Raw genomic sequence first — 91,617 nt, forward strand, 5'->3', positions numbered from 1 at the left:
TTCATCAAGTTTAAACCAGGCACGGGAACGTAACCCCTTTTTCTGCGCCTGTTGAACATATTTATCGCTAAAGTGTTCCTGAAGCCAGCGACTCGAGCTGGCAGAACGCTTTTTACCTGTCATTTCACATTCCCAAAGGGCAGTTCATCGTAACCAATGGTGTAAATTTCTACACAGCTATTTGGTGATATATGGGAGATGGCGGTAGAATGACCCGTTTTCAATCCCAACGTAAGCAAAAATATACGATGAATCTGAGTACTAAACAAAAACAGCACCTGAAAGGTCTGGCACATCCGCTCAAGCCGGTAGTTATGCTTGGCAATAATGGTTTGACCGAAGGGGTACTGGCCGAGATTGAACAAGCGCTAGAGCACCATGAACTTATCAAGGTGAAAATCGCCTCGGAAGATCGCGATACCAAAACCTTGATCGTGGAAGCTATCGTACGCGAAACCGGCGCCTGCAATGTACAGGTCATCGGCAAAACGCTGGTACTGTATCGCCCGACTAAAGAACGTAAAATCTCGCTGCCACGCTAAGAATATCCCAAAGTCGCACACGAAGTTTGTGTAAAACGCGGGGGTTTCCGCTAGCAGGAGAGCAAAATGCCACGCTCTCTTCGTTGATAAAAGGCCGCTATGCGGCCTTTTTCCTTTCTTTACAATGTATCAACATCTTAACCAAGATGCGAATTACAGGTATTCGACCTTCGTTACTTCATATTCAACTTCACCGCCCGGCGTTTTGATAACGACGACGTCATCCTGCTCTTTGCCAATCAGGCCACGAGCAATAGGCGAGTTCACTGAAATCAGGTTCTGTTTAAAATCAGCTTCATCATCGCCGACAATACGCCAGGTCTGCTCTTCGTCATTATCGAGATTCAGAACGGTAACCGTCGCGCCGAAAACAACACGACCATTGTTCGGCATTTTTGTGACGTCAATCACCTGCGCATTGGACAGTTTAGCTTCGATATCTTTAATGCGTCCTTCGCAGAATCCCTGCTGTTCGCGAGCCGCGTGATACTCCGCGTTCTCTTTCAGGTCACCGTGTTCACGCGCTTCCGCGATAGCGGCGATAATTTCAGGACGGCGCACAGATTTCAGAAAATCCAGCTCTTCGCGCAGTTTTTCAGCACCACGTAAGGTCATCGGGATAGCTTGCATTTGTTATACCTCTTGAACATTCCTGTAGGGGGCGATGGTTCTCACCCCGGCTGCTAAGCCCACCCTGGCATACGCCATGCCAGAGTCAGAAGCAAAAAAATACCGACCCGGGGCTCAAGGTCCCAGGTCAGCTACAATTCTCTATTTGATGATCATTTTACCCTGGAGTTCCCTATGGGTCATCGTTTACTTTTTGGGGCGTTGCGCCGTAGTATGACGGCCTGTTTCCAGGTTGTTAGCGCGAGATTATGCGATTTCCCAGATTTACCATTGGATTGACTGCCAGTATAGCGTTCAGCGTTCAGGCTGCGAATGTCGACGAATACATCAACCAGCTTCCTGCCGGGGCCAACCTCGCCCTTATGGTACAGAAGGTTGGCGCACCTGCACCCGCTATCAATTTTCATAGCCAGCAGATGGCGCTCCCCGCCAGTACCCAGAAAGTGATCACCGCGCTGGCGGCGTTGATTCAGCTCGGGCCTGACTTCCGTTTTACCACCACGCTTGAGACGAAAGGCAACGTGGAAGGCGGCATCTTGAAAGGCGACTTAGTGGCGCGATTTGGTGCCGATCCGACGCTAAAACGCCAGGATATTCGCAATATGGTGACGACCCTGAAAAAATCGGGTGTGACGCAAATTGCCGGAAATGTTCTGATCGACACATCTATTTTCGCCAGTCATGATAAAGCCCCCGGTTGGCCCTGGAACGACATGACGCAATGTTTTAGCGCCCCGCCAGCCGCAGCCATTGTCGATCGCAACTGTTTCTCGATTTCGCTCTACAGCGCGCAAAAACCGAACGATCTGGCATTTATTCGCGTGGCATCCTACTACCCGGTCACCATGTTCAGCCAGGTGCGAACCCTCGCGCGTGGCTCTGCCGAAGCGCAATATTGTGAACTGGACGTGGTTCCAGGCGATCTCAACCGCTTCACGCTGACCGGATGCCTACCTCAACGCGCCGACCCGCTGCCGCTGGCGTTCGCCATTCAGGACGGTGCCAGCTATGCTGGGGCGATTATCAAAGATGAGCTAAAACAAGCGGGTATCACTTACAGCGGCACGCTGCTGCGCCAGACGCAGGTCAACGAGCCGGGAACCGTGGTTGCCAGCAAACAGTCAGCGCCGCTGCATGACCTGCTTAAGATTATGCTGAAAAAATCAGACAACATGATCGCCGATACCGTTTTCCGCATGATTGGCCATGCACGATTTAACGTCCCGGGCACCTGGCGGGCAGGTTCCGATGCCGTACGCCAGATTTTGCGTCAGCAAGCGGGCGTTGATATCGGCAACACCATTATCGCCGACGGTTCTGGCCTCTCCCGCCATAACCTGATTGCCCCAGCGACCATGATGCAGGTGCTGCAATACATCGCACAGCACGATAACGAGCTGAACTTTATTACTATGCTGCCGCTGGCGGGCCATGACGGCTCCCTGCAATACCGTGCGGGCCTGCATCAGGCTGGCGTGGATGGCAAAGTATCGGCGAAGACAGGCTCGCTACAGGGCGTCTACAACCTCGCAGGCTTCATCACCACGGCAAGCGGTCAGCGCATGGCATTTGTGCAGTATCTGTCGGGTTATGCGGTAGAGCCGGCTGATCAGCGTAATCGTCGTATTCCACTGGTTCGCTTTGAGAGCCGGTTGTACAAGGATATTTATCAGAATAACTGATAGAAAACGGGCCGCAAATGCGGCCCGTTGGCTTTTGTAGGCCGGATAAGCGTAAGCGCCATCCGGTTACGAGATTAACGTTTGTAGATGAACTCAACGCCTTCTTCGTCGTCTTCGTCCCAATCGTCATCCCAGTCATCTTCCGCTTCGTCTTCGACTTCAGCGAGCTGCTGGCGGTGATAATCATCCCACATGAACTCAACTTTCTCTGGCTGTTTCGCTTCTTCAGCCTGAACAATCGGGTTCTCAATGATAAAGGTCATCACATCCCAGCACAGATCCTTCACGCCCAACTGGCTGGCGGCGGAGATCAGGTAATATTTACCTTCCCAGCCCAGTGCTTCAGCGATCGCTTTCGCTTTCTCTTCCGCTTCGGCCTTGTCCAGCAAATCAATTTTGTTGAACACTAACCAGCGCGGTTTAGACGCCAGATCCTGACTGTATTTTTCCAGTTCGCCAATAATGATACGGGCGTTTTCTACCGGATCGGAGCCATCAATTGGATCGATATCGATGAGGTGCAGCAGCACGCGGCAACGTTCCAGGTGTTTCAGGAAGCGAATACCGAGGCCCGCGCCTTCAGCCGCGCCTTCAATCAGCCCCGGAATGTCAGCCACGACGAAACTCTTTTCGTTGTCCATACGCACCACGCCCAGGCTTGGTACCAGGGTGGTGAACGGATAATCGGCAACTTTCGGCTTCGCCGCGGATACCGCACGGATAAACGTCGATTTACCGGCGTTTGGCATGCCCAGCATACCGACATCCGCCAGCAGCATCAGCTCCAGCATCAGATCGCGCTTATCGCCCGGCGTACCCATCGTTTTCTGACGCGGAGTACGGTTGACCGAGGATTTGAAACGGGTGTTACCCAGGCCGTGCCAGCCGCCTTTAGCGACCATCAGACGCTGACCGTGTTTCGTCATGTCGCCCATGGTTTCGCCGGTGCCCTGATCGATAACGCGCGTACCGACAGGCACTTTAATCGTAACGTCTTTACCGCGTTTACCTGTGCAATCGCGGCTCGCGCCATTCTGACCACGTTCCGCACGGAAAGATTTTTCAAAACGGTAATCGATCAGCGTGTTCAGGTTTTCGTCGGCTTCCATCCATACGTCGCCGCCATCACCGCCATCACCGCCGTCCGGGCCGCCTTTTGGAATATATTTTTCACGGCGGAAGCTCACGCAACCATTACCGCCATCACCTGCAACGACCAGAATCGATGCTTCATCAACAAACTTCATTTTACTCTCCGTAAATCATTCGCCTGAGCGGAGTTGCGAAACCACCGTTTCATGCTTACGTAAACCGCCCCAAATTCGATGACCAATGGCGGAATACATCGCGCCCGCAACCACGATAAACGCACCGAGATAACCTAAAAGGTTTAGCATCGGTCTGGCGAAGAAATCGGGCCAGGCCAGTGATAATAAATCTGAAAATAACAACGTAAACAGCGGGGTAAGCGTAATAATGGCGCTTACCTGTGCAGCCTGCCAACGCGCCATCGCTTCCGCGAGAGCGCCGTATCCCACCAGCGTATTCAGGCCACAGAATACCAGGCAGGCCAGCTGCCAGTCGCTGAGCTGCGTGATGACGCCGGGCTTAGCCAGCGGCAACAACGCTATCGTACATAAAGTGTACAGTAAAAACAGGATCTGCGGTGACGCCAGACGACGCAATAACACCTTTTGCGCGACCCCATAGCTCACCCAAACCATCGCCGCACCGACACCAAAGATAACGCCCCAGGTGTAATCGGTGAGTCGGGTAAAAATTTCGATCAGACTGGTATTAAAAAACAGAACCAGGCCGCTCAGAAGCATAATGGCGCCAATCACCTGCGTGCCGCGCATCTTTTCTTTCAGGATAAAGACGCTGGCGATCATCATACCAACCGGTGACAGTTGGCCGATAACCTGCGAAGCCGTTGGGCTCAAGTATTGCAAAGATGAACTAAACAGAATGAAGTTACCGAACAGCCCACCGGTGGCTATTGCCAACAGCACCAACCAACGCGCTTTGCGAAAAATGCGCAATGGGGGGAGCTTTTTTTTAACCGCAAGGATAGCGCCAAGGCCAATACTTGCCATTAAAAAACGGTAGAACACCACGGTAGGAGGCTCCATCACCTCCAGCACTTGCTTCATTGCTATTGGCAAAGCGCCCCAACATATTGCAGTCGTGAGTGCTAACAGAATACCAATGCCTGCCTGCTGCTTCATGCCGTATTCCCTGCAAGGGCTCGTTTCCGGTTTATCACGGCGCGACGAGCATATTTACCGGCCGTCGAATGTAAAAAGCCCCGCAACGTGTTGCGGGGCTTTTATCCGTTACCGGGACGCGAAAAACTTATTCAGCAACGATGCTGATGAATTTACGGTTTTTCGGGCCTTTCACTTCAAATTTCACTTTACCGTCTGCTTTAGCAAACAAAGTGTGGTCTTTGCCGCAACCAACGTTGGAGCCAGCGTGGAATTTAGTACCACGTTGACGAACGATGATGCTACCAGCCAGAACTGTTTCACCGCCGAAGCGTTTTACGCCCAGACGTTTAGCTTCTGAATCGCGACCGTTACGAGTCGAGCCGCCAGCCTTTTTATGTGCCATTTAATCTGCTCCCCTTAACTTAAGCGCTGATGCCAGTGATTTTCACATCAGTGAACCACTGACGATGGCCCTGCTGCTTACGGTAGTGTTTACGACGACGAAACTTAACGATTTTAACTTTCTCGCCACGACCGTGAGCAACAACTTCAGCTTTGATAACGCCGCCATCAACGAAAGGAACGCCGATTTTGACTTCTTCACCGTTTGCGATCATCAGAACTTCAGCGAATTCAACAGATTCGCCAGTTGCGATGTCCAGCTTTTCCAGGCGAACGGTCTGACCTTCGCTTACTCGGTGTTGTTTACCACCACTTTGGAAAACCGCGTACATAAAAAACTCCGCTTCCGCGCACACCTTTTTGATGATTCAGAGTGCGCTATAAATATTCACAATAGGGCGCGAATATTACGCAAAACGCGAGCCTTTGACAAGTGCTACCGTCAATACATGAAGAAAAAAAACACAACACGTACGGTAACGTTTATCTACGGCGTTTTTTCAGTACAATCAGCATATATTTATAACCCTGAACCCGACGTTACCTCGCCATACAGTGAGGTAATCGGGGCGAGAAGCCCGGCTTTTGCGATGAATTTAGAAAAAATCAATGAGTTAACCGCGCAAGATATGGCGGGGGTCAATGCGACAATCCTTGAACAGCTCAATTCCGACGTCCAATTGATCAATCAGTTAGGGTACTACATCGTGAGCGGCGGCGGAAAACGCATTCGCCCAATGATCGCAGTACTTGCAGCACGTGCCGTTGGTTACCAGGAAAATGCGCACGTTACGATTGCGGCTCTCATCGAGTTTATCCACACCGCAACCCTGCTGCATGACGATGTTGTGGATGAGTCTGATATGCGACGCGGAAAAGCCACAGCAAATGCGGCGTTTGGTAATGCGGCCAGCGTGCTGGTCGGCGATTTTATCTATACCCGCGCATTTCAGATGATGACCAGCCTCGGCTCGCTGAAAGTACTGGAAGTTATGTCGAAAGCGGTCAACGTCATCGCAGAAGGTGAAGTTCTGCAGTTGATGAACGTCAACGACCCGGACATCACCGAAGAAAACTATATGCGCGTCATCTACAGCAAGACGGCGCGTTTGTTTGAAGCCGCAGCCCAATGCTCAGGTATTCTGGCTGGCTGCAGCGAAGAACAAGAGAAAGGGTTGCAGGATTATGGCCGTTATCTCGGGACTGCGTTTCAGTTAATTGACGATTTACTGGATTACAGCGCAGATGGCGAGCAACTGGGTAAAAACGTCGGCGATGACCTTAACGAAGGTAAACCGACGCTACCGCTGCTGCATGCCATGCGCCACGGCACCCCAGAACAAGCGCAGATGATCCGCCAGGCCATTGAGCAAGGTAACGGTCGTCACCTTCTGGAGCCGGTTCTGGAAGCGATGAACGCCTGTGGCTCACTGGAGTGGACCCGACAGCGGGCGGAAGAAGAGGCCGATAAAGCCATCGCCGCGTTGCAGGTGTTGCCTGATACGCCATGGAGAGAAGCGCTGATTGGTCTGGCGCATATCGCCGTACAGCGCGACCGCTAATTCCCCTGCCCTCAATCCCCCATCGTCCCGTGCCCCGCACGGGATATTCTTATAAATTCCTATAAATCTTTTCCACTTCCCAGTGCGTTACGCACAATCTTGGTATATTCCGAATATACACACACTTTACATGAACATTTTAGAACATTTGTTCTTTGAGAGTTATAGTGTCACCACAACCGATCGTGGAACCGTAAGTCATTAACCCAAGGAGAGATGAATTTATGGAAAGCAAGCTGATTGACTGGCATCCGGCCGACATCATCGCCGGGCTGCACAAAAAAGGGACCTCAATGGCCGCTGAGTCACGTAAAAATGGATTGAGTTCATCAACGCTGGCAAATGCGTTAACACGACCATGGCCAAAAGGTGAGTTGATTATCGCCCGGGCGCTGGGAACTGACCCTTGGGTGATTTGGCCGTCACGCTATCACGATGCGAAAACGCATGAATTCATCGACAGAACACGGATGATGAGGGGACCGAGAGGGAAAAAGAATCCTGAATGAACATTAAGCAGTAACCCCCGGCCCAAAGACCTGGGGGTTACAAGAGGCGTTGACGATTACTCGCCTTTCACGCGCTCAATGTTTGCGCCCAGCGCGCGCAGTTTATCTTCGATGCGCTCATAGCCGCGATCGATGTGATAAATACGGTCGACCACTGTTGTACCTTCAGCAATACAACCTGCCAGCACTAAACTTGCAGATGCACGCAGATCGGTCGCCATCACCTGTGCGCCAGAGAGCGTTTCCACGCCGTGGCAAATCACGGTGTTGCTTTCAATTTCCGCGTGAGCGCCCATACGGCTCAGCTCAGGCACGTGCATGAAGCGGTTCTCAAACACGGTTTCCGTGATGAAGCCCGTCCCTTCTGCCACCAGGTTCAGCAGCGTGAACTGGGCTTGCATATCGGTCGGGAACGCCGGGTGCGGCGCAGTGCGCACATTGACCGCCTTCGGACGCTTGCCGTGCATGTCGAGGCTTATCCAGTCGTCGCCGACTTCGATATCCGCACCCGCATCACGCAGCTTCGCCAGGACGGCATCCAGCGTGTCCGGCTGTGCATTGCGGCAGATAATTTTGCCGCGAGAAATCGCCGCCGCCACCAGGAAAGTACCGGTTTCAATACGGTCTGGCAGAACGCGATAAACACCACCGCCGAGACGTTCAACGCCTTCGATGGTAATACGATCGGTGCCCTGACCCGTGATCTTCGCGCCCAGCGTAATCAGGAAGTTCGCGGTATCGACGATCTCTGGCTCGCGCGCGGCGTTTTCGATGATAGTGGTGCCTTCAGCAAGTGTTGCCGCACACATAATAGTGACCGTCGCACCGACGCTCACTTTATCCATGACGATGTGCGCGCCTTTCAGACGACCATCAACGGACGCCTTCACATAGCCTTCTTCCAGCTTGATCGTCGCGCCTAACTGCTCCAGACCGGTAATGTGCAGGTCAACCGGACGCGCGCCGATGGTGCAACCACCCGGCAGTGAAACCTGACCCTGGCCAAAACGAGCAACCAACGGTCCGAGCGCCCAGATAGACGCACGCATGGTTTTTACCAGATCATACGGTGCACAGAAGACGTTAACGTCACGCGCATCAATGTGCACGGAACCATTACGCTCAACTTTCGCCCCCAACTGGCTCAGTAGCTTCATGGAGGTGTCAACGTCCTTCAGTTTCGGGACGTTTTGGATCTCTACAGGTTCTTCCGCCAGCAGCGCCGCAAAAAGGATCGGCAGTGCGGCGTTTTTAGCGCCTGAAATTGTGACTTCGCCCTGGAGCTTCGTTGGCCCCTGAACACGAAATTTATCCATTATTCTGTTCTCTGTTAAGAATTTATCTTCGCTACCGGCACATCACCCGTAGCTCAAAAACCGTTAAGTTTGCGATCACGCGCCCATTCCGCTGGGGTAAACGCTTTAATCGACAAAGCATGAATGCGGTTGTCCGCAATGTACTCCATCAACGGGCCATAGACTGATTGCTGCTTCTTGACCCGGCTCATGCCTTCAAACATCTCACCCACGGCAATAACCTGAAAGTGACTGCCGTCGCCAGAAACGTGGACTTCCTGGAGGGAGAGTGCATTCATCAGCACGCTCTGAATTTCATTATTTTCCATGGGCTCTTCATTCGTCAGATAGTGAAAACAGCCCAACATCTTAGAGCAAAGTGGCGCTGTCATAAATAAGCAAAAAGCCTCGCTGATAAATCAGACAAGGCTTTGGTGGCAGATCCCCTGTAATGGGGGTGCTGAATGCAGGCACAAGGCCTTATCCAGCCTGAAAAAATTAACGCGGAAGGACGTCGTCAGGCAGATTGTAAAGCTGCGCCAGCGTGTAAACTTTATCGTTAACGCCAGCGAGCGAAACGCTGTTCCCCTGCTGCTTGCCCTGATCGATCAAGTGCAGCAGTAACGCCAGACCACCGGTATCCACCCGGGAAACCTGGTTCAGGTCGATGCAAGTTACCCCTTGCATCGCCTCAACTCGTGCATCCCATAATGGATTTAACACGTCCTGATCCAGCTCTCCCACCAGCACCAGCTTGTCAGCTTCACGCATCCAGGTGAGTGACTGCGTCATTATTTTTTCTCTTCCAGGGTAATTTTCTGCTGAGAAATAGATTTCAGCTGTGCCGTCAGGCCATCGATACCTTTGGTACGCAGCAGATCGCTCCACTCATTCTGTTTGGTGGTGATCATACTTACGCCTTCGGCGATCATGTCATACGCCTGCCAGTTACCGGTTTGCGAGTTTTTACGCCACTGGAAATCCAGACGAACCGGAGGACGGCCATTCGGATCGATAATAGTCACGCGGATAGGCACGATGGTCGCATCACCCAGCGGCTGCTCAGGGGCAATCTGGTAGGTCTGACCGTGGTACATTGCCAGCGCCTGACCGTAAGCCTGCTTCAGGTATTCACGAAAGGCGGCGAAATAGGCGTCACGCTGTGCCGGGGTCGCTTCTTTGTAGTAGCGGCCCAGGACCAGCGCACCGGCGTATTTAACCTGTACGTATGGCAACAATTCCTGATCGACAACATCGCGCAGGTAATCCGGGTTTGCGCGGATTTTAGGTTGCTCGTTTTTTAGGCGGTCAAAGGTCTTCTGCGCCGCCTCATTCATCAATTTGTACGGGTTAGTCTGATCCGCTGCGGTTGCCGCGCTAAGGGGGGCAATGATCAGCATTGCCACCATCATCAATCGTTTAAACATACGTCGATTCTCCTGAGATTATTTCGTTGCGCCCGCAGGCGTAGTGGCTTCATTATTGCCTTCAGTTGCGGCTGGCGCATCGCCAGAATTCTTATTGTCATCACCTTTACTGTTGCTGTTGTAAAGGAACTGACCAATCATGTCTTCCAGCACCATCGCGGATTTCGTGTCCTGAATCGTACCGCCATCTTTGAGGATAGACGTTCCCAGCTCAGGATCTTCAAAACCGACGTTCAACGCCAGATACTGCTCGCCCAGCAGGCCGGAAGTACGGATGCTCAGTGAGCTGGTGTCTGGAATATGGTTAAAACGCGATTCGATTTCCAGCGTCACGCGCGGCAGATACGTTTTCGGATCTAACGAGATATCCGATACACGTCCAACCACCACCCCGCCAATCCGCACAGGAGAGCGTTCTTTCAGGCCGCCGATATTATCAAAGGTCGCATAAATCGTGTAAGTCGGCTCAGTACGCATTGAGGTAACATTCGCTGCTTTCAGGCAGACAAACAGCGCAGCCAGCAGCGCAACCAGCAAGAATAACCCGACCCAAATTTCATTTTTTTTCGTTTGCATGAACTCAATTCCCAAACATCAGTGCGGTGAGCACAAAATCCAGCCCCAGAACGGCGAGAGAGGCGTGCACAACGGTGCGTGTCGTTGCCCGGCTAATGCCGGCAGAGGTCGGGATCGCATCATAACCATTGAACAATGCAATCCAGGTGACCGTAATGGCGAACACCACGCTTTTAATCAGACAGTTGACCAGGTCCAGACGCCAGTCGACGGCATTTTGCATCGCCGACCAGAAAAAGCCTGCATCAATACCTTTCCAGCTAACGCCAACCAGCGAACCACCCCAGATCCCCACCGCGACAAAAATAATCGTCAACAGCGGCAATGAAATGACACCAGCCCAAAACCGCGGAGAGATCACCCGACGCAGTGGATCGACGGCCATCATTTCCAGACTGGAGAGCTGCTCGGTCGCCCGCATCAGGCCAATCTCTGCGGTTAAGGCCGATCCGGCGCGCCCGGCAAACAGTAGCGCCGCAACAACCGGCCCCAGCTCACGTAACAATGACAGCGCCACCAGCATGCCAAGGCTGGTTTCCGCGCTGTAGGTTGTCAGAACCAGGTATCCCTGCAGCCCCAGCACCATACCGATGAACACACCAGAAACAATAATGATCAGCATCGATAAGACACCGACATTATAGAGCTGGCGTATCAGCAGCGGCGCATGTTTGCGAAACTCCGGCTTGCCGACAAGCGCATTGAACAACATTAATCCGGCTCGCCCGAACGTCCTGAGGGTTTTAATCCCTCGATGTCCGAGTGATGCCAGCGCATTTAACAACATGGGTGGCTTAACTCCCTGTTTTGAGTAAATCGATGTGGTAGTCGCCCGCCGGGTAACGGAACGGAACCGGCCCATCAGCAATACCGTCAAGGAACTGACGTACGCGCGGGTCGGCATTTTCTTGCAGAGCCTGAGCACTACCGTAGGCCACTATTTTTTTGTCCGCCATAATATAGGCGTAATCTGCAATACTCAGCACCTCAGGCACATCATGGGACACCACCACACAGGTGACGCCCAGCGCACTGTTCAGTTCCGAAATCAGTTTCACCAGCACGCCCATGGTAATGGGGTCCTGGCCGACGAACGGTTCGTCAAACATAATCAGGTCAGGCTCCAGCGCGATGGCGCGTGCTAACGCGGCACGCCGTGCCATCCCACCGGATAATTCAGAAGGCATTAATTTTGCCGCGCCCCGCAGACCAACGGCCTCAAGCTTCATCATCACCGTGCTCTTCAGCAATGGCGCCGGCAACGTTGTATGCTCGCGTAGCGGATACGCGACGTTGTCAAACACGTTCATGTCGGTAAACAGCGCACCAGACTGAAACAGCATGCTCATGCGCTTACGTACGGTAAATAAACGCGAACGGGACATAGCCGGAACGTTTTCGCCGTCAAACAGGATCTCGCCCTTATCCGGAGGGATCTGTCCGCCAATCAGACGCAATAGCGTCGTTTTGCCGATGCCTGATGGCCCCATGATCGCCGTCACCTTACCGCGCGGTACCGTCAGGGAAATATTATCAAAGATGCAGCGGTCGCCTCGGGAAAAGCTGACATCGCGCATATCGACTAGATTCGCCACAGACTGCCCCATTGATTCATCCTTTACTATTGCCTCGTTGATCGAAGAGTTTGGCGCTCAATTTAGCCCTGAACCCAACATATTTACAGATTATTGCCTGTCCTGGTTAGCGAAAGCTGGCATTTGTTTTACTTTTTAGCCGCATAAAGTCAAAATTAAGACTTCGTTACGGCTTCCAGAAGATCCTTCAAGTGGACCGGCGAGTATACCTGAAGAAAGGACTTTAGATGCTTTTAGCGACGGCGCTGTTAATAATTGGTTTACTTCTGGTGGTCTACGGTGCCGACCGTCTGGTATTTGCCGCATCCATTTTATGTCGAAATTTCGGTATCCCCCCCATTATTATTGGGATGACCGTCGTCAGCGTAGGGACGTCGTTACCCGAGATCATTGTCTCTGTGGCTGCATCAATAAATGGGCAACTCGATCTGGCCGTCGGTACCGCTATCGGCTCTAACATTACCAACATTCTGCTTATTTTAGGTCTGTCGGCGCTGATTCATCCTTTTACCGTGCATTCTGATGTTCTGCGTCGTGAATTACCGCTAATGTTGCTGGTAAGTCTTTTAGCCGCATCCGTCCTGTATGACGGCCAGTTGAGTCGTAGTGACGGTTTCTTTCTCCTGCTTCTGGCCGTGCTATGGCTGCTATTCATTGTTAAAATCGCCCGTCTGGCTGAGCGACAAGGCAATGACACGCTGACCCGGGAGCAGATAGCGGAGCTTCCGCGCGAAGGCGGATTACCGGTCGCGTTTTTGTGGCTGGGCATTGCGCTGATTATTATGCCAATGGCAACACGGATGGTGGTGGACAATGCCACTGTACTGGCGAACTATTTCGCCATGAGCGAACTCACCATCGGGCTGACGGTAGTCGCTATTGGTACCAGCCTGCCAGAGCTGGCAACGGCCATTGCGGGTCTGCGTAAAGGCGAAAACGACATCGCCGTTGGCAACATCATCGGCGCGAACATTTTTAATATTGTTATCGTCCTCGGACTGCCGGCGCTGATTACGCCGGGTGAAGTCAACCCGATGGCCTTCATCCGTGACTATAGCGTCATGCTGCTGGTGAGCGTAATTTTTGCACTACTCTGCTGGCGACGTCCGCGCCAGATTGGTCGCGGCGCGGGTGCGCTGCTGACCGGCGGTTTTATCATATGGCTGGCGATGCTGTATTGGTTATCGCCACTTCTCGTTGGATAACTGGAAACGCATTATGTCGCACTTAGAGTTGCAACCGGGTTTTGACTTTCAGCAAGCAGGCAAGGAAGTCCTGGCAATTGAACGTGAAGGCCTGGCGGAGCTTGATCAGTACATTAATCAAAACTTTACCCTCGCTTGTGAAAAAATATTCAGCTGCCCGGGAAAAGTGGTGGTGATGGGGATGGGGAAATCCGGACATATCGGACGGAAGATGGCGGCCACATTTGCCAGCACCGGCACCCCCTCATTTTTCGTACATCCTGGCGAAGCCGCGCATGGCGATCTGGGTATGGTCTCGCCGCAGGATGTGGTTATTGCCATCTCAAACTCCGGTGAATCCAATGAGATAGCGGCGTTAATCCCGGTATTAAAACGTCTTCATGTCCCGCTTATTTGCATGACTGGCCGTCCGGAAAGCAGCATGGCGCGTGCGGCAGATGTGCATCTGTGTGTTAAAGTGCCCAAGGAAGCTTGCCCATTAGGCCTGGCGCCGACCAGTAGCACCACTGCAACGCTGGTGATGGGTGATGCTCTTGCCGTGGCGTTATTAAAAGCGCGTGGCTTCACCGCGGAAGATTTTGCGTTATCGCATCCAGGTGGCGCACTGGGCCGTAAGCTTTTGCTGCGAGTTAACGATATTATGCATACGGGCGATGAAATCCCGCATGTGAATAAAAGCGCCAGCCTGCGTGACGCCTTACTTGAGATCACACGTAAAAATCTCGGCATGACCGTCATTTGCGATGATGCAATGAAGATTGACGGTATTTTCACCGATGGCGATTTACGTCGCGTCTTTGATATGGGTGTAGATGTACGCCAGTTAGGCATTGCCGATGTGATGACCCCTGGAGGCATTCGCGTGCGTCCGGGCATTCTTGCCGTTGATGCTCTGAACTTAATGCAGTCCCGCCATATCACTTCGGTAATGGTTGCTGATGGCGACCAGTTACTCGGTGTGTTACATATGCATGATCTGCTGCGTGCAGGTGTAGTGTAAGAAACTCAAGGATAAAGAAAATGAGTAAAGCAGGTGCGTCGCTTGCGACCTGTTATGGACCCGTCAGCGCTGACATTATCACCCGGGCAGAGAACATCCGTTTGCTGATCCTGGATGTGGATGGCGTACTGTCTGATGGTCTGATTTATATGGGCAACAACGGTGAAGAGCTGAAGGCTTTTAATGTCCGCGATGGCTACGGAATCCGCTGTGCGCTCACTTCCGGTATTGAGGTTGCTATTATTACCGGACGAAAGGCTAAACTTGTAGAAGATCGCTGTGCCACATTGGGGATCACGCATCTGTATCAGGGGCAGTCAGACAAACTGATCGCCTTTGACGATCTGCTTGGAAAACTGGCGATCGCGCCGGAAAATGTGGCCTATGTTGGCGATGACCTGATTGATTGGCCAGTGATGGCAAAAGTGGGATTAAGCGTAGCGGTGGCGGATGCCCATCCATTGCTGATTCCACGTGCCGACTACGTCACCCGTATCGACGGTGGACGCGGCGCTGTACGTGAAGTCTGCGATTTATTACTCCTGGCGCAGGGCAAACTGGACGAGGCCAAAGGGCAATCGATATGAGCAAAACCAGACGTTGGGTTATCATTCTACTGTCGCTGGCTGTCCTTGTGATGATTGGTATTAACCTGGCAGACAAAGACGAGGCCACTCAGGTCGCCGTCAATAACAACGAGCCAACCTATAAAAGCGAACATACCGATACCGTCGTGTATAGTCCGGAAGGCGCGCTGAGCTATCACTTGATCGCCCAACACGTTGAATATTATTCAGAACAAGCGGTTTCGTGGTTTACTCAACCGGTATTAACCACGTTTGATAAGGATAAAGTACCGACCTGGTCAATCAAGGCCGATAAAGCCAAATTGACCAACGATCGGATGCTGTATCTGTACGGCCATGTTGAAGTTAACGCCCTGGTGCCTGACTCTCAACTACGCAGAATTACGACCGATAACGCACAGGTTAACCTGGTGACTCAAGACGTCACTTCTGATGATCTTGTCACGTTATATGGCACAACATTTAACTCCAGCGGACTGAAGATGCGCGGCAACTTACGCAACAAGAACGCCGAGCTGATTGAAAAGGTTAGAACCTCATATGAAATCCAAAACAAACAAACTCAGCCTTAATCTTGTGCTTGCCAGCTCACTTCTGGCCGCCAGCATTCCGGCATTTGCCGTCACCGGTGATACCGAGCAGCCGATTCACATTGAGTCGGACCAGCAGTCCCTGGATATGCAGGGCAACGTGGTGACGTTTACTGGCAACGTGATTGTGACCCAGGGCACCATCAAAATTAACGCCGATAAAGTCGTTGTGACCCGCCCGGGCGGTGAAGACGGTAAAGAAGTGATTGATGGTTACGGTGATCCAGCCACGTTTTACCAGATGCAGGACAACGGTAAGCCAGTGAAAGGCCGCGCCTCACACATGCACTATGAACTGGCGAAAGACTTCGTCGTTCTCACCGGTAAGGCTTACCTGGAACAGCTTGATAGCAACATCACAGGCGATAAGATCACCTATCTGGTAAAAGAGCAGAAAATGCAGGCCTTCAGCGATAAAGGCAAACGCGTCACCACCGTTCTGGTTCCGTCGCAGTTGCAGGACAAAAACAAGGCTCCGGCAGAGAAAAAAGGTAACTGATTCGTTATGGCAACATTAACTGCAAAGAACCTTGCAAAGGCCTATAAGGGCCGCCGTGTGGTGGAAGATGTCAGTCTGACCGTCAACTCCGGGGAGATCGTCGGTCTGCTCGGTCCTAACGGTGCGGGTAAGACAACGACCTTTTACATGGTGGTCGGCATTGTCCCGCGCGACGCGGGCAACATTATCATTGATGACGAAGATATTAGTCTGCTGCCACTGCATGCGCGCGCGCGTCGCGGCATCGGCTACCTGCCGCAGGAAGCGTCGATTTTCCGTCGCCTGAGCGTGTTTGATAACCTGATGGCGGTACTGCAAATTCGTGACGATCTCACCAGTGAGCAGCGGGAAGATCGCGCCAATGAGCTGATGGAAGAATTCCATATCGAACATCTGCGTGACAGCATGGGCCAATCGCTCTCCGGTGGTGAACGACGCCGTGTGGAAATCGCCCGCGCGCTGGCCGCGAATCCGAAATTTATCCTGCTTGATGAACCGTTTGCCGGTGTTGACCCGATTTCCGTTATCGATATCAAACGGATCATCGAACACCTGCGCGACAGCGGGCTTGGGGTATTGATTACCGACCATAACGTCCGCGAAACGCTGGCAGTGTGTGAGCGCGCCTATATCGTGAGCCAGGGACACCTGATCGCCCACGGCACGCCGACAGAAATACTGCAGGATGAGCACGTTAAGCGCGTATACCTTGGGGAAGACTTCAGACTCTGATAGGGTAGAAGACTTCACGTCACCGCAGGAGAAAACAACTCTGAACATGAAGCAAGGTTTGCAACTCAGGCTTAGCCAACAACTGGCGATGACGCCTCAGCTACAACAGGCGATCCGTCTGTTGCAGTTGTCCACGCTGGAACTTCAGCAAGAACTTCAGCAAGCGCTGGAAAGTAACCCACTGCTCGAGCAAACCGATCTTCACGACGAAATTGATACCCAGGAAAAACAGGACAGCGAATCCCTCGATACCGCAGATGCGCTCGAACAAAAAGAGATGCCAGAGGAATTGCCGCTTGACGCCAGTTGGGATGAAATCTACACCGCTGGTACGCCTTCAGGCACCAGCGGAGATTACATTGACGACGAACTGCCTGTTTATCAGGGTGAGACCACGCAATCGCTGCAGGATTACCTGATGTGGCAAGTGGAGCTGACCCCGTTCTCGGATACCGATCGCGCCATTGCGACATCGATTGTTGATGCGGTTGACGAAACCGGTTATCTCACCGTGACCCTGGACGATATTCTCGAAAGCATGGGCGATGATGACGTCGGTATGGATGAAATCGAAGCCGTGCTTAAACGCGTTCAGCGCTTTGATCCCGTTGGCGTGGCAGCCAAAGATCTGCGTGACTGCTTACTGATCCAACTTTCGCAATTTGATAAGTCCACGCCATGGCTGGAAGAAGCGCGTCTGATCATCAGCGATCACCTCGATTTGTTAGCCAACCATGACTTTCGCTCGCTGATGCGCGTAACCCGACTGAAAGAAGACGTGCTGAAAGAAGCCGTCAACCTCATCCAGTCGCTCGATCCCCGCCCAGGACAGTCGATCCAAACCGGCGAGCCGGAATACGTCATCCCGGATGTGCTGGTGCGTAAGCATAACGAACGCTGGGTGGTCGAACTCAACGGCGACAGCATTCCACGCCTGCAGATTAACCAGCACTACGCCGCGATGTGCAATAGCGCGCGCAACGATGCTGACAGCCAGTTTATTCGTAGTAATTTGCAGGATGCAAAGTGGCTGATTAAGAGTCTGGAAAGCCGCAATGATACGCTGCTGCGCGTCAGTCGCTGTATCGTTGAACAGCAGCAAGCCTTCTTTGAGCAAGGCGAAGAATTTATGAAACCGATGGTGCTGGCGGATATCGCCCAGGCCGTCGAGATGCACGAATCGACCATTTCCCGAGTGACCACGCAAAAGTATCTGCACAGTCCGCGCGGCATATTTGAACTGAAGTATTTCTTTTCCAGTCACGTTAACACTGAAGGCGGGGGCGAAGCCTCATCCACAGCTATCCGCGCACTGGTGAAGAAATTAATTGCTGCGGAGAACCCCGCGAAACCGCTGAGTGACAGCAAGTTAACCTCTATGCTGTCGGATCAGGGTATCATGGTGGCACGCCGCACCGTTGCGAAGTACCGAGAGTCTTTATCCATTCCGCCGTCTAACCAGCGCAAACAGCTGGTATGACCCAACCGATAAGGAAGACACTATGCAGCTCAACATCACTGGAAACAACGTCGAAATCACGGAAGCTCTGCGCGAGTTTGTTAATACCAAGTTCGCCAAGCTTGAACAATATTTCGACCGGATTAATCAGGTCTATATTGTGTTGAAAGTGGAGAAGGTTACACATATCTCGGATGCAACACTGCATGTAAACGGTGGCGAAATTCATGCCAGCGCGGAAGGTCAGGATATGTACGCCGCCATTGACGGTTTAATTGATAAACTGGCTCGGCAGTTAACAAAACATAAAGATAAACTGAAACAGCACTAACTTGTCCGGGCAGTTAGCGGGTGCAGGACGGCCTGTTGTGCAGCACAACGGGCCATTTGTACGGTTAGCGCTTAGGTGAAATTATGATAAATAACGATACGACTCTACAACTGAGCAATGTTCTTAACCAGGAATGTACGCGTGCGGCCGTTCACTGCCAAAGCAAGAAACGCGCACTGGAAATCATCAGTGAACTGGCGGCAAAACAGCTCAGCCTGCCCTCTCAGGTGGTATTTGAAGCCATTCTGACGCGTGAAAAAATGGGCAGTACCGGCATCGGTAACGGTATTGCCATCCCGCATGGCAAGCTGGAAGAAGACACGATGCGCGCGGTTGGTGTGTTTGTGCAACTCGAAACGCCCATCGCCTTCGACGCCATTGATAATCAACCCGTCGATCTGCTTTTCGCCCTGCTGGTCCCGGCAGACCAAACCAAGACACATTTGCATACATTGTCGCTGGTCGCCAAACGTCTGGCAGATAAAACCATCTGCCGTCGCCTGCGCGCCGCACAGAGTGACCAGGAGTTGTATCAAATCATCACGGACACCGAAGGTGGACAGGATGAAGCATAACAACCCAATGGCATCCTTTTTTGTCGTTGTGAGGAGAAACAGTACATGGTACTGATGATCGTCAGCGGTCGTTCAGGGTCAGGCAAATCCGTCGCCCTGCGTGCGCTGGAAGATATGGGTTTTTACTGCGTGGATAACCTTCCCGTAGTGCTGTTGCCCGATCTGGCTCGTACACTGGCCGATCGCCAGATTTCTGCGGCCGTCAGCATTGATGTGCGCAACATGCCTGAGTCCCCGGAAATTTTTGAGCAGGCAATGAATAATCTGCCCGAGGGTTTCTCACCACAGCTGCTGTTCCTTGATGCAGACCGTAACACGCTGATTCGTCGCTACAGTGACACGCGCCGTTTACACCCGCTCTCCAGCAAGAACTTGTCTCTGGAAAGCGCTATCGATAAGGAAAGCGATTTGCTGGAGCCACTGCGCTCTCGCGCTGACCTGATCGTTGATACCTCCGAAATGTCCGTACACGAACTAGCGGAAATGTTACGTACCCGACTGCTGGGTAAGCGCGAACGTGAATTGACGATGGTATTCGAATCCTTTGGTTTCAAACACGGTATCCCGATTGATGCGGATTACGTCTTTGACGTGCGCTTTCTGCCTAACCCACACTGGGATCCAAAGCTGCGCCCAATGACCGGTCTTGACCGCCCCGTCGCCGCATTCCTCGACAGGCACACAGAAGTACACAATTTTATTTACCAGACTCGCAGCTATCTTGAGCTATGGTTACCCATGCTGGAGACCAACAACCGTAGCTACCTTACCGTAGCCATCGGCTGTACCGGCGGGAAACACCGTTCGGTGTATATTGCTGAGCAGTTGGCAGACTACTTCCGCTCACGCGGTAAAAACGTGCAGTCACGCCATCGTACGCTGGAAAAACGTAAATCATGACCGTGAAGCAAACCGTTGAAATCACCAATAAGCTGGGCATGCATGCCCGCCCAGCGATGAAACTGTTTGAATTGATGCAGGGTTTCGAAGCAGAAGTTTTACTGCGTAATGATGAAGGAACGGAAGCCGAGGCCAACAGCGTTATCGCTCTGCTGATGCTGGATTCAGCCAAAGGGCGTCAGATAGAAGTCGAAGCCACGGGACCACAGGAAGTAGAAGCCCTGGCCGCAGTGATTGCCCTGTTTAATTCAGGGTTTGATGAAGATTAATCGAGTACACAGAACGTAGCCAGTAGGCCGGATAAGGCGTTTACGCCGCATCCGGCAATAACTACGCTAATACAGCTTATTTTCCCGCATAAACGACTCACCACCTAACTGGCGCATTTGGCGCATAATCCACGCCTGGCGGTTACGCACATAACCAGAAGGCGCATTCGCCTTAAAACGCAAAGGATTGGGCAATACTGCCGCCAGCAAGGCCGCTTCAGACAGGCTCAACCGACTGGCCGGTTTATGAAAATACCGTTGCGCCGCCGCCTCCACGCCAAATATCCCATCGCCAAACTCGGCGATATTCAAATAGACGGTCAGAATACGTTTCTTACTCCAGACGGTTTCCATACCCAGCGTTAGCCCGGCTTCAAGGCCCTTACGCACCCAGCTACGTCCATCCCACAAAAAGAGGTTTTTCGCCGTCTGTTGCGATAACGTCGACGCCCCGCGAATGCGGTTTTCATTGCGTTCATTGTGCGCCAGCGCTTTCTCTATGGCGGTGACGTCAAACCCCCAGTGGTCTGGAAACTTCTGGTCCTCCGCAGCAATCACCGCCAGTCCCATCCACGGTGAGATCTCATCCATACTCACCCAGTCCGAGTGCGCCACATAGCCGAAATCACCGGACAGCCATGCGCCCAGTTGCCGTTCGACCATCACCGCCGAGAACGGTACCGGCATCACGCTGAAAAGGGCGATGCCCCCGCCCCAGAATACGGCGAGGACGATCACCGCCCGTAGAAAGATGCGCCGCAGAAAAGCGGTAACGCCTTTTCTCATTCCGCCAGCACCAGCACACGCGAGACCAGTTTATCGATGCCACTCGCGGCCTGAGCGATATCCTGCGCCAGCATATAGGCGGGCGTGGTGACGATTTTGTTGTCTTCATCAACGACAATGTCGTCAACCGGACAAGGCACATGTTCTGCGCCCATCTCTTCCAGTACCTCTGCCGTATCGATATCAGTGCCAATGGTCAGACGCAGCGGAAAATCAAAAATTTTGGGTAACATGGCGGGCGCAATGCACATAAATCCCAGCGGCTTACCCATCTGATGCATGGCAACTGCCAGCGCGGCTAAATCGCTGTCAATCCGGCATTCGCTGCCCTGGCTGGCAAAATTACTCAGGTTTTTGGCGGCGCCAAAACCACCCGGCACGATCAACGCATCCAGTTCCGTTGAGATCGCTTGAGCAAGCGGGCGAATCTCGCCGCGAGTGATGCGAGCGGCTTCAATCAGGACATTACGTGTTTCCGGCATCGGTTCGCCGGTCAGATGATTAATCACATCCGCTTGTTGTTTATCTGGTGCGAAACAGACAGCCTGAGCGCCGTTGCGGGCAATGGCCAGAAGCGTGAGAACAGTTTCATGGATCTCTGCACCGTCATACACGCCGCATCCGCTGAGCACTACACCCACTTTTTTCATCGTAATACTCCTTTCTCAACTGGCTGAAACATATTAGTTATTATGATTAAAATGCTACGCTTCACACATTTAACTGATTCATGTAACAAATTATTTAAGATTTGCTATCTTAACTGCGTGCGGCCTGAAAATTAGGGCTGCGCCCTTGTAAACAATGATAATAATTTACGGCGCAGCCACGATTTCCCTGGTGTTGGCGCAGTATTCGCGCACCCCGGTCAAGCCGGGGTCATTTTTTTTCCACACTCGCCACCCAGGCTTTTAATACTGCCACGTCGTGCTGCCACTCCTGCTTCATCTCTTCAATCCATTCAGCAACGTTATCTTCCCAGGCAGGAAGATCCGGCGACTGGATTTGCTGACCTAGCTGTTGCAGGTGACGCAGCCCCACTGAACCTGCTGCGCCTTTAATTTTATGGCCTTCCTCAACCACGCCTTTTTTATCACGTGCAGTCAGATTGGATTCCAGCACGCTCAAATATCCCGGCATCATTTTCTCAAACACCGCCAGCCCGTCGGTAATTAACTTCGGACCCACCAGCTCGAGGTATTGTTCCAACATAGGAATATCTAACAGCGCTTGCGATTTACTGCTCTCTTCAGATGTCACAGTGCTCTCCTCTTTGTTTCGGGTATCCCAGTATTTTTTGATCATGGCGGTTAAAGCCGGGACTGACAGCGGCTTACTCAGCACGTCGTCCATTCCCGCCTCCAGATACTCTTTTTTATCTTTCAGAACGTTGGCGGTAAGGGCCACCAGCGGCGGCAAGTCTTCACGCGAGTATTTTTGCGTCAACTCGCGGGAGATATCCAGCCCAGTCATATCCGGTAGCTGAATATCCAGTAATACCAGGTCATATTCACCCGGCGTGAACATTTCCAGCGCGGCTTTCCCGGTCATCGCGACATCCACGCTGTTGCCTAATTTTTCCAGCACGGAGCGCGCAACAATAACGTTCAGCTCAATGTCTTCTACCAGCAGCACATTCAGGGCTGGCAGCGGCAGTTCATCGTCTTCAAAAGCATCTTCAATCTCTTCCGCTACCGCAGGGGCATGCACGGTTAGCGTAAAGATGGACCCTTTTCCTGCCTGGCTGGAAACCGTAATATCACCGCCCATGTTTTTCGCCAGACGCTTCGACACGGCCAAACCAATCCCGGTCCCCGTAGCCGGTTTACCGCCGTTACTGTCCTTCACCTGATAATACATAGCGAAGATTTTATCCTGCTCATCCTGCGGAATGCCGATGCCGGAATCTTCAACTTCGAAATGCAGCATATTCCCCTGGTCATAGCGCGCCCGCACGGTCACCTGCCCCTGCTGGGTAAACTTCACGGCGTTGCTGATCAGATTCCACAGGATCTGACGCAGACGCGTTCCGTCGGTAATGACCTTATGCGGCAGCGGTAACGTCGGCTCAAGCACAAAGCGCAGCCCTTTTTGCTGCGCCTGTAGGCCAGAGAGGTTTTCCAGATCCGCCATAAAGCTGGTGAAATCGATCGGCTGGTTATCGAGCTGGACTTTACGTCGCTCCATCTTATCCATATCGATAATATCGTTGAAAATATTCCCCAGCGTCACAGCAGAGACGTGGATTGTTTTCAGGTATTTTTCCTGTTCCGCGGTCAGATCCGTATCCAGCAGGATCCGGCTTAAGCCGACAATGCCGTTAAGCGGGGTGCGCAGCTCGTGGCTGATGGTAGAAATAAAGGTGGTCTTATCGCGGCTGGCGCGCTCAAGCGCGTCCTGATAACGCTTACGCTCGGTAATATCGCGCCCAAAGCCCATCAGACCATGTCGTTTACCTACGCGGTCATAGTAAGGCACTTTGCGAATTTCAAAGCAGGCTTTGCGCCCGTCCGGGTAGTCCAGCCACTGTTCGTAGGTGAGCGAAACATTATGACGGAACACCTTCTCGTCGGTCTCAATCACCTTTTCAGCCGCTTCAGGAGAGTAAACGTCAGCCGGTTTTAAGTTCACCAGCTGCTTTTCACTCTTGCCGGTCAGCAGCTCCATAGCACGGTTACAGCCGGAAAACTCTTTATCTTCATTGCGATAAAAAACCAGATCCGGCGAGGCATCAAGGAAAGAGCGTAAAAAGGAAGACTGTTGCTCAAGCTGGATCTGCGCCTCTTCGCGCTCTTTGATTTCAACCTTCAGTTGTTCGAATGTTTCCTGGCGCTCCGCTTCGGCTTTTTCACGCTCAACAATTTCCTGATTGAGCTGGGCAATATTATCTTTCAGCTGCACATTGAGCTTGAGATCTCGCTCGCGCATCTCTTCCAGCTTTTGTACCAGTCGTGACAGGCGTTGCCGGGACTCCTCAAGTTGCTCCACCACCACAGACAAGAAATAGACGGCCCAGGGGGTAATTAACAGACCAAAAAAGATAGAGCGGATGACATCAATGCTTTCTACCTGGCCATGCAGCACCATGGTGACAGCCATTTGCACCACAATTGCCAACACCACCAGAGCCAGCGCCAACAGCAGCGAAAAGCGCACCAGACCTAACTTCATCATCAGGTCGACGTAATATTGCGCCAGCATACGGATTTGCTTCATAGAGGGTTCCTTCACGACAACTTGGCACAATAATACTCAATTCTCAGCGTGACGTTGAAGATTGTGCAAGAAATGCGGAGGTTATCGGTGAAATGACCGCGGAGAGGCCATCGTAGGCCTGATAAGCAAAGCGCCATCAGGCAAGCAGGCGCAGATTGCCGGATGTCGGCTTTGCCTTATCCGGCCTACGGAGAGTTAGTTCTCAGGCTGTACCCATGGCGTACCGAGCGCCGAGCCTTGCACACCGTACTTGTTAAGGTACTTATCCAGTTCGACCATGCCGGTCCAGCGGTTTTCACACCATAGCGGTGCCAACAGCGTTGGGCGGCGCGCGCTGGCGGAAATTCGATGATAAATCACCTCTGGCGGCGTATGACGGATCATCTCCCCGGCGGTAACCGTATAGTCGTCCAGTTCAATTCCGTTCAGCCGCCCGGCTTCCCAGGCTTTCGCCATCGTACTGCCTTTCACAATATGCAGCGGGTGCAGCTTAATACCGTCAACACCCGTCTCCACTACACGTTCCATGGTTTGCAGGCATTCTGCCTGCCCTTCTCCCGGCAGACCGACAATCAGGTGCGAGCACACTTTCAGCCCACGCTCGCGTGCCAGTCGCGTAGTGCGTTGGTAGCAGGCAAAATCATGGCCGCGGTTAATACGATGCAGGGTTTTGTCATGCGCAGTTTGCAAACCGAGTTCCAGCCATACCTCATAGCCGAGGTCTTTATACTCGCAAAGCAGATCGAGTACCGCATCCGGCACACAGTCGGGGCGCGTCCCAACGCATAACCCGACGATACTGGCCTGGCTAACCGCCTGCTGATACATCGAACGCAGCACCTGCACTTCAGCAAAGGTGCTGGTATAGGCCTGGAAATAGGCCAGATAGCGTTTCGCGCGATTGACCAGATGCGCCTGATGCTCAAGCTGCTCGGCAATAGAATGGTGCTGCTGTGCTTCATCGGCAAACGAGGCGACATTGCAGAAAGTACATCCACCACGTCCGATGGTGCCATCACGATTTGGACAGCTAAAGCCGCCGTGAAGCGTGAGTTTATGAACCTTTTGTCCATAACGGCGAGAAAGATCCCCACCAAACATATTGACTAATTTCTGTAACTGCATAATCTGGTAGACCGCGCCTTGAAAAGAGGCCAAAGCCTGCCATTTTTTGCCCCAGTCGGCGATGACCTGGATCAATCGCCCTGGCGTGCCTTTATTCATTGCATAACAAATCAAAATAATCGAAATTTAATTCATTAAAAATGAAATTACTTTTCCTTATATCCGACTGTTTTTTTTATCTTCTTATACTCTCGGCATAAAAACAGTATCTTTAAGACGCCAAAACTCCAAAAACCAGCATAAAATGCCAAGCATAGCGATAAACAAAGGGAGGGCGGGGGATATACAGCCTTTCTGACAGTGAGACAGATCACACTTCGCTCTCCATTCTCCTTGCGTTAAATCAATGTAAAAAAGCCTTAATTTTCAACATATTCATAAAGTTAATCGCCCTATAGCACATTTTTGCATAAATAAGATTGCCATTTGACCTGTGTGTGGATTCCCGATAACGTGGAAATCCGCTGGAAGCTTTCTGGATGAGCAGTCTGCTCATCATATTTATGCAGTAATTGAGATTCCCTCTGAAGCAAGTCCTCAAACTTGTTTGACCTATGCGAAAAGGATAAAGAGGGCGAATGCGAGGTAAGCGTATGACACGCAAACCCCGTCGCCATGCTCTTGGTGTGCCCGTGCGCAACGGTCCAGATGGGAATCCCGCAGAGCCTGGGGAGGTTCACTGATATGTTGTACGATAAATCCCTTGAGAGGGATAACTGTGGTTTCGGCCTGATCGCCCACATAGAAGGCGAACCTAGCCACAAGGTAGTGCGTACCGCCATACACGCACTGGCCCGCATGCAGCACCGTGGCGCAATTCTAGCCGATGGTAAAACCGGCGATGGTTGCGGTTTGCTGTTACAAAAACCTGACCGCTTTTTCCGCATCGTGGCGCAAGAGCGCGGCTGGCGTTTAGCTAAAAACTATGCCGTCGGCATGATCTTTTTAAATAAAGACGCTGAACTGGCTGCGGCTTCTCGTCGCATTGTCGAAGAAGAATTACAGCAGGAGACCCTGTCGATTGTCGGCTGGCGCGACGTGCCGACCAACGAAGGTGTTCTCGGTGAAATCGCCCTCTCCTCCCTGCCTCGTATCGAGCAAATTTTTGTCAACGCCCCTGCGGGCTGGCGTCCACGTGATATGGAGCGCCGCCTGTTCATCGCGCGCCGTCGTATCGAAAAACGCCTCCAGGACGATAAAGACTTCTACGTCTGTAGCTTGTCGAACCTGGTCAATATCTATAAAGGTCTGTGTATGCCGGCGGATCTGCCGCGCTTTTACCTGGACCTGGCGGACCTGCGTCTGGAATCGGCCATCTGCCTGTTCCACCAGCGCTTCTCCACCAATACCGTACCGCGCTGGCCGCTGGCGCAACCGTTCCGCTACCTGGCGCATAACGGTGAAATCAACACCATCACCGGCAACCGCCAGTGGGCACGCGCACGTACCTATAAATTCCAGACGCCACTGATCCCTGACCTGCACGACGCCGCACCGTTCGTTAACGAAACCGGCTCCGACTCCAGCTCAATGGATAACATGCTGGAACTGCTGCTGGCTGGCGGGATGGACATTATTCGCGCCATGCGTTTACTGGTGCCGCCGGCCTGGCAGAACAACCCGGATATGGACCCGGAGCTGCGCGCGTTCTTTGACTTTAACTCCATGCACATGGAGCCGTGGGATGGCCCGGCGGGCATTGTTATGTCCGACGGCCGCTTTGCCGCCTGTAACCTTGACCGTAACGGCCTGCGTCCGGCGCGCTACGTCATCACCAAAGACAAGCTGATTACCTGCGCCTCTGAAGTTGGGATCTGGGATTATCAGCCGGATGAAGTCGTCGAGAAAGGTCGCGTCGGCCCTGGCGAGCTGATGGTTATCGACACCCGCAGCGGGCGCATTCTGCACTCTGCCGAAACCGACAATGACCTGAAAAGCCGCCACCCGTACAAAGAGTGGATGGAGAAAAACGTTCGTCGTCTGGTGCCGTTCGAAGAGCTGGCTGACGATCAGGTCGGCAGCCGCGAGCTGGACGATGATACCCTCGCCAGCTACCAGAAACAGTTTAACTACAGTGCCGAAGAGCTGGATTCCGTGATCCGCGTACTCGGTGAAAACGGCCAGGAAGCGGTCGGTTCCATGGGGGATGATACCCCGTTTGCCGTGCTGTCCAGCCAGCCGCGCATCATTTATGACTACTTCCGCCAGCAGTTCGCGCAGGTGACTAACCCGCCTATCGACCCGCTGCGTGAAGCGCACGTTATGTCGCTGGCCACCAGCATCGGTCGCGAGATGAATGTCTTCTGCGAAGCGGAAGGTCAGGCACACCGTCTGAGCTTTAAATCGCCGATCCTGCTGTACTCCGATTTCACCCAGCTCACCACCATGAAAGAGGAGCATTATCGCGCTGACCGTCTGGATATCACCTTCGACGTGACCGAAACCACGCTCGAAGAGACCGTCAAAGCCTTGTGCGATAAGGCGGAACAGATGGTACGTAACGGCACGGTACTGCTGGTGCTCTCTGACCGTAATATCGCAAAAAACCGTCTGCCGGTTCCGGCACCAATGGCCGTGGGCGCAGTGCAAACGCGTCTGGTAGAACAAAGCCTGCGTTGCGACGCCAACATCATCGTTGAAACGGCGAGCGCCCGTGACCCGCACCACTTCGCGGTACTGCTCGGCTTTGGCGCGACAGCCATTTATCCGTATCTGGCGTATGAAACGCTGGGGCGTCTGATCGACACTCAGGCGATTGCCAAAGATTACCGGACCGTGATGCTGAACTACCGTAACGGCATCAACAAAGGTCTGTACAAAATCATGTCCAAAATGGGCATCTCAACCATCGCCTCTTACCGCTGCTCGAAGCTGTTTGAAGCCGTTGGTCTGCATGATGATGTCGTGGCGCTGTGCTTCCAGGGCGTAGTCAGCCGCATCAGCGGCGCAGGGTTTGTCGACTTCCAGCAGGATCTGCTAAACCTCTCGAAACATGCCTGGCTGGCGCGGAAACCTATTAGCCAGGGCGGTTTGCTGAAGTACGTCCACGGCGGTGAATACCACGCTTACAACCCGGACGTGGTGCGCACACTGCAACAGGCAGTACAAAGCGGCGAATACAGCGACTATCAGGAATATGCCAGGCTGGTCAATGAGCGTCCGGCGGCCACGCTGCGCGATCTGCTGGCGATTACGCCCGGCGATGAAGCCGTGAGCATTGACGAGGTAGAACCCGCGAGCGAATTATTTAAACGCTTTGATACAGCAGCCATGTCTATCGGCGCATTAAGCCCGGAAGCACACGAGGCGTTGGCGGAAGCGATGAACAGCATCGGTGGTAACTCTAACTCTGGCGAAGGCGGCGAAGATCCTACGCGTTATGGCACCAACAAGGTATCGCGTATTAAGCAGGTGGCTTCCGGTCGCTTTGGCGTAACCCCGGCGTACCTGGTCAACGCCGACGTCATTCAGATTAAAGTCGCTCAGGGCGCGAAACCGGGCGAAGGCGGTCAGTTGCCGGGTGATAAAGTTACCCCGTACATCGCTAAACTGCGCTATTCAGTGCCGGGCGTGACGCTGATCTCCCCGCCGCCGCACCACGATATCTACTCTATCGAGGACTTAGCGCAGCTGATTTTCGACCTCAAACAGGTCAACCCGAAAGCGATGATCTCGGTGAAGCTGGTTTCTGAACCAGGCGTCGGCACCATCGCCACCGGCGTGGCAAAAGCCTATGCAGACCTCATCACCATCGCTGGCTACGACGGCGGCACCGGCGCAAGCCCGCTCTCCTCGGTGAAATATGCGGGCTGCCCATGGGAGCTGGGTCTGGTGGAGACCCAGCAGGCGCTGGTCGCCAACGGTCTGCGTCACAAGATTCGTCTGCAGGTCGATGGCGGTCTGAAAACTGGCGTGGATATCATTAAAGCGGCGATTCTCGGCGCGGAAAGCTTCGGTTTCGGCACCGGTCCAATGGTCGCGCTGGGCTGTAAATATCTGCGTATTTGCCATCTGAACAACTGCGCAACCGGCGTGGCAACTCAGGACGACAAACTGCGTAAGAACCACTATCACGGTCTGCCGTTCAAAGTGACCAACTACTTTGAATTTATCGCCCGCGAAGTGCGCGAGCTGATGGCCGAGCTGGGCGTGAAACGTCTGGTGGATCTGATTGGTCGTACCGACCTGCTCAAAGAGCTGGAAGGGTTTACCGCCAAGCAACAGAAACTGGAACTGTCTCGTCTGCTGGAAACCGCCGAGCCGCATCCTGGTAAGGCGTTGTTCTGCACCGAGAACAACCCGCCGTTTGATAACGGCGTACTGAACGCACAGCTCCTGCAACAAGCAAAACCGTATGTCGACGAGCGCCAGAGCAAAACCTTCTGGTTCGATATCCGCAACACCGACCGTTCCGTGGGTGCGTCGCTGTCTGGCTATATTGCCCAGACCCACGGCGATCAGGGGCTGGCATCTGACCCGATTAAAGCACACTTCAACGGTACTGCGGGCCAGAGCTTTGGCGTGTGGAACGCGGGCGGCGTGGAGCTGTATCTGACCGGCGATGCCAACGACTATGTCGGTAAAGGCATGGCGGGCGGCCTGCTGGCAGTGCGTCCTCCGGTTGGCTCGGCTTTCCGTAGCCATGAGGCGAGCATCATCGGTAACACCTGCCTGTACGGCGCCACCGGCGGTCGTCTGTTTGCAGCAGGCCGTGCGGGCGAGCGCTTTGCGGTGCGTAACTCCGGCGCTATCACCGTGGTGGAAGGTATCGGCGACAACGGCTGCGAGTATATGACCGGCGGCATCGTCTGTATTCTCGGTAAAACGGGCGTCAACTTCGGGGCGGGTATGACGGGAGGATTCGCCTACGTACTGGATGAAGACGGTGATTTCCGCAAGCGCGTGAACCCGGAACTGGTGGAAGTGCTGGACGTTGATTCTCTGGCCATTCATGAGGAACACCTGCGCGGTCTGATTACCGAGCACGTGCAACATACCGGCTCTTCACACGGCGAAGAGATCCTGGCTAACTGGCCAGCATTCTCAGCGAAATTCGCGCTGGTAAAACCAAAATCCAGTGATGTGAAAGCACTGTTGGGTCACCGTAGTCGTAGCGCAGCAGAGCTGCGTGTGCAGGCGCAGTAAGGGGTAGCAGCAATGAGTCAGAACGTATACCAATTTATCGACCTGCAGCGCGTTGATCCGCCGAAGAAACCGCTGAAGATCCGTAAGATCGAGTTTATCGAGATCTACGAGCCGTTTTCCGAAGGTCAGGCCAAAGCGCAGGCAGATCGCTGCCTGTCCTGCGGCAACCCGTACTGCGAGTGGAAGTGCCCGGTGCATAACTACATCCCGAACTGGCTGAAGCTGGCCAACGAGGGGCGTATTTTTGAAGCGGCCGAGCTGTCACACCAGACTAACACCCTGCCGGAAGTTTGCGGTCGCGTCTGCCCTCAGGATCGTCTGTGTGAAGGATCCTGTACCCTGAACGACGAGTTCGGCGCGGTGACCATCGGTAACATCGAGCGCTATATCAACGATAAAGCGTTCGAAATGGGCTGGCGTCCGGATATGACCGGTGTGCACCAGACGGACAAACGCGTGGCGATTATCGGTGCGGGTCCGGCGGGCCTGGCCTGCGCTGATGTGCTAACCCGCAACGGCGTGAAGGCGGTGGTGTTTGATCGTCATCCGGAGATCGGTGGTCTGCTGACCTTCGGCATCCCGGCTTTCAAGCTGGAGAAAGAGGTCATGACCCGCCGCCGTGAAATCTTCACCGGCATGGGTATTGAGTTCAAACTCAATACCGAAGTGGGTCGCGACGTACAGCTCGACGACCTGCTGAAGGATTACGACGCGGTGTTCCTCGGCGTGGGTACTTACCAATCCATGCGCGGTGGGCTGGAAAACGAAGACGCTTCCGGCGTATTCGACGCCCTGCCGTTCCTGATCGCCAATACCAAACAGTTGATGGGCTTTGGCGAAAGCAGCGACGAGCCGTACATCAGCATGGAAGGCAAACGCGTCGTCGTTCTCGGCGGGGGCGATACCGCGATGGACTGTGTGCGCACCTCGATTCGCCAGAACGCAGCGCACGTAATCTGCGCCTATCGCCGCGACGAAGAGAACATGCCGGGCTCCAAACGCGAGGTGAAAAACGCGCGTGAAGAAGGCGTGGAATTCCAGTTCAACGTACAGCCGTTAGGTGTGGAAGTGAATGCCAACGGTAAAGTATGCGGCGTGAAAATGGCGCGTACCGAAATGGGCGAACCGGATGCGAAAGGTCGTCGCCGCGCGGAGATCGTCGCCGGTTCCGAGCACGTTGTACCGGCGGATGCGGTGGTACTGGCGTTTGGTTTCCGTCCGCACAGTATGGAATGGTTGGCAAAACACAGCGTCGAACTGGATTCTCAGGGCCGGATTATCGCTCCGGAACGCAGTGACATCGCCTTCCAGACCAGCAACCCGAAAATCTTCGCCGGTGGCGACATCGTGCGCGGTTCGGATCTGGTGGTCACCGCGATTGCCGAAGGTCGTAAAGCGGCTGACGGGATACTGAATTACCTGGAAGTGTAACTCTTCGAGCTCCCCTGCCACAGCCTGACGCTGATGGATGGGGAGCTAATATTTTTCCGCTTACATGGTCAGCTTACTGGTATTACTCACAGACGAACTTATTCGTTCGCAAACCATGCTGGAAACTCAACTCACACGCGGTGGTTCACTGACGACGGAGAAAAACCAGCAAACCATTAATGCCATGAATAATTATCAAGAAAATATCACACGGAAACGTTTGCTTTATTCTGAGAACTGTATATTATGCGGCGGATTTTTTGGGCAAAATTCATGGAGGCGTTGTGTCGCAGGACAACAATTATAGCCAGGGCCCCGTCCCTCTGGCGGCGCGGAAAGGCGTGATACCACTAACGTTTGTTATGTTGGGGCTCACATTTTTTTCCGCCAGTATGTGGACCGGTGGCACACTCGGTACCGGTCTTTCTTATAATGATTTCTTCCTGGCAGTTCTCTTCGGTAATCTTCTCCTCGGTATTTACACTGCATTTCTCGGTTTCATCGGCGCAAAAACAGGGCTCTCGACCCACCTTCTGGCGCGTTATTCATTTGGGGTGAAAGGCTCCTGGCTTCCTTCACTGCTATTAGGCGGTACCCAGGTGGGTTGGTTTGGCGTGGGTGTGGCCATGTTTGCCATTCCGGTTGGCAAAGCGACGGGAATTGACGTCAATATCCTGATTGCGGTTTCCGGTCTGCTGATGACGATGACCATCTTTTTTGGCATCTCGGCACTGACCATTTTATCTATCATCGCCGTGCCCGCCATCGTCATTCTTGGCAGCTACTCCGTCTGGCTGGCGGTAAGCGATGTCGGCGGTTTAGACCATTTAAAAGCGATTGTGCCGCAAACGCCGCTTAATTTCTCCACCGCTCTGGCGCTGGTGGTAGGCTCGTTTGTCAGCGCCGGTACCTTAACCGCCGACTTTGTTCGCTTTGGTCGCAACGCCAAAGGCGCGGTGCTGATTGCGATGGTGGCGTTTTTCCTCGGCAACTCATTGATGTTTATCTTTGGGGCTGCGGGCGCTGCCGCTGTCGGGCAAGCGGATATTTCTGACGTGATGATAGCCCAGGGCCTGCTGCTGCCAGCGATTGTGGTACTCGGCCTGAATATCTGGACCACCAATGACAACGCGCTGTATGCATCAGGTCTGGGCTTTGCCAATATTACCGGCCTTTCCAGCCGTACGCTGTCGGTGGCTAACGGCATTATTGGCACACTCTGCGCGCTGTGGCTTTACAATAACTTTGTTGGCTGGCTAACATTTCTGTCGGCAGCGATTCCACCGATTGGCGGGGTAATTATCGCCGACTATCTGCTGAACCATCGCCGATATGCCGATTTCAGCAAAGCACGATTTATGACCGTCAACTGGATAGCTATTTTGTCCGTTGCACTGGGCATCGCCGCCGGTCACTATATTCCCGGTATTGTGCCAGTCAACGCCGTACTCGGCGGCGTATTCAGCTATATCCTGCTGAATCCACTTTTCAATCGCAGCCTTGCTAAATCACCAGAGGTCAGCCATGCAGAACAATAACATCACCATCCGTCAGGCGCGTTTACAGGGACGCGAAGGATTGTGGCAGCTCACGATTGAAAACGGGCGCTTCAGCCGGATTGAGCCTCAGGACGCAGCTGCATTGCCGCAAGGCGAAGTACTTGATGCCGAGGGCGGTCTGGCAATCCCACCTTTCGTTGAGCCACATATTCATCTGGATACCACGCAAACCGCGGGTGAGCCGAGCTGGAACCAGTCAGGTACGTTGTTTGAGGGCATTGAGCGCTGGGCCGAGCGTAAGGCAATGCTGACTCACGAAGACGTCAAAGCGCGCGCGATGCAGACCCTGAAATGGCAGATGGCGAACGGTATCCAGTATGTCCGTACCCACGTTGACGTTTCCGATCCTACGCTAACGGCTTTGAAAGCCATGCTGGAAGTGAAGCAGGAGGTTGCGCCGTGGGTAGAGCTGCAAATTGTCGCATTCCCGCAAGAAGGTATTCTGTCTTATCCCAACGGTGAAGCGCTGTTAGAAGAGGCCGTGCGTTTGGGAGCCGACGTCATCGGCGCGATTCCCCACTTTGAATTTACGCGTGAATATGGCGTGGAGTCGCTGCACAAAATCTTCGCCCTGGCGCAAAAATACGACCGACTTATCGATGTGCACTGCGACGAAATTGACGATGAGCAATCACGCTTTGTTGAAACCGTCGCAGCGCTGGCGCATCGCTACAATATGGGCGAGCGCGTGACCGCCAGTCATACCACGGCAATGCACTCCTATAACGGCGCATATGCTTCCCGTCTTTTCCGCCTGTTAAAAATGTCCGGTATTAACTTCGTGGCGAATCCGCTGGTCAATATTCACCTGCAAGGACGCTTTGACACTTATCCTAAACGCCGCGGCGTCACGCGTGTCAAAGAGATGCTGGAAGCGGAGATTAACGTCTGCTTTGGTCATGATGACGTCTTCGATCCGTGGTATCCATTAGGCACCGCAAATATGTTACAGGTGCTGCATATGGGTTTACACGTGTGCCAGTTGATGGGGTATGGGCAGATAAATGATGGACTGAATCTGATCACTACCCACAGCGCGAAAACTCTGCACCTGCAGGACTATGGCCTGAGCGTGGGGAACTCGGCGAATCTGGTGATTTTACCGGCTGAAAATGGATTTGACGCGGTTCGTCGCCAGACGCCTGCACGATATTCTATTCGTCACGGGCGAGTCATTGCCGAGACGGTCCCCAGCCAGACCATGCTGCATTTGACGCAGCCGGAAGCGGTGACGTTTAAGCGCTAAATTGTTATATCCCGTGTCGGATGGCGCAAACCTTGTCATCCGACACGTCTCTCTCATCGTCAGGCGTGTAATAAGCTGGCGCGCACCTTAATCACAACTTTTTTGATTTCCCCTGGCTCCTCCACCGCACAACCCGGTTTATGCGGCTCACCCGGCATAAAAATTGCGAATCTTCCCGGCTTTAAGGTGAGCGCCTGCTCATCGGCAATGTGATTGCACAGCTGATAATCGTCCTCAGCATGCCTTTCTTCGCACTGGCGAGCAGAATCGGTCATCCCGAACAGAATGCGTTCTTCACCGGACAACAGCACCTGAATGTCAATGTACTGCTGATGCAGCTCCGCTTTCTTTTGCTCCGGGCTCTGCGTGGCGAACTGCATGACGTTCATAAAAATATTATCGCCCTGCAGCTCATAGCGTCCTGGTGGTTTCTCCTGCGGTCTTGCCGCAACGGCCAGCGTTAGTGCTTCCTGTAATACCGGATGTAATCCGGAAGAAGGTAGTGAACGCAATTCATCTGTGATCATCATTATTCTCCCCGGGCCAACAGCGCGGCCCCCAATAATCCAGCGTCATGACGGTAATGCGCCGCCAGTAACTCCACGTGATAGGCCGCAGGCTCTTCTGCCAGATAATGTTCCACCAGCGCCAGATACCCTTCAGCCAGCCCAACGCTGCCGCCAATGACCACGCACTGGCAATCGGTCGTGGCCTTCACATCGGCGACAAGCCTTGCCAATGTTCGCGCTGAGCGATGGATCAACCGGCTGGCCTGCTCATCCCCCTGCCCGGCACGGCTAAAAATAGTTTTTGCGTCGCATCCGGCAAGCGCGCCTTCGGCAGCCGCCGCGATCCCTCGACCGGATGCGATCGCCTCAACGCAGCCCACCCGCCCGCAGCCGCACACGGGGCCATGCGGATCGGCCAGCGTGTGTCCCAGATGCCCGGCCAGACCGCCGACTCCGGTCAGCAGTTTCCCTGCACTCACGACTCCGCCGCCCACGCCGGTGGAAACGGTAATAAACACCATATCGCGGTACTCGCCGCCAAGCGCATGATACTCAGCCCACGCCGCGGCCTGCGCGTCATTGACCGCCAGCGTCGGCAAACCTGTGAGATCTTTTAGCGTTTGCCGCAACGGAAAATGCAGCAACCCGCCGAGGTTATATGGATTCAGCGCCAGCAGAGAACCCTCACGGATAATCCCCGTCGAGGCGATCGCCACCCGCTTCACCTGCTCTTGTAGCGGCGCAATCAGTGCCTGTAACGCGGCGCGCAGCGCATCCGGCGTTTTGCTGGCAGGTGTTGGCAATTCGCGCCGTTCGCGGATTCGCAGGTTGCTGTCCACCAGAGCTGCAGCCAGTTTGGTGCCACCGATATCAATCGCCAGCGTAGTCATGACGCAGCCTTCTGCTTCGCGGTGATAATCTTTTTATCCCGTTGCTTAAATAACGACATCGTTCTTCCCTTTCGCTAGTTGCCCGGTTTAGCGCCGGGCAACCCGATTAACTTTTGGATTTCACCATGGTGCTTTTGTCACCGCCGAACGGCACGGCCCCGCTAAACGGTCGACCATCGATGGCGTCATGCGTACGTAACGCTTCAGGACGCAGCCAGCGCTGTACGCGGGACGGCATATCGAGACCAATCAGCAGGATCACCACAAATGTCAGGCCGAAGGAGAGCGATCCCAACGCGGTTCCCAGATCCAGACGTTGTGCAATCAGTGCGCCGATGATCGGTGCCAGTGCCCCGCCAAGCGCCCCAACGTTGTAGGTGAAGCCCAGACCCGCAGCTCGCTGGTCGGTATCGAAATAGCCACCAATTAATTTCGGTAAGATCCCGGAGATCCCCTGACCGAGCATTTGCTGGAAAAACAGCAGCAAACCCAGGACCCAGACGTTTGAACCACCGATCGCAAATACCGGAATAATCAGTAGCTGCGAGGCCAGGAGACTGCAGACATAGGCTTTACGGGTGCCCAGCCAGTCGCCAAGAAACCCACCGACGCAACAGCCGACCGCCGCGCCAAAGCCGCTGAAGAAGAGCACTCTGGCAACCGTTGAGGGGTCATACATGAGTTCGGTTTTCAGATATGTAGGCAGCAGCGCCTGAATCGGCCACGAGTAAAGGAAGGCGAACAGCACGACGACCATCAGCATGACGCCCGTGGGCCAACGCTTACCGCTGCTTTGCACCATAAAGCTAATGAAGATAAATGCGCATATCAGCCCGAGTATCGCCACGATAGCCGCATTTTGCAGATTGCCCGCAAAGCAGAACCACAGCGCGGTTGCAGCAGCGAGAGTCATCAGAATATTGATAACCCGATGTTCGCCCCGATAGAGAATGTCCACCATCGTACGCACCGGCGCTTTGCCTTCGTGTTTCTCTTTCCAGTCTTCCGCTTCCGGAATATTTTTACGCAGCCAGAGGGCGAAGATAATCGGCAGAATGCCGATGAAGAACAGCGCGCGCCATCCCCAGACCGGGACCACCAGGCTGTAAACCTGGGCGGCGACCACTGCGCCAACGGAGAAGCCGGAGATCAGGAAACCACTGGCTTTGTTACGCAGGTGTTTAGGCCAGCTTTCAATGACATAGGTGGCACTGGATCCGTACTCGCCAGCCATCCCCATCCCGATAACCAGGCGAGCGATAAACATGGTGGTGTAGCCCGGCGCAAAGCCGCAAGCCAGCGTCCCCACAGAGAACAGAATGATGCTGGTGACCATTGCCAGGCGGCGTCCGTAACGGTCGCCCATGGCCCCCAACATTAACCCGCCAAACCAGCGTGAGATAAAGGCGGCTGAGATCAAACTGGCAGCCTGCACCGTCGTCAGACCGAATTCACCTTGAACTTCGGTCAGCACAAGGGCGATTAACACAAAATCAAAACCATCAAGTAAATATCCCAGCCAGGCGGCGGAAAATGCCCGCCATTGCGCCCGATTGAGATGGCGATACCACGGGATGCTCTGGGTAGAAGTACTCATTTTACTCTCCCGACGATTTTTGTTGTTGTGCCGGATAGCGGCTTTGTCTTATCCGGCCTACGGTCGAAAATCCAGGCCGGGCGAGCAAAGCTCCCCGGCGACCCGCGATTACGCCTTTTCCGCCAGCAGTTGGTTAGCCAGCGCTTTCAGTTCTGGCAGATAGCGTTCATCTACCGAGGCAAACGGCTTACGACACAGCGGAACAGAAATCACGTCCATATAGTGCAGTACCGTTTTCAGGCCGCGGAACACGCCAACCTTAATGAGCAGATCGATAACCTTATTGCACTCAGTTTGCAGCTTTTGTGCCGTCCGAATGTCGCCTTCTTTGAGTGCTTTCACAATTCCCTGATAACGCCATCCCATGATGTTGTAAGTGCTACCGATACCGCCATCTGCACCCGCCAGCAAACCAGAAGCGAAGATCTCGTCATAACCGTTATAAAGCACCAGATCGGGATGAGCGCGGCGGATCTGTTCCATCTGATAGAGATCGCCGGAAGTTTGCTTCAGCGCGCCAACGCCAGGTAGCGTCACCAGCGTGTTGATCTGATCCAGCGTCAGTTTTACGCCGCTCAGCGCTGGGATGTTATAGACCACCATCGGCAATCCATTCGCCGAATCAATGATTGCGCGGTAGTGATCGCAGTGTTCTTCAAAACTGAACGGATAGTAAAACGGCGTGACGGCTGAAACCGCATCAAAGCCGTAGCGATGCGCGGCGCTCGCCAGTTGCTGGCTCTCTTCGGTACTCACCGTGCCAACGTGGGCGATAAGCGTCACCTTGCCTTTCGCTTCTTCGGCAACAATTTCCAGCACCTGCTCTCTTTCAACGCTGTTTTGGACAAAGGCCTCGCCCGTAGAGCCACCGACATAGAGCCCATCAATACCCTGGCCAATGTTGAAACGCACCAGCCGGCGCAGACTCTCAACATCCAGCCGCTGTTGGTTATCGAATGGGGTTAACAACGCTGGCATTACGCCTTTTAGATCTCTTGCCATAACTACCTCTGTCGATGATTAGTGTTATCTGACTGCATACCTTTATACCTGTTATACCAGATCAAATAAGCAGCAATACAATACAGAACGCTTATAGTGCGATCTGCTTCACTAAACGATCGTCAGGATCGCGATCACTTACGCAATTTTTTACTTTTGCTGAAAGCGTGCCAGGTCGCGGAAACGCTGTTGAGGTGTTCTTGCAGTGCGCGGTCAGCTTCTTCAGGATCGCGCTGGCGAATTGCGTCGACAATGGCGATATGCTGCTGATAACTCACGTTGTTGTGCTCATACAACTCTTGATCGGCAACGGTCGGGCGGGCAGCAATCAGCCAGTCTAACAGCGCAACATGGATCGCCATAAAGATGGGGTTGCCCGGGATCTCCGCCAGCACGCGGTGAAAATCAACGTCCGAGCGAATGAACAGCGTATTGTCATCCAGCGACTGGCTATTGATCTCCAGTGCTTTCGCCAGTCTGGCGATTTGCTCGTCAGTGGCGTGTTCTGCGGCGTATCGTACCAGGCTGGATTCAAAGAACAGCCGCAGCTGCTCGAAGTGGGCAATGCCGCCGGGATGCGCGAGGAAATCTTTGGCCATACCGGACAGCTCGCTGATAATGGTATCAGCCGAAGGACGCGAAACGCGGGCGCGCTCGCCGTTGTTGATTTGTACCAGGCCTTTGCGTTTTAACGCTGCCAGCGCTTCTCGTACAGAAGGACGGCCCACATTAAAGAAGGCCATCAGCTCCCGCTCAGACGGCAGTTGTTCCCCCTCGCCAAATTCCCGACGACGGATCATCTGCTCCAGTTCTTCTTCAACCATCTCAGACAGTTTTTTACGCGCCAGCGGGCGATTGCGTAAGCTACGGCCAATGGTGGATGGAGAGTCTTCAGCTTGCGAATCAAATGCGTTCATAGGGCCTATTCAGCTAAGTCGTGGTGACAAACAACAGCGGGTTTATCCTAACACAGGATCGAAAGCAGGGTGAAATGATGGTCATCCAGACAGGCTGACTTATGAATAATATATTTATTATTCATATTATATTTAGCTTAAACATGCCGATTACCTTTAATTAAACAAGGCTATATCGGCTTCGTGAATTTTCCGAATATGAATGTGAGAATTTGTCATAACCCACTATTTTATAACATAAAATAAATTAACCATTGCGTTAAAAATAAGATATCCACTCCATAAAAAGTGTCCAGAAAAATATAACATCCGTTTTGACAACAGCATTATTACCGGATTTATCATCTTCCCTGGCATGGAGTGAAACAATGTTCGGCATCATTATCTCTGTCATCGTTTTATTAACGATGGGTTACTTGATCCTCAAAAACTACAAACCCCAGGTCGTGCTGGCAGCAGCCGGGATCTTCCTGATGATCTGCGGCGTCTGGCTGGGTTACGGCGCGCTGGTCGCTGACGATAAAAGTAGCGGCTATCTACTGGTCGATATTTACAACGAAATTCTGCGTATGCTCTCAAATCGGGCGGCAGGGCTGGGTTTATCCATCATGGCGGTAGGCGGTTATGCCCGTTATATGGACAGAATGGGGGCCAGCAGAGCGATGGTTAGCCTGTTAAGCCGACCGCTTAAGCTGATCCGTTCCCCCTATGTCGTGCTGGCCGCCACCTATGTGATTGGTCAGATCATGGCGCAGTTCATTACCAGCGCTTCCGGGTTAGGCATGCTACTGATGGTGACGCTTTTCCCAACGCTGGTCAGTCTTGGCGTGAGTCGATTATCCGCGGTTGCGGTCATTGCCACCTCGATGTCGATTGAATGGGGCATTCTGGAAACCAACTCTATTTTTGCCGCGCAGGTCGCGGGCATGAAAATCGCCACCTACTTCTTCCATTACCAGCTCCCCGTCGCTTCATGCGTCATTATCGCTGTCGCCATTGCGCATTTTTTCGTACAGCGCCGATTTGATAAAAAAACGTTACCGGAAAACAACGGGTTCGCTGAACAAAAGACGCTGGAAGATGTACCCCCGCTGTATTACGCCATTTTACCGGTGATGCCGCTGATCCTGATGTTGGGTTCGCTGTTGCTGGCACATATGGGATTAATGCAGGCAGAACTGAATCTGGTAGTGGTGATGCTCATGAGCATGACGCTGACCATGTTTGTCGAATTCCTGCATAAACATAATCTGCGCGAAACAATGGATGATGTGCAGGCTTTTTTTGACGGCATGGGAACGCAGTTTGCCAACGTTGTCACGCTGGTGGTCGCCGGTGAGATCTTTGCCAAAGGGTTGACGACTATCGGGACAGTGGACGCAGTGATTAAAGGCGCAGAACACTCCGGCCTTGGCGGCATCGGCGTGATGATCATCATGGCCGTGGTCATCGCCGCCTGTGCGATCGTCATGGGCTCAGGCAACGCACCGTTTATGTCTTTTGCCAGCCTGATCCCGGATATTGCCGCCGGGCTGCATATTCCGGCAGTAGTGATGATTATGCCGATGCATTTTGCCACTACGCTGGCCCGCGCGGTATCACCCATTACCGCAGTGATCGTCGTGACTTCAGGTATTGCCGGCGTGTCGCCCTTTGAGGTGGTAAAGCGCACCGCTATTCCGATGGCAGTGGGGTTTGTGGTGAATATGATAGTCACCATCGCGCTGTTTTATTGATTGCAGAGCCAGAAAACAGAACAGGCCCGAAAGGGCCTGTTTTCTTATTTCACTCTTTATTTCACTACGCGTAGCGCTGGGCGCCCGCCGCGAGGCGGCGGAGGAGTGTCATCCGGATCGTTGTCGTCGCTGTTGTCAGGCTTATCACCATCAATGACCGACATGACCGTTTCACTCTCAAAACCAGACGCTTCGTTGTCGTCATCATTTAAGCTGGCGACATCTTCGTCGTAGGCGGCTTCCGGTTCAAACATCGTACCGGCGCCGTTTTCACGAGCATAAATAGCCAGAACTGCAGCCAGCGGGACGGAAACCTGACGCGGCACACCACCGAAGCGCGCGTTAAAGCGTACTTCGTCATTTGCCAGTTCCAGGTTCCCCACCGCGCGCGGTGCAATATTCAGAACTATTTGCCCGTCACGTGCGTATTCCATCGGAACCTGCACGTCCTGGAGCGTCACATCCACCACCAGATGCGGCGTGAGCTGGTTGTCTAACAACCACTCATAGAATGCGCGCAGTAGATACGGACGGCGTGGTGTTAGCTGTGGCAAATCCATACAGGTTAACCCCGGCCCAGACGCATTTCACGTTCAGGCTCAGTCAGAGAAGCCAGGAAAGAATCACGTTCAAAGACGCGAGTCATATAACCTTTCAGTTCTTTCGAACCGGCACCGTTGAATTCAATACCCAGCTGCGGTAAACGCCACAGCAGCGGCGCCAGGTAGCAGTCTACCAGGCTGAACTCATCGCTCAGGAAGTAAGGTTTCTGACCGAATACTGGCGCGATTGCCAGCAGCTCTTCGCGCAGACGCTTACGCGCGACCTCGGCTTCAGAAGCGGAACCGTTCACGATGACGTTCATCAGCGTGTACCAGTCTTTTTCGATACGCTGCATGTACAGGCGGCTTTCACCACGCGCAACCGGGTAAACCGGCATCAGCGGCGGATGCGGGAAGCGCTCATCCAGGTATTCCATAATGATGCGAGATTCCCACAGGGTCAGCTCACGATCCACCAGTGTCGGTACGCTCTGATTCGGGTTGAGGTCGATCAGATCCTGAGGTGGATTGTCCTTCTCCACGTGCTCAATCTCGAAACTAACACCTTTTTCAGCCAGCACGATGCGGACCTGATGGCTATAGATGTCAGTAGGACCAGAAAACAGCGTCATTACCGAACGTTTGTTGGCAGCGACAGCCATGAAAACCTCCAGGTATATTCAGAATTTTTACTGCTACCAGCCACTCAGTGGCCAGCCAGAAGTGATGTCACCCAGACTCAGGAAAGCCATTGCTGTTCAAAATACAAACAAAAAATGAGCGATACCTGACATTTGGGCAGAAAATTGGATGATAGTTTACCAGATTTTGTGACCTTTGTGGTGAGTCGATTCTTGAAATGGGGAAAAAGAGGTGGCAATCAGCGGATTACCGTGCTTCCACGGGGAGCAATAGTGATAAAAAAACCCGCCGAAGCGGGTTTTTTCGCAAATTGTTGTCTGCCGAAGCAGAAAGCAATTAACGTTTGGAGAACTGCGGACGACGACGTGCTTTACGCAGACCGACTTTCTTACGTTCAACCTGACGAGCATCACGGGTAACGAAGCCAGCTTTACGCAGTTCGCCACGCAGGGATTCGTCGTACTCCATCAGAGCGCGGGTGATACCGTGACGGATCGCACCAGCCTGACCAGAGATACCACCACCTTTAACAGTGATGTACAGATCCAGTTTCTCAACCATGTCGACCAGTTCCAGCGGCTGACGAACTACCATGCGGGCAGTTTCACGACCGAAGTACTGTTCCAGAGAACGTTGGTTGATTACGATTTTACCACTACCCGGTTTGATGAAAACGCGAGCTGCGGAACTTTTGCGGCGACCAGTGCCGTAGTATTGATTTTCAGCCATTGCCTATAATCCCGATTAGATGTCAAGAACTTGCGGTTGCTGTGCCGCGTGGTTGTGCTCGTTGCCAGCGTAAACTTTCAGTTTACGGAACATAGCACGACCCAGCGGGCCTTTTGGCAGCATGCCTTTAACCGCGATTTCAAGCACACGCTCAGGACGGCGAGCAATCATCTCTTCAAAGGTCGCTTGTTTGATACCACCGATGTGACCGGTGTGGTGATAGTACACTTTGTCAGTACGCTTGTTGCCGGTTACAGCAACTTTGTCAGCGTTCAGAACGATGATGTAATCACCAGTATCTACGTGCGGAGTATATTCCGCTTTGTGCTTACCGCGCAGGCGCAGAGCCAGTTCGGAAGCCAGACGGCCCAGAGTTTTACCGGTCGCGTCAACAACATACCAGTCGCGTTTTACGGTTTCTGGTTTAGCTGTAAAAGTTTTCATTAAAAGCTTACCCAAATAAATAAGTTACACGTTGGTGAACACCCAAACGTTTTGTCAGTTGAGGTTCACACGACATTGTCCAGCAAACCTACCCCTTCGAATAGCCTATGCCGGCGCATAGAAAGTTTTGGGAAAAAAACTCTCTCGTAACGTGGGGTCGCAAGATTATAGAGAAGTCAGGGTCAAAGATCGACCCCTTTATGTGATTTGCGGCAGGTTTAACCGGCTAAATGTTCACGCTTCAGATACTCCTCGCTTTGCATCTCCTGCAAACGCGACAAACAACGCTGGAATTCAAACTTCAGACGCTCGCCCTGGTAGATCTCATATAAGGGAGATGCCGCACTCACCACCAGCTTGACGTGGCGTTCGTAGAACTCATCCACCAGCGCGATAAAGCGTCGCGCCTCACTTTCCATCAGCGGGGTCATGACCGGCACATCAAACAACAGCACCGTGTGGAACAGGCGCGACAATGCAATGTAATCGTGCTGGCTGCGGGCATCGACGCAGAGCGTAGTGAATGACACCGCCAGCGTTTGGTTTTCGACGGCCAGCGTCTGCATTGGACGATGGTTGATCTCCAGCGTCGGCGCATGCTCACTTTTGGTTCCCGCTAGTGCCAGCCACAGCTTATCCATCTGCTGGCGGGTTTCCTCATTCAGAGGCGACAACCACAAATGCGCCTGCGTTAAGGTGCGCAGACGATAATCGACGCCGGCATCAACATTCATGATGTCGCAATGCTGCTTGATGGCATCAATGGCAGGAAGAAAACGCGTGCGTTGCAAACCGTTGCGATACAGGTCGTCCGGCGGAATATTGGAGGTCGCCACCAGCGTGATGCCCCGGGCAAATAGCGCCTTCATTAAGCCGCCAAGCAGCATGGCGTCGGTGATATCAGAAACAAAAAATTCGTCAAAGCACAGCACGTCCGTTTCGGCCTTAAAGCGGTCGGCAATGATTTCCAGCGGATCGCTCTGCCCCTGCAGGGCGGTAAGCTCTTCATGGACGCGCAGCATAAAGCGGTGAAAGTGCAAACGCTGTTTACGCCCGCCCGGCAGACTATGGTAGAACAGATCCATCAGCCAGGTCTTCCCGCGTCCGACCCCGCCCCACATATACAAACCACGCACCGGCGGGTTGGTCGGCGACTCACGCTTGCCCAGCAATTTGCCAAAACGCGCCATCAGACCATTCTCCTGCGGGGCAGGACGAGCTGGCGTCGTTAACGCCTGGAAAATGGTTTCCAGTCGATTCACGGCTTCTTGTTGTACGCTGTCGGGCTGATGAGTGCCGTCTGTAAGGGCTTGTTGGTAACGCGATGTCGGGGAAAGGCTTTGCATGATGTTATTGTTATTCCTTGAGAATCGATGTGCCGTCGCTCACGGTTGACGAAAAAAAGGCCGTTCTACATTACGTGATATAAACACGGGATTCCACTTCTACGGGATTAGCGGTTATAGTGGCATAATCAGGCGCAGGCATGGAGCCTACAGCCAACACCCTACGGAAACACAAGACAACGGGAGATGTTCATGACCTGGGAATATGCGCTAATTGGGTTAGTCGTCGGTATCATTATTGGTGCTGTAGCCATGCGTTTTGGTAATCGTAAATTACGCCAACAGCAGGCATTGCAGTACGAACTGGAAAAAAATAAAGCTGAGCTGGAAGAGTACCGTGAAGAGCTGGTGAGCCACTTTGCCCGCAGCGCTGAATTGCTGGATAACATGGCGGACGATTATCGTCAGATCTACCAGCATATGGCGAAAAGCTCGAGCAACCTGCTGCCGGGTATGTCGCCGGAAAACAACCCGTTCCGTAATCGTCTGGCAGAGTCCGAAGCTGGCAACGATCAGGCGCCGGTTCAGATGCCGCGTGACTATTCTGAAGGAGCCTCCGGCCTGCTGCGTAGTGGCGCAAAGCGCGACTAAACGCACATCGTTAAGAAATTTATTGGGCGCAGTAATTGCGCCCTCCGCTTCTCTTCCCGTCCCAGCTATTATTTAGTCGTTAGCCTCATTGTGACCAAACCGAAAATTCAATAACATCAAACTGTTTTGAATCATCTTCCGTTTACTCAAGGTACGAGAGCAGGATCCATGAAAAAACAAACCCAGCTGTTGAGTGCATTAGCGTTAAGTGTCGGGTTAACTCTCTCGGCGCCATTCCCGGCCGTTGCGTCGATTCCCGGCCAGGTTCCCGGTCAGGCTGCGCTTCCCAGCCTTGCCCCGATGCTGGAGAAAGTGTTACCTGCCGTGGTGAGCGTTAGGGTCGAAGGCACCGCTGTTCAAGGACAAAAAGTCCCGGAAGAGTTTAAAAAATTTTTTGGTGATGAGCTTCCCGACCAACCTTCACAACCTTTTGAAGGGCTGGGCTCAGGGGTCATTATTGATGCCGCAAAAGGCTACGTCCTGACCAATAACCACGTCATTAATCAGGCGCAAAAAATCAGCGTTCAGCTTAATGATGGCCGAGAGTTCGACGCGAAGCTGATCGGCAGTGACGATCAGAGCGATATCGCCCTGCTGCAAATTCAACACCCCAGTAACCTGACGCAAATCGCCATTGCCGACTCCGACAAACTCCGCGTGGGTGATTTCGCGGTGGCCGTGGGTAACCCGTTCGGTCTCGGGCAAACCGCCACTTCCGGCATTGTATCGGCATTGGGTCGCAGCGGGCTGAACCTGGAGGGTCTGGAAAACTTTATTCAGACCGATGCGTCCATCAACCGGGGCAACTCCGGCGGCGCGCTGCTTAACCTCAACGGTGAGTTGATTGGCATTAACACCGCGATTCTGGCGCCCGGCGGCGGCAGCATCGGGATTGGCTTTGCGATCCCAAGCAACATGGCGCGCACGCTGGCCCAACAGTTGATGCAGTTTGGCGAAATCAAACGCGGTCTGTTAGGGATTAAAGGTACCGAAATGACCGCCGACATCGCCAAAGCGTTCAATCTGAATGTGCAGCGCGGGGCGTTTGTCAGCGAGGTTCTGCCCAACTCAGGTTCTGCCAAGGCGGGGGTGAAATCCGGTGACGTCATTACCAGTCTCAACGGTAAACCACTCAGCAGCTTTGCCGAACTGCGTTCACGCATTGCGACAACTGAACCAGGAACCAAGGTCAAACTGGGGCTGCTGCGTAACGGTAAACCGCTGGAGGTTGAAGTCACCCTGGATACCAGCACATCATCGTCCGCCAGTGCGGAAATGATCGCCCCTGCGTTGCAAGGCGCTACGCTCAGTGATGGTCAGTTAAAAGATGGCACTAAAGGCATCAAAATAGATAACGTTGAAAAAAGTAGTCCAGCCGCACAGGCTGGTCTGCATAAAGATGACGTTATCATTGGCGTTAACCGCGATCGCGTAAACTCGATTGCCGAAATGCGTAAGGTGCTGGAAGCGAAACCGGCGATTATCGCTCTGCAGGTGGTTCGCGGTAACGACAGTATTTACCTACTCCTGCGGTAATGCATTAAACCGGACATCAGCCCCCCGTGTGATGTCCGGTTAACTCGTGATATGCTGCTGCCGTTCCCTTTTTTAATGACGCCGCCATCATGTTTGTGAAGCTTTTACGTTCGGTCGCGATTGGTTTAATCGTCGGCGCCATTCTGCTGGCGGCGATGCCCTCTCTGCGCAAAATTAATACCCTTACTACACCGCAGTTCGACAGTGCAGATGAAACGCCCGCCAGCTATAACTCGGCGGTTCGCCGTGCTGCTCCTGCCGTCGTTAACGTTTATAACCGCAGTATGAACAGCACAGCACATAACCAGCTTGAGATCCGTACGCTCGGCTCAGGCGTTATCATGGATCAGCGCGGCTATATCATTACCAATAAGCACGTCATTAATGATGCTGACCAAATCATCGTCGCATTACAGGATGGGCGTGTATTTGAAGCGCTGCTTGTTGGCTCTGATACGTTAACCGACCTTGCAGTGCTGAAAATCAACGCGACTGGCGGCCTGCCGACCATCCCAATTAATAATAAACGCGTGCCGCACATCGGCGATGTGGTTCTCGCCATTGGTAACCCGTACAACCTTGGGCAAACCATCACTCAGGGGATTATCAGCGCCACCGGCCGTATTGGCCTGAACCCAACTGGGCGGCAAAACTTCCTGCAAACGGATGCCTCCATCAACCACGGTAACTCCGGCGGTGCGCTGGTCAACTCATTGGGGGAACTGATGGGCATTAATACGCTGTCATTTGATAAGAGCAACGACGGCGAAACCCCCGAAGGTATTGGCTTCGCCATTCCGTTTCAGTTGGCGACCAAAATCATGGATAAGCTGATTCGTGACGGGCGCGTGATACGCGGCTACATCGGCATCAGCGGTCGTGAAATTGCGCCACTGCATGCGCAGGGCGGCGGAATGGATCAAATTCAGGGGATCGTGGTTAACGAAGTGGCTCCGGACGGTCCGGCAGCGCAGGCCGGTATTCAGGTCAACGACTTGATCATCTCGGTCAATAATAAACCGGCGGTATCCGCGCTTGAGACCATGGACCAGGTGGCTGAAATTCGCCCCGGTTCGGTTATCTCCGTCGTCGTGATGCGCGATGACAAACAGCTGACGCTGCAGGTGACGATTCAGGAATACCCTGCGACAAACTGACGTTAGCACCGGATAACGTACTTTATCCGGCTATAAAAGTGTGGTGCATAAAAAAACCGGAGCCAGGCTCCGGTTTTTTATTTTCTGGCAGTTCTTACTTAACGAACTCTTCGCCCAGAGTGATATCTTTCTTCAACGTGTCCAGCATGCCTTCCAGCGCGCTTTGCTCAAACGCACTCAGCTTACCGATAGACTGACGTTCTTCTACGCCGTTTTTACCCAGCAGCAGCGGCTGAGAGAAGAAACGAGCATACTGGCCGTCGCCTTCAACGTAAGCACATTCAACCACGCCTTTTTCGCCGCTCAGTGCGCGAACCAGTGACAGGCCGAAACGTGCTGCGGCCTGACCCATGGACAGGGTAGCAGATCCGCCACCGGCTTTAGCTTCCACAACTTCAGTACCCGCGTTCTGGATACGTTTGGTCAGGTCAGCCGCTTCTTGCTCGGTGAAGCTTACGCCAGGAATTTGTGACAGCAATGGCAGAATGGTCACGCCAGAGTGGCCGCCAATAACCGGGACTTCAACGTCGCCAGGCTGTTTGCCTTTCAGTTCCGCAACAAAGGTATTGGAGCGGATAATGTCCAGCGTGGTCACGCCAAACAGTTTGTTCTTATCGTATACGCCTGCTTTTTTCAGCACTTCTGCAGCGATAGCAACGGTCGTGTTCACCGGGTTGGTGATAATACCGATACATGCTTTCGGACAGGTTTTAGCAACCTGCTGCACAAGGTTCTTCACGATACCGGCGTTGACGTTGAACAGGTCGGAACGATCCATACCCGGTTTACGCGCGACACCCGCAGAGATCAGTACTACATCAGCACCTTCCAGTGCAGGGGTAGCGTCTTCACCGCTGAAGCCTTTGATTTTCACAGCAGTAGGGATATGGCTCAAATCAACGGCCACACCAGGTGTTACTGGAGCGATGTCGTACAGGGAGAGTTCTGAACCTGAAGGCAGTTGGGTTTTTAACAGTAATGCTAGCGCCTGACCGATACCACCAGCAGCGCCGAGGACTGCAACTTTCATCCTAAACTCCTTATTATATTGATAAGCAAAGTGTCTATTGCTCCGCGGCGGCGACCTTAATCCACAAATCCAACGAATACAACAACCACGCGTCAAGAATGCGTAGTCACGCAAATTTGGCTTTTATGCATTTAACTTACGTAAAATAAAACCTAAGTTACGTAATTCAAAAGCACCCGCACAGTAGAGCAACTTTCCAACAGGTGCTGACAATATACCCTACCCGCCTCTCAAAACAACATCAATTTGATAACAATTAATTTACTTTTAACCTTATTTGCGCGCCGTGACACAGGCATGTTTCTTGATAACGAAATTTGATAAAATTCCGCTCTTTCATAACATTATTTCAGCCTTTAGCAGGGCAGACCGTTTGCATAAAAATTCATCTGTATGCACAATAATGTTGTTTCTACCGCCATATTACGGGTGACTTATGCGAAGCTCGGCAAAACAAGAAGAATTAGTGAAGGCGTTTAAAGCGCTACTTAAAGAAGAAAAGTTCAGCTCTCAGGGCGAAATCGTCCTCGCATTGCAGGATCAGGGCTTTGATAATATCAATCAGTCCAAGGTTTCACGCATGCTGACCAAGTTTGGCGCGGTGCGTACCCGCAATGCGAAAATGGAAATGGTGTACTGCCTGCCGGCAGAGTTGGGGGTGCCTACAACCTCCAGCCCGCTGAAGAATTTGGTACTGGATATCGACTATAACGATGCGGTCGTGGTTATTCACACCAGCCCCGGCGCTGCTCAGTTGATTGCCCGTCTGCTGGATTCGTTGGGTAAAGCGGAAGGTATTTTGGGAACGATTGCCGGTGACGATACCATCTTCACCACACCAGCTAAGGGTTTTACGGTAAAAGATCTGTACGAAGCCATTCTGGAGCTGTTCGAACAAGAACTGTAATGCCTCCTCCCCGTCGTCTCCCGGCGGGGAAAAACCTCTACTTTCCCCTCTTTGTTCTATTTTCCACTGCCATTCATTTAACAAATGGTGCGTTTAACCACTAAAACTCATTCACGCAGTGAATATGAAGGCTGAAAAACGCACATTTTGCAAAATCCAATATCCCATTGATTTTACTTAATTTATTTCTATATAGTAGTTAAAAAGGCTGATTTTAATTCCTTTTAGTTATAAAAAATAATCTTTTTAAAACTTAATAACCACAGAAACAATTAGCGTGGTATTAATTTATCGCGTTATTAGTGTATACTTGATTTTGTGATGAGGGTCACGAAACAAGACCCACAATAAAAGAATTCGACGAGGTAAATATCATGAAAATCAAAACTACTGTTGCAGCTTTAAGCCTTCTTTCTGTTCTCTCTTTCGGTGCAAGCGCCGCGGTTACTCAGGTGAACTCACAAGAAGCACAGAACCTGCAATCCATGGGTAGCATCTCCGTATCTCAAATCGGTAGCTCACCAATGGATATGCGTCAGGCTATCGCCGCTAAAGCTGAAAAAGCGGGCGCCAGCAGCTATCGCGTCACTGAACTCCGTGAAGGTGCTCACTGGCATGCGACTGCAGAACTGTACAAATAAACCCTCGTCGTCTAAACCGACGACTTGCCCCCGCCTGCCGGGGGCTTTTTTATGTATTACATTGAGTGACGAACATTAAAACGTAACTGCCCTTCCAGCTCTTCTTCCGCTTCATCGAACAGTAATATTAATGCGCCGTATCGCCTGCGTAGTTTGTCCGGCAAATGGATAAATTCAATCTCCAGCGGCAGCGGCAAGACTTCTCCGGTAACGACCTCCCACAGAGAATCTAAATCGACCACTTTTTCCCGGGCCAGACCAAATGCGCGCGTGAACTCACGGTAGAAATCCCCCTGGTCTTCAATCTCGTCAAAATCAAACGTATAGATGTTCATCTATAGCCACCATCCCGACGCCAGTCACTCTACGGACCACCAATATGCAGGGCCTCCCGCATTTCAGGTAAGTATAGTCATAAAAAAACCGACGCTTCTGGCATCGGTTTCTTGTGCTTAATTGCTGGTCAGCGCGTGCTGGTATTTGTGTAGCATCCCGCTGAGTCGTTTTACCGGTTCCGTCACCTGTGGAGGGGCTTGCCAGATGATTAACTTCTCCTGATAGATCTCAAGCTCTTCCAGCAGCTGGCTAAAGTAGCGTCGGCGTTTATCGTCATTTCCTGCTGAAATCACATGATCGGCGGTGCGACGCAGCTGGCGATGGAACGCAGATAAATCCTCATTTACCGGTATCGGCGCATCGCGCAGACGCTGATGCGCGATAATCATTGTCAGCGCCAGACGAAACTTCGCCAGGTCGCCGGGGAATTTGTTCATCAGTAAAAACAGCTGCTGATAAAGCGCCGGAAGGTGGTTTTCTTTACGACGAACCACGTTGGTGGTCATTGCCGAAACCGCCGCGGAGACAAACTGGTTGAGCAACACGCGACCGGTTCTGTCACGCGAGTTATCACGCACCAGCAGAATGACGAGAAACGCCAGCATACAACCAACAATCTGTCCCAACGCACTGTCAAGAAACTGGCTAAAGTGGAAGGTCATTGGGTTATCCAGCACGTTAATATTAATAGTACTGGCCAGCGCCCCCATCGATCCCAGTCGCCGTTTCTGCACCTCAATTCCCAGAAAGAATCCCAGCACTGCCAGGCTCAGACACAACAACAGCATACTTTGCTGCGTATTGGGGATTATCACCAGAAAATAGAGCGCGCCGAGCGGTAATGCCGCCAACGTACCGTAGATAAAATCTATCGCCACCATCCGAGGGTTGGGTAAGCGCATTGCCAACGAGGTGACGACCGCAATCATCACCATCGCGCCGCTGCCGGATGTCCAGCCGGTCCACAGCCAGAACAAGGTTCCCAGCACACAGGAAAGGGTGGTGCGCCAGAAGTTGACCATCGCATGGTGACGTTCGGCTGATTCAACTTTCACCACCGGCTCGCCCTGCAGGATCTCTTCTTCCGTTGCGCTAATTTTTGTATTACTCACCACACCGCGTTTCAGCAGCAGGTAGCGCGTCGCCGCACCTGCCCAGCTATAAATCGTAACCGGTGTTTCACGCTCGCCAGTCCAGACAATCACCCGACGCATCCGCTTCAACTGTTTATGGACATCCTGCACCGTTTCAACCGGTGTGTCGAACAACTCGCGGAAGGTGTCAGTGATCAGTTCCGGGCGGGTATTTTGAATAAGGTAAGTTTCACAGGACTGAGTAATAAGCGTGAGCGACAGCGTGTTTAATGCTTTGAGCCTGCGATTAGCACGCACCCAACGTGAAGACTCCATATTGAGGTTGCTGCGCATCCCTTCCAGCGCCGCCGTGCGACGGACTAAATCGCCCCAGGCTTTGTCCACTTCTTCACTGTCGCCATGCTTTATACACAACTGCATAAGCTGATACTGCGCCACCAGCAGGCTGTCCAGTTCGACATCAATTTCCTGTTTCACCGAGCGGGGTGAAAAGAGCAGATCGGCAACAATGGCGCAGACAATCCCCATCACAATCTCGCTACAACGTTCGAGCGCAAATTGCGGCGTCAACAGCGGTTCAGCCTGGATAGTAATGACGATGATCAGCGCCGTATAGCCCGAAAGCCCCCACGCATAGGAATTCTCGATCTTCACTAGCGACGAGATCCAGGTACAAAAACCGGCCCAGATACAACACACCAGGATCATCAATAACGGGGCGCGGATCATGCTGATAATAATGATCAGTGCGGCAATGCAGCCAATAAATGTCCCGACGATACGCAGCATCCCGCGATAGCGGATAGCGCCTGAATAGGGTTCTCCACCGGCGGCAAAAGCCGGACCAGCTGCCACAATTGCCGCGGTCAACACCGCCCAGCGCGGGGTCTCAAGCTGAAAGTGAAAACCAACGAACAGCGCCAGGACAATCGCGCACGCCAGTTTTACCGCGAAGCGGATATGCTGGTTGGCAATGGAAAAAATACCCATCGCAATTAACCGAACTCGCGCAGGCGGTGCGCCATTTTACGGAAGAAGGATTCCTGACTGGCGTCGCGATCCTGCTTACCGGTGATAACAACGGTAGCCGTCGTCCCGGCTGGCCACAGAGTTCCCTGCTGCTCATCAAGACGAATGCGCACCGGCACACGCTGTGCCAGACGGACCCATTCAAGATTGGAATCAATGGTCGCCATACCTTTTGCGTCCCGCGTGCTGCTGGCATTCGTTACGCCAGCCGCCACGCTATCAACGGTACCTTTCAACACATTATTGCTACCAAGCGGGGTAATTTCAGCGCGATATCCAGGGCGTACGCCTTCCAGCTTGGTTTCTTCCATATACGCCAGGACATAGAACGAGTGCTGTTTTACCAGCGCCACCGCCGTGGAGCCACGGGTAATAAATTCGCCGCTGTAGACATTCAGGTTAGTCACCCAACCATCCGCTGGCGCACGAATAACGGTACGTTCAAGATCCAATTTTGCCAGATCGCGGGTCGCTTGCGCCTTCGCCAACTGGTGTAATACGGTTTGCAGTACGTTGTTAGACTGATCAATCTCTTCACGAGACATGGCCTGCACGCCCAGACGGTTACGACGACCGGCTTCCTGACGTTTTTCCTGCGCCAGAACCTGGTAATAAGAGACGTCGGCTTCGGCCTGTTCGAGCGCTTTTTTATAGCGCGGCTGGTCGATGGTAAACAGGACCTGATCCTTTTTCACCAGTTGGTTATCATGGACGTTAACGTTGGAAATAAGACCCGCAACGTCCGGCGCAATGGCGACGACATCTGCGCTGAAACGCGCATCACGCGTCCACGGCGACTCGGTGTAGAACACCCATGCGCGAAAAATAGCGATGAAGGCCAGAATGACCAGTACGAGAGTCATGGCCGTACGGGAGAGTTTTTTTGTTAGTGTTTTCACTTCAACCTCAAACGAACAGGCGCGTTATTAAATAGAACAGGCAGCAATACAGCGCGGTGTTAAACAGAGCCGGATGCCAGACAAAATCATAAATGCCAGTGGGAACCAGCACCCGGCGCACCAGCCAGAAAATCGCCAGTGACAAAAGCAATTCGAAAAAAATCGGTGGGAAGGACAAACCAAACACAACGATAACGGGAAACAGACTCATGTTGACCTTGGTAGCTTAAGAGAGTGCAGGTGATAGATTTTCTAGCGTATGTCACCGCAGAGAAGGGCAAGGATGAGCCAGGCGAGAGCGACATAGCCGTTATTTGAATAATAATATATTAACGTAACTGTTATGCTGTTATCTATATTATGTGATCTAAATCACTTTTAAGCCAGAGTGAATAATGGAACGATTAAAACGTATGTCGGTGTTCGCCAAAGTTGTCGAACTGGGCTCCTTCACCGCCGCCGCAAGACAGCTACAAATGAGCGTTTCATCGATAAGCCAGACGGTCTCTAAACTGGAAGATGAGCTACAGGTCAAACTGCTAAACCGCAGTACGCGCAGCATTGGGCTAACCGAAGCCGGTAAAATTTATTACCAGGGCTGCCGTCGCATGCTGCACGAAGCGCAGGATGTGCATGAGCAGCTGTATGCCTTTAATAACACTCCTATCGGCACGTTGCGTATTGGCTGTTCTTCAACCATGGCACAAAATGTCCTCGCCGGGCTGACAGCGAAAATGCTGAAAGAGTACCCCGGTCTGACGGTAAATCTGGTCACTGGCATCCCGGCACCGGATTTAATTGCCGATGGCCTGGATGTGGTTATCCGCGTCGGCGCGTTACAAGACTCCAGCCTGTTTTCACGCCGTCTGGGGGCCATGCCGATGGTGGTCTGCGCCGCTAAAAGCTATCTCGCCCAGTTTGGCGCTCCGGAAAAACCAGCCGATCTCAGCAATCACTCATGGCTGGAATACAGCGTTCGCCCGGATAATGAATTCGAGCTTATCGCCCCGGAGGGGATCTCTACCCGCCTGATTCCAGAGGGGCGCTTCGTCACCAACGATCCGATGACGCTGGTGCGTTGGCTGGCCGCAGGCGCGGGCATTGCTTATGTACCATTGATGTGGGTGATCAATGAGATCAATCGCGGCGAAGTGGAGATCCTGCTTCCCCGCTACCAGTCGGATCCGCGTCCGGTCTATGCGCTGTATACCGAAAAAGACAAACTGCCGCTTAAGGTTCAGGTAGTAATTAACTATCTGACGGATTATTTTGTCGATGTGGCACAGCTGTTCCAGGGAATGTATGGTCGAGGGAAAGAGAAATAAGAAGAGTCCAGGCCGGATAAGGCGTTGATGCCGCATCCGGCAAGATGCCCGATGGTACTGACGCTTATCGGGCCTGGATCATGATGTTATGCGGTGCCGCCGACCGTCAAATTATCGACCTTCAGCGTCGGCTGACCCACGCCAACCGGCAGGCTCTGGCCTTCTTTCCCACAAACGCCTACGCCGTTATCCAGTTTCAGATCGTTACCCACCATCGAAATTTGCTGCATCGCTTCGATACCGGAGCCAATCAGCGTCGCGCCTTTCACCGGTTTGGTCACTTTACCGTTTTCAATCAGATACGCTTCGGACGTCGAAAACACAAATTTCCCGGAGGTGATATCCACCTGGCCGCCGCCAAAGTTAGGCGCATAAATACCGTATTCAACAGATTCGATGATTTCCTGCGGCGTAGACTTCCCTGGCAACATATAGGTGTTGGTCATCCGCGGCATCGGCAGGTGCGTGTAAGATTCACGGCGTCCGTTCCCCGTTGGCGCCACACCCATCAGGCGCGCATTCAGTTTGTCCTGCATGTAGCCTTTCAGAATACCGTTTTCGATCAGCACGTTATACTGGCCCGGCGTACCTTCGTCATCAATAGCCACGGAACCACGACGGTCCGCCATGGTGCCATCATCCACAACAGTACACAGTTCTGACGCGACCAGTTCACCCATATGGCCGCTAAATACCGAGGTGCCACGGCGGTTAAAGTCGCCTTCCAGACCATGACCGACCGCTTCGTGCAGCAGAACGCCAGGCCAGCCAGCGCCGAGTACCACCGGTAACGTACCGGCCGGCGCAGCTACCGCCGAGAGATTGACCAGCGCCATGCGTACAGCCTCTTTCGCCCACGCGTCGGCACGAACGTCACCATCAAGATCGCCAAGGAAATAGTCATAGCCAAAGCGACCGCCGCCACCGCTCGCGCCGCGCTCACGTTTACCGTCTTCTTCGACCTGTACGCTGACCGACAAACGCACCAGTGGACGGACATCCGCGGCCAACGTACCGTCGGTCGCCGCCACCAGAATCAGCTCATAAACACCGGTCAGGCTGGCGGTTACTTCCTGAACGCGCTTGTCGGCAGCACGCGCAACGCTGTCAACGCGACGCAGAATATCCAGCTTCTCTTCGCGGCTCATGCTCTGTAACGGATCGACCGAAGTGTAAAGCGCCTGATGCTCTACCGCACCCAGCGTTTTTACTTTGCCGTCGCCGCTGTCGCGCACAATAGTCCGGGCAGCATGCGCACTTTGCTCCAGCGCCAGCAGGCTAATCTGGTCTGCATAGGCAAACCCCGTTTTTTCGCCGCTGATGGCACGCACGCCAACACCCTGATCGATATTGTAAGAACCATCTTTAATGATGCGGTCTTCTAAAACCCAGGATTCGTGATAGCTCGACTGAAAATAGAGATCGCCGTAATCAAGACGGCGTTCGGCCAGTTGGCCCAGGATGGCAAACAGATCCTGATGTTTCAGGCCATTCGCCGCTAGCAATTGTTCACTTACCAGGTTCAGACTCATCGTTTTGGTTACTCATTTAATTCTGCCGGATGGCGGCAAAAACGCCTTATCCGGCCTACGTTGTTAGGCTACTGTAGGCCGGATAAGCGCTGCTCCATCCGGCAATACTATGTACTGAGATTGGGGCAATTACTTGCCCCCGTCAAATCATTGCTGGCTTTCTTTGCGCGGCTGACGCAGAACTTCGTTAATCTGCGGCTTATCAACCGGACCGGTGATACGGTAACGCAGAATCGAAACTTTACTCCACAGCGGCCCCAGAACCTTACTGGCGGCAAACACCGCCGCGCCGACAATCGGGTTGACGGCGAACGCGGCGGCAACCCCAACGGTGGCTGAAATTTCAGGTGCAACAACCGCTTCCATATCCAGTTCACGGCGTACCAGATTCACCGAGCCTTTCATCGCGATGTCGGCTTCCAGACCGTCCACCAGCGTGTCGTCGGTATGCATCACGCCATCTTTAATCCACGCCGTGCTGCGAATAGAGTCGAAATAGAAGCCTTCACTGAAGGTATCGCTAAAATCAAAGCGCAGTTTACGTAGCAACGCGTCAAAGCTTAACAAGCGTAACAGCTGCCCCGCATGCCCGGTACTAAGTTCGGTAAGTTCACCTTTGCCCAACCGGGTGCGCAAAATCCCATTCAGCGACGCTTCATCCGGATCCCACGGTGGATTACGCCAGTGCAGGTCGTACTCCACATTGAACGAAGAGTTACGAATCGGCGTCGATACGCCAAAGAAACCGGCGGCAGAGTCAATTTTTTTGCCGTTCAGTTTTCCCTTCAGTGACGTACGCTCTTTACCCGGCACATTCACCCATTCGCCGTCGGCTGTCAGTCTGGCAAAGCCGGTATCCAACAGACCGTTGCTCAACGTGAGCGTATCGCCTTTGATCGCCACATCGGCATCAATACGTCCATATTTCTGTCCCCACAGCCAACACTCTGCACAGCGGAGCTGAACATCCGGCCAGCCACGGAAGCTGACGTTATTGATGGTAGAGAAAGGCGACGCTGGCGCTGTGCCGGGAGACGGCTTTGCGGCGCTCGGGTTGTAATAAAGATATTTAATGTTCGCCAGCCACGGGGCGTTATTGCGCATAGCCAGCGTGGCGTTAATCTCACGCCCCTGCGCCTGCACGCTGGAACCGCTGCCCGAAGGCTCAGACACAATACTCAAATTATTCCACTGCTGCCCCCCCAGAGACAACGATGGCGTACGTACCGTGATACGCTGTGGGAAGTTGGCGTTCGAGCCAACGTTATCCGCAGCGCCTTTCTGGAACAATGCCAGCCATTGCGCGCCATCCATAGGGGGAAGATTGAGTTCAATGCCTTGCTGATCGGGTAATGCGGGCACGGTGCGGCTTTCCGACGTCCAGATAGCGCGGTCAAGGGTCAGCTTCTGATTCAGCAGCCAGTGACTGTTAAAGTGATTCTTGCTCCCTGCATTGCCGGTGAGATCAAAGCTACGCAGATTGCCGTTGGCCTTCACGTTTACCGGCAGAGCCTCGCCGGCCGCCTTATTCAGTGGAGCGGGTAAGTGACTACTTACATTCTTCAGGTCACTCTTTAACGCAATGTCGTAGGTCGCCCCGGCATGGTACGGAAGATTGATGCCCACCTTGCCATTCCACGCCATACTGCCGCTTAACGCATCGTTCACCTGCGGCGGCAAAATCCCCATACGGTTTGGCTGCCAGTCGCCTTGCAGATTCACCGCCACCTGATAGGCTTTAGCCCCTTCGGTAGTGGAAAAGTCGACGTTCAGCGGCTGATTAAACCAGTTTGCCGTCATCGGCTCGCTCTGCAGATCGCCGTTCACAAAGCTGAATTTACCGGTCAAATTCTTCAACGTGCTGTCGAGCGGTTTAATAAACAGACTGTTATTACGCAGATTGACGTCACCTTTGGCCGTAACCAGCGAGCCATCCAACGGGATATCGAGATGTAAGCGAGCATTCACATCGCCATCAATCTGCAACTGTTCAAGCGTGGCGCCAAGAGAATCTTTTAGCGGCGTATCATCAAAATAAGGTCCAACCGCTTTGCCCGGCCCGTTGATGTCGGCATCAATCAGCAGCTTTTCTTTTGCATAGTCGGGAATATTGGCCGTCAGGTTACTGGCTTTTACGCCGCCTAAATTAACGCCATCCGTTTTCATCCACAGACCGTCGTTAATAAAGTTCAGTTCAATATTGAGGTCAGTCAACGCAGGCCAGTCGGGCTGGAAGGCGAATTTAGCATTGCGTAGCGGCACCAGGACCTGAAACTGCCCTTCATTGTGCAGATACGGGAACAAATGCGGGTTGCCGCCATACACCAGCGTGGCATTATCCGCTTCGCCACCCTGAATCGCGCCGCTGAGGTAGTCAACCAGCTCTTTGCCCATCAGATTTTCCGGGAAGTAGCGCCAGGCCTGAGAGCCGTCATCAGTACTGATCCCCGCCAGAATGCCTAACCATGGCTCGTCACCGGTCGGTTGCAGATAGCGAAAACCACCGCGCGCATGTACCGCTTTCGCTTTGACATCAATGTTGCGCCCATCTAACTGAAAACCTTTATCATTCTTCAGCCAGCTTAGCGTCGCCACGCCGTTTTCTATTTCCAATGGTGCGCGGAAGACAGTCTCATACGGCATGCGGGCTTGCTTGATGGAGGCAGTAAGCGCACCATTTTCCACGCTGCCCGCCAGCGTACCGGAGAAATGCTCAGCCCCCGGTAACAACTTCCACTGTTTCCAGGCCAGATTGGTCCACGAGGACTGGAAACGGGTCTTTTCTGTTGCCTGTAATGGGATATCCAGCGCCAGCACATCTATTTTGCCGCTCGGCTGCGTGGCGCGCCAAATATCACCCAGCGCAGGCGATAACCTTGAGGCCATCGGGCGCAACCCTTCTAATCCAGCCAGTTCCAGATTACTGGCACGAATACGAAGCTCGTCGCTGCGCTTGTTATTCTCACCACCGACTTCCTGCTCCGGGAGCCAGGCCAGCGTTAACGCCCCGCTCGGCCAGGGTTTATCATCCATGGTGATACGGGTATCGGGAATAGAGAATTGCCAGCCCGGTTGTTCCCGGCTGATGTGCGCCGTCAGATTATCAACAGAGAGCGTATGCGTGCGGTTTTCACCCAGCCAGCTGGCACCGCCTTTTTTCAGCCAGACATCCCCCCCGGAGACGACGCCTTTATTGATCGTCATCCATGCTTCCAGGCTAAAACGCGCGGTTTGCAACGCGACATTATCCTGCATCCATTTGCCCAGCCACGGTTTGACGTCAATGTCGTCGGCCTGCAACCAGACCCGACCATTATTCAATAGCCCATTATCGTCGCGCAGATCCATGCGCACCTGCATAACGCCATGCTGCCCAGTCAGACTGGAAAGACTGACCTGACCCTCAGCACGATGCCGGTTTTTACCGTTCAGCCAGGTAAGCTGAGGAATCGCCAGTTCCGCACGCTGGCCTGAGAGGGTTAAAAAGCTAATTTGACTGTCGCGGAGATCGAAATGATCAAACTGACGCAGGAAGAGATCGCTGAGGTGACCCGCTTCAATTCCATCTCCGCTTTCACTACTCTGGATAGGGGTATTGGTGCGCAACTGTAGTTGCCAGAAGGTGAGATCGCGAAACTGCCAGCGCATGTGCAACAAACTTTGCCAGACATCCAGCGCTAACGTGACGCGTTTTACCGAAAACTCACCGCCGTCTTTGAGCTGCGCGTGGATATCACGCGCTTCAAGCGTAGGGCCGAAATTTTGCCAGTTGGCGGAAAGTTGGCTGGCGGAAACGGGCAGACCGGTCGCGGATTCAATCTTACCGAGAATGGCCGGACGCCAGCTATCAAGATGAGGTAGCGCAAGGCGTAGTCCACTGACCAGCAGCGCTGCAATGACAACGAATGCGGCTCCAGTGAGCAGTAATATCCCCGGCAATCGCCTCACGCGCCTCTCCTTGTCTGCCAAAAAATGTGACTCACACCCCTTGAGTGTATATTGCCGGATGGCTGCGCTTGCGCCTTATCCGGCCTACATGCGCTGATGCTACTACTCAATTACATCATTACGACGTCGAACTGCTCCTGGTTATAGAGCGGTTCAACCTGGACTTTGACCTGTTTACCCACAAAGATTTCGACTTCTGCCAGCGCATGCGACTCTTCGCCTTTCAGGGTTTCCGCCACTGCCGGAGATGCATAAACCAGGAAGCGATCGGAGTCGTATGCATGGTGTACGCGGACAATTTCGCGCATGATTTCATAGCATACGGTTTCCACCGTTTTCACGGTACCGCGTCCATGGCAGGTAGGGCACTCATTGCACAGCACATGCTCCACGCTTTCACGCGTGCGCTTGCGCGTCATCTCTACCAGGCCCAGCTGTGAAAAACCGTTAATACTGGTTTTTACGCGGTCCTTGCTCAGAGCCTGCTCCAGAGAGTGCAACACCCGGCGCCGATGGTCTTCATTATTCATGTCGATAAAATCGATAATGATAATGCCGCCCAGATTACGCAAACGCAGCTGACGCGCAATGGCCTGCGTTGCTTCAATATTAGTATTAAAAATAGTGTCGTCGAGATTACGATGTCCAACAAACGCGCCGGTATTGATATCCACGGTGGTCATCGCTTCGGTTTGATCGATGATCAAATAGCCGCCGGATTTCAGCTCAACTTTGCGTTCAAGCGCGCGCTGGATTTCATTCTCAACGTCAAAGAGATCGAAAATGGGCTGACGTCCGCTGTAATGCTCCAGCTTGCTGGTCATCTCGGGAATGTACTCCGCCGTAAATTCCAGCAACGCCTCATAGGTCAGGCGAGAGTCGACGCGGATCCGATCAAGCTGGGCATCGGCAAAATCACGCAAAACGCGCTGCGCCAGCGCCAGTTCGCCATACATCTGATAGCGCGTTTGCGGGCGTTTTTTGCGCTCCATGACTTTCGTCCAGACGCGCTTCAGGTAGGCAGCATCCGAGGCCAGATCCTCTTCGCATACGCCTTCCGCCGCCGTACGAATGATAAATCCGCCCTGCTCATCACAGTAATCGGCTACCACTTTTTTCAGGCGTTCGCGTTCAGTTTCGCTTTCGATACGTTGGGAAACGCCAACGTGCGATGCACCCGGCATAAACACAAGATAACGGGAAGGCAGCGTAATGTCCGTCGTCAGGCGGGCGCCCTTAGTTCCCAGTGGATCTTTTACCACCTGCACCATCAAATCCTGGCCCTGGCGAACCAGTTCAGAAATGTCGCGTACGGTGAACTGTTTTTGTTCTTCACCGGCCACGCATTCGGTATGCGGCATGATGTCTGAAGCGTGAAGAAATGCGGCTTTATCCAGTCCAATATCTACAAAAGCCGCCTGCATACCCGGAAGCACACGACTTACACGACCTTTGTAGATATTGCCTACGATTCCACGTCGCGCCTCACGTTCAATATGAATTTCCTGCAGAATACCGCCATCAATGTAAGCCACCCGTGTTTCCGATGGCGTTACGTTTACCAACAATTCAGCCGTCATGTTTATCCCTTTGCTCACGCAGTGCGTTAAAATTGGTCAGCAACTCATACGTTTCTACCAGCGGTAAGCCGACTACGGCGTGATAGCTGCCATTTATCTTCCTGACAAAACAGCCACCCAACCCTTGAATACCGTATGCACCTGCTTTATCCATTGGTTCACCGCTGGCAACATAACCCGCGATGTCCTCATCGGTGAGTGCTCTGAACATCACTTCCGTCACTACCAGACAGTCCAGACTGTGCTGGCGATCGGCTAATGCCACGGCGGTCATGACCTGATGCGTGTTGCCAGACAGTTTACGCAGCATTGCGGCGGCATGGGCGGCGTCGTGCGGTTTTTCCAACACTTCGCCGTTAAGAATAACAATGGTATCCGCACCCAATACCGGCAAATCGCGCTGCGCCAGCGCAACGCCAGCCTGCGCTTTTTCGCGCGCCAGACGAGAAACGTACTGCTGCGCGCTTTCCTGCGGGTGCCGCTGTTCTTCAATCCCAGGAATCAGCCGTTCAAACGTAACACCAAGTTGAGCGAGCAGTTCCTGACGACGTGGAGAACCTGAAGCAAGATACAGAGTATTCATATCAACCTTATTGCACCGCAAACTGCTGACGGATTTTACGCATCAGTAAGAATAGCCATGGCCAGAGCACACCATTCACTACACTACTCCAGAACACTTCGGGTCTGAAAGAGACATTGATCACTAAAAACTCGGCCCAGAAAACAATAATATCCACGACCAGTGATAACAACACGACCACCAGCGCCTGTTGCCAGAGCGCGAGGTTGCGGAATAGCTGGAATTTCAGTGCAACCAGATAGGCAATGATACTCATCGACAAGGCCCGCACGCCAAGCGTGGAACCGCTAATGAGATCCAGTATGGCACCCACCACGAACCCTGTGCCCACATTGACGCGATGCGGCAGCGCCAGAATCCAATACAACAAGATGAGCAGCACCCAGTTTGGCCGGAAAACAAGAATGTCATCCGGCCAGGGCATAACTTGCAGCAACAGTGCAATAAGGAACGAAAGCCAAATAACCCAACGCCCCTGGTGACGTATGCTTGCCACTTACTGTCCTCCCGGCTTACGCGGAGCAGGTTGTGGCGGCGTGGTGTCCGTAGGCGCTGTAGTGACGCCTGTCGCAGGTGCCGGTACTGGCGCTGGCGGCCCCATAGCATCTGGCGCAGGCAGAACTTGCGGCATCATTTGCATCAAACGTTCATTGGCAACACGGTGTACTTCTTCCGGCGTCATCGGATTGGCGCCGTTACGATCGGCTCCCCACAACAGCAGCAGATAGCGCAAACGCTGCAAACCCGCGGTCGGACGTGCCTGAATGACGGTATAAGCACGCTGAGTGTCCAGCTTAACGGAAGAAACAACAGCAACCGGATAACCTTCCGGGAAGCGTCCACCCAAACCGGAAGTCACCAGCACATCGCCAACGCGAATATCGGTGTTCGCCGGCAGATGTTCGAGCTGAAGATCGTCCGTACAACCGTTGCCCGCAGCAATGACGCGAATATCGTTACGCAGAACCTGGATTGGCAGAGCATGTGTCGCATCGCAAATCAACAGCACGCGGCTGGTCAGTTTTGCTACCGCAACGACCTGACCCACTACACCTTTGTCGCTAATAACTGGCTGACCTTCGTAGACGCCGTTAACGCTCCCTTTGTCGATCACGACCTGATCGCTGTAAGGGTCATTAACCGTTGAGATGACCTGCGTCACCATCTTTTGTTCGTCCTGACGCAATGGCGATCCCAGCAGCTCGCGCAAACGCGCGTTTTCCTGTTTATATTGCCCCAGCATCAGCAGCTCGCTATTTTTCAGCAGCAGTTCCTGACGCAGCGCCCGGTTTTCAAGTTCGAGTTGGTCACGCGAAGCCAGCGTTTGCGACACGCCGTCGAGTAATTCACGAGGACCATTAGAGATAAAGTAGAAAGGACTGACGGCGGTATCCATGTACGTTCGGATTTGACTAAACGTACCCAGGCGGCTGTCGGCAATAATAACGCCGAGCGCCACCAGCACCGCCAGAATAAGGCGAATCTGTAGCGACGGGCCACGGCTAAAAATTGGCTTCATAGTCTATGCGTATTCTCGTATCAGAGCGGAAGGGCAACCCGCGGGTCACCCTACCTGCGTCCGATTACTCTTCGCTGAACAGGTCGCCGCCGTGCATATCGATCATTTCCAGTGCTTTGCCGCCACCGCGCGCCACGCAGGTCAGCGGATCGTCAGCAACAACAACTGGAATACCGGTTTCTTCCATTAACAGACGGTCAAGGTTACGCAGCAGCGCACCGCCACCGGTCAGCACCATACCGCGCTCGGAGATGTCTGAAGCCAGCTCTGGCGGGCACTGTTCCAGTGCAACCATTACCGCGCTCACAATACCGGTCAGCGGTTCCTGCAGCGCTTCCAGAATCTCGTTGGAGTTCAGGGTAAAGCCGCGTGGAACACCCTCAGCCAGGTTACGGCCGCGAACTTCGATCTCGCGGACTTCGTCGCCCGGATAAGCGGAACCGATTTCGTGTTTAATACGTTCTGCGGTGGCTTCACCGATCAGAGAACCGTAGTTACGACGAACGTAATTAATGATGGCTTCGTCGAAGCGGTCACCACCGATACGTACGGAAGAAGAGTAAACCACACCGTTCAGGGAGATAACGGCAACTTCAGTGGTACCACCACCGATATCCACAACCATTGAACCGGTTGCTTCAGAAACTGGCAAACCCGCACCGATCGCGGCCGCCATCGGCTCTTCGATCAAAAAGACTTCACGGGCGCCTGCACCCTGAGCGGATTCACGGATCGCACGGCGTTCAACCTGGGTTGCGCCAACCGGTACACACACCAGTACGCGCGGGCTTGGACGCATGAAGCTATTGCTGTGCACTTGTTTGATAAAGTGCTGGAGCATTTTTTCAGTCACGAAGAAGTCAGCGATAACGCCGTCTTTCATTGGGCGAATTGCAGCGATATTGCCCGGTGTACGACCCAGCATCTGCTTCGCATCATGACCTACTGCAGCCACGCTTTTCGGCGAACCGGCACGATCCTGACGAATGGCCACAACAGAAGGCTCATTCAATACGATGCCTTGTCCTTTTACATAAATAAGGGTATTCGCGGTACCCAGGTCAATGGACAGGTCATTGGAAAACATGCCACGAAATTTTTTCAACATACTAAGGGATAATCCTGAAAGCTGGGGCGGAAAACAAAATCCGCTTACTTTACCAACCACACGCAGCAGCGACAAGGCGCAAAAATCATCTGCTACGGTGAAAATTAGTGCAGTTCGTTTCCTTTGTTACAAAACCGGCCTGAGTCCATCAGGGCTGAAAAAATCAGCAGCATTCCTCGCTTTTGTTTGCAACCTGTCAAAGGTCATTCACCTGCATGTTTGCTGTTACAACCTGGCGAGCAGACAAGCACACCCCCAGAAGGCACAGCGCGCGTTATTCTACGTGAAAACGAATTAAACGGCAGGTTAAACCGAATATCTTTGCGAATATTTTTTCACGTTAGTGTCAAGTGGCTGTGATGCGGCAAAAAAATCCCCTTGCCCACCAGCAACTCCGCGTTCCGTGAGCGTATGCCACTCGCTACGCGAACGAACGCCCGTGGCGTAAACCTGCGTTGGCGTGCCTGAACAGGCCTCCGCCAGGCTTTGAACCAACAGTTGGTTTTCGGTTCGCTTATCAATATTCCTCACCAGGCTTGGATGCAGCTTCAATAACTCAACGTTAAGCTCTTTAATCCAACTGGTGCTCACCAGCGTTAAACCGGCCTGCGTAACGGCGATTCGTACCCCTAGCGCATCCATCAATCGGATGACGGGCTGTAATCGGCTGATATGTTGACAGACATCTGCCTCAGCAAGTTCAATAATTATGCGTTTGCGTAGTGATTTTTCGCACTGCATCAACGTATCACGCAACCAGCGCTGAAAACGTGGGCGAATTAGCGATTCAACCGTTATCTGCATCGCCAGGCTTTCCTGCGGCCAGTAGCCCAAAAGCAGGATCAGACGGCTTAACTGCAAACGGTCATACTCTTCAGCCAGGCCAAATTGCAGCACCATCGGCATATATTCCGCCGAGATAACCTCTTCGCTGCCATCAAAAATACGGCACATCAGTTCCCGGTGGTGTACTCGCCCTTCACGCGTTACCGCAGGTTTTTGATATATTCTCGGCCCGCCCCGGCTGAGCATCTGTTCAATCAGTGTTCGCCAACGCACGTTGCCCCGGCCTTTTTCCGGCAGGGAGTCATCATAGACCGACCAGCTGTTCCCGCCCTGCAGGACCGAATTCCGGGTGGCGGCCTCAGCATGATCCATCACCTGTTCCGTCGACTGCCCACTGCGGCAAACGCAAATGCCAATATGAACCATATCGGCACGATCGATCATTTTATTAGTCGGAAGCGCATCGACCGCTTTTAATAATTGCCCGGCGATACTTTCGGCTTCTTTCAGCGTGCGATGTGGCAGCAGGATGGCAAAATCGCTACGGTGGTAGCGCGCCAGCAATGCCCCCGGATAACGCGTCATAAACGTCGACAACAAATTGATTAGCGTTGAAATTTGCTCTTCCGCCTGGGTGATTCCCCAACTATCTCGCAGCAGAGTAAAGTCCGGCAGACGCACCATCATCACGACGCCATGCGATCCCACCTTTTCTTGATCTTCCAGCAGCGTGGCCAATTGGTTATCAAAAAACAGACGGTTACTCAGCCCTGTTTTTGTATCCTGCGCAACATAGGAACGAATCAGGGTGTCCAGTCGACTACGTTGCTCGCGGGCATTTTGAATTTCAGTCAGCAACATATCGAGCGCACTGCTGGTGCGCGCTGGCCATTCATAGACCGTTCCTCGAACATTCGGCCCGCGTTCACCGTTCAGAATACGCGTGGAACGAATCTCCAGTAGCTCCTGGCCTGAAAGCTGACGCTGAAGCCAGCGTACCGACAAAAAGAGCATCAGAATAATAAATGCAATGGCCAGCGTGAGCGGCGCGGTAGTCAGGAGCGAGTGGAAATAGTTGCCCATCGGATCCTGATAAACCAGTCGCACTGACATTCCCGGATGCTTGACCAACGGTACGGTGATGTCGCGGTAGAGGTTGTTCGTTCCTGCCGGGCGGTAGCTGCTGGTTCGGGAGTGGTCATACACTGTATGCTCCCCTTGCAGCAACTCGATACGCACGATATCAACAGAAACCATCAGTTCATCGATTTGCGGTGTCAGCGAAACGAAATCGTGGGAGACAAGATGTGTATCAATCGCCGTCGCCACCGCCTGCACTCGCGTAGTGAACTTATATTGAATAGCGTTGTAGAAACTCAGCGAGCAGCCAATCAGAGTCACAAAGATCGTTAACCCAGTAAGCAGCGTGACAAAAGCTGAGAATTTCGTCGTTAATCGCATCCTTGTGTTAACTCCGACAGTTATGAAACAGGTGTAAAAGAGATAAAGCGACTCGAAAATGCAAAACTGAACGCAAAATCCGCCAATTTATGCAAACTGTGGGGGCATACTACCAAATCAGGTATATCTGGCAATTTATTGCGCAGAATCGGCATCATGTTTTGATTAGCGAGTATAGTCTTCATTAACAATTTTCCAATCCACTATATGAATTGAGGACAGGTTATGCAGGCTTTGATCTTAGAACAGCAGGACGGAAAAACCCTCGCATCCGTTCAACCCCTCGACGAAAACCAGCTCCCGGAAGGCGATGTAACGGTGGATGTCCACTGGTCGAGCCTGAACTATAAAGACGCCCTTGCTATTACCGGCAAGGGTAAAATCATTCGCAACTTTCCGATGATTCCTGGCATTGATTTCGCCGGAACCGTTCGCGCCAGCGAAGATCCCCGTTTTCATGCAGGTCAGGAAGTTTTACTGACCGGCTGGGGTGTAGGTGAAAACCATTGGGGCGGGCTGGCGGAACGTGCGCGCGTAAAAGGCGACTGGCTGGTAGCGCTGCCGCAAGGGCTGGACGGGCGTAAAGCGATGGTCATCGGTACCGCCGGTTTTACCGCCATGCTGTGCGTCATGGCGCTTGAAGATGCAGGTATTCGCCCGCAAGACGGCGAGATTGTCGTCACTGGCGCCAGCGGCGGCGTGGGCAGCACTGCCGTTGCATTACTGCATAAGCTGGGCTATCAGGTTGCGGCAGTATCAGGCCGCGAAAGCACCCACGACTACCTGAAGAGACTGGGCGCTAACCGTATTCTTGGCCGCGATGAGTTTGCTGAATCTCGCCCGTTGGAAAAACAACTGTGGGCCGGTGCAATTGATACCGTTGGCGATAAAGTGCTGGCGAAAGTCCTGGCACAGATGAACTACGGTGGCTGCGTAGCCGCCTGCGGCCTGGCAGGCGGTTTCGCGCTGCCGACCACCGTTATGCCATTCATTCTGCGTAACGTTCGTCTGCAAGGGGTGGACTCGGTGATGACCCCGCCGGCACGCCGCGCGGAAGCCTGGGCGCGTTTAGTTAAAGATCTGCCGGAATCGTTCTATGCTCAGGCCGCAACGGAGATTACGCTGGCGGATGCGCCGAAGTTCGCCGATGCCATCATCAATAACCAGGTGCAAGGTCGTACCCTGGTGAAGGTGAAATAACAGGCACCAGCGCAGAAATTTACACTTAACTAACGAAATTTCGCGGCATATATAGAGACTCCCTGCCATATTAACTACGCATCCCCTGTCTGTCATGATGCGTAAGCCGGGAGTCTGTTATGAAGAAATTACGTCCATTTACAGAAGCCGACGTCACCGCCGAGTCGGCTTTTTTTATGCAGCGCCGTCAGGTACTGCAAGCATTAGGGATCAGCGCAGCAGCGTTGTCTTTGCCCCTCTCTGCGCAGGCCGACCTTCTTAGCTGGTTTAAGGGTAATGACCGCCCTCCGGCACCTGCGGGTAAGCCGCTTAATTTCAGCAAGCCCACCGCCTGGCAAAATTCGCTTCCTTTAACGCCAGCGGATAAGGTTTCTGGCTACAACAACTTCTATGAGTTTGGTCTCGACAAAGCGGATCCAGCGGCCAACGCCGGCAGTCTGAAAACCGATCCGTGGACCTTGAAAATCACTGGCGAAGTCGCAAAACCACTCACTCTCGATCACGACGCGCTGACCGCCCGTTTCCCGCTGGAAGAACGGATTTACCGGATGCGCTGCGTGGAAGCCTGGTCAATGGTGGTGCCGTGGATTGGCTTTCCATTACATAAACTGCTGGCGCAGGTTGAACCCACCAGCAACGCAAAATATGTCGCTTTCGAAACGCGCTACGCGCCGGATGAAATGCCAGGACAGAAAGATCGTTTTATTGGCGGCGGGCTAAAGTATCCCTATGTTGAAGGGTTACGCCTGGATGAAGCAATGCATCCACTCACTCTACTTACCGTAGGGGTTTATGGTAAGGCCCTTCCGCCACAAAATGGCGCCCCCATCCGCTTAATTGTGCCGTGGAAATACGGATTTAAGGGCATAAAGTCGATCGTGAGTATCAAATTAACCCGCGAACGCCCTCCAACAACCTGGAACCTGGCCGCGCCCAATGAATATGGGTTTTATGCCAACGTGAATCCGCATGTCGATCACCCCCGCTGGTCCCAGGCCACCGAACGCTTTATTGGCGCTGGCGGTATTCTGGATGTACAGCGTCAACCCACACAGCTGTTTAACGGTTACGCCGAAGAGGTTGCTTCACTGTATCGTGGCCTTAATCTGCAGGAGAATTTTTAAGTGCGTCTGACTGCAAAGCACATTACCGGGCTGAAAGTTTGCCTGCATCTTGCCGGCTTTTTGCCGTTCATCTGGCTCTTTTGGGCGGTAAATCATGGCGGTTTGAGCGCCGATCCGGTCAAAGATATCCAGCACTTTACCGGTAGGACAGCTCTGAAATTCTTACTGGCGACCTTGCTGGTCTCTCCCCTCGCGCGCTACGCTAAACAGCCATTATTGATACGCATTCGTCGCCTGTTAGGGCTATGGTGTTTCGCCTGGGCGACGCTGCATTTAACCAGCTACGCGTTACTGGAATTGGGTATTCATAATCTGGCGCTGTTGGGGCGGGAATTAATCTCGCGACCGTATTTGATGTTGGGCATTGTCAGTTGGGTCATATTATTTGCTCTCACCTTAACGTCCACGCAATCTGCACAGCGAAAGCTGGGTAAGAATTGGCAATTTCTGCACAACTTCGTCTATCTTGTGGCGATCCTGGCACCCATACATTATCTGTGGTCGGTTAAAATTATCTCGCCTCAACCGATTATTTATGCCGCACTTGCTGCGCTGCTGTTAGCCTGCCGCTACAGGAAGTTTCGCCAGTGGTGGCGGTAGTTTCACGATATGTGCAGTGCGTTGCAAAACACGGACGATCCGATTTTCTTTACATGTTAACGGTTGATTATCTTCCCTGATAAGACCAGTATTTAGCTGCCAATTGCTACGAAATAGTTATAATGTGCGCCTTTGCTATCCCCGGTAGCGTTTTTACGGCGCGGAAAGGGTGACAATCGCATATTGAAGGTATATTTTGTCTTTTACCCGAAAATGGCAGAAGATAGCCGCACAATGACGAACAAGTCTGGCAATCTCACTTAAAGGCAACGGCACCCAGTGCAACGCCTGAGATGCGTGGCATCTTGTCACTCACTGTTATAAAAATGCTATACAGACGGCGGTAAAACGCCTGTCACAATCTCACTAAACAAAGAGTACGGAACCCACTCATGGATATTCGTAAGATTAAAAAACTGATCGAGCTGGTTGAAGAATCAGGCATCTCCGAACTGGAAATTTCTGAAGGCGAAGAGTCTGTACGCATCAGCCGTGCGGCGCCAGCTGCAAGTTTTCCAATGATGCAACAGGCTTATGCTGCACCAGTGATGCAGCAGCCAGCTCTGTCTAACGCTGTCGCACAAACTGCCTCTCCAAGTATGGAAGCTCCGGCAGCAGCGGAAATCAGTGGTCACATCGTACGCTCCCCAATGGTTGGTACGTTCTACCGCACCCCGAGCCCAGATGCGAAAGCGTTCATCGAAATCGGCCAGAAAGTGAATGCGGGCGATACCCTGTGCATCGTTGAAGCCATGAAAATGATGAACCAGATCGAAGCCGACAAATCCGGCGTCGTTAAAGCGATTCTGGTAGAAAGTGGTCAACCGGTAGAATTTGACGAGCCGCTGGTCGTCATCGAATAACGAGGCGAACATGTTGGATAAAATTGTCATCGCTAACCGCGGCGAGATTGCCTTGCGTATTCTTCGTGCCTGTAAAGAACTGGGCATCAAGACTGTCGCTGTGCATTCAAGCGCGGATCGCGATTTAAAACACGTATTGCTGGCGGATGAGACGGTCTGTATTGGCCCGGCTCCGTCCGTAAAAAGCTATCTGAACATCCCGGCTATCATTAGCGCCGCTGAAATCACCGGCGCGGTGGCAATTCATCCGGGTTATGGCTTCCTTTCTGAGAACGCCAACTTTGCAGAGCAGGTAGAACGTTCTGGCTTTATCTTCATCGGCCCAAAAGCCGACACCATCCGCCTGATGGGCGACAAAGTGTCCGCGATTACCGCGATGAAGAAAGCTGGCGTACCGACTGTTCCAGGCTCTGACGGCCCGTTGGGCGATGACATGGACGCTAACCGCGCTCATGCTAAACGCATCGGCTACCCGGTTATCATCAAAGCCTCCGGCGGCGGCGGCGGTCGCGGTATGCGCGTCGTGCGCAGCGATGCCGAACTGGCGCAATCCATCTCCATGACCAAAGCGGAAGCGAAAGCGGCTTTCAATAACGACATGGTCTACATGGAGAAATACCTGGAAAACCCACGCCACATCGAAATTCAGGTGCTGGCAGACGGTCAGGGTAACGCGATTTATCTGGCAGAGCGTGACTGCTCCATGCAGCGTCGTCACCAGAAAGTTGTCGAAGAAGCACCAGCGCCGGGCATTACCCCGGAACTGCGTCGCTACATCGGCGAGCGTTGCGCCAAAGCGTGCGTTGATATCGGCTATCGCGGGGCGGGTACTTTCGAGTTCCTGTTCGAAAACGGCGAGTTCTACTTCATTGAAATGAACACCCGTATTCAGGTTGAACACCCGGTAACCGAAATGATCACCGGCGTTGACCTGATCAAAGAGCAGCTGCGCATCGCTGCGGGTCAACCGCTGTCCATCAAGCAGGACGAAGTTATGGTTAAAGGTCATGCGGTAGAGTGCCGTATCAACGCCGAAGACCCGAACACCTTCCTGCCGAGCCCGGGTAAAATCACGCGTTTCCACGCGCCGGGTGGCTTTGGTGTGCGCTGGGAGTCTCATATTTACGCAGGTTACACAGTACCTCCGTACTATGACTCAATGATCGGTAAGCTGATTTGCTATGGCGAAAACCGCGACGTCGCTATCGCACGCATGAAAAACGCCTTGCAGGAACTGATCATCGACGGCATCAAAACCAACGTTGATCTGCAGATCCGTATCATGAATGACGAGCACTTCCAGCATGGTGGAACCAATATCCACTACCTGGAGAAAAAACTCGGACTTCAGGAAAAGTAAGCAAGCGTTAACCGAAAAGGCCGGAAATTCCGGCCTTTTGTTTTTCTCCCCTCCCATACGTGCCATAAGGTACAATCCCCGCTTTCTTTATCCACAAGGGACAAAAAATGGACGCTCGTTTTGTTCAGGCCCATAAAGAGGCGCGCTGGGCGCTGTGGCTGACCCTTTTATATCTTGCCGCATGGTTAGTGGCCGCTTACTTACCAGACTCCACTCTGGGTTTTACTGGCCTCCCGCACTGGTTTGAAATGGCCTGTCTGCTGACGCCATTGGTTTTCATCGTACTGTGCTGGGCGATGGTGAAGTTTATCTATCGCGACATTCCTCTGGAGGATGATGATGCAGCTTGAAGTTATTTTGCCGCTGGTCGCCTATCTTCTGGTGGTTTTCGGCCTCTCTGTTTACGCCATGCGCAAAAGGTCGACTGGCACCTTCCTGAATGAATATTTCCTCGGCAGCCGCTCTATGGGCGGGGTCGTGTTAGCCATGACGCTAACGGCAACCTACATTAGCGCCAGCTCGTTTATCGGCGGCCCAGGTGCCGCTTACAAATACGGACTGGGATGGGTTTTGTTAGCGATGATCCAACTGCCCGCCGTCTGGTTGTCGTTGGGTATTCTCGGCAAAAAATTCGCCATTCTTGCACGCCGTTATAATGCGGTTACCCTCAACGATATGCTGTTTGCCCGCTACCAAAGCCGCCTGCTGGTATGGCTGGCGAGCCTCAGCCTGCTGGTCGCGTTTGTCGGTGCAATGACCGTACAGTTTATTGGCGGCGCGCGTTTGCTGGAAACGGCAGCGGGTATCCCTTACGAAACCGGCCTGCTGATTTTTGGCGTCAGTATCGCGTTATACACGGCGTTTGGCGGATTTCGCGCCAGCGTGTTGAACGACACGATGCAGGGCATGGTGATGCTGATTGGTACTATCGTACTGCTGGTCGGTGTCGTCCATGCCGCCGGTGGTCTCAGCAATGCGGTGGTCACTCTGCAAACCATCGATCCTAAACTGGTCTCGCCGCAGGGCGCTGATGACATTCTGTCCCCCACGTTTATGACCTCGTTCTGGGTACTGGTATGCTTTGGCGTGATTGGCCTGCCGCATACGGCGGTGCGCTGCATCTCCTATAAGGACAGCAAAGCGGTACACCGTGGAATTATCATTGGCACTATCGTAGTGGCTGTCCTGATGTTTGGTATGCATCTGGCCGGCGCGTTGGGCCGGGCGGTGATCCCTAACCTGACGGTACCGGATCTGGTTATTCCCACGCTAATGGTAAAAGTCTTGCCGCCGGTAGCAGCCGGGATCTTCCTCGCCGCGCCCATGGCCGCGATCATGTCGACGATCAATGCCCAATTGCTGCAAAGTTCCGCTACGATCATTAAAGATCTCTATCTGAACCTTCGCCCGGAACAACTGCAAAATGAAACACGGCTGAAACGCATGTCGGCAGTGATCACTCTGCTGCTGGGCGCGTTACTGCTGCTGGCCGCCTGGAAGCCGCCAGAGATGATTATCTGGCTTAACCTGCTGGCGTTTGGCGGGTTGGAAGCCGTCTTCCTATGGCCGCTGGTGCTGGGCCTTTACTGGGAGCGGGCAAACGCGGCAGGCGCACTGAGCGCAATGATTGTCGGCGGCATACTTTATGCCGTACTCGCTACTTTTAACATTCAGTACCTGGGCTTTCATCCGATTGTGCCCTCGTTACTGATAAGTTTGCTGGCTTTCCTGATCGGCAACCGTTTCGGTTCCGCCGTTCCGCAAGCCGCCATATTGACTACTGATAAATAAAGAGTTTTGCCATGCCATGGATTCAACTGAAACTGAACACGACCGGTGCAAACGCTGAAGAGTTGAGCGACGCACTGATGGAAGCGGGCTCCGTTTCCATTACCTTCCAGGATACGCATGATACGCCGGTATTTGAACCACTGCCGGGCGAGACTCGCCTGTGGGGCGATACCGACGTTATCGGCTTGTTCGATGCAGAAACCGACATGAAAGAGGTCGTTGCTGTTCTGGAGCAGCATCCGCTGCTGGGTGCTGGCTTCGCGCATAAAATCGAACAGCTTGAAGACAAAGACTGGGAACGCGAATGGATGGATAACTTCCACCCAATGCGCTTTGGTGAACGTCTGTGGATTTGCCCAAGCTGGCGCGATGTCCCGGATGAGAACGCCGTCAACGTGATGCTCGACCCGGGCCTGGCGTTTGGTACTGGCACTCACCCAACCACCTCTCTGTGCCTGCAATGGCTGGATGGTCTCGATCTTAACGGTAAAACGGTTATCGACTTTGGCTGCGGATCCGGCATCCTTGCCATTGCGGCACTGAAGCTGGGTGCGGCGAAAGCGATTGGTGTGGATATCGATCCGCAAGCGATTCAGGCCAGCCGTGATAACGCCCAGCGTAATGGTGTTTCTGAGCGTCTGGAACTTTATCTGCCTAAAGACCAGCCAGAGGCGATGAAAGCCGATGTGGTGGTCGCCAACATCCTTGCAGGCCCATTACGTGAACTGGCGCCGTTAATCAGCGTGCTGCCCGTTGAGGGCGGTTTACTGGGGCTTTCTGGTATTCTTGCCAGCCAGGCGGAAAGCGTCTGTGAAGCCTATGCCGATCTCTTTACGCTCGATCCGGTTATCGAGAAAGAAGAGTGGTGTCGCATTACCGGGCAGAAAAAATAATCCCTTCCAGTGGCCTCTCTGTAGGCCACATTTTCCCTTTTTTGTATCCTCCCGCCAACATCACAATGCTAAAATAAACCATTAACTTATTGAAGTTAATACATAAAAAATCATTTATCATTCATTGGACGAATTACATGAAATCAACTTTTGGTAAGGCGGGGCTACTGGCCCTAAGCATCATGCCCGTAACGGTATTTGCCTCTCACTGGAGCTATGAGAGAGAAGGTTCTCCTGAACACTGGGGCAGGAGTATAAAACTTGCCAGACTGGGATGAACCAATCCCCGATCAATATCGACACAACGCTCACAGCACATATCTCACCGCTTGCCACCCACTATACCGATGGGCCGGTCACACTCATCAACAATGGCCATACTGTCCAGGCGGGTCTTAAGACCACAACCGGGGACACCGTGACCATTGATGGTATAGCGTTCACTCTCCAACAGTTACATTTTCACGCACCAAGTGAAAATACCGTTCATGGCAAACATCATGCTATGGAAGCACATCTGGTACACAAAGATGCGAAAGGGGATGTAGCAGTCGTCGCGGTCATGTTTGATGTCGGAGCTGAAAACGCAGAACTAAATAAACTGTGGGCAACAATGCCCGAAAAAACTGGACAGGATGTCAGAATAACCGCGCAGATGGATCTTAACGCACTACTGCCCACTGATAAGACTTACTGGCGCTTCAGCGGCTCTCTGACGACACCGCCCTGTACCGAAGGCGTCACCTGGATTGTCCTGAAGCATCCAATAACGCTTTCCGAAGCGCAGCTTAAAAAATTCACTCAGACCATGCATCACGACAACAACCGACCAACACAACCGCTCAATGGTCGAGTGATCGTGGAGTAATTTTTTCGGCGTGGTTATCTGACCACGCCATTTTCAGACAACAGACCAGCATACTGATACTTTACCCAGCGATAAAATAACCAATTGATTTTTATTGAGTAAACGTATGCGCTTCAACCGCTTTGTAACCACTTTACTGGCAGCATGCTTAATACCCCTGATGACCCAGGCCGCGCCATGGGGATATACCGGAGAAACCGGCCCTGCGCAGTGGGGAAAAATTAGCAAAGAGTATGCAACGTGCCAGACTGGCATCAACCAGTCACCCGTTGATATCCAGACCGCGACAACCAGCAAGCTCGGCCTGCCCACGCTCGACACACAGTACATCGATAACCCGACAAGATTTCGGAGCATTAACTATACGCTGCAGGCAACAATGAGTTCCTACTCCTCTAATTTCATTAAAATTGAAGGAAGGCTCTATTATTTAAAACATTTTGATTTTCACGCCCCAAGCGAACATACCCTCAACGGTAAAAACTATCCGCTGGAGCTGCAGTTGGTCCACAAAAACCAACATGGTGATATCGCCATTGTGGCGGTCATGTTTGACATTGGTGAGCCTAACCAGGCGATTCAAAACCTGTGGGAGTCCTTTCCCACCATGGAGGGGAACAGCATGCCCATTTTTTCGCCCGTCGATATCAACCAGCTTCTACCCGATAACAAGACCTACTGGCTCTACACTGGCTCGATAACAACGCCTCCCTGTACTGAAGGCGTCACCTGGGTTGTCCTGAAAAAGCCTGTTGCCCTTTCCGCCGAGCAATTGGATAAATTTCACTACATTGTTGGGCCTGCGAACAATCGTCCACCGCAGCCGCTGAATGAACGCACGATTACTGACAGCAATTCAGGTGATACCGAGATCCTGTACTAAAATGAGGTAACGATCACACAATAGCGAGGTAATTTGCTGATTAATTCAGCAGAATATCTTGTCAGTATCTTCTGCAACTGAAGAAAAAATGAGAAGTTACGCAAAATTATATGCGTATATAAAATCGACATATTTTTTTAACGCCATGATTTATATGATTAAAAAAATTCATACGTTCATATTTACGGCAATTCATTGATCCACCTCAGTGGATTGGTCAAAGTTTGGCCTTTCATCTCGTGCAAAAAATGCGTAATATACGCCGCCTTGCAGTCACAGTATGGTCATTTCTTAACTCATGCGCATCGGACAATACCAGCTCAGAAATCGCCTGATCGCAGCACCTATGGCTGGCATCACTGACAGACCATTCAGGACGCTGTGCTATGAGATGGGAGCCGGATTGACGGTATCCGAGATGATGTCTTCTAACCCGCAGGTTTGGGAAAGCGACAAGTCTCGTTTACGGATGGTGCACGTTGATGAGCCAGGAATTCGCACGGTGCAAATTGCCGGTAGCGATCCTGTTGAGATGGCCGATGCCGCACGTATTAACGTGGAAAGCGGCGCCCAGATTATTGATATCAATATGGGGTGTCCGGCTAAAAAAGTGAATCGCAAGCTCGCAGGTTCAGCCCTCTTGCAGTACCCGGATTTAGTGAAATCAATACTAACCGAGGTCGTCAATGCAGTGGACGTTCCTGTCACACTCAAGATTCGCACCGGCTGGGCTCCGGAACACCGTAACTGCGTAGAGATTGCCCAACTGGCTGAAGACTGTGGCATTCAGGCTCTGACCATTCATGGACGCACCCGCGCCTGTTTGTTCAATGGAGATGCTGAGTACGACAGTATTCGGGCAGTTAAGCAGAAAGTTTCCATTCCGATTATCGCGAATGGCGACATTACTGACCCGCTTAAAGCCAGAGCTGTACTCGACTATACGGGGGCGGATGCCCTGATGATAGGCCGTGCAGCTCAGGGAAGACCCTGGATCTTTCGGGAAATCCAGCATTATCTGGACACTGGGGAGCTGCTGCCCCCGCTGCCACTGGCAGAGGTGAAGCGCTTGCTTTGTGCGCATGTTCGGGAACTGCACGACTTCTATGGTCAGGCAAAAGGGTACCGAATTGCGCGTAAACACGTATCCTGGTATCTCCAGGAACACGCTCCGGATGACCAGTTTCGGCGCACATTCAACGCCATTGAAGATTCCAGCGAACAGCTGGCGGCGTTGGAGGCATACTTCGAAAATTTTGCGTAAACAGAAATAAAGAGCTGACAGAACTATGTTCGAACAACGCGTAAATTCTGACGTACTGACCGTTTCTACCGTTAACTCCCAGGACCAGGTGACTCAAAAGCCCCTGCGTGACTCGGTTAAACAGGCACTGAAGAACTATTTTGCTCAATTGAATGGTCAAGACGTTAATGATCTCTATGAGCTGGTACTGGCTGAAGTAGAACAGCCCCTGTTGGACATGGTGATGCAATACACCCGCGGTAACCAGACCCGTGCTGCCCTGATGATGGGCATCAACCGTGGTACGCTGCGTAAAAAACTGAAAAAATACGGCATGAACTGATACTAATCAGTTAAATGTTTGTTTTAAAAGGCGCTACTCGGCATGGGGAAGCGCCTTTTTTATTAACGTCACACGGGAGGCTTTGGCGATGAACGCAAGATGTGAACCTGTCTATTTTGGCGATGAATCTAAAAAGATAATCCTGGGTGATGCGCTAACCGAGCTAAAAAAGCTACCCGCTGAAAGCATCGATCTCATTTTTGCCGACCCACCTTATAACATCGGCAAAGACTTTGACGGGATGGTGGAATCCTGGGACGAAGAGACCTTTCTGGCGTGGCTGTTTGAATGCATTGACGAGTGCCATCGCATTCTCAAACCACACGGTAGCATGTACATCATGAACAGTACGGAGAACATGCCGTACATCGACCTCAAATGTCGCCAGCTTTTTACCATCAAAAGCCGTATCGTGTGGTCATATGATAGCTCAGGGGTACAGGCTAAAAACTACTTTGGTTCGATGTATGAACCGATCCTGATGATGGTCAAAGATCAGAAAAACTACACGTTTAATCGTAATGATGTTCTGGTTGAAGCTAAAACGGGCGCTAAACGTGCGCTAATAGACTACAGAAAGAATCCGCCCCAGCCTTACAATCAGAAAAAAGTACCGGGCAATGTCTGGGATTTTCCCCGCGTTCGCTATCTGATGGACGAATACGAAAATCACCCCACTCAAAAACCCAAAGCCCTCCTGGAACGCATCATTCTGGCTTCCTCCAACCCGGATGACAAAGTGCTGGATCCGTTTGCCGGCAGCTTTACAACCGGCGCTACCGCAGTGGAATTAGGTCGCAAATTTGTCGGTATTGAAATCAATGCTGAGTACGTAAAAATGGGGCTCAGAAGACTGAGTATCGGTTCTCATTTTTCAGAGACTGAACTTGCAAAAGTGAAAAAACGTAAGACAAAAAACCTGTCCAAAAAGAGCCGATTAACGGCAAACAGTGGCGCTCTTTCGGCAAAGTAAAGGCATTGTAAGTCTGCTTTTCAGCTTACTGATTTCGTGTATATTCCCTGCAAGCTTAGGCATGAATACACAGGATTTAGCAATGATTCGCAAGTATTGGTGGCTGGTTGTTTTTGCGGTCTTCGTTTTTCTTTTTGATGCGCTGCTCATCCAGTGGATAGAACTGATGACAACAGAGCACGACAAGTGTCGGAATATGAACTCAGTGAATCCCCTAAAGCTGGTCAACTGCGCCGATCTCGACTAGCACCGCCGACAGCCGTCAGGCCCTGGCGGCTAAACTACCCAACCTGGTTTTCACTCTGTATTAATTGCATTACGCAGCCGTCCGGGCTTAGCATTTTTAATACATTGTCAACTAATGCTGGCGCTTGCCCATAAAGATCATAACTCTCTGGATTCATTAGCCAGTTTTTTATTATTCCGCTAAAGCTACCATGCAAAATAATTATGATGACGTCTAAATCCAGACTGGTGGCAATCAAATTTTCATCTACGCACCGTTGGAGAGAATCGCGAATGCTTTGGTGGCTGAGACCTATTTTATCGCGAATGGCCTGCTCTGATATCATATCTTTATGGAATTCGCATTTATGATATAAAATCTGCATTAATGCCTGCTGACGAGGGTTCTCCGCAATATATTGTAATCCCACCACAAATTTTTCACGCAACCGCTGTAAAGGGTTATCCCCCCAACGACCAATAAGCTTGTCCTGAATAAGATCGCGTAAGGGAGGTTGTTGTAACCATAGCTCATTAAACAATTGAGTTTTATTCTCGAAATGCCAATAAAGTGCACCCCGCGTCACATTGGCGGCATCCGCTATGTCGTTTAGCGTCGTATTACCTACGCCACGTGCGGCAAACTGTACAATCGCCGTTTCCATCAGGTGCTGTCGCGTTTTGAGGGCATCCGCTTTCGTTTTTCTGGCCATGATTCCGACTATCTGGATTGGAGTAGAGAATGATTAACTTTCTTATGTAATATTTTCGATCTGGAACAAATGTATCACTTAGCGTTTATTTAGACGAGGTCTAAAGTATTTAATTACGGACATTACACACGAATAGATAAGACAAATAACAGAAACAAATATATTCACCATTCAGATGATCATTTCAAAATGTATTTATCAGCATCATGGTGTTGCTATAAATATCACAATGAAACGGTAGCTGATTAATCTTTTTTTGCTTTTATGTGCCGTGAACCCCGCCCATAAATAAGTATTGCTTACATCGCAAGCTAATAATTTGTAGGATAGCCAACTATTATTTTTTCTTGTGCGCGTTATCACCTCTGCTGTTACCCGGTTAATAACGAGCGTTCGGTTTTTTAAGGAATAGAAATGACGAAAAATGCCAGGTTTTCACTCCTGCCCTCATTCATCATCATCTCCGCTGTATTACTCGCCGGTTGTAACGATCAGGGAGAAACACAAGCACATCCCGCAGAGCCGCAGGTGACTGTCCATGTCGTCGAAAAGGCCCCTTTAGCCGTGACGACCGAATTACCCGGACGCACCACAGCATTTCGTATTGCAGAAGTCCGTCCTCAGGTTAGTGGAATTGTACTTAAACGTAATTTCACCGAGGGGAGCGATGTTGAAGCCGGTCAGTCGCTTTATCAGATCGATCCCGCGACTTACCAGGCTGACTATGACAGTGCCAAAGGCGAACTGGCAAAGAGTGAAGCGGCGGCCGCTATCGCGCATTTAACGGTAAAACGTTATGTGCCGCTGGTTGGCACCAAGTACATCAGCCAGCAAGAGTACGACCAGGCAATTGCTGATGCCCGCCAGGCCGATGCCTCCGTAATCGCGGCCAAAGCGGCAGTCGAAAGCGCACGTATCAACCTGGCCTACACCAAAGTGACATCGCCCATTAGCGGACGAATCGGGAAATCTAACGTCACCGAAGGCGCATTAGTCACGAATGGTCAGGCAACTGAGCTTGCTACTGTGCAACAGCTCGATCCCATCTATGTTGACGTGACGCAGTCCAGTAACGACTTTATGCGCCTCAAGCAGTCTATTGAACAAGGCAGTCTGCATAAAGACAGCGCCAGCAGTACCGTCGAGCTGGTGATGGAAAATGGTCAGGCATATCCGCTGAAAGGCTCATTGCAATTTTCTGATGTAACGGTTGATGAAAGCACAGGATCAATCACTCTCAGAGCCGTATTCCCTAACCCACAGCACACGCTGCTGCCAGGCATGTTTGTGCGCGCGCGCATTGATGAAGGCGTCCAGCCGAATGCCATTCTTGTTCCGCAGCAGGGTGTAACGCGCACGCCACGCGGCGATGCCACCGTGATGGTCGTTAACGACAAGAGCCAGGTTGAAGCGCGGACAGTTGTCGCCGCTCAAGCCATTGGCGACAAATGGCTCATCAGCGAAGGTCTGCAACCCGGTGACAAAGTTATCGTGAGCGGCTTACAAAAAGCACGCCCTGGCGTTCAGGTTAAAGCAACCGCCGATACTGAAACCCCAGCGACGAAAGCCCAATAAGGTAACCGGACATGGCTAACTTTTTTATCAGGCGTCCTATCTTTGCCTGGGTACTGGCCATCATTCTGATGATGGCGGGTGCTCTGGCAATTATGCAACTGCCCGTGGCGCAGTACCCGACCATCGCGCCTCCTGCCGTATCGGTTTCCGCCACCTACCCAGGTGCGGATGCGCAAACGGTACAGGATACCGTCACGCAGGTTATCGAACAGAATATGAACGGTATCGATAACCTGATGTATATGTCCTCCACCAGCGATTCTGCCGGTAGTGTGACCATCACGCTGACCTTCCAGTCCGGTACCGACCCCGATATCGCGCAGGTTCAGGTGCAAAACAAACTGCAGCTCGCCACTCCACTACTGCCGCAAGAAGTTCAGCAGCAGGGGATCAGCGTCGAGAAATCCAGTAGCAGCTTTTTGATGGTCGCGGGTTTTGTTTCTGACAACCCACAAACCACGCAGGATGACATTTCCGACTACGTCGCCTCGAACGTTAAAGACTCGATCAGCCGTCTGAATGGCGTGGGTGACGTGCAGCTGTTTGGTGCGCAGTACGCTATGCGTATCTGGCTGGATGCAAACTTGTTGAATAAGTACCAGCTCACACCGGTTGATGTGATCAATCAGTTGAAGGTGCAGAACGATCAGATTGCTGCCGGTCAGTTGGGCGGTACGCCTGCGTTGCCTAATCAGCAGCTTAATGCCTCTATCATTGCGCAAACGCGACTGAAAGACCCTGAAGAGTTCGGCAAAGTAACTTTACGCGTGAATAGCGATGGTTCGGTCGTTCACCTGAAAGACGTTGCACGCATCGAGTTGGGGGGGGAGAACTACAACGTAGTCGCGCGTATTAACGGGAAACCAGCATCCGGTCTCGGGATCAAACTGGCAACCGGGGCAAACGCGCTGGATACCGCAAACGCTATCAAAGCCAAGCTGGTTGAACTGCAACCGTTCTTCCCGCAGGGAATGAAGGTGGTCTATCCGTACGACACCACTCCGTTTGTAACCATCTCCATTCATGAAGTGGTAAAAACGCTGTTTGAAGCGATCGTGCTGGTGTTCCTGGTCATGTATTTGTTCCTGCAAAACATCCGGGCTACGCTCATTCCAACCATTGCCGTACCTGTTGTATTGTTGGGCACATTTGCCGTACTTGCCGCGTTTGGCTACTCAATAAACACCCTGACGATGTTCGGCATGGTACTCGCCATCGGCCTATTGGTTGATGATGCGATAGTGGTGGTGGAAAACGTGGAACGTGTGATGATGGAAGATAATCTGCCGCCCAAAGAGGCGACGGAAAAATCCATGTCACAAATTCAGGGCGCGCTGGTCGGTATCGCCATGGTGCTGTCTGCGGTATTTATCCCGATGGCCTTCTTTGGCGGCTCAACCGGGGCTATCTATCGGCAGTTCTCTATCACCATCGTTTCTGCAATGGCGCTTTCAGTGCTGGTAGCGCTGATCCTGACTCCCGCGCTTTGTGCAACGCTGTTGAAGCCGGTATCGGCTGAACATCACGAGAATAAAAGCGGTTTCTTTGGCTGGTTTAATGCCAAATTTGATCACAGCGTCAATCATTACACCAATAGCGTCAGCGGTATTGTGCGTAAAACCGGGCGTTACCTGGTCGTCTACCTGATTATCGTGATTGGGATGGCGGTGTTGTTTATGCGCCTTCCAACCTCCTTCTTGCCAGAAGAAGATCAGGGCGTATTCCTGACAATGATTCAGCTTCCGGCCGGTGCAACGCAAGAGCGAACCCAGAAAGTGCTGGATCAGGTTACGCATTACTACCTGAACAACGAGAAAGCCAACGTCGAAAGCGTCTTTACGGTTAACGGCTTTAGCTTCAGCGGGCAAGGGCAAAACTCAGGGATGGCGTTTGTCAGCCTCAAGCCCTGGGAAGAACGCAGTGGCGACGAGAATAACGTTGAATCGATTATCGCCAGAGCAACCCGTGCGTTTAGCCAGATTCGTGACGGCTTAGTGTTCCCTTTCAACATGCCAGCCATTGTTGAACTGGGTACCGCAACCGGCTTCGACTTCGAGCTGATTGACCAGGGCGGGCTGGGGCATACCGCGTTAACACAAGCGCGTAACCAACTGCTGGGTATGGTTGCTAAACACCCTGACCTGCTGGTTCGCGTGCGTCCAAACGGTCTCGAGGATACCGCCCAGTTCAAGCTGGATGTCGATCAGGAAAAAGCTCAGGCCCTTGGTGTCTCGCTGTCCGATATTAATGAAACCATCTCCGCTGCGCTGGGTGGCTATTACGTCAATGACTTCATTGACCGTGGCCGCGTGAAAAAAGTGTACGTACAGGCCGATGCCAAATTCCGTATGTTGCCGGAAGACATCAATAATCTGTATGTTCGTAGCGCCAATGGCGAAATGGTACCGTTCTCCACGTTCAGTTCCGCACATTGGATCTACGGTTCACCACGTCTGGAACGTTACAACGGTATGCCTTCTATGGAACTGTTAGGAGAAGCTGCGCCAGGCCGAAGCACCGGTGAAGCGATGGCGCTGATGGAAAGCCTGGCAGAGAAACTGCCTAACGGTATCGGCCATGACTGGACGGGTATGTCCTATCAGGAACGACTCTCAGGGAACCAGGCGCCTGCGCTGTATGCTATCTCGCTCATCGTTGTCTTCCTTTGCCTTGCCGCATTGTATGAGAGCTGGTCGATCCCGTTCTCGGTGATGCTGGTTGTACCGCTTGGCGTGGTTGGCGCACTGCTAGCCGCATCGCTACGTGGGATGAATAACGACGTGTACTTCCAGGTTGGGTTGCTAACCACTATCGGCCTCTCGGCTAAAAACGCCATTCTGATCGTCGAGTTTGCCAAAGACCTGATGGATAAAGAGGGTAAAGGGCTGATCGAAGCGACGTTGGAGGCATCCCGCATGCGTCTTCGCCCTATCCTGATGACATCCCTGGCATTTATTCTGGGGGTTATGCCTCTGGTTATCAGCCACGGAGCGGGTAGCGGTGCACAGAATGCGGTCGGCACAGGTGTAATGGGGGGAATGCTAACCGCAACATTGTTGGCGATCTTCTTCGTTCCCGTCTTCTTCGTTGTCGTCAGACGGCGTTTTAGTCGGCACACTGATTAATTTGTAAAATAAAGGCGTCTACGGACGCCTTTTTCATCGGTACACTCTCTCTTTGTTTATTAATAAGATAGCCATTTATTTCATTTAAGTCGGTCATTAAAACCCGCCCGCAACCTTTCTTTTTATCCATTATTTTTACAATCCACATGAATTGAGATTATTCCTTCTGTCAGTCTTTTTTTAAGAGGTGGTAAAATAATGACCGAGTTCGCAGATGGCTTAGCGCTTGTCTTTGCTCAATTAGCGAAACGCTTATTTTTGAGGTAACACCATGAAAAGATTAATATCCGTTGCATTGCTTACCGCGTTTCTTGCCGGTTGTGCACACGATTCTCCTTGCGTACCTGTATACGACGATCAGGGACGCCTGGTCCATACCAATACCTGTATGAAAGGCACCACGCAGGATAACTGGGAAACAGCCGGTGCCATCGCCGGTGGCGCAGCCGCCGTTGCCGGATTGACGCTTGGGATAGTTGCCCTGACCAAATAACTCTTCTTAAAGGTTTTAAAGGCGCGGTGGTTACCGCGCTTTTAGCAATAAAATAAAATTCACATATAAGACAAAACGTTGGTTTATAGCTCTTCCTGAATAATAAAATTATTATAGATATCCCTCACATATCCACGATTTGAAAGTAGCATTTTTCCTGTTCTTTGTTACACCGCGTTTTCTTTTCATTATTCTCACGCGATCAATATTAACGTCCGAAATCGTTATCACGCGTCCTGTCTAATTTTAAAATTTTTGCGCTGAAATGTGGCTTACGTTTCAATTTTGCACCACTTCAGGGCGCTGCATTTATTTTTTCCTGTCTACACTCTGCATATTGCGTCGAATAATCGTGCGCAAAAACCTGGCACTACCTTTGCTTAAAAGAGTATGGCCAAAGCCACAGACCGGTAAAAGACGTTTTCAGAACGTTTTCATAACAATAATTCCTCCACACAGGATGCTCTATGAAAAAGATGATAATAGCCAGCCTGGCTGCGGCCGGCGTGCTCCTTGCGATAGCAAATCAGGCGCATGCCGGCGCAACACTTGATGCCGTAAAGAAAAAAGGGTTTGTGCAATGCGGGATCAGTGACGGGTTGCCTGGCTTCTCTTACGCCGATGCGAGCGGTAAGTTTTCAGGTATTGATGTCGACGTATGCCGAGGCGTTGCCTCCGCCGTATTTGGCGATGATACCAAAGTAAAATATACCCCGCTCACCGCCAAGGAACGTTTCACCGCGTTACAGTCTGGCGAAGTCGACATGCTCTCGCGTAATACCACATGGACCTCCTCTCGTGATGCAGGTATGGGCATGTCTTTCACTGGCGTAACCTATTACGATGGCATTGGTTTTCTTACCCACAATAAAGCCGGCCTGAAGAGCGCGAAAGAACTGGATGGCGCAACGGTGTGTATTCAGGCAGGAACCGATACCGAACTGAACGTGGCTGACTACTTTAAAGCCAATAATATGAAGTACACCCCTGTCACGTTTGACCGCTCGGATGAATCAGCCAAGGCTCTGGAATCAGGACGTTGTGATACGCTGGCCTCCGACCAGTCTCAGCTATATGCCCTGCGCATCAAGCTGAGCAATCCTGCAGAATGGATTGTCCTGCCAGAAGTTATCTCTAAAGAACCGTTAGGTCCGGTTGTACGTCGTGGCGACGATGAATGGTTCTCCATTGTTCGCTGGACGCTGTTCGCCATGCTGAACGCGGAAGAGATGGGGGTTAACTCGAAAAACGTTGATGAAAAAGCGGCTAATCCTGCAACGCCGGATATGGCGCATCTGCTAGGTAAAGAAGGGGATTATGGCAAGGATCTGAAGCTTGATAACAAATGGGCTTATAACATTATTAAGCAGGTAGGTAACTACTCGGAGATCTTTGAACGTAACGTTGGATCGGAAAGTCCGTTGAAGATCAAACGTGGACAGAACAACCTCTGGAACAACGGTGGCATTCAATATGCGCCACCGGTGCGCTAATGCAAAGTGATGTAACGGGCGCCGCAGCTGCGGCGCTCAGCCCAGAGCCATTGTTACCGAGGTTTTCTTATGCTTCATCGCCGCTCAACCGTAAAAGGATCGCTATCCTTTTCTAACCCTGCGGTCCGCGCCTGGTTATTCCAAATACTCGCCGTCATTGCGGTCATTAGCATTGCGGTCTATCTCATTCATAACACGATTAATAACCTGAGCAGTCGCGGTATTACCTCGGGATTTTCTTTTCTCGACCGCAGCGCCGGATTTGGTATCGTCCAGCATCTGATTGATTACGAGCAAGGCGATACCTATGGCCGCGTGTTCCTGGTCGGCCTGCTTAATACGCTGTTAGTTTCCGCACTATGTATCGTCTTCGCTTCATTTCTCGGTTTCTTTCTCGGGCTGGCACGCCTGTCAGATAACTGGTTATTGCGAAAGCTCTCCACGGTCTATATCGAAACGTTCCGCAATATCCCGCCGCTATTGCAGATCTTCTTTTGGTATTTTGCCGTATTACGTAACCTACCCGGCCCACGTCAGGCAGTGAACGCGCTGGATTTGATGTTTCTGAGCAACCGGGGGCTGTATATTCCGGCGCCGCAAATGGGAGAAGGTCTTTTTGCCTTTTGTACTGCGGTCCTTATTGCCATCGCTGTCACCTTCGGACTATTTCGCTTCAACAGAATGCACCAGATCAAAACCGGTCAGTTACGCCGTACCTGGCCCACAGCTCTGGCATTATTCGTATTTTTACCGATGATTTCACAATGGTTTTTTGGCGCGGCCCTTCACTGGGATATCCCCGAGCTACGCGGTTTTAACTTCCGTGGCGGTATGGTGCTTATACCTGAACTGGCGGCTCTGACGCTGGCGCTTTCAGTGTATACCTCAGCGTTTATTGCAGAAATTATTCGGGCAGGAATTCAGGCTGTTCCTTATGGCCAACATGAGGCAGCACGCTCTCTGGGTTTGCCAAATCCGGTGACGCTCCGCCAGGTCATCATCCCACAGGCGCTGCGCGTCATCATTCCTCCACTAACCAGTCAGTACCTGAATATCGTTAAAAATTCTTCGCTCGCTGCCGCCATTGGCTACCCGGATATGGTTTCCCTGTTTGCTGGCACGGTACTCAATCAAACGGGACAAGCCATTGAAACTATTGCCATCACGATGTCGGTGTACCTGATCATCAGCCTGAGCATTTCTCTCCTGATGAATATTTATAACCGTCGTATCGCACTGATCGAGCGCTAAGGAGCCATGATGACAAAAGCACTACTGTCTCACCCCTCGCGCCAGAGCAGTAACCCGGCAAGCAGCTGTCTGTTCTGGGTTCGCAAAAACCTGTTCTCCACTTGGTCAAATAGCCTGCTCACGCTGCTATGCGTGTGGCTAATTTGGTCCTTCCTTCCACCGCTGTTGAACTGGGTATTTTTTCAGGCCAACTGGATAGGCTCTACCAGAGCTGACTGTACCAAAGCGGGGGCCTGCTGGGTGTTCATTCATGAACGCTTCGGACAATTCATGTATGGACTTTACCCACACGATCAGCGCTGGCGCATAAATCTGGCCCTGCTGATTGGCCTTGTTTCAATCGTTCCCATGTTCTGGAAAATCATTCCCCACCGTGGTCGTTATATCGCCGTTTGGGCAGTTCTTTATCCTTTGGTGGTCTGGTGGTTGATGTACGGTGGTTTTCTCGGACTTGAGCGGGTAGAAACCCGGCAGTGGGGCGGGTTAACGCTGACGCTTATCATCGCATCCGTCGGTATTGCGGGTGCACTCCCGTGGGGGATTCTACTGGCATTGGGACGTCGTTCTCATATGCCAATCGTTCGGATTTTATCCGTCATTTTTATTGAGTTCTGGCGCGGCGTACCGTTGATCACCGTCCTGTTTATGTCCTCTGTCATGCTCCCTCTGTTTATGTCGGAGGGGACCAGCATCGACAAGCTTATCCGGGCACTGGTCGGCGTCATTCTTTTCCAGTCAGCCTATGTTGCAGAGGTAGTTCGTGGGGGATTACAGGCCTTGCCAAAAGGTCAGTATGAAGCGGCTGAATCACTGGCCCTGGGGTACTGGAAAACCCAAGGGTTAGTCATTCTTCCACAAGCTCTCAAGCTGGTTATTCCTGGTTTGGTTAATACGATTATTGCCCTGTTCAAGGATACCAGTTTGGTCATCATCATCGGCCTGTTTGATCTCTTCAGCAGCGTGCAGCAAGCAACCGTGGATCCTGCATGGCTGGGTATGTCGACTGAAGGATATGTTTTTGCCGCACTGATTTACTGGATCTTTTGTTTCAGTATGTCGCGTTACAGCCAACATCTGGAAAAACGTTTTAATACCGGGCGTACACCGCACTGAGGAATTTATGAACCAATTATTAATGCAGTCTACTGACGCGATGATTACGCTGGAAAACGTCAATAAATGGTACGGACAGTTCCACGTTTTGAAAAACATCAATCTGCAGGTAAAACAAGGAGAGCGTATCGTCTTATGCGGTCCTTCCGGCTCGGGTAAATCGACAACTATCCGTTGTATTAACCATCTGGAAGAGCATCAGCAAGGACGTATTGTGGTGGATGGGATTGAACTCAATGAAGACATTCGCAATATTGAGCGCGTCAGGCAAGAAGTTGGCATGGTCTTTCAACACTTCAATCTCTTTCCTCATTTGACGGTCCTGCAAAACTGTACGCTGGCACCAGTCTGGGTGCAAAAGATGCCGAAAAAAGAGGCTGAAGTGTTGGCAATGCACTACCTTGAGCGAGTTCGCATTGCTGAACATGCGCATAAATATCCTGGGCAAATCTCTGGTGGACAACAACAGCGCGTGGCCATTGCACGTTCGTTATGTATGAAACCTAAAATTATGTTGTTTGATGAACCCACATCAGCGCTGGATCCAGAAATGGTGAAAGAGGTGCTTGATACCATGATCGGTCTGGCGCAATCGGGTATGACTATGCTGTGCGTTACCCATGAAATGGGATTTGCCCGCACGGTGGCCGACCGCGTGATCTTCATGGATCTTGGCGAGATTGTGGAGCAAGCGCCGCCAGATGAGTTTTTTGCCAATCCCAGGTCAGAACGTACGCGGGCATTCCTGTCGCAGGTGATTCATTAATCTTCTGTTTTGCCCGGTGGCGTTGCGCATACCGGGCTTACAGGTTAGCAAGAAGCATAACGCAAAAAGGCCATCCTTTCGGATGGCCTTTTCACTTATTTGATGTCTGGCAGTTCCCTACTCTCGCATGGGGAGACCCCACACTACCATCGGCGCTACGGCGTTTCACTTCTGAGTTCGGCATGGGGTCAGGTGGGACCACCGCGCTACAGCCGCCAGGC

The 91,617-nt window shown here is 52.4% G+C and carries 88 protein-coding genes, 1 rRNA gene and 2 pseudogenes (1 of these 91 cut by a window edge); 49 read left to right on the forward strand and 42 right to left on the reverse strand.

The features are described from left to right. A protein-coding gene (gene rlmE / locus FHD02_RS15895; RefSeq protein ID WP_006687879.1) for a 23S rRNA (uridine(2552)-2'-O)-methyltransferase RlmE crosses the window boundary here: on the reverse strand, positions 1-123 show its beginning. 507 nt of this gene lie to the left of the window's left edge; the window shows 123 of its 630 coding nt (coding positions 1-123); its start codon is at positions 121-123; the stop codon falls past the left edge of the window. 125 nt (positions 124-248) lie between these two features. On the opposite strand from rlmE, the gene yhbY reads away from it, so the two are divergent. After that, the gene (yhbY, locus tag FHD02_RS15900; RefSeq protein WP_003025016.1) at positions 249-542 is read left to right on the forward strand and encodes a ribosome assembly RNA-binding protein YhbY; all 294 of its coding nucleotides are present in this window, start codon (positions 249-251) and stop codon (positions 540-542) included. Between the two features lie 153 nt (positions 543-695). Here the strand turns inward: yhbY and greA are convergent, their stop codons facing one another. Further along, on the reverse strand, positions 696-1,172 hold the full coding sequence (greA, locus tag FHD02_RS15905; RefSeq protein ID WP_003025019.1) for a transcription elongation factor GreA: 477 nt from the start codon (positions 1,170-1,172) through the stop codon (positions 696-698). A gap of 248 nt (positions 1,173-1,420) precedes the next feature. Between greA and dacB the strand changes: the two genes are divergently transcribed. After that, a complete protein-coding gene (dacB, locus tag FHD02_RS15910) occupies positions 1,421-2,854 on the forward strand; it encodes a serine-type D-Ala-D-Ala carboxypeptidase (RefSeq protein WP_137371268.1) in 1,434 nt (477 codons plus the stop codon). 74 nt (positions 2,855-2,928) lie between these two features. Here the strand turns inward: dacB and cgtA are convergent, their stop codons facing one another. The 4 genes from cgtA to rplU all read right to left on the reverse strand — a co-directional run bounded on the left by cgtA (position 2,929) and on the right by rplU (position 5,798). Next, positions 2,929-4,101 carry an Obg family GTPase CgtA gene (gene cgtA / locus FHD02_RS15915; RefSeq protein ID WP_047026386.1) on the reverse strand — a complete coding sequence of 391 codons (1,173 nt, stop codon included), beginning with the start codon at positions 4,099-4,101 and terminating at the stop codon, positions 2,929-2,931. A gap of 15 nt (positions 4,102-4,116) precedes the next feature. Then, positions 4,117-5,082 (reverse strand): DMT family transporter, encoded by a 966-nt coding sequence (locus tag FHD02_RS15920; protein WP_220394083.1) that lies wholly within the window; start codon positions 5,080-5,082, stop codon positions 4,117-4,119. Positions 5,083-5,209: 127 nt separating this feature from the next. After that, on the reverse strand, positions 5,210-5,467 hold the full coding sequence (gene rpmA, locus FHD02_RS15925; protein WP_003025030.1) for a 50S ribosomal protein L27: 258 nt from the start codon (positions 5,465-5,467) through the stop codon (positions 5,210-5,212). A gap of 19 nt (positions 5,468-5,486) precedes the next feature. Then, entirely contained in the window at positions 5,487-5,798 is a 312-nt protein-coding gene (gene rplU / locus FHD02_RS15930; RefSeq protein WP_003025032.1) for a 50S ribosomal protein L21, read from the reverse strand. A gap of 258 nt (positions 5,799-6,056) precedes the next feature. Between rplU and ispB the strand changes: the two genes are divergently transcribed. Then, a complete protein-coding gene (gene ispB, locus FHD02_RS15935) occupies positions 6,057-7,028 on the forward strand; it encodes an octaprenyl diphosphate synthase (protein ID WP_003025033.1) in 972 nt (323 codons plus the stop codon). Between the two features lie 224 nt (positions 7,029-7,252). Next, a complete protein-coding gene (gene sfsB / locus FHD02_RS15940) occupies positions 7,253-7,537 on the forward strand; it encodes a DNA-binding transcriptional regulator SfsB (protein WP_137360131.1) in 285 nt (94 codons plus the stop codon). A 56-nt stretch (positions 7,538-7,593) separates the two neighbouring features. Here the strand turns inward: sfsB and murA are convergent, their stop codons facing one another. The 7 genes from murA to mlaF form a co-directional block, all read right to left on the reverse strand. Further along, on the reverse strand, positions 7,594-8,853 hold the full coding sequence (murA, locus tag FHD02_RS15945; RefSeq protein WP_006687871.1) for a UDP-N-acetylglucosamine 1-carboxyvinyltransferase: 1,260 nt from the start codon (positions 8,851-8,853) through the stop codon (positions 7,594-7,596). A gap of 53 nt (positions 8,854-8,906) precedes the next feature. After that, positions 8,907-9,161 (reverse strand): BolA family iron metabolism protein IbaG, encoded by a 255-nt coding sequence (ibaG, locus tag FHD02_RS15950; protein WP_032940719.1) that lies wholly within the window; start codon positions 9,159-9,161, stop codon positions 8,907-8,909. Positions 9,162-9,330: 169 nt separating this feature from the next. Continuing rightward, positions 9,331-9,624 (reverse strand): lipid asymmetry maintenance protein MlaB, encoded by a 294-nt coding sequence (gene mlaB, locus FHD02_RS15955; RefSeq protein WP_042311286.1) that lies wholly within the window; start codon positions 9,622-9,624, stop codon positions 9,331-9,333. Then, positions 9,624-10,259 carry a phospholipid-binding protein MlaC gene (mlaC, locus tag FHD02_RS15960; RefSeq protein ID WP_038634253.1) on the reverse strand — a complete coding sequence of 212 codons (636 nt, stop codon included), beginning with the start codon at positions 10,257-10,259 and terminating at the stop codon, positions 9,624-9,626. The genes mlaB and mlaC overlap by 1 nt, the downstream gene beginning before the upstream one ends. 18 nt (positions 10,260-10,277) lie before the next feature. Next, a complete protein-coding gene (mlaD, locus tag FHD02_RS15965) occupies positions 10,278-10,835 on the reverse strand; it encodes an outer membrane lipid asymmetry maintenance protein MlaD (RefSeq protein ID WP_047026392.1) in 558 nt (185 codons plus the stop codon). A gap of 4 nt (positions 10,836-10,839) precedes the next feature. Next, entirely contained in the window at positions 10,840-11,622 is a 783-nt protein-coding gene (gene mlaE / locus FHD02_RS15970; protein WP_006687866.1) for a lipid asymmetry maintenance ABC transporter permease subunit MlaE, read from the reverse strand. A gap of 7 nt (positions 11,623-11,629) precedes the next feature. After that, entirely contained in the window at positions 11,630-12,442 is an 813-nt protein-coding gene (gene mlaF / locus FHD02_RS15975; protein ID WP_003828749.1) for a phospholipid ABC transporter ATP-binding protein MlaF, read from the reverse strand. Between the two features lie 215 nt (positions 12,443-12,657). On the opposite strand from mlaF, the gene FHD02_RS15980 reads away from it, so the two are divergent. From FHD02_RS15980 to npr, 11 genes are all read left to right on the forward strand, one after another. After that, complete coding sequence (locus FHD02_RS15980; protein ID WP_042311289.1) at positions 12,658-13,635, forward strand: calcium/sodium antiporter; 978 nt, start codon at positions 12,658-12,660, stop codon at positions 13,633-13,635. 13 nt (positions 13,636-13,648) lie between these two features. Then, positions 13,649-14,635, forward strand: coding sequence for an arabinose-5-phosphate isomerase KdsD (kdsD, locus tag FHD02_RS15985; RefSeq protein WP_038634261.1), 987 nt, complete (start codon positions 13,649-13,651; stop codon positions 14,633-14,635). A 20-nt stretch (positions 14,636-14,655) separates the two neighbouring features. Then, positions 14,656-15,222 (forward strand): 3-deoxy-manno-octulosonate-8-phosphatase KdsC, encoded by a 567-nt coding sequence (gene kdsC / locus FHD02_RS15990; RefSeq protein WP_137360133.1) that lies wholly within the window; start codon positions 14,656-14,658, stop codon positions 15,220-15,222. Further along, the gene (gene lptC, locus FHD02_RS15995) at positions 15,219-15,794 is read left to right on the forward strand and encodes an LPS export ABC transporter periplasmic protein LptC (protein ID WP_061382523.1); all 576 of its coding nucleotides are present in this window, start codon (positions 15,219-15,221) and stop codon (positions 15,792-15,794) included. Before kdsC ends, lptC begins: the two co-directional genes overlap by 4 nt. Continuing rightward, on the forward strand, positions 15,763-16,311 hold the full coding sequence (gene lptA, locus FHD02_RS16000; protein ID WP_042311295.1) for a lipopolysaccharide ABC transporter substrate-binding protein LptA: 549 nt from the start codon (positions 15,763-15,765) through the stop codon (positions 16,309-16,311). The genes lptC and lptA overlap by 32 nt, the downstream gene beginning before the upstream one ends. A 6-nt stretch (positions 16,312-16,317) precedes the next feature. Next, a complete protein-coding gene (lptB, locus tag FHD02_RS16005) occupies positions 16,318-17,043 on the forward strand; it encodes an LPS export ABC transporter ATP-binding protein (RefSeq protein ID WP_003025073.1) in 726 nt (241 codons plus the stop codon). 46 nt (positions 17,044-17,089) lie between these two features. Next, positions 17,090-18,523, forward strand: a complete 1,434-nt coding sequence (gene rpoN / locus FHD02_RS16010; protein WP_220394089.1) for an RNA polymerase factor sigma-54 — start codon at positions 17,090-17,092, stop codon at positions 18,521-18,523. Between the two features lie 22 nt (positions 18,524-18,545). Continuing rightward, complete coding sequence (gene hpf / locus FHD02_RS16015) at positions 18,546-18,833, forward strand: ribosome hibernation promoting factor (RefSeq protein WP_038634275.1); 288 nt, start codon at positions 18,546-18,548, stop codon at positions 18,831-18,833. An 83-nt stretch (positions 18,834-18,916) separates the two neighbouring features. Then, the gene (gene ptsN, locus FHD02_RS16020; RefSeq protein ID WP_042311297.1) at positions 18,917-19,408 is read left to right on the forward strand and encodes a PTS IIA-like nitrogen regulatory protein PtsN; all 492 of its coding nucleotides are present in this window, start codon (positions 18,917-18,919) and stop codon (positions 19,406-19,408) included. Between the two features lie 45 nt (positions 19,409-19,453). After that, on the forward strand, positions 19,454-20,308 hold the full coding sequence (rapZ, locus tag FHD02_RS16025; RefSeq protein WP_003025085.1) for an RNase adapter RapZ: 855 nt from the start codon (positions 19,454-19,456) through the stop codon (positions 20,306-20,308). Beyond that, positions 20,305-20,577, forward strand: coding sequence for a PTS phosphocarrier protein NPr (gene npr, locus FHD02_RS16030; RefSeq protein WP_003828770.1), 273 nt, complete (start codon positions 20,305-20,307; stop codon positions 20,575-20,577). Before rapZ ends, npr begins: the two co-directional genes overlap by 4 nt. 66 nt (positions 20,578-20,643) lie before the next feature. Here the strand turns inward: npr and mtgA are convergent, their stop codons facing one another. From mtgA to FHD02_RS16050, 4 genes are all read right to left on the reverse strand, one after another. After that, positions 20,644-21,363: a monofunctional biosynthetic peptidoglycan transglycosylase gene (mtgA, locus tag FHD02_RS16035; RefSeq protein WP_137360134.1), complete on the reverse strand. Its 720-nt coding sequence runs from the start codon at positions 21,361-21,363 to the stop codon at positions 20,644-20,646. Then, a complete protein-coding gene (gene elbB / locus FHD02_RS16040; RefSeq protein ID WP_137360135.1) occupies positions 21,360-22,013 on the reverse strand; it encodes an isoprenoid biosynthesis glyoxalase ElbB in 654 nt (217 codons plus the stop codon). Before elbB ends, mtgA begins: the two co-directional genes overlap by 4 nt. A 229-nt stretch (positions 22,014-22,242) precedes the next feature. Next, positions 22,243-24,579 (reverse strand): aerobic respiration two-component sensor histidine kinase ArcB, encoded by a 2,337-nt coding sequence (arcB, locus tag FHD02_RS16045; RefSeq protein WP_137360136.1) that lies wholly within the window; start codon positions 24,577-24,579, stop codon positions 22,243-22,245. Between the two features lie 195 nt (positions 24,580-24,774). Beyond that, complete coding sequence (locus FHD02_RS16050; protein ID WP_103014945.1) at positions 24,775-25,704, reverse strand: TIGR01212 family radical SAM protein; 930 nt, start codon at positions 25,702-25,704, stop codon at positions 24,775-24,777. A 684-nt stretch (positions 25,705-26,388) separates the two neighbouring features. Between FHD02_RS16050 and gltB the strand changes: the two genes are divergently transcribed. From gltB to FHD02_RS16070, 5 genes and pseudogenes are all read left to right on the forward strand, one after another. Then, positions 26,389-30,849, forward strand: coding sequence for a glutamate synthase large subunit (gene gltB / locus FHD02_RS16055; protein WP_137360137.1), 4,461 nt, complete (start codon positions 26,389-26,391; stop codon positions 30,847-30,849). A 12-nt stretch (positions 30,850-30,861) separates the two neighbouring features. After that, a complete protein-coding gene (locus FHD02_RS16060; protein ID WP_137360138.1) occupies positions 30,862-32,280 on the forward strand; it encodes a glutamate synthase small subunit in 1,419 nt (472 codons plus the stop codon). 82 nt (positions 32,281-32,362) lie between these two features. Beyond that, positions 32,363-32,446: pseudogene (locus tag FHD02_RS24440) on the forward strand (hypothetical protein); the annotation flags it as partial. Between the two features lie 118 nt (positions 32,447-32,564). Continuing rightward, complete coding sequence (gene codB, locus FHD02_RS16065; protein WP_042311311.1) at positions 32,565-33,818, forward strand: cytosine permease; 1,254 nt, start codon at positions 32,565-32,567, stop codon at positions 33,816-33,818. Then, the gene (locus FHD02_RS16070; protein ID WP_137360141.1) at positions 33,805-35,085 is read left to right on the forward strand and encodes a cytosine deaminase; all 1,281 of its coding nucleotides are present in this window, start codon (positions 33,805-33,807) and stop codon (positions 35,083-35,085) included. Before codB ends, FHD02_RS16070 begins: the two co-directional genes overlap by 14 nt. 59 nt (positions 35,086-35,144) lie before the next feature. Here FHD02_RS16070 and nanQ read toward each other — a convergent pair whose 3' ends face one another. The 5 genes from nanQ to nanR all read right to left on the reverse strand — a co-directional run bounded on the left by nanQ (position 35,145) and on the right by nanR (position 40,009). Further along, positions 35,145-35,612 (reverse strand): N-acetylneuraminate anomerase, encoded by a 468-nt coding sequence (nanQ, locus tag FHD02_RS16075; protein WP_137360158.1) that lies wholly within the window; start codon positions 35,610-35,612, stop codon positions 35,145-35,147. 2 nt (positions 35,613-35,614) lie between these two features. After that, complete coding sequence (gene nanK, locus FHD02_RS16080) at positions 35,615-36,484, reverse strand: N-acetylmannosamine kinase (RefSeq protein WP_137371273.1); 870 nt, start codon at positions 36,482-36,484, stop codon at positions 35,615-35,617. 106 nt (positions 36,485-36,590) lie between these two features. After that, complete coding sequence (gene nanT, locus FHD02_RS16085) at positions 36,591-38,081, reverse strand: sialic acid transporter NanT (RefSeq protein WP_038634306.1); 1,491 nt, start codon at positions 38,079-38,081, stop codon at positions 36,591-36,593. 108 nt (positions 38,082-38,189) lie between these two features. Continuing rightward, positions 38,190-39,083, reverse strand: a complete 894-nt coding sequence (gene nanA / locus FHD02_RS16090) for an N-acetylneuraminate lyase (protein ID WP_220394084.1) — start codon at positions 39,081-39,083, stop codon at positions 38,190-38,192. Between the two features lie 134 nt (positions 39,084-39,217). After that, a complete protein-coding gene (nanR, locus tag FHD02_RS16095) occupies positions 39,218-40,009 on the reverse strand; it encodes a transcriptional regulator NanR (RefSeq protein ID WP_220394090.1) in 792 nt (263 codons plus the stop codon). 359 nt (positions 40,010-40,368) lie between these two features. On the opposite strand from nanR, the gene dcuC reads away from it, so the two are divergent. Next, entirely contained in the window at positions 40,369-41,736 is a 1,368-nt protein-coding gene (dcuC, locus tag FHD02_RS16100; protein ID WP_042311319.1) for an anaerobic C4-dicarboxylate transporter DcuC, read from the forward strand. A 56-nt stretch (positions 41,737-41,792) separates the two neighbouring features. Here the strand turns inward: dcuC and sspB are convergent, their stop codons facing one another. The 5 genes from sspB to zapE form a co-directional block, all read right to left on the reverse strand. Beyond that, the gene (sspB, locus tag FHD02_RS16105) at positions 41,793-42,296 is read right to left on the reverse strand and encodes a ClpXP protease specificity-enhancing factor (RefSeq protein WP_038634317.1); all 504 of its coding nucleotides are present in this window, start codon (positions 42,294-42,296) and stop codon (positions 41,793-41,795) included. Between the two features lie 5 nt (positions 42,297-42,301). Continuing rightward, on the reverse strand, positions 42,302-42,940 hold the full coding sequence (gene sspA / locus FHD02_RS16110; RefSeq protein WP_003025132.1) for a stringent starvation protein SspA: 639 nt from the start codon (positions 42,938-42,940) through the stop codon (positions 42,302-42,304). Positions 42,941-43,256: 316 nt separating this feature from the next. Next, a complete protein-coding gene (gene rpsI, locus FHD02_RS16115; protein ID WP_003025138.1) occupies positions 43,257-43,649 on the reverse strand; it encodes a 30S ribosomal protein S9 in 393 nt (130 codons plus the stop codon). Positions 43,650-43,664: 15 nt separating this feature from the next. Further along, positions 43,665-44,093, reverse strand: coding sequence for a 50S ribosomal protein L13 (gene rplM / locus FHD02_RS16120; protein ID WP_003025141.1), 429 nt, complete (start codon positions 44,091-44,093; stop codon positions 43,665-43,667). A 218-nt stretch (positions 44,094-44,311) separates the two neighbouring features. After that, entirely contained in the window at positions 44,312-45,439 is a 1,128-nt protein-coding gene (gene zapE, locus FHD02_RS16125) for a cell division protein ZapE (RefSeq protein WP_137360146.1), read from the reverse strand. Between the two features lie 192 nt (positions 45,440-45,631). Between zapE and zapG the strand changes: the two genes are divergently transcribed. From zapG to degS, 3 genes are all read left to right on the forward strand, one after another. Then, positions 45,632-46,030 (forward strand): Z-ring associated protein ZapG, encoded by a 399-nt coding sequence (zapG, locus tag FHD02_RS16130; protein WP_003025147.1) that lies wholly within the window; start codon positions 45,632-45,634, stop codon positions 46,028-46,030. Between the two features lie 168 nt (positions 46,031-46,198). Beyond that, positions 46,199-47,566, forward strand: coding sequence for a serine endoprotease DegQ (gene degQ, locus FHD02_RS16135; protein WP_042311323.1), 1,368 nt, complete (start codon positions 46,199-46,201; stop codon positions 47,564-47,566). Positions 47,567-47,655: 89 nt separating this feature from the next. Then, complete coding sequence (degS, locus tag FHD02_RS16140) at positions 47,656-48,723, forward strand: outer membrane-stress sensor serine endopeptidase DegS (RefSeq protein ID WP_042311325.1); 1,068 nt, start codon at positions 47,656-47,658, stop codon at positions 48,721-48,723. A gap of 94 nt (positions 48,724-48,817) precedes the next feature. Here degS and mdh read toward each other — a convergent pair whose 3' ends face one another. Next, positions 48,818-49,753: a malate dehydrogenase gene (mdh, locus tag FHD02_RS16145; RefSeq protein ID WP_038634337.1), complete on the reverse strand. Its 936-nt coding sequence runs from the start codon at positions 49,751-49,753 to the stop codon at positions 48,818-48,820. Positions 49,754-50,189: 436 nt separating this feature from the next. Here mdh and argR point away from each other — a divergent pair, with 436 nt between their 5' ends. Both argR and yhcN read left to right on the forward strand, forming a co-directional pair. After that, positions 50,190-50,660: a transcriptional regulator ArgR gene (argR, locus tag FHD02_RS16150; protein WP_003025162.1), complete on the forward strand. Its 471-nt coding sequence runs from the start codon at positions 50,190-50,192 to the stop codon at positions 50,658-50,660. A gap of 374 nt (positions 50,661-51,034) precedes the next feature. Then, positions 51,035-51,301, forward strand: a complete 267-nt coding sequence (yhcN, locus tag FHD02_RS16155; protein WP_042311328.1) for a peroxide/acid stress response protein YhcN — start codon at positions 51,035-51,037, stop codon at positions 51,299-51,301. 56 nt (positions 51,302-51,357) lie between these two features. Here yhcN and FHD02_RS16160 read toward each other — a convergent pair whose 3' ends face one another. The 4 genes from FHD02_RS16160 to aaeX all read right to left on the reverse strand — a co-directional run bounded on the left by FHD02_RS16160 (position 51,358) and on the right by aaeX (position 54,870). After that, a complete protein-coding gene (locus tag FHD02_RS16160; protein WP_220394085.1) occupies positions 51,358-51,636 on the reverse strand; it encodes a hypothetical protein in 279 nt (92 codons plus the stop codon). 117 nt (positions 51,637-51,753) lie between these two features. After that, complete coding sequence (gene aaeB / locus FHD02_RS16165; RefSeq protein WP_137360148.1) at positions 51,754-53,721, reverse strand: p-hydroxybenzoic acid efflux pump subunit AaeB; 1,968 nt, start codon at positions 53,719-53,721, stop codon at positions 51,754-51,756. Between the two features lie 5 nt (positions 53,722-53,726). Further along, positions 53,727-54,659, reverse strand: coding sequence for a p-hydroxybenzoic acid efflux pump subunit AaeA (aaeA, locus tag FHD02_RS16170; protein WP_038634348.1), 933 nt, complete (start codon positions 54,657-54,659; stop codon positions 53,727-53,729). Between the two features lie 7 nt (positions 54,660-54,666). After that, on the reverse strand, positions 54,667-54,870 hold the full coding sequence (aaeX, locus tag FHD02_RS16175) for a p-hydroxybenzoic acid efflux pump operon protein AaeX (protein WP_003025177.1): 204 nt from the start codon (positions 54,868-54,870) through the stop codon (positions 54,667-54,669). A gap of 184 nt (positions 54,871-55,054) precedes the next feature. Between aaeX and aaeR the strand changes: the two genes are divergently transcribed. Continuing rightward, positions 55,055-55,984, forward strand: coding sequence for an HTH-type transcriptional activator AaeR (gene aaeR, locus FHD02_RS16180; RefSeq protein ID WP_137360149.1), 930 nt, complete (start codon positions 55,055-55,057; stop codon positions 55,982-55,984). 86 nt (positions 55,985-56,070) lie between these two features. On the opposite strand, the gene tldD is transcribed toward aaeR, so the two are convergent. The 7 genes from tldD to mreB all read right to left on the reverse strand — a co-directional run bounded on the left by tldD (position 56,071) and on the right by mreB (position 66,254). Next, a complete protein-coding gene (gene tldD, locus FHD02_RS16185) occupies positions 56,071-57,516 on the reverse strand; it encodes a metalloprotease TldD (protein WP_220394086.1) in 1,446 nt (481 codons plus the stop codon). Between the two features lie 147 nt (positions 57,517-57,663). Continuing rightward, positions 57,664-61,464: an AsmA2 domain-containing protein YhdP gene (gene yhdP, locus FHD02_RS16190; RefSeq protein ID WP_137360150.1), complete on the reverse strand. Its 3,801-nt coding sequence runs from the start codon at positions 61,462-61,464 to the stop codon at positions 57,664-57,666. Positions 61,465-61,574: 110 nt separating this feature from the next. After that, positions 61,575-63,044: a ribonuclease G gene (gene rng, locus FHD02_RS16195; protein ID WP_003828822.1), complete on the reverse strand. Its 1,470-nt coding sequence runs from the start codon at positions 63,042-63,044 to the stop codon at positions 61,575-61,577. Further along, positions 63,034-63,627, reverse strand: coding sequence for a nucleoside triphosphate pyrophosphatase (locus tag FHD02_RS16200; RefSeq protein WP_137360151.1), 594 nt, complete (start codon positions 63,625-63,627; stop codon positions 63,034-63,036). The genes rng and FHD02_RS16200 overlap by 11 nt, the downstream gene beginning before the upstream one ends. 7 nt (positions 63,628-63,634) lie before the next feature. Further along, entirely contained in the window at positions 63,635-64,123 is a 489-nt protein-coding gene (gene mreD / locus FHD02_RS16205; protein ID WP_006687810.1) for a rod shape-determining protein MreD, read from the reverse strand. After that, positions 64,124-65,146: a rod shape-determining protein MreC gene (mreC, locus tag FHD02_RS16210; protein WP_042311343.1), complete on the reverse strand. Its 1,023-nt coding sequence runs from the start codon at positions 65,144-65,146 to the stop codon at positions 64,124-64,126. A 64-nt stretch (positions 65,147-65,210) separates the two neighbouring features. Beyond that, on the reverse strand, positions 65,211-66,254 hold the full coding sequence (gene mreB, locus FHD02_RS16215) for a rod shape-determining protein MreB (protein ID WP_220394087.1): 1,044 nt from the start codon (positions 66,252-66,254) through the stop codon (positions 65,211-65,213). Here mreB and FHD02_RS16220 point away from each other — a divergent pair. Further along, complete coding sequence (locus tag FHD02_RS16220) at positions 66,232-66,552, forward strand: hypothetical protein (RefSeq protein ID WP_154050627.1); 321 nt, start codon at positions 66,232-66,234, stop codon at positions 66,550-66,552. The two genes, mreB and FHD02_RS16220, sit on opposite strands and share 23 nt — an antisense overlap. Positions 66,553-66,560: 8 nt before the next feature. Here the strand turns inward: FHD02_RS16220 and csrD are convergent, their stop codons facing one another. After that, positions 66,561-68,501, reverse strand: coding sequence for an RNase E specificity factor CsrD (csrD, locus tag FHD02_RS16225; RefSeq protein WP_137349690.1), 1,941 nt, complete (start codon positions 68,499-68,501; stop codon positions 66,561-66,563). A gap of 225 nt (positions 68,502-68,726) precedes the next feature. Here csrD and FHD02_RS16230 point away from each other — a divergent pair, with 225 nt between their 5' ends. The 14 genes and pseudogenes from FHD02_RS16230 to FHD02_RS16295 all read left to right on the forward strand — a co-directional run bounded on the left by FHD02_RS16230 (position 68,727) and on the right by FHD02_RS16295 (position 80,889). After that, on the forward strand, positions 68,727-69,701 hold the full coding sequence (locus FHD02_RS16230) for an MDR family oxidoreductase (RefSeq protein ID WP_137360152.1): 975 nt from the start codon (positions 68,727-68,729) through the stop codon (positions 69,699-69,701). A gap of 119 nt (positions 69,702-69,820) precedes the next feature. After that, positions 69,821-70,825, forward strand: a complete 1,005-nt coding sequence (msrP, locus tag FHD02_RS16235; RefSeq protein ID WP_137360153.1) for a protein-methionine-sulfoxide reductase catalytic subunit MsrP — start codon at positions 69,821-69,823, stop codon at positions 70,823-70,825. Then, complete coding sequence (gene msrQ, locus FHD02_RS16240) at positions 70,826-71,425, forward strand: protein-methionine-sulfoxide reductase heme-binding subunit MsrQ (protein WP_042311350.1); 600 nt, start codon at positions 70,826-70,828, stop codon at positions 71,423-71,425. Positions 71,426-71,817: 392 nt separating this feature from the next. Next, complete coding sequence (gene accB, locus FHD02_RS16245) at positions 71,818-72,288, forward strand: acetyl-CoA carboxylase biotin carboxyl carrier protein (RefSeq protein ID WP_003025210.1); 471 nt, start codon at positions 71,818-71,820, stop codon at positions 72,286-72,288. Positions 72,289-72,298: 10 nt separating this feature from the next. Further along, positions 72,299-73,648 carry an acetyl-CoA carboxylase biotin carboxylase subunit gene (gene accC / locus FHD02_RS16250; RefSeq protein WP_006687801.1) on the forward strand — a complete coding sequence of 450 codons (1,350 nt, stop codon included), beginning with the start codon at positions 72,299-72,301 and terminating at the stop codon, positions 73,646-73,648. Positions 73,649-73,755: 107 nt separating this feature from the next. Further along, positions 73,756-73,998: a YhdT family protein gene (locus FHD02_RS16255; RefSeq protein WP_006687800.1), complete on the forward strand. Its 243-nt coding sequence runs from the start codon at positions 73,756-73,758 to the stop codon at positions 73,996-73,998. Next, positions 73,988-75,439, forward strand: coding sequence for a sodium/pantothenate symporter (gene panF / locus FHD02_RS16260; protein ID WP_137360154.1), 1,452 nt, complete (start codon positions 73,988-73,990; stop codon positions 75,437-75,439). Before FHD02_RS16255 ends, panF begins: the two co-directional genes overlap by 11 nt. Positions 75,440-75,450: 11 nt before the next feature. Next, complete coding sequence (gene prmA / locus FHD02_RS16265; RefSeq protein WP_137371280.1) at positions 75,451-76,332, forward strand: 50S ribosomal protein L11 methyltransferase; 882 nt, start codon at positions 75,451-75,453, stop codon at positions 76,330-76,332. Positions 76,333-76,469: 137 nt separating this feature from the next. After that, a pseudogene (locus tag FHD02_RS16270) lies at positions 76,470-77,200 on the forward strand (carbonic anhydrase). A 94-nt stretch (positions 77,201-77,294) separates the two neighbouring features. Then, the gene (locus FHD02_RS16275; protein ID WP_249935544.1) at positions 77,295-78,083 is read left to right on the forward strand and encodes a carbonic anhydrase; all 789 of its coding nucleotides are present in this window, start codon (positions 77,295-77,297) and stop codon (positions 78,081-78,083) included. A gap of 298 nt (positions 78,084-78,381) precedes the next feature. Next, positions 78,382-79,347 (forward strand): tRNA dihydrouridine synthase DusB, encoded by a 966-nt coding sequence (gene dusB, locus FHD02_RS16280; RefSeq protein WP_061382541.1) that lies wholly within the window; start codon positions 78,382-78,384, stop codon positions 79,345-79,347. A gap of 25 nt (positions 79,348-79,372) precedes the next feature. Then, positions 79,373-79,669 carry a DNA-binding transcriptional regulator Fis gene (gene fis / locus FHD02_RS16285; RefSeq protein WP_000462905.1) on the forward strand — a complete coding sequence of 99 codons (297 nt, stop codon included), beginning with the start codon at positions 79,373-79,375 and terminating at the stop codon, positions 79,667-79,669. Between the two features lie 88 nt (positions 79,670-79,757). Then, positions 79,758-80,642 carry an adenine-specific DNA-methyltransferase gene (gene yhdJ / locus FHD02_RS16290; protein WP_042311358.1) on the forward strand — a complete coding sequence of 295 codons (885 nt, stop codon included), beginning with the start codon at positions 79,758-79,760 and terminating at the stop codon, positions 80,640-80,642. 82 nt (positions 80,643-80,724) lie between these two features. Continuing rightward, positions 80,725-80,889 carry a DUF2556 family protein gene (locus tag FHD02_RS16295; RefSeq protein ID WP_032940702.1) on the forward strand — a complete coding sequence of 55 codons (165 nt, stop codon included), beginning with the start codon at positions 80,725-80,727 and terminating at the stop codon, positions 80,887-80,889. A 34-nt stretch (positions 80,890-80,923) separates the two neighbouring features. Here FHD02_RS16295 and envR read toward each other — a convergent pair whose 3' ends face one another. Continuing rightward, positions 80,924-81,580: an acrEF/envCD operon transcriptional regulator gene (envR, locus tag FHD02_RS16300; protein ID WP_137360156.1), complete on the reverse strand. Its 657-nt coding sequence runs from the start codon at positions 81,578-81,580 to the stop codon at positions 80,924-80,926. Positions 81,581-81,994: 414 nt separating this feature from the next. Between envR and FHD02_RS16305 the strand changes: the two genes are divergently transcribed. From FHD02_RS16305 to FHD02_RS16335, 7 genes are all read left to right on the forward strand, one after another. Beyond that, complete coding sequence (locus FHD02_RS16305) at positions 81,995-83,155, forward strand: efflux RND transporter periplasmic adaptor subunit (protein WP_220394088.1); 1,161 nt, start codon at positions 81,995-81,997, stop codon at positions 83,153-83,155. 11 nt (positions 83,156-83,166) lie between these two features. After that, on the forward strand, positions 83,167-86,280 hold the full coding sequence (locus tag FHD02_RS16310; protein ID WP_042311363.1) for an efflux RND transporter permease subunit: 3,114 nt from the start codon (positions 83,167-83,169) through the stop codon (positions 86,278-86,280). A gap of 271 nt (positions 86,281-86,551) precedes the next feature. After that, positions 86,552-86,773 carry a lipoprotein gene (locus tag FHD02_RS16315; protein ID WP_003025292.1) on the forward strand — a complete coding sequence of 74 codons (222 nt, stop codon included), beginning with the start codon at positions 86,552-86,554 and terminating at the stop codon, positions 86,771-86,773. Between the two features lie 467 nt (positions 86,774-87,240). Then, complete coding sequence (locus FHD02_RS16320; protein ID WP_038634415.1) at positions 87,241-88,266, forward strand: amino acid ABC transporter substrate-binding protein; 1,026 nt, start codon at positions 87,241-87,243, stop codon at positions 88,264-88,266. Between the two features lie 69 nt (positions 88,267-88,335). Next, positions 88,336-89,517 carry an amino acid ABC transporter permease gene (locus FHD02_RS16325; RefSeq protein WP_061382544.1) on the forward strand — a complete coding sequence of 394 codons (1,182 nt, stop codon included), beginning with the start codon at positions 88,336-88,338 and terminating at the stop codon, positions 89,515-89,517. Positions 89,518-89,526: 9 nt separating this feature from the next. After that, on the forward strand, positions 89,527-90,630 hold the full coding sequence (locus FHD02_RS16330; RefSeq protein WP_137360160.1) for an amino acid ABC transporter permease: 1,104 nt from the start codon (positions 89,527-89,529) through the stop codon (positions 90,628-90,630). A gap of 7 nt (positions 90,631-90,637) precedes the next feature. Continuing rightward, positions 90,638-91,396, forward strand: coding sequence for an amino acid ABC transporter ATP-binding protein (locus tag FHD02_RS16335; protein ID WP_042311366.1), 759 nt, complete (start codon positions 90,638-90,640; stop codon positions 91,394-91,396). Positions 91,397-91,500: 104 nt separating this feature from the next. Here the strand turns inward: FHD02_RS16335 and rrf are convergent. Continuing rightward, a 5S ribosomal RNA gene (rrf, locus tag FHD02_RS16340) occupies positions 91,501-91,616 on the reverse strand. Between the last annotated feature and the right edge of the window lies 1 nt (position 91,617).

Origin of the sequence: Citrobacter sp. EC_71 (assembly GCF_019584005.1) — a bacterium.
GTDB lineage: Bacteria > Pseudomonadota > Gammaproteobacteria > Enterobacterales > Enterobacteriaceae > Citrobacter > Citrobacter werkmanii.

Bases quoted from the DNA above. Each gene is read 5' to 3' on its own strand.
- yhbY (WP_003025016.1), top strand. From the start codon at position 249: ATGAATCTGAGTACTAAACAAAAACAGCACCTGAAAGGTCTGGCACAT.
- greA (WP_003025019.1), bottom strand. From the start codon at position 1,172: ATGCAAGCTATCCCGATGACCTTACGTGGTGCTGAAAAACTGCGCGAA.
- dacB (WP_137371268.1), top strand. From the start codon at position 1,421: ATGCGATTTCCCAGATTTACCATTGGATTGACTGCCAGTATAGCGTTC.
- cgtA (WP_047026386.1), bottom strand. From the start codon at position 4,101: ATGAAGTTTGTTGATGAAGCATCGATTCTGGTCGTTGCAGGTGATGGC.
- FHD02_RS15920 (WP_220394083.1), bottom strand. From the start codon at position 5,082: ATGAAGCAGCAGGCAGGCATTGGTATTCTGTTAGCACTCACGACTGCA.
- rpmA (WP_003025030.1), bottom strand. From the start codon at position 5,467: ATGGCACATAAAAAGGCTGGCGGCTCGACTCGTAACGGTCGCGATTCA.
- rplU (WP_003025032.1), bottom strand. From the start codon at position 5,798: ATGTACGCGGTTTTCCAAAGTGGTGGTAAACAACACCGAGTAAGCGAA.
- ispB (WP_003025033.1), top strand. From the start codon at position 6,057: ATGAATTTAGAAAAAATCAATGAGTTAACCGCGCAAGATATGGCGGGG.
- sfsB (WP_137360131.1), top strand. From the start codon at position 7,253: ATGGAAAGCAAGCTGATTGACTGGCATCCGGCCGACATCATCGCCGGG.
- murA (WP_006687871.1), bottom strand. From the start codon at position 8,853: ATGGATAAATTTCGTGTTCAGGGGCCAACGAAGCTCCAGGGCGAAGTC.
- ibaG (WP_032940719.1), bottom strand. From the start codon at position 9,161: ATGGAAAATAATGAAATTCAGAGCGTGCTGATGAATGCACTCTCCCTC.
- mlaB (WP_042311286.1), bottom strand. From the start codon at position 9,624: ATGACGCAGTCACTCACCTGGATGCGTGAAGCTGACAAGCTGGTGCTG.
- mlaC (WP_038634253.1), bottom strand. From the start codon at position 10,259: ATGTTTAAACGATTGATGATGGTGGCAATGCTGATCATTGCCCCCCTT.
- mlaD (WP_047026392.1), bottom strand. From the start codon at position 10,835: ATGCAAACGAAAAAAAATGAAATTTGGGTCGGGTTATTCTTGCTGGTT.
- mlaE (WP_006687866.1), bottom strand. From the start codon at position 11,622: ATGTTGTTAAATGCGCTGGCATCACTCGGACATCGAGGGATTAAAACC.
- mlaF (WP_003828749.1), bottom strand. From the start codon at position 12,442: ATGGGGCAGTCTGTGGCGAATCTAGTCGATATGCGCGATGTCAGCTTT.
- FHD02_RS15980 (WP_042311289.1), top strand. From the start codon at position 12,658: ATGCTTTTAGCGACGGCGCTGTTAATAATTGGTTTACTTCTGGTGGTC.
- kdsD (WP_038634261.1), top strand. From the start codon at position 13,649: ATGTCGCACTTAGAGTTGCAACCGGGTTTTGACTTTCAGCAAGCAGGC.
- kdsC (WP_137360133.1), top strand. From the start codon at position 14,656: ATGAGTAAAGCAGGTGCGTCGCTTGCGACCTGTTATGGACCCGTCAGC.
- lptC (WP_061382523.1), top strand. From the start codon at position 15,219: ATGAGCAAAACCAGACGTTGGGTTATCATTCTACTGTCGCTGGCTGTC.
- lptA (WP_042311295.1), top strand. From the start codon at position 15,763: ATGAAATCCAAAACAAACAAACTCAGCCTTAATCTTGTGCTTGCCAGC.
- lptB (WP_003025073.1), top strand. From the start codon at position 16,318: ATGGCAACATTAACTGCAAAGAACCTTGCAAAGGCCTATAAGGGCCGC.
- rpoN (WP_220394089.1), top strand. From the start codon at position 17,090: ATGAAGCAAGGTTTGCAACTCAGGCTTAGCCAACAACTGGCGATGACG.
- hpf (WP_038634275.1), top strand. From the start codon at position 18,546: ATGCAGCTCAACATCACTGGAAACAACGTCGAAATCACGGAAGCTCTG.
- ptsN (WP_042311297.1), top strand. From the start codon at position 18,917: ATGATAAATAACGATACGACTCTACAACTGAGCAATGTTCTTAACCAG.
- rapZ (WP_003025085.1), top strand. From the start codon at position 19,454: ATGGTACTGATGATCGTCAGCGGTCGTTCAGGGTCAGGCAAATCCGTC.
- npr (WP_003828770.1), top strand. From the start codon at position 20,305: ATGACCGTGAAGCAAACCGTTGAAATCACCAATAAGCTGGGCATGCAT.
- mtgA (WP_137360134.1), bottom strand. From the start codon at position 21,363: ATGAGAAAAGGCGTTACCGCTTTTCTGCGGCGCATCTTTCTACGGGCG.
- elbB (WP_137360135.1), bottom strand. From the start codon at position 22,013: ATGAAAAAAGTGGGTGTAGTGCTCAGCGGATGCGGCGTGTATGACGGT.
- arcB (WP_137360136.1), bottom strand. From the start codon at position 24,579: ATGAAGCAAATCCGTATGCTGGCGCAATATTACGTCGACCTGATGATG.
- FHD02_RS16050 (WP_103014945.1), bottom strand. From the start codon at position 25,704: ATGCAGTTACAGAAATTAGTCAATATGTTTGGTGGGGATCTTTCTCGC.
- gltB (WP_137360137.1), top strand. From the start codon at position 26,389: ATGTTGTACGATAAATCCCTTGAGAGGGATAACTGTGGTTTCGGCCTG.
- FHD02_RS16060 (WP_137360138.1), top strand. From the start codon at position 30,862: ATGAGTCAGAACGTATACCAATTTATCGACCTGCAGCGCGTTGATCCG.
- FHD02_RS16070 (WP_137360141.1), top strand. From the start codon at position 33,805: ATGCAGAACAATAACATCACCATCCGTCAGGCGCGTTTACAGGGACGC.
- nanQ (WP_137360158.1), bottom strand. From the start codon at position 35,612: ATGATCACAGATGAATTGCGTTCACTACCTTCTTCCGGATTACATCCG.
- nanK (WP_137371273.1), bottom strand. From the start codon at position 36,484: ATGACTACGCTGGCGATTGATATCGGTGGCACCAAACTGGCTGCAGCT.
- nanT (WP_038634306.1), bottom strand. From the start codon at position 38,081: ATGAGTACTTCTACCCAGAGCATCCCGTGGTATCGCCATCTCAATCGG.
- nanA (WP_220394084.1), bottom strand. From the start codon at position 39,083: ATGGCAAGAGATCTAAAAGGCGTAATGCCAGCGTTGTTAACCCCATTC.
- dcuC (WP_042311319.1), top strand. From the start codon at position 40,369: ATGTTCGGCATCATTATCTCTGTCATCGTTTTATTAACGATGGGTTAC.
- sspB (WP_038634317.1), bottom strand. From the start codon at position 42,296: ATGGATTTGCCACAGCTAACACCACGCCGTCCGTATCTACTGCGCGCA.
- sspA (WP_003025132.1), bottom strand. From the start codon at position 42,940: ATGGCTGTCGCTGCCAACAAACGTTCGGTAATGACGCTGTTTTCTGGT.
- rpsI (WP_003025138.1), bottom strand. From the start codon at position 43,649: ATGGCTGAAAATCAATACTACGGCACTGGTCGCCGCAAAAGTTCCGCA.
- rplM (WP_003025141.1), bottom strand. From the start codon at position 44,093: ATGAAAACTTTTACAGCTAAACCAGAAACCGTAAAACGCGACTGGTAT.
- zapE (WP_137360146.1), bottom strand. From the start codon at position 45,439: ATGCAAAGCCTTTCCCCGACATCGCGTTACCAACAAGCCCTTACAGAC.
- zapG (WP_003025147.1), top strand. From the start codon at position 45,632: ATGACCTGGGAATATGCGCTAATTGGGTTAGTCGTCGGTATCATTATT.
- degQ (WP_042311323.1), top strand. From the start codon at position 46,199: ATGAAAAAACAAACCCAGCTGTTGAGTGCATTAGCGTTAAGTGTCGGG.
- degS (WP_042311325.1), top strand. From the start codon at position 47,656: ATGTTTGTGAAGCTTTTACGTTCGGTCGCGATTGGTTTAATCGTCGGC.
- mdh (WP_038634337.1), bottom strand. From the start codon at position 49,753: ATGAAAGTTGCAGTCCTCGGCGCTGCTGGTGGTATCGGTCAGGCGCTA.
- argR (WP_003025162.1), top strand. From the start codon at position 50,190: ATGCGAAGCTCGGCAAAACAAGAAGAATTAGTGAAGGCGTTTAAAGCG.
- yhcN (WP_042311328.1), top strand. From the start codon at position 51,035: ATGAAAATCAAAACTACTGTTGCAGCTTTAAGCCTTCTTTCTGTTCTC.
- FHD02_RS16160 (WP_220394085.1), bottom strand. From the start codon at position 51,636: ATGAACATCTATACGTTTGATTTTGACGAGATTGAAGACCAGGGGGAT.
- aaeB (WP_137360148.1), bottom strand. From the start codon at position 53,721: ATGGGTATTTTTTCCATTGCCAACCAGCATATCCGCTTCGCGGTAAAA.
- aaeX (WP_003025177.1), bottom strand. From the start codon at position 54,870: ATGAGTCTGTTTCCCGTTATCGTTGTGTTTGGTTTGTCCTTCCCACCG.
- aaeR (WP_137360149.1), top strand. From the start codon at position 55,055: ATGGAACGATTAAAACGTATGTCGGTGTTCGCCAAAGTTGTCGAACTG.
- tldD (WP_220394086.1), bottom strand. From the start codon at position 57,516: ATGAGTCTGAACCTGGTAAGTGAACAATTGCTAGCGGCGAATGGCCTG.
- rng (WP_003828822.1), bottom strand. From the start codon at position 63,044: ATGACGGCTGAATTGTTGGTAAACGTAACGCCATCGGAAACACGGGTG.
- FHD02_RS16200 (WP_137360151.1), bottom strand. From the start codon at position 63,627: ATGAATACTCTGTATCTTGCTTCAGGTTCTCCACGTCGTCAGGAACTG.
- mreC (WP_042311343.1), bottom strand. From the start codon at position 65,146: ATGAAGCCAATTTTTAGCCGTGGCCCGTCGCTACAGATTCGCCTTATT.
- FHD02_RS16220 (WP_154050627.1), top strand. From the start codon at position 66,232: ATGCCACGAAATTTTTTCAACATACTAAGGGATAATCCTGAAAGCTGG.
- mreB (WP_220394087.1), bottom strand. From the start codon at position 66,254: ATGTTGAAAAAATTTCGTGGCATGTTTTCCAATGACCTGTCCATTGAC.
- csrD (WP_137349690.1), bottom strand. From the start codon at position 68,501: ATGCGATTAACGACGAAATTCTCAGCTTTTGTCACGCTGCTTACTGGG.
- FHD02_RS16230 (WP_137360152.1), top strand. From the start codon at position 68,727: ATGCAGGCTTTGATCTTAGAACAGCAGGACGGAAAAACCCTCGCATCC.
- msrP (WP_137360153.1), top strand. From the start codon at position 69,821: ATGAAGAAATTACGTCCATTTACAGAAGCCGACGTCACCGCCGAGTCG.
- accB (WP_003025210.1), top strand. From the start codon at position 71,818: ATGGATATTCGTAAGATTAAAAAACTGATCGAGCTGGTTGAAGAATCA.
- accC (WP_006687801.1), top strand. From the start codon at position 72,299: ATGTTGGATAAAATTGTCATCGCTAACCGCGGCGAGATTGCCTTGCGT.
- FHD02_RS16255 (WP_006687800.1), top strand. From the start codon at position 73,756: ATGGACGCTCGTTTTGTTCAGGCCCATAAAGAGGCGCGCTGGGCGCTG.
- panF (WP_137360154.1), top strand. From the start codon at position 73,988: ATGCAGCTTGAAGTTATTTTGCCGCTGGTCGCCTATCTTCTGGTGGTT.
- prmA (WP_137371280.1), top strand. From the start codon at position 75,451: ATGCCATGGATTCAACTGAAACTGAACACGACCGGTGCAAACGCTGAA.
- dusB (WP_061382541.1), top strand. From the start codon at position 78,382: ATGCGCATCGGACAATACCAGCTCAGAAATCGCCTGATCGCAGCACCT.
- fis (WP_000462905.1), top strand. From the start codon at position 79,373: ATGTTCGAACAACGCGTAAATTCTGACGTACTGACCGTTTCTACCGTT.
- yhdJ (WP_042311358.1), top strand. From the start codon at position 79,758: ATGAACGCAAGATGTGAACCTGTCTATTTTGGCGATGAATCTAAAAAG.
- FHD02_RS16295 (WP_032940702.1), top strand. From the start codon at position 80,725: ATGATTCGCAAGTATTGGTGGCTGGTTGTTTTTGCGGTCTTCGTTTTT.
- envR (WP_137360156.1), bottom strand. From the start codon at position 81,580: ATGGCCAGAAAAACGAAAGCGGATGCCCTCAAAACGCGACAGCACCTG.
- FHD02_RS16305 (WP_220394088.1), top strand. From the start codon at position 81,995: ATGACGAAAAATGCCAGGTTTTCACTCCTGCCCTCATTCATCATCATC.
- FHD02_RS16310 (WP_042311363.1), top strand. From the start codon at position 83,167: ATGGCTAACTTTTTTATCAGGCGTCCTATCTTTGCCTGGGTACTGGCC.
- FHD02_RS16315 (WP_003025292.1), top strand. From the start codon at position 86,552: ATGAAAAGATTAATATCCGTTGCATTGCTTACCGCGTTTCTTGCCGGT.
- FHD02_RS16320 (WP_038634415.1), top strand. From the start codon at position 87,241: ATGAAAAAGATGATAATAGCCAGCCTGGCTGCGGCCGGCGTGCTCCTT.
- FHD02_RS16325 (WP_061382544.1), top strand. From the start codon at position 88,336: ATGCTTCATCGCCGCTCAACCGTAAAAGGATCGCTATCCTTTTCTAAC.
- FHD02_RS16330 (WP_137360160.1), top strand. From the start codon at position 89,527: ATGACAAAAGCACTACTGTCTCACCCCTCGCGCCAGAGCAGTAACCCG.
- FHD02_RS16335 (WP_042311366.1), top strand. From the start codon at position 90,638: ATGAACCAATTATTAATGCAGTCTACTGACGCGATGATTACGCTGGAA.